This is a genomic window from Faunimonas sp. B44 (assembly GCF_052655945.1).
Genome location: NZ_JBQYEX010000001.1, coordinates 502,165 through 610,497, shown reverse-complemented (window position 1 = coordinate 610,497; position 108,333 = coordinate 502,165). Strand labels below are relative to the sequence as shown.

At 68.8% G+C, this 108,333-nt stretch carries 114 protein-coding genes and 2 tRNA genes (2 of these 116 cut by a window edge); 68 read left to right on the top strand and 48 right to left on the bottom strand.

Annotated elements, in window-relative coordinates; translation table 11 throughout:
* Together ACUN0C_RS02960 and ACUN0C_RS02955 are read left to right on the top strand one after the other, a co-directional pair.
* Window positions 1-581: the 3' portion of an alpha-hydroxy acid oxidase gene (locus tag ACUN0C_RS02960; RefSeq protein WP_445464819.1), read on the top strand. 562 nt of this gene lie to the left of the window's left edge; only the last 581 of its 1,143 coding nucleotides appear in the window; its start codon lies beyond the left edge, outside the window; the stop codon is at window positions 579-581.
* Window positions 582-601: 20 nt separating this feature from the next.
* Window positions 602-952, top strand: a complete 351-nt coding sequence (locus ACUN0C_RS02955; protein WP_445464818.1) for a RidA family protein — start codon at window positions 602-604, stop codon at window positions 950-952.
* Between the two features lie 51 nt (window positions 953-1,003).
* Here ACUN0C_RS02955 and ACUN0C_RS02950 read toward each other — a convergent pair whose 3' ends face one another.
* On the bottom strand, window positions 1,004-1,726 hold the full coding sequence (locus ACUN0C_RS02950; protein ID WP_445464817.1) for an aspartate/glutamate racemase family protein: 723 nt from the start codon (window positions 1,724-1,726) through the stop codon (window positions 1,004-1,006).
* A gap of 328 nt (window positions 1,727-2,054) precedes the next feature.
* On the opposite strand from ACUN0C_RS02950, the gene ACUN0C_RS02945 reads away from it, so the two are divergent.
* The 7 genes from ACUN0C_RS02945 (at window position 2,055) to ACUN0C_RS02915 (ending at window position 9,538) form a co-directional block, all read left to right on the top strand.
* Entirely contained in the window at window positions 2,055-2,885 is an 831-nt protein-coding gene (locus tag ACUN0C_RS02945; protein ID WP_445464816.1) for a tripartite tricarboxylate transporter substrate binding protein, read from the top strand.
* Window positions 2,882-3,436 carry a tripartite tricarboxylate transporter TctB family protein gene (locus tag ACUN0C_RS02940; protein ID WP_445464815.1) on the top strand — a complete coding sequence of 185 codons (555 nt, stop codon included), beginning with the start codon at window positions 2,882-2,884 and terminating at the stop codon, window positions 3,434-3,436. Before ACUN0C_RS02945 ends, ACUN0C_RS02940 begins: the two co-directional genes overlap by 4 nt.
* 5 nt (window positions 3,437-3,441) lie before the next feature.
* Window positions 3,442-4,941 carry a tripartite tricarboxylate transporter permease gene (locus tag ACUN0C_RS02935; RefSeq protein ID WP_445464814.1) on the top strand — a complete coding sequence of 500 codons (1,500 nt, stop codon included), beginning with the start codon at window positions 3,442-3,444 and terminating at the stop codon, window positions 4,939-4,941.
* 144 nt (window positions 4,942-5,085) lie between these two features.
* Entirely contained in the window at window positions 5,086-6,174 is a 1,089-nt protein-coding gene (locus tag ACUN0C_RS02930) for a mandelate racemase/muconate lactonizing enzyme family protein (protein ID WP_445464813.1), read from the top strand.
* A gap of 10 nt (window positions 6,175-6,184) precedes the next feature.
* Complete coding sequence (locus ACUN0C_RS02925; protein ID WP_445464812.1) at window positions 6,185-7,321, top strand: M24 family metallopeptidase; 1,137 nt, start codon at window positions 6,185-6,187, stop codon at window positions 7,319-7,321.
* A gap of 29 nt (window positions 7,322-7,350) precedes the next feature.
* Window positions 7,351-8,442, top strand: a complete 1,092-nt coding sequence (locus ACUN0C_RS02920; protein ID WP_445464811.1) for a hypothetical protein — start codon at window positions 7,351-7,353, stop codon at window positions 8,440-8,442.
* Window positions 8,443-8,455: 13 nt separating this feature from the next.
* The gene (locus tag ACUN0C_RS02915) at window positions 8,456-9,538 is read left to right on the top strand and encodes an NAD/NADP octopine/nopaline dehydrogenase family protein (RefSeq protein ID WP_445464810.1); all 1,083 of its coding nucleotides are present in this window, start codon (window positions 8,456-8,458) and stop codon (window positions 9,536-9,538) included.
* Between the two features lie 81 nt (window positions 9,539-9,619).
* Here the strand turns inward: ACUN0C_RS02915 and ACUN0C_RS02910 are convergent, their stop codons facing one another.
* Window positions 9,620-10,600 (bottom strand): M23 family metallopeptidase, encoded by a 981-nt coding sequence (locus tag ACUN0C_RS02910; RefSeq protein ID WP_445464809.1) that lies wholly within the window; start codon window positions 10,598-10,600, stop codon window positions 9,620-9,622.
* 315 nt (window positions 10,601-10,915) lie between these two features.
* Here ACUN0C_RS02910 and ACUN0C_RS02905 point away from each other — a divergent pair, with 315 nt between their 5' ends.
* Window positions 10,916-11,323 carry a nuclear transport factor 2 family protein gene (locus ACUN0C_RS02905; RefSeq protein WP_445464808.1) on the top strand — a complete coding sequence of 136 codons (408 nt, stop codon included), beginning with the start codon at window positions 10,916-10,918 and terminating at the stop codon, window positions 11,321-11,323.
* Between the two features lie 174 nt (window positions 11,324-11,497).
* On the opposite strand, the gene ACUN0C_RS02900 is transcribed toward ACUN0C_RS02905, so the two are convergent.
* Window positions 11,498-12,013 (bottom strand): SH3 domain-containing protein, encoded by a 516-nt coding sequence (locus tag ACUN0C_RS02900; RefSeq protein WP_445464807.1) that lies wholly within the window; start codon window positions 12,011-12,013, stop codon window positions 11,498-11,500.
* A 283-nt stretch (window positions 12,014-12,296) separates the two neighbouring features.
* Between ACUN0C_RS02900 and ACUN0C_RS02895 the strand changes: the two genes are divergently transcribed.
* From ACUN0C_RS02895 to ACUN0C_RS02880, 4 genes are all read left to right on the top strand, one after another.
* A complete protein-coding gene (locus tag ACUN0C_RS02895; protein WP_445464806.1) occupies window positions 12,297-12,509 on the top strand; it encodes a hypothetical protein in 213 nt (70 codons plus the stop codon).
* Window positions 12,506-13,054, top strand: coding sequence for a hypothetical protein (locus ACUN0C_RS02890; RefSeq protein ID WP_445464805.1), 549 nt, complete (start codon window positions 12,506-12,508; stop codon window positions 13,052-13,054). Before ACUN0C_RS02895 ends, ACUN0C_RS02890 begins: the two co-directional genes overlap by 4 nt.
* A 32-nt stretch (window positions 13,055-13,086) precedes the next feature.
* The gene (locus ACUN0C_RS02885) at window positions 13,087-13,746 is read left to right on the top strand and encodes an SOS response-associated peptidase (RefSeq protein ID WP_445464804.1); all 660 of its coding nucleotides are present in this window, start codon (window positions 13,087-13,089) and stop codon (window positions 13,744-13,746) included.
* 207 nt (window positions 13,747-13,953) lie between these two features.
* The gene (locus ACUN0C_RS02880) at window positions 13,954-14,340 is read left to right on the top strand and encodes a hypothetical protein (RefSeq protein ID WP_445464803.1); all 387 of its coding nucleotides are present in this window, start codon (window positions 13,954-13,956) and stop codon (window positions 14,338-14,340) included.
* A 71-nt stretch (window positions 14,341-14,411) separates the two neighbouring features.
* Here ACUN0C_RS02880 and ACUN0C_RS02875 read toward each other — a convergent pair whose 3' ends face one another.
* The 3 genes from ACUN0C_RS02875 to ACUN0C_RS02865 form a co-directional block, all read right to left on the bottom strand.
* On the bottom strand, window positions 14,412-15,176 hold the full coding sequence (locus ACUN0C_RS02875; RefSeq protein ID WP_445464802.1) for a sulfite exporter TauE/SafE family protein: 765 nt from the start codon (window positions 15,174-15,176) through the stop codon (window positions 14,412-14,414).
* Window positions 15,177-15,390: 214 nt separating this feature from the next.
* Window positions 15,391-16,140, bottom strand: coding sequence for an SDR family oxidoreductase (locus ACUN0C_RS02870; RefSeq protein WP_445464801.1), 750 nt, complete (start codon window positions 16,138-16,140; stop codon window positions 15,391-15,393).
* A 355-nt stretch (window positions 16,141-16,495) separates the two neighbouring features.
* On the bottom strand, window positions 16,496-16,942 hold the full coding sequence (locus tag ACUN0C_RS02865; RefSeq protein WP_445464800.1) for a hypothetical protein: 447 nt from the start codon (window positions 16,940-16,942) through the stop codon (window positions 16,496-16,498).
* Window positions 16,943-17,376: 434 nt separating this feature from the next.
* On the opposite strand from ACUN0C_RS02865, the gene ACUN0C_RS02860 reads away from it, so the two are divergent.
* Window positions 17,377-18,186: a class I SAM-dependent methyltransferase gene (locus ACUN0C_RS02860; protein WP_445464799.1), complete on the top strand. Its 810-nt coding sequence runs from the start codon at window positions 17,377-17,379 to the stop codon at window positions 18,184-18,186.
* Between the two features lie 2 nt (window positions 18,187-18,188).
* On the opposite strand, the gene ACUN0C_RS02855 is transcribed toward ACUN0C_RS02860, so the two are convergent.
* The 3 genes from ACUN0C_RS02855 to ACUN0C_RS02845 all read right to left on the bottom strand — a co-directional run bounded on the left by ACUN0C_RS02855 (window position 18,189) and on the right by ACUN0C_RS02845 (window position 21,370).
* On the bottom strand, window positions 18,189-19,718 hold the full coding sequence (locus ACUN0C_RS02855; protein ID WP_445464798.1) for a phage/plasmid primase, P4 family: 1,530 nt from the start codon (window positions 19,716-19,718) through the stop codon (window positions 18,189-18,191).
* Between the two features lie 121 nt (window positions 19,719-19,839).
* A complete protein-coding gene (locus ACUN0C_RS02850) occupies window positions 19,840-20,154 on the bottom strand; it encodes a hypothetical protein (protein ID WP_445464797.1) in 315 nt (104 codons plus the stop codon).
* Between the two features lie 187 nt (window positions 20,155-20,341).
* A complete protein-coding gene (locus ACUN0C_RS02845) occupies window positions 20,342-21,370 on the bottom strand; it encodes a hypothetical protein (RefSeq protein WP_445464796.1) in 1,029 nt (342 codons plus the stop codon).
* A gap of 419 nt (window positions 21,371-21,789) precedes the next feature.
* On the opposite strand from ACUN0C_RS02845, the gene ACUN0C_RS02840 reads away from it, so the two are divergent.
* Genes ACUN0C_RS02840 through ACUN0C_RS02825 form a run of 4 tightly spaced genes read left to right on the top strand, consistent with a single transcriptional unit; the run spans window position 21,790 to window position 23,953 of the window.
* Window positions 21,790-22,242 (top strand): DUF2924 domain-containing protein, encoded by a 453-nt coding sequence (locus tag ACUN0C_RS02840; RefSeq protein WP_445464795.1) that lies wholly within the window; start codon window positions 21,790-21,792, stop codon window positions 22,240-22,242.
* Window positions 22,239-22,892 carry a recombinase family protein gene (locus ACUN0C_RS02835; RefSeq protein WP_445464794.1) on the top strand — a complete coding sequence of 218 codons (654 nt, stop codon included), beginning with the start codon at window positions 22,239-22,241 and terminating at the stop codon, window positions 22,890-22,892. Before ACUN0C_RS02840 ends, ACUN0C_RS02835 begins: the two co-directional genes overlap by 4 nt.
* Before the next feature lie 24 nt (window positions 22,893-22,916).
* Window positions 22,917-23,573: a recombinase family protein gene (locus tag ACUN0C_RS02830; RefSeq protein WP_445464793.1), complete on the top strand. Its 657-nt coding sequence runs from the start codon at window positions 22,917-22,919 to the stop codon at window positions 23,571-23,573.
* Window positions 23,570-23,953, top strand: a complete 384-nt coding sequence (locus ACUN0C_RS02825; RefSeq protein WP_445464792.1) for a hypothetical protein — start codon at window positions 23,570-23,572, stop codon at window positions 23,951-23,953. The genes ACUN0C_RS02830 and ACUN0C_RS02825 overlap by 4 nt, the downstream gene beginning before the upstream one ends.
* Window positions 23,954-23,956: 3 nt before the next feature.
* Here the strand turns inward: ACUN0C_RS02825 and ACUN0C_RS02820 are convergent, their stop codons facing one another.
* On the bottom strand, window positions 23,957-24,793 hold the full coding sequence (locus tag ACUN0C_RS02820; RefSeq protein WP_445464791.1) for a DUF3883 domain-containing protein: 837 nt from the start codon (window positions 24,791-24,793) through the stop codon (window positions 23,957-23,959).
* Window positions 24,794-25,180: 387 nt separating this feature from the next.
* Window positions 25,181-25,270: transfer RNA gene (locus ACUN0C_RS02815), tRNA-Ser, on the bottom strand.
* Between the two features lie 644 nt (window positions 25,271-25,914).
* Between ACUN0C_RS02815 and ACUN0C_RS02810 the strand changes: the two genes are divergently transcribed.
* Entirely contained in the window at window positions 25,915-26,640 is a 726-nt protein-coding gene (locus tag ACUN0C_RS02810) for a PIG-L deacetylase family protein (RefSeq protein WP_445464790.1), read from the top strand.
* Window positions 26,640-27,710 (top strand): 4-oxalomesaconate tautomerase, encoded by a 1,071-nt coding sequence (locus tag ACUN0C_RS02805; RefSeq protein WP_445464789.1) that lies wholly within the window; start codon window positions 26,640-26,642, stop codon window positions 27,708-27,710. The genes ACUN0C_RS02810 and ACUN0C_RS02805 overlap by 1 nt, the downstream gene beginning before the upstream one ends.
* Window positions 27,711-27,776: 66 nt before the next feature.
* Here ACUN0C_RS02805 and ACUN0C_RS02800 read toward each other — a convergent pair whose 3' ends face one another.
* Window positions 27,777-30,143 carry a xanthine dehydrogenase family protein molybdopterin-binding subunit gene (locus ACUN0C_RS02800; protein WP_445464788.1) on the bottom strand — a complete coding sequence of 789 codons (2,367 nt, stop codon included), beginning with the start codon at window positions 30,141-30,143 and terminating at the stop codon, window positions 27,777-27,779.
* Window positions 30,144-30,255: 112 nt separating this feature from the next.
* Complete coding sequence (locus tag ACUN0C_RS02795; RefSeq protein WP_445464787.1) at window positions 30,256-30,729, bottom strand: PaaI family thioesterase; 474 nt, start codon at window positions 30,727-30,729, stop codon at window positions 30,256-30,258.
* Between the two features lie 80 nt (window positions 30,730-30,809).
* Here ACUN0C_RS02795 and ACUN0C_RS02790 point away from each other — a divergent pair, with 80 nt between their 5' ends.
* A complete protein-coding gene (locus ACUN0C_RS02790) occupies window positions 30,810-31,568 on the top strand; it encodes a glucosamine-6-phosphate deaminase (RefSeq protein ID WP_445464786.1) in 759 nt (252 codons plus the stop codon).
* A gap of 34 nt (window positions 31,569-31,602) precedes the next feature.
* On the opposite strand, the gene ACUN0C_RS02785 is transcribed toward ACUN0C_RS02790, so the two are convergent.
* The gene (locus ACUN0C_RS02785) at window positions 31,603-31,914 is read right to left on the bottom strand and encodes an ArsR/SmtB family transcription factor (protein ID WP_445464785.1); all 312 of its coding nucleotides are present in this window, start codon (window positions 31,912-31,914) and stop codon (window positions 31,603-31,605) included.
* Between the two features lie 100 nt (window positions 31,915-32,014).
* Between ACUN0C_RS02785 and ACUN0C_RS02780 the strand changes: the two genes are divergently transcribed.
* The 8 genes from ACUN0C_RS02780 to ACUN0C_RS02745 all read left to right on the top strand — a co-directional run bounded on the left by ACUN0C_RS02780 (window position 32,015) and on the right by ACUN0C_RS02745 (window position 39,557).
* Window positions 32,015-32,899, top strand: coding sequence for an MBL fold metallo-hydrolase (locus tag ACUN0C_RS02780; protein ID WP_445464784.1), 885 nt, complete (start codon window positions 32,015-32,017; stop codon window positions 32,897-32,899).
* A 70-nt stretch (window positions 32,900-32,969) separates the two neighbouring features.
* A complete protein-coding gene (locus tag ACUN0C_RS02775) occupies window positions 32,970-33,395 on the top strand; it encodes a YeeE/YedE family protein (protein ID WP_445464783.1) in 426 nt (141 codons plus the stop codon).
* 3 nt (window positions 33,396-33,398) lie between these two features.
* A complete protein-coding gene (locus ACUN0C_RS02770; protein ID WP_445464782.1) occupies window positions 33,399-33,845 on the top strand; it encodes a DUF6691 family protein in 447 nt (148 codons plus the stop codon).
* A gap of 10 nt (window positions 33,846-33,855) precedes the next feature.
* Window positions 33,856-35,523 carry a TIGR01244 family sulfur transferase gene (locus tag ACUN0C_RS02765; RefSeq protein ID WP_445464781.1) on the top strand — a complete coding sequence of 556 codons (1,668 nt, stop codon included), beginning with the start codon at window positions 33,856-33,858 and terminating at the stop codon, window positions 35,521-35,523.
* Between the two features lie 49 nt (window positions 35,524-35,572).
* Window positions 35,573-37,435, top strand: a complete 1,863-nt coding sequence (locus ACUN0C_RS02760; RefSeq protein ID WP_445464780.1) for a SulP family inorganic anion transporter — start codon at window positions 35,573-35,575, stop codon at window positions 37,433-37,435.
* A 40-nt stretch (window positions 37,436-37,475) separates the two neighbouring features.
* On the top strand, window positions 37,476-38,369 hold the full coding sequence (locus ACUN0C_RS02755; protein WP_445464779.1) for an MBL fold metallo-hydrolase: 894 nt from the start codon (window positions 37,476-37,478) through the stop codon (window positions 38,367-38,369).
* 110 nt (window positions 38,370-38,479) lie between these two features.
* A complete protein-coding gene (locus ACUN0C_RS02750; protein WP_445464778.1) occupies window positions 38,480-38,833 on the top strand; it encodes a CidA/LrgA family protein in 354 nt (117 codons plus the stop codon).
* A 4-nt stretch (window positions 38,834-38,837) separates the two neighbouring features.
* Entirely contained in the window at window positions 38,838-39,557 is a 720-nt protein-coding gene (locus ACUN0C_RS02745) for an LrgB family protein (RefSeq protein ID WP_445464777.1), read from the top strand.
* Between the two features lie 4 nt (window positions 39,558-39,561).
* Here ACUN0C_RS02745 and ACUN0C_RS02740 read toward each other — a convergent pair whose 3' ends face one another.
* Window positions 39,562-40,401, bottom strand: coding sequence for a universal stress protein (locus ACUN0C_RS02740; RefSeq protein WP_445464776.1), 840 nt, complete (start codon window positions 40,399-40,401; stop codon window positions 39,562-39,564).
* A gap of 189 nt (window positions 40,402-40,590) precedes the next feature.
* On the opposite strand from ACUN0C_RS02740, the gene ACUN0C_RS02735 reads away from it, so the two are divergent.
* Window positions 40,591-41,277, top strand: coding sequence for a CBS domain-containing protein (locus ACUN0C_RS02735; RefSeq protein WP_445464775.1), 687 nt, complete (start codon window positions 40,591-40,593; stop codon window positions 41,275-41,277).
* Window positions 41,278-41,307: 30 nt separating this feature from the next.
* On the opposite strand, the gene glpK is transcribed toward ACUN0C_RS02735, so the two are convergent.
* The 3 genes from glpK to ACUN0C_RS02720 all read right to left on the bottom strand — a co-directional run bounded on the left by glpK (window position 41,308) and on the right by ACUN0C_RS02720 (window position 44,582).
* The gene (glpK, locus tag ACUN0C_RS02730) at window positions 41,308-42,822 is read right to left on the bottom strand and encodes a glycerol kinase GlpK (protein WP_445464774.1); all 1,515 of its coding nucleotides are present in this window, start codon (window positions 42,820-42,822) and stop codon (window positions 41,308-41,310) included.
* A 25-nt stretch (window positions 42,823-42,847) separates the two neighbouring features.
* Window positions 42,848-44,371: a glycerol-3-phosphate dehydrogenase gene (gene glpD / locus ACUN0C_RS02725; protein ID WP_445464773.1), complete on the bottom strand. Its 1,524-nt coding sequence runs from the start codon at window positions 44,369-44,371 to the stop codon at window positions 42,848-42,850.
* Between the two features lie 118 nt (window positions 44,372-44,489).
* A complete protein-coding gene (locus tag ACUN0C_RS02720) occupies window positions 44,490-44,582 on the bottom strand; it encodes a hypothetical protein (protein WP_445464772.1) in 93 nt (30 codons plus the stop codon).
* A 201-nt stretch (window positions 44,583-44,783) separates the two neighbouring features.
* Here ACUN0C_RS02720 and ACUN0C_RS02715 point away from each other — a divergent pair, with 201 nt between their 5' ends.
* The gene (locus tag ACUN0C_RS02715; RefSeq protein ID WP_445464771.1) at window positions 44,784-45,113 is read left to right on the top strand and encodes a hypothetical protein; all 330 of its coding nucleotides are present in this window, start codon (window positions 44,784-44,786) and stop codon (window positions 45,111-45,113) included.
* Window positions 45,114-45,178: 65 nt separating this feature from the next.
* Entirely contained in the window at window positions 45,179-45,832 is a 654-nt protein-coding gene (locus tag ACUN0C_RS02710) for a L,D-transpeptidase (RefSeq protein ID WP_445464770.1), read from the top strand.
* A gap of 191 nt (window positions 45,833-46,023) precedes the next feature.
* Here ACUN0C_RS02710 and ACUN0C_RS02705 read toward each other — a convergent pair.
* Window positions 46,024-46,100 (bottom strand) — tRNA-Pro (locus ACUN0C_RS02705).
* Window positions 46,101-46,273: 173 nt separating this feature from the next.
* Here ACUN0C_RS02705 and ACUN0C_RS02700 point away from each other — a divergent pair.
* The 9 genes from ACUN0C_RS02700 (at window position 46,274) to ACUN0C_RS02660 (ending at window position 57,824) form a co-directional block, all read left to right on the top strand.
* Complete coding sequence (locus tag ACUN0C_RS02700) at window positions 46,274-48,043, top strand: B12-binding domain-containing radical SAM protein (RefSeq protein WP_445464769.1); 1,770 nt, start codon at window positions 46,274-46,276, stop codon at window positions 48,041-48,043.
* A 47-nt stretch (window positions 48,044-48,090) separates the two neighbouring features.
* Window positions 48,091-49,059, top strand: a complete 969-nt coding sequence (locus ACUN0C_RS02695) for a magnesium transporter CorA family protein (protein WP_445464768.1) — start codon at window positions 48,091-48,093, stop codon at window positions 49,057-49,059.
* Window positions 49,060-49,170: 111 nt separating this feature from the next.
* Window positions 49,171-50,676, top strand: coding sequence for a peroxidase family protein (locus tag ACUN0C_RS02690; RefSeq protein WP_445464767.1), 1,506 nt, complete (start codon window positions 49,171-49,173; stop codon window positions 50,674-50,676).
* Between the two features lie 228 nt (window positions 50,677-50,904).
* A complete protein-coding gene (locus ACUN0C_RS02685; RefSeq protein ID WP_445464766.1) occupies window positions 50,905-52,509 on the top strand; it encodes an ABC transporter substrate-binding protein in 1,605 nt (534 codons plus the stop codon).
* A 97-nt stretch (window positions 52,510-52,606) separates the two neighbouring features.
* Window positions 52,607-53,614, top strand: a complete 1,008-nt coding sequence (locus ACUN0C_RS02680; protein ID WP_445464765.1) for an ABC transporter permease subunit — start codon at window positions 52,607-52,609, stop codon at window positions 53,612-53,614.
* A 7-nt stretch (window positions 53,615-53,621) separates the two neighbouring features.
* Window positions 53,622-54,536, top strand: coding sequence for an ABC transporter permease subunit (locus ACUN0C_RS02675; RefSeq protein ID WP_445464764.1), 915 nt, complete (start codon window positions 53,622-53,624; stop codon window positions 54,534-54,536).
* A 1-nt stretch (window position 54,537) separates the two neighbouring features.
* Window positions 54,538-55,569, top strand: coding sequence for a hypothetical protein (locus tag ACUN0C_RS02670; protein WP_445464763.1), 1,032 nt, complete (start codon window positions 54,538-54,540; stop codon window positions 55,567-55,569).
* 246 nt (window positions 55,570-55,815) lie between these two features.
* Window positions 55,816-56,790, top strand: a complete 975-nt coding sequence (locus tag ACUN0C_RS02665) for an ABC transporter ATP-binding protein (RefSeq protein ID WP_445464762.1) — start codon at window positions 55,816-55,818, stop codon at window positions 56,788-56,790.
* Complete coding sequence (locus tag ACUN0C_RS02660) at window positions 56,787-57,824, top strand: dipeptide ABC transporter ATP-binding protein (RefSeq protein ID WP_445464761.1); 1,038 nt, start codon at window positions 56,787-56,789, stop codon at window positions 57,822-57,824. Before ACUN0C_RS02665 ends, ACUN0C_RS02660 begins: the two co-directional genes overlap by 4 nt.
* Here ACUN0C_RS02660 and ACUN0C_RS02655 read toward each other — a convergent pair.
* Entirely contained in the window at window positions 57,814-58,404 is a 591-nt protein-coding gene (locus ACUN0C_RS02655) for a biotin transporter BioY (protein ID WP_445464760.1), read from the bottom strand. The two genes, ACUN0C_RS02660 and ACUN0C_RS02655, sit on opposite strands and share 11 nt — an antisense overlap.
* A 79-nt stretch (window positions 58,405-58,483) precedes the next feature.
* Between ACUN0C_RS02655 and ACUN0C_RS02650 the strand changes: the two genes are divergently transcribed.
* The 3 genes from ACUN0C_RS02650 (at window position 58,484) to ACUN0C_RS02640 (ending at window position 61,744) form a co-directional block, all read left to right on the top strand.
* Complete coding sequence (locus ACUN0C_RS02650) at window positions 58,484-59,398, top strand: MBL fold metallo-hydrolase (RefSeq protein ID WP_445464759.1); 915 nt, start codon at window positions 58,484-58,486, stop codon at window positions 59,396-59,398.
* A 232-nt stretch (window positions 59,399-59,630) separates the two neighbouring features.
* Window positions 59,631-60,992 (top strand): selenium-binding protein SBP56-related protein, encoded by a 1,362-nt coding sequence (locus ACUN0C_RS02645; protein ID WP_445464758.1) that lies wholly within the window; start codon window positions 59,631-59,633, stop codon window positions 60,990-60,992.
* Between the two features lie 47 nt (window positions 60,993-61,039).
* On the top strand, window positions 61,040-61,744 hold the full coding sequence (locus ACUN0C_RS02640) for an SCO family protein (RefSeq protein ID WP_445464757.1): 705 nt from the start codon (window positions 61,040-61,042) through the stop codon (window positions 61,742-61,744).
* Window positions 61,745-61,771: 27 nt separating this feature from the next.
* Here the strand turns inward: ACUN0C_RS02640 and ACUN0C_RS02635 are convergent, their stop codons facing one another.
* Together ACUN0C_RS02635 and ACUN0C_RS02630 are read right to left on the bottom strand one after the other, a co-directional pair.
* Window positions 61,772-62,563 (bottom strand): DUF1499 domain-containing protein, encoded by a 792-nt coding sequence (locus ACUN0C_RS02635; RefSeq protein ID WP_445464756.1) that lies wholly within the window; start codon window positions 62,561-62,563, stop codon window positions 61,772-61,774.
* A 40-nt stretch (window positions 62,564-62,603) separates the two neighbouring features.
* Complete coding sequence (locus ACUN0C_RS02630) at window positions 62,604-64,229, bottom strand: long-chain-fatty-acid--CoA ligase (RefSeq protein ID WP_445464755.1); 1,626 nt, start codon at window positions 64,227-64,229, stop codon at window positions 62,604-62,606.
* Window positions 64,230-64,420: 191 nt separating this feature from the next.
* Here ACUN0C_RS02630 and ACUN0C_RS02625 point away from each other — a divergent pair, with 191 nt between their 5' ends.
* Together ACUN0C_RS02625 and ACUN0C_RS02620 are read left to right on the top strand one after the other, a co-directional pair.
* Complete coding sequence (locus ACUN0C_RS02625; RefSeq protein WP_445464754.1) at window positions 64,421-64,777, top strand: hypothetical protein; 357 nt, start codon at window positions 64,421-64,423, stop codon at window positions 64,775-64,777.
* Between the two features lie 49 nt (window positions 64,778-64,826).
* The gene (locus ACUN0C_RS02620; protein WP_445464753.1) at window positions 64,827-65,027 is read left to right on the top strand and encodes a hypothetical protein; all 201 of its coding nucleotides are present in this window, start codon (window positions 64,827-64,829) and stop codon (window positions 65,025-65,027) included.
* Between the two features lie 18 nt (window positions 65,028-65,045).
* Here ACUN0C_RS02620 and ACUN0C_RS02615 read toward each other — a convergent pair whose 3' ends face one another.
* From ACUN0C_RS02615 to ACUN0C_RS02605, 3 genes are all read right to left on the bottom strand, one after another.
* Window positions 65,046-65,645, bottom strand: a complete 600-nt coding sequence (locus ACUN0C_RS02615) for a LysE/ArgO family amino acid transporter (protein WP_445464752.1) — start codon at window positions 65,643-65,645, stop codon at window positions 65,046-65,048.
* Window positions 65,646-65,648: 3 nt separating this feature from the next.
* Window positions 65,649-66,806 (bottom strand): pyridoxal phosphate-dependent aminotransferase, encoded by a 1,158-nt coding sequence (locus tag ACUN0C_RS02610; protein WP_445464751.1) that lies wholly within the window; start codon window positions 66,804-66,806, stop codon window positions 65,649-65,651.
* Between the two features lie 136 nt (window positions 66,807-66,942).
* Window positions 66,943-67,869: a dihydrodipicolinate synthase family protein gene (locus ACUN0C_RS02605; RefSeq protein WP_445464750.1), complete on the bottom strand. Its 927-nt coding sequence runs from the start codon at window positions 67,867-67,869 to the stop codon at window positions 66,943-66,945.
* A 220-nt stretch (window positions 67,870-68,089) separates the two neighbouring features.
* On the opposite strand from ACUN0C_RS02605, the gene ACUN0C_RS02600 reads away from it, so the two are divergent.
* The 4 genes from ACUN0C_RS02600 to ACUN0C_RS02585 all read left to right on the top strand — a co-directional run bounded on the left by ACUN0C_RS02600 (window position 68,090) and on the right by ACUN0C_RS02585 (window position 70,389).
* On the top strand, window positions 68,090-68,851 hold the full coding sequence (locus ACUN0C_RS02600) for a DsbA family protein (RefSeq protein ID WP_445464749.1): 762 nt from the start codon (window positions 68,090-68,092) through the stop codon (window positions 68,849-68,851).
* A gap of 64 nt (window positions 68,852-68,915) precedes the next feature.
* Window positions 68,916-69,296 (top strand): NADH:ubiquinone oxidoreductase subunit NDUFA12, encoded by a 381-nt coding sequence (locus tag ACUN0C_RS02595; RefSeq protein WP_445464748.1) that lies wholly within the window; start codon window positions 68,916-68,918, stop codon window positions 69,294-69,296.
* A gap of 72 nt (window positions 69,297-69,368) precedes the next feature.
* Entirely contained in the window at window positions 69,369-69,836 is a 468-nt protein-coding gene (locus tag ACUN0C_RS02590; protein WP_445464747.1) for a DUF2155 domain-containing protein, read from the top strand.
* Between the two features lie 4 nt (window positions 69,837-69,840).
* Complete coding sequence (locus ACUN0C_RS02585; protein ID WP_445464746.1) at window positions 69,841-70,389, top strand: GNAT family N-acetyltransferase; 549 nt, start codon at window positions 69,841-69,843, stop codon at window positions 70,387-70,389.
* 15 nt (window positions 70,390-70,404) lie between these two features.
* On the opposite strand, the gene ACUN0C_RS02580 is transcribed toward ACUN0C_RS02585, so the two are convergent.
* The 7 genes from ACUN0C_RS02580 to aroQ form a co-directional block, all read right to left on the bottom strand.
* Window positions 70,405-71,643 carry an MFS transporter gene (locus ACUN0C_RS02580; RefSeq protein ID WP_445464745.1) on the bottom strand — a complete coding sequence of 413 codons (1,239 nt, stop codon included), beginning with the start codon at window positions 71,641-71,643 and terminating at the stop codon, window positions 70,405-70,407.
* A 215-nt stretch (window positions 71,644-71,858) separates the two neighbouring features.
* Complete coding sequence (locus tag ACUN0C_RS02575; RefSeq protein ID WP_445464744.1) at window positions 71,859-72,188, bottom strand: type II toxin-antitoxin system HicB family antitoxin; 330 nt, start codon at window positions 72,186-72,188, stop codon at window positions 71,859-71,861.
* Window positions 72,185-72,439 (bottom strand): type II toxin-antitoxin system HicA family toxin, encoded by a 255-nt coding sequence (locus ACUN0C_RS02570; protein WP_445464743.1) that lies wholly within the window; start codon window positions 72,437-72,439, stop codon window positions 72,185-72,187. The genes ACUN0C_RS02575 and ACUN0C_RS02570 overlap by 4 nt, the downstream gene beginning before the upstream one ends.
* 63 nt (window positions 72,440-72,502) lie before the next feature.
* Complete coding sequence (aat, locus tag ACUN0C_RS02565) at window positions 72,503-73,189, bottom strand: leucyl/phenylalanyl-tRNA--protein transferase (protein WP_445464742.1); 687 nt, start codon at window positions 73,187-73,189, stop codon at window positions 72,503-72,505.
* 4 nt (window positions 73,190-73,193) lie between these two features.
* Entirely contained in the window at window positions 73,194-74,555 is a 1,362-nt protein-coding gene (gene accC / locus ACUN0C_RS02560; protein WP_445464741.1) for an acetyl-CoA carboxylase biotin carboxylase subunit, read from the bottom strand.
* A gap of 16 nt (window positions 74,556-74,571) precedes the next feature.
* Window positions 74,572-75,048, bottom strand: coding sequence for an acetyl-CoA carboxylase biotin carboxyl carrier protein (gene accB / locus ACUN0C_RS02555; protein WP_445464740.1), 477 nt, complete (start codon window positions 75,046-75,048; stop codon window positions 74,572-74,574).
* A gap of 15 nt (window positions 75,049-75,063) precedes the next feature.
* Window positions 75,064-75,501 (bottom strand): type II 3-dehydroquinate dehydratase, encoded by a 438-nt coding sequence (gene aroQ, locus ACUN0C_RS02550; RefSeq protein WP_445464739.1) that lies wholly within the window; start codon window positions 75,499-75,501, stop codon window positions 75,064-75,066.
* Between the two features lie 546 nt (window positions 75,502-76,047).
* Here aroQ and ACUN0C_RS02545 point away from each other — a divergent pair.
* From ACUN0C_RS02545 to ACUN0C_RS02530, 4 genes are all read left to right on the top strand, one after another.
* Window positions 76,048-79,812 carry a vitamin B12-dependent ribonucleotide reductase gene (locus tag ACUN0C_RS02545; protein ID WP_445464738.1) on the top strand — a complete coding sequence of 1,255 codons (3,765 nt, stop codon included), beginning with the start codon at window positions 76,048-76,050 and terminating at the stop codon, window positions 79,810-79,812.
* Between the two features lie 9 nt (window positions 79,813-79,821).
* Window positions 79,822-80,070, top strand: a complete 249-nt coding sequence (locus ACUN0C_RS02540) for a DUF2188 domain-containing protein (protein WP_445464737.1) — start codon at window positions 79,822-79,824, stop codon at window positions 80,068-80,070.
* A 750-nt stretch (window positions 80,071-80,820) separates the two neighbouring features.
* Window positions 80,821-81,357 carry an SRPBCC family protein gene (locus ACUN0C_RS02535; protein ID WP_445464736.1) on the top strand — a complete coding sequence of 179 codons (537 nt, stop codon included), beginning with the start codon at window positions 80,821-80,823 and terminating at the stop codon, window positions 81,355-81,357.
* Window positions 81,358-81,367: 10 nt separating this feature from the next.
* Window positions 81,368-82,330: a YVTN family beta-propeller repeat protein gene (locus ACUN0C_RS02530; RefSeq protein ID WP_445464735.1), complete on the top strand. Its 963-nt coding sequence runs from the start codon at window positions 81,368-81,370 to the stop codon at window positions 82,328-82,330.
* Window positions 82,331-82,672: 342 nt separating this feature from the next.
* On the opposite strand, the gene ACUN0C_RS02525 is transcribed toward ACUN0C_RS02530, so the two are convergent.
* Window positions 82,673-83,164, bottom strand: coding sequence for a GNAT family N-acetyltransferase (locus ACUN0C_RS02525; RefSeq protein ID WP_445464734.1), 492 nt, complete (start codon window positions 83,162-83,164; stop codon window positions 82,673-82,675).
* A 246-nt stretch (window positions 83,165-83,410) separates the two neighbouring features.
* Here ACUN0C_RS02525 and msrA point away from each other — a divergent pair, with 246 nt between their 5' ends.
* The gene (msrA, locus tag ACUN0C_RS02520; RefSeq protein ID WP_445464733.1) at window positions 83,411-84,010 is read left to right on the top strand and encodes a peptide-methionine (S)-S-oxide reductase MsrA; all 600 of its coding nucleotides are present in this window, start codon (window positions 83,411-83,413) and stop codon (window positions 84,008-84,010) included.
* Window positions 84,011-84,041: 31 nt separating this feature from the next.
* On the opposite strand, the gene ACUN0C_RS02515 is transcribed toward msrA, so the two are convergent.
* The 3 genes from ACUN0C_RS02515 to ACUN0C_RS02505 form a co-directional block, all read right to left on the bottom strand.
* Window positions 84,042-84,287 (bottom strand): hypothetical protein, encoded by a 246-nt coding sequence (locus ACUN0C_RS02515; RefSeq protein WP_445464732.1) that lies wholly within the window; start codon window positions 84,285-84,287, stop codon window positions 84,042-84,044.
* Window positions 84,288-84,382: 95 nt separating this feature from the next.
* Window positions 84,383-84,955 carry a hypothetical protein gene (locus tag ACUN0C_RS02510; RefSeq protein WP_445464731.1) on the bottom strand — a complete coding sequence of 191 codons (573 nt, stop codon included), beginning with the start codon at window positions 84,953-84,955 and terminating at the stop codon, window positions 84,383-84,385.
* 89 nt (window positions 84,956-85,044) lie between these two features.
* Window positions 85,045-85,287, bottom strand: coding sequence for a KTSC domain-containing protein (locus tag ACUN0C_RS02505; protein ID WP_445464730.1), 243 nt, complete (start codon window positions 85,285-85,287; stop codon window positions 85,045-85,047).
* 132 nt (window positions 85,288-85,419) lie between these two features.
* Here ACUN0C_RS02505 and ACUN0C_RS02500 point away from each other — a divergent pair, with 132 nt between their 5' ends.
* Window positions 85,420-86,625, top strand: coding sequence for a lytic murein transglycosylase (locus tag ACUN0C_RS02500; protein ID WP_445464729.1), 1,206 nt, complete (start codon window positions 85,420-85,422; stop codon window positions 86,623-86,625).
* Between the two features lie 69 nt (window positions 86,626-86,694).
* Window positions 86,695-87,480: an SDR family oxidoreductase gene (locus ACUN0C_RS02495; protein WP_445464728.1), complete on the top strand. Its 786-nt coding sequence runs from the start codon at window positions 86,695-86,697 to the stop codon at window positions 87,478-87,480.
* A gap of 563 nt (window positions 87,481-88,043) precedes the next feature.
* Here ACUN0C_RS02495 and ACUN0C_RS02490 read toward each other — a convergent pair.
* On the bottom strand, window positions 88,044-88,646 hold the full coding sequence (locus tag ACUN0C_RS02490; RefSeq protein WP_445464727.1) for a formyltransferase family protein: 603 nt from the start codon (window positions 88,644-88,646) through the stop codon (window positions 88,044-88,046).
* Between the two features lie 191 nt (window positions 88,647-88,837).
* On the opposite strand from ACUN0C_RS02490, the gene ACUN0C_RS02485 reads away from it, so the two are divergent.
* The 3 genes from ACUN0C_RS02485 to ACUN0C_RS02475 all read left to right on the top strand — a co-directional run bounded on the left by ACUN0C_RS02485 (window position 88,838) and on the right by ACUN0C_RS02475 (window position 91,276).
* A complete protein-coding gene (locus tag ACUN0C_RS02485; protein ID WP_445464726.1) occupies window positions 88,838-90,214 on the top strand; it encodes a class I SAM-dependent methyltransferase in 1,377 nt (458 codons plus the stop codon).
* Window positions 90,215-90,228: 14 nt separating this feature from the next.
* Window positions 90,229-90,456, top strand: a complete 228-nt coding sequence (locus ACUN0C_RS02480; RefSeq protein ID WP_445464725.1) for a hypothetical protein — start codon at window positions 90,229-90,231, stop codon at window positions 90,454-90,456.
* 109 nt (window positions 90,457-90,565) lie between these two features.
* Window positions 90,566-91,276, top strand: coding sequence for a cell wall hydrolase (locus ACUN0C_RS02475; protein WP_445464724.1), 711 nt, complete (start codon window positions 90,566-90,568; stop codon window positions 91,274-91,276).
* Between the two features lie 7 nt (window positions 91,277-91,283).
* Here the strand turns inward: ACUN0C_RS02475 and ACUN0C_RS02470 are convergent, their stop codons facing one another.
* Window positions 91,284-91,781, bottom strand: coding sequence for a GFA family protein (locus ACUN0C_RS02470; protein WP_445464723.1), 498 nt, complete (start codon window positions 91,779-91,781; stop codon window positions 91,284-91,286).
* Window positions 91,782-91,909: 128 nt separating this feature from the next.
* Here ACUN0C_RS02470 and ACUN0C_RS02465 point away from each other — a divergent pair, with 128 nt between their 5' ends.
* The 4 genes from ACUN0C_RS02465 to ACUN0C_RS02450 all read left to right on the top strand — a co-directional run bounded on the left by ACUN0C_RS02465 (window position 91,910) and on the right by ACUN0C_RS02450 (window position 95,107).
* Window positions 91,910-92,332 (top strand): hypothetical protein, encoded by a 423-nt coding sequence (locus tag ACUN0C_RS02465; protein WP_445464722.1) that lies wholly within the window; start codon window positions 91,910-91,912, stop codon window positions 92,330-92,332.
* A gap of 254 nt (window positions 92,333-92,586) precedes the next feature.
* Window positions 92,587-93,159 carry a TadE/TadG family type IV pilus assembly protein gene (locus ACUN0C_RS02460; protein WP_445464721.1) on the top strand — a complete coding sequence of 191 codons (573 nt, stop codon included), beginning with the start codon at window positions 92,587-92,589 and terminating at the stop codon, window positions 93,157-93,159.
* Window positions 93,159-93,731 carry a TadE/TadG family type IV pilus assembly protein gene (locus tag ACUN0C_RS02455; RefSeq protein ID WP_445464720.1) on the top strand — a complete coding sequence of 191 codons (573 nt, stop codon included), beginning with the start codon at window positions 93,159-93,161 and terminating at the stop codon, window positions 93,729-93,731. Before ACUN0C_RS02460 ends, ACUN0C_RS02455 begins: the two co-directional genes overlap by 1 nt.
* Before the next feature lie 2 nt (window positions 93,732-93,733).
* Window positions 93,734-95,107, top strand: coding sequence for a TadE/TadG family type IV pilus assembly protein (locus tag ACUN0C_RS02450; protein ID WP_445464719.1), 1,374 nt, complete (start codon window positions 93,734-93,736; stop codon window positions 95,105-95,107).
* Window positions 95,108-95,113: 6 nt separating this feature from the next.
* Here ACUN0C_RS02450 and pdxH read toward each other — a convergent pair whose 3' ends face one another.
* On the bottom strand, window positions 95,114-95,749 hold the full coding sequence (gene pdxH, locus ACUN0C_RS02445; protein WP_445464718.1) for a pyridoxamine 5'-phosphate oxidase: 636 nt from the start codon (window positions 95,747-95,749) through the stop codon (window positions 95,114-95,116).
* Between the two features lie 14 nt (window positions 95,750-95,763).
* Between pdxH and ACUN0C_RS02440 the strand changes: the two genes are divergently transcribed.
* Both ACUN0C_RS02440 and ACUN0C_RS02435 read left to right on the top strand, forming a co-directional pair.
* A complete protein-coding gene (locus ACUN0C_RS02440; protein ID WP_445464717.1) occupies window positions 95,764-96,240 on the top strand; it encodes an RT0821/Lpp0805 family surface protein in 477 nt (158 codons plus the stop codon).
* A gap of 67 nt (window positions 96,241-96,307) precedes the next feature.
* Complete coding sequence (locus ACUN0C_RS02435; protein WP_445464716.1) at window positions 96,308-97,339, top strand: DnaJ C-terminal domain-containing protein; 1,032 nt, start codon at window positions 96,308-96,310, stop codon at window positions 97,337-97,339.
* 15 nt (window positions 97,340-97,354) lie between these two features.
* On the opposite strand, the gene ACUN0C_RS02430 is transcribed toward ACUN0C_RS02435, so the two are convergent.
* From ACUN0C_RS02430 to ACUN0C_RS02420, 3 genes are read right to left on the bottom strand one after another with little or no spacing between them, the layout of a single operon-like run.
* Complete coding sequence (locus ACUN0C_RS02430) at window positions 97,355-98,269, bottom strand: SDR family oxidoreductase (RefSeq protein WP_445464715.1); 915 nt, start codon at window positions 98,267-98,269, stop codon at window positions 97,355-97,357.
* Window positions 98,266-99,018, bottom strand: coding sequence for a crotonase/enoyl-CoA hydratase family protein (locus tag ACUN0C_RS02425; protein WP_445464714.1), 753 nt, complete (start codon window positions 99,016-99,018; stop codon window positions 98,266-98,268). The genes ACUN0C_RS02430 and ACUN0C_RS02425 overlap by 4 nt, the downstream gene beginning before the upstream one ends.
* Window positions 99,019-99,056: 38 nt before the next feature.
* Window positions 99,057-100,127, bottom strand: coding sequence for a CobW family GTP-binding protein (locus tag ACUN0C_RS02420; protein WP_445464713.1), 1,071 nt, complete (start codon window positions 100,125-100,127; stop codon window positions 99,057-99,059).
* Window positions 100,128-100,461: 334 nt separating this feature from the next.
* Between ACUN0C_RS02420 and ACUN0C_RS02415 the strand changes: the two genes are divergently transcribed.
* Window positions 100,462-101,688 (top strand): LVIVD repeat-containing protein, encoded by a 1,227-nt coding sequence (locus tag ACUN0C_RS02415; protein ID WP_445464712.1) that lies wholly within the window; start codon window positions 100,462-100,464, stop codon window positions 101,686-101,688.
* Between the two features lie 15 nt (window positions 101,689-101,703).
* On the opposite strand, the gene ACUN0C_RS02410 is transcribed toward ACUN0C_RS02415, so the two are convergent.
* From ACUN0C_RS02410 to ACUN0C_RS02385, 6 genes are all read right to left on the bottom strand, one after another.
* Window positions 101,704-102,393, bottom strand: coding sequence for a hypothetical protein (locus ACUN0C_RS02410; protein ID WP_445464711.1), 690 nt, complete (start codon window positions 102,391-102,393; stop codon window positions 101,704-101,706).
* Window positions 102,394-102,464: 71 nt separating this feature from the next.
* A complete protein-coding gene (locus tag ACUN0C_RS02405; RefSeq protein WP_445464710.1) occupies window positions 102,465-103,577 on the bottom strand; it encodes a DUF1513 domain-containing protein in 1,113 nt (370 codons plus the stop codon).
* Window positions 103,567-104,658 (bottom strand): imelysin family protein, encoded by a 1,092-nt coding sequence (locus ACUN0C_RS02400; protein WP_445464709.1) that lies wholly within the window; start codon window positions 104,656-104,658, stop codon window positions 103,567-103,569. The genes ACUN0C_RS02405 and ACUN0C_RS02400 overlap by 11 nt, the downstream gene beginning before the upstream one ends.
* Window positions 104,655-105,878: a di-heme oxidoredictase family protein gene (locus tag ACUN0C_RS02395; RefSeq protein ID WP_445464708.1), complete on the bottom strand. Its 1,224-nt coding sequence runs from the start codon at window positions 105,876-105,878 to the stop codon at window positions 104,655-104,657. The genes ACUN0C_RS02400 and ACUN0C_RS02395 overlap by 4 nt, the downstream gene beginning before the upstream one ends.
* Window positions 105,875-107,332 carry a multicopper oxidase family protein gene (locus ACUN0C_RS02390; RefSeq protein WP_445464707.1) on the bottom strand — a complete coding sequence of 486 codons (1,458 nt, stop codon included), beginning with the start codon at window positions 107,330-107,332 and terminating at the stop codon, window positions 105,875-105,877. Before ACUN0C_RS02390 ends, ACUN0C_RS02395 begins: the two co-directional genes overlap by 4 nt.
* 66 nt (window positions 107,333-107,398) lie before the next feature.
* Window positions 107,399-108,333, bottom strand: the 3' portion of a protein-coding gene (locus tag ACUN0C_RS02385) for an imelysin family protein (RefSeq protein ID WP_445464706.1). Its footprint extends 352 nt past the window's final position; 935 of the gene's 1,287 nt are visible here — the last part of the coding sequence; its start codon lies off the right edge, out of view; it ends in the stop codon at window positions 107,399-107,401.

Genomic DNA, 108,333 nt, shown 5'->3' with positions numbered 1-108,333 from the left:
ATGCCGCTATGCACTGGCGGTGGTGGCGGCGAATGGTGGGACAGCCGCGTTTTGCGATGCGCAACTTCGCCGGCAGGGTGGACGGTGACCTCAGCGACATGGCCGCCTATATCGCGGCGCTCCTCGACCCGGACGTCACGTGGGACGATTTCTCCTGGCTGCGGGGCAGGTGGAGCGGCCCTCTCGTCGTGAAAGGCATCCTTGACCCGGAGGATGCATTGGAGGCGCTCCGCCGCGGCGCCGACGCCGTGCAGGTCTCCAACCACGGGGGGCGGCAACTGGACGGCACTCTTGCGAGCATCGACGCCCTGCCGGCGATTGCGAACGCCATCGGTGGGCGCATTCCGATCCTGCTCGATGGCGGGGTTCGCCGCGGCACCGACATCCTCAAGGCGCTCGCGCTCGGTGCTACTGCCTGCGCCATCGGCAGGGCTCATCTCTGGGGGCTAGCCACCGCCGGCAGGACCGGTGTGGCAGCCGTACTGGACGTCCTGTGCGAAGAACTCCGCAATGCAATGACGATCGGCGGCTGGCGATCGCTTCGCGAGATTGAGGCGACCGCCGTAACGAGGCTGGTCTGAACAGAATGGAGAAAAGGACGATGACAGACATCCAGCGCCTTCCGGGCACTTCGAGAATGAGTTCCGCGGTCATTCACAACGGGACCGTCTATCTGAAGGGTGTTACCGCCCGGGGGTGCCCGGCAGAGATCGGCGCACAGACCAAGAACGTGCTGGACCAGATCGACGCCCTGCTCAAGGAAGTTGGATCGACCCGAGATCGCATTCTCCAGATGACGGTCTGGCTGAGTGACATGGCCCATTTCGACGCGATGAACGCAGTGTATGACGGCTGGGTCGTCGCAGGCTCGGAGCCTGTCCGCGCCTGCGTTCAAGCCAAGCTAGCCGCGCCGGATCTGCTCGTCGAAATGCGCGCGATAGCGGCGCTCTGATGCTCCATGCCGCGCGGGGCGCCGCCCCCCGCACCGCTTTCCCGATCGGCCTCAGAACAGATCGATGCTGCCCGGCGCAGTACCGCGCCTTGGCAAGCTCTCGTAACAGCGCTTGGAGTGCGATAGTCCCATGTTGGCGAGCGCGATCGCCATGTTGATTGCGCATGCCATCGGCTCCACGATTGGAACATCGAACCGCTCTGAAAGTGCGTCGACGTAGCCGGACATCGCGGTGCATCCGAACAGAACCACTTCCGCCCGATGCTGAGTGAGAGCGGAAGTGATTTCCCGCTCGATGATCTCGAGACAATAGTCCTTGCTTTCGATGAGATCGGCGGGCGGCGCGTTCACGGTGTGCATGGAACATATCCGCCGCTCGAAACCGTAGGCTCGGATATGCTCCTCGAGGAGTTGCTGCCCGTTGCGCATGCCGATCACCGCGACACGCGCTCCGAGCAGATTGGCGACCGTCAGTCCGGACTGGCCGGGAGCCAGAACCGGGATCCTGACCGTTTCCCGCGCCGCTCGGAGCACGGGATCCACCATGCAGTCGAGCACCACCGCGTCGCAGCCATCATTCTCAGCTTGCCGCACCGCCTTCAGGACATGGGGGCCGGCCAGAACCTCTTCCGTTGCGAACTCCATCGAGAACGGCCCCTGCTCGACCGGGACGACTTCGATCTCGACCCCCGGCCTGGCCCACCGCTGCCGTTGCGCCTTCATGCCCTCGATGACCTTGGGGGAACGGACCGGTACGACGTCGCGAATACGCATTGGCCTTTTCCTTGCTGACCTGTTCCTGCGGCACCTTCGGCAACTCGGCGGCTCGGCCACTCCGTCGCGTTGCACAAGGAATGGGCCGGACCTGCACAAGCTGAGCCTATTGCAATCGAAGGATATGTGATCACAAAATGCAATGACGCTGATTGGGATCAGCTGACTGGAGGGATGCAAAATGAAACTCGGTCGTCTCACACGTTCCCTTGCAGCAGGCCTTGCCGGCCTGGCGCTGTCTGCCTCCGTGGCCGTGGCTCAGACTTTCCCGGCCAAGCCGATCTCGCTGGTCGTGCCTTGGCCGGCCGGTGGCGGCAGCGACATCCTGATGCGGCTGATCGCCGAAACGGCGTCCGGGCCGCTTGGCCAGCCGGTGGTGGTCGTCAACAAGCCCGGCGCCGGCGGTTCGATAGCGCTCAAGGAAGTCGCAGAGAGCGAGCCGGACGGATACACGATCAGCATGATCGCCACGGGCTTCATCGCCGAGCAATACGGCAATCCCAACGCTCCGACTCTGGACCAGTACAAGGTGCTGGCCTTCGTGGGGACCGACCCGGCCGTCCTCGCGGCCGGCAAGGCGACCGGCTTCAAGACTCTGGACGATCTGGTCCAGGCCGCCAAGGCCGGACCCGGCTCGATTCGAAACGCCAATGATCAGCCGGGCGGCACGTCCTATGTTGCGGCGTCGCTGATGGCGGCCAAGATGGGCGTCGAATTCCGCCTCGTCCCTTACGCCGGGTCGGCCCCCGTTGTGCAGGCGATCCTTGCCGGCGAGACCCAGACGGCCACGCCGTCGGTCACCGATCTGATCGCCCAGCACAAGGCCGGCGACGTCACGATTCTCGCGGTCGCCGGGAGCGAACGGCATTTTCTTGCGCCGGACATCCCGACCTTCGAAGAAGCCGGCTATCCGCTCGTGACGGGTACGGTTCGCGCAATCGTCGCGCCTGCGGGAACGCCGGACGATGTCGCCGGGAATCTCGAGGAGGTCCTGCTCGGCGCCCTGAACGATCCGAAGTTCCAGGAGACCGCCCGTGGCGCGGGCTTCACGATCACGCCAATGGGCAGCTCGGAAGCCACCGAGTTCCTCAAGCAGATGGATGCGGACATGTATCCGGTCCTGCAGGAGGCCGGTCTGGTGAAGGTCCGGCAGAAGTGACCATCACCGGGGAGCCGGCGGCGCACCCCACCGAAGATCAGCCCTCGGCCGAGGCGGACCCTCGGCCGAGGCGAACGGGCGTCGCCGCGGGCGCGGTCTTCGTCTCCATTGCCGTGCTCGCGGGCTACAGTCTGAGCAGCAATCCCTACCTTTCGCTGGGAGCGAGCGGTTCGGATCCGGGACCGGCCTTCGTGCCGTGGATTGCGGTCTGGATCCTCGGGCTCGGCGGTCTCTGTCAGATCGGATGGACCTTCTGGCAGGGTCGTCGCGCCGGCGGTCTCGCCTCTGCCGGAGAATTCACGGTTGCGCGGATGTGGCTTCCCATCCTGCTGTTCGCCAGTCTGCTGGGTTACGTCGTCCTGATGCTGCGTCCGCTCGGCTTCATGCTGTCCAGCAGCATCTTCGCAGCGGCATGGGTCGCCGTCCTGCACTGGCGATCCGGAGACCGCCTTCGCCCGATTCATATCGTGCAGCTCCCCCTCGAAGCCGCGCTGATCGTCGGGGCCATCTACGCGGTGTTCCGCTACGCAATTCTGGTTCCGCTGCCGTAACGACGATGAACACATTAGCGACCGTCGGGCTGGAGCTCCTGACCGACCCCCAAATCCTGCTGATCGGGCTGCTTGCGACCCTGTCGGGCATCGTCCTCGGCGCATTGCCGGGGATCAGCTCGACGATGACGCTTGCTGTCCTGCTGCCGTTCTCGTTTGCAATGGCGCCTTCGGCGGCAATGTTCTTCTTGATCGGCGCCTTTTACGGCAGCGTCTATGGCGGTTCCGTTTCCGCGATACTCTTGAACATCCCGGGCACACCGGGATCGATGGTGACCCAGCTGGACGGGTATCCGCTGGCGCGAAGGGGCGAAGCCGGCAAGGCGCTGATGTACGCGCTGCTGGCGTCCACCTTTGGCGGGATATTGGGATGGCTGGGCCTGGTCCTGTTCGCGCCTCCTCTCGCCAGGGCGGCCTTCGCGTTCCAGAGCCCCGAATATGCGGTGATCATGGTCTTTGGTCTGTCGATGCTTGCCTACGCATCGCCGGGATCGACCTTCCTGGGTGTGCTCTCCGGGGTTTTCGGAGTCCTGCTCGGCATGGTCGGGCTCGATACCGTGACCAATCTCTCGCGCTTCGATTTCGGCATTCCCCGCCTTCAGGCGGGAATCAACATCGTCCCGTTCGCTGTCGGCATCTTCGGACTGGGCGAGATCCTGCGGCTGCTCGAGGCGAAATTGGTGACGGAGCGTGCCACGACGCGCATCGGTGCGATGTGGCCGAAGGCCCACGACGTCCTTCGCCTTTGGCCGACGGCGATCCGATCCGGGTTCGTGGGCCTCATCGTCGGCATCATTCCCGCGGCCGGATCCGCAGTCGCCGTTTCGATGTCGTACGCCCAGGAGAAGCGAATCTACGAAGGTCGGGAGACGTTCGGGAACGGAAATCCCCGCGGGATCGTGGCGGCCGAGACGGGAAACAACTCCGCCGTGGGCGGAGCGCTCATCCCCCTCATGACGCTGGGCGTGCCGGGTGACACCATGACCGCGGTGCTGGTCGGTGCACTCCTCATCCACGGGCTCCAGCCGGGTCCGCAGCTCTTCACGCAGCATGGCGAGTTCGTCGCGTCGATCTACGTTTCGCTCGCCTTCGCGACGCTCATGACGTTCATCCTCGCCTTGCCGATGATGCGGGTCTTCGCGAAGCTGCTCTCGGCCAAGCCGCGCCTGCTCTATGTGGCGGTGCTCATCCTCTGTGTCACCGGCGCCTATTCCGTCCAGAACTCGTATTTCGACGTCATCCTGATGATCGTCTTCGGAATGGCCGGGTATCTCCTCACCAAGTTCGGCGTTCCGACGGCGCCGATGATGTTCGGCCTGGTGCTGGGCCCGCTGCTGGAGGAGAATCTGCGGCGCACGCTCATCGTATACGACAGCTGGTCCGTGTTCCTGACCCGCCCCATCAGCCTCGTCATGCTGCTCGTCACGGCCGGCTTTCTCCTGCTGCCGGTCGTCGGCGCATTGCGTGCCCGCAGGTCGGTCGCCGCCGCAAACCTCCCGATCTGAGGCTCGCGGTCGTGCGGTGCCTTGACTCGACGGCGATTGTGATCACAAATTCCCATCACACAGGGGTGCGGAATGGTTGAAATTCGGTCGGTAGAGACGCGTCTGGTCCGCTTGCCGACGCGCCGGACGCATAAGTGGACCGGTTTGACGGAGCCGATCGGCCAGTACCTGCTGGTGAAGATGACGGCCAGCGACGGCACCACCGGCTGGGGCGAGGCGCCTGCGCTCAAGGATTGGGGCGGCGAGTTCGGTCGCTACTTCGGTGAAAGCACGGCGATCGTGGATACCGTGATCAGGCGCTATCTTGCGCCCGCGGTCACGGGGCTGCCGACGGGAAACCCGGCGCTTCTGCACCAGCGGATGGACGCCGCCATAAAGGGCTATCCCTATGCCAAGGCGGCGATGGATTTCGCCTATTACGACATCACCGGAAAGATCCTCGGCGTTCCGGTCCACGTTCTGCTGGGCGGCTGCCTTCGCGAGGTCGTGCCCGTAACGCACTCGATCGGGCTGATCGACGTTGCCGAGGCCGTCCAGGAGGTGAAGAGGGTCGTCGCCGACGGGATCCGGACCATCAAGATCAAAATCGGCGTCGATCCGGACCGGGACGTGGAGATCGTAGCTGCGATCCGCCAGGCCGTCGGCGACGCCATCCAACTTTGCGTCGACGCGAACGAAGGCTACCGAACGCCCGGGGAAGCGATCCAGACGATTCGCCGAATGGAGGGTTGCAGGCTCGCCTACGTCGAGCAGCCCGTAATGGGCATCGAACGGATCGCGCGTGTCGCGGAAGCGATCGACGCGCCGGTCATGGCGGACGAATCCGCCTGGAATGCGCACGACGTGATCCAGATCATCGCGCAGAAGGCCGCTCAGATCGTCTCCATCTACACGACGAAACCGGGTGGCTTGTACCGGGCGATGCAGGTTTCCGCCGTCTGCGAGGCGGCGGGCATCGTCTGTAACGTGAACGGCTCCGTTGAGACGGGCGTCGGCAATCTGGCGAACGTCCATCTCGCCGCGGCGGCTCCTGCCGCGCGCCTTTCGAACGTCATTCCCGTTTCCATGCCCGCCGAGCGTCAGAACGGCCGGATCGGCGGCATCTACTACACCGATGACCTCCTGGCTGAACCGATGGTCTTCGAGGACGGTGGCATCCGCGTGCCGACGGCGCCGGGCATGGGCATCGAGATCGACGAGCGAAAGCTCGACAAGTACTCCATCCAGGCTTGAGGCGAGCAGAATGCGCCAAATCATTGTCGACAAGTTCCGGGCGGTCATGGCGGCGCGGGGGCTGGACGCGATCGTCACCAGCTCGCCGGAGAACTTCGCCTACCTGACCGGCTTCGTGGTCCCGACACAGCCCCTCATCAGGCACCGCCATGCGATGGCCATCGTCACTGCCGACGGGACGAGCGCCCTGTTCGGCGTCGACATGGAGGCAAGCACGATCGCGCAGAACGCCCCGGGCGTTCCACTGACGGTCTGGCGGGAGTTCCACGACGATGCCATGCGCGTTCTTGCTGGTGCCTTGGAGCAATCCGGCCTCGGAGGCGCCGCGGTCGGCGTAGAGATGGACTACCTCCCGGCCGGGGATTTCGCGCGCCTGAGCGCCTGCCTGCCCAATGCGCGGTTCGTTGCAGTCGAGCAGGACCTTGCGCGGGCTCGACAGATCAAGACGCCGGACGAGGTCGAACTGATCGGGCGCCTCGCCCGCATTGCCGACCAGGCGATCGCCGACAGCCTCGGCGCGGTGCGGGCCGGCGATACCGAACTCGACATCGCTGCCGTCCTCACCCGCCGGATCTATGAGCTCGGCGCCGAGAACTTCAAGCTCCTGATCATCGCCACCGGCGAACGCAGCCAATTGCCGAATGTCGGCCCGACGGCACGCAAGCTTCAGCCCCGCGATGTCTGCCGGGTCGAGATCTTCTCCGTCATCAACGGCTATCAGGCCGGCGTCTGCCGAACGGCCTTTGTCGAGGAGCCGCCGCCGATGGCCGAGGACATCTGGAAGCTGATGGTCGACTGCAAGTACGCCATCCTGGACCGGATCAGTCCGGGCGCGAGCTGCCTGGAGGTCTATGAGGATTTCATCGCGCGGCTGAAGACGATGAACCTGCCGCCGATTTCCTTCGTCGGGCACGGGATCGGCCTTCACCTCCACGAGGATCCTTACCTCGGCGCGACCCCGATCCTCGGCCGGCCGGGTGTGGATGCAGAGATCGAGCAGGACATGGTGCTCGGCTTCGAGCCGCTCTGCTACAGGACCGGCTACGGCTTCGGTGTCCAGAACAAGGACGTTCTGCACGTCACCGCCCGGGGCGCGGTTCTCCTTTCCGACTACACCGACACCGACAAGCTGATCCGAATCGGCTGAACCTGCCAGCGAGAGGGACGGGAGCTGACATGAGCTCATCCAACACCACTGACCCGTGCGACATCCTGATCTCGGGCACCGGCTACTTCGCCGAGATCATGCTGTGCGACCTGGCGGCGACTGCCCGCACGTCGCTGAAAGTCGTGGTCGGCGGCCGGAACAAGGAGCGGATGAAGTGGCTGGTGGAGGCCTGCCGGGCACGCAGCGCCATCTACGGGACGAGCGTCGCATTCGACAGCGTCGCGCTCGATTCGACCTCCACCGATTCGCTCCTGGAGCCCCTCGCGAGGCTGAAGCCGAAGGTGATCGTCCAATCGGCGTCGGCCCAGTCCCCCTGGAAAGTCGACAACAACGAGAGCGACTGGGCCCGGCTGGTCGCCGAAGCCGGATTCGGCATCACCATCGCGTTCCACACCCTCCTGTCCTGGAGAACAGCGGGCGCCATCAAGCAGCTTGGTCTGCAGTCTCACTTCGTGAACACGTGCTACCCGGACGGGGTGAACCAAGTTCTCGCGGCGGCCGGAATGCCTCTGACCACCGGGGTCGGGAACATCGGCATCTTCGCCGCCGTCATCGGGGCGCGGGTTTCGCCGGAAGAGCGCAAGGACCTTCGGGTGCTCGGCCATCACCACCACATCGTGGAATGGCGCAAGCCGGGCAGCCAGCGAAAGGGCGAGCCTGTTCGTGCCTGGATCCGTGATCGCGAGATCGACGATGTTGACGGCATGACGCGGGACGTGCAGCTGCCCTATCGTGATCTGAACCTCATTTCGGGCGCGAGTGCCGTTCCGGTCTTGCTCGCGCTGGCCGGCGAGGGCGCGAGGCGCGCGCATGTGCCGGGCCCGGGTGGCCTTTCAGGGGGCTATCCGGTGATGGTCGGCGAGCAAGGCGTCGCGCTGGACCTTCCGCCCGGCATCAGCCGGGATGCCGCACTCGCCTGGAATCAGCAGTTCGAAGTCGAGGATGGCGTGAGCGTCCGTGACGGCCGCGTCGTCTATTCCCGGAACGCCCAGGAGCTTCTGGGGCGGCACAGCCCGGACCTCGCCGCCGGGTTTGCTGTCGCCGATGTCGAACAGGCGGCGTCGGAACTGGCCGCGCTGCGTCGGTCGCTCGGCGGCTGAGGCGGGGCCCTCCATGCACATTGCGGTCATCGGCGCCGGCAACGGCGGCGCGGCAACAGCCGTCGAGCTGACGCTCGCCGGTCACTCGGTCGCGCTCTACGGGCGGACCGAAGCGGCCGTCGCCCCGTTTCGCGAGCGCGGAATCGGCTATGCGGGCGTGTTCGGCACCGGGCGTGTGAGAACAGTTGCCGCGACGACCGACCTTTCTCACGCCGTCGCCGGAGCCGATGCCGCCGTCGTCGCGCTCCCGACATTCGCGCTTGCCGGGATTGCACGCGCGCTCCATGCCGCCAGCTGGAATCCAGGCCTCCCGGTCATCCTCAATCCGGGCCACACGGGAGGTGCCTTCGCCTTCGAGACGGCGTACCGGGCAGTGGCGCCGCGCGTGCCGCCAACCGTCGAGTTCTCGACGCTCGCCTATGTCGCCCGCAAGCCCGACGCGGATGCGGTCAGCATCACGGGACGTGCCAGGGCTCTTCGGGCGGCCGGCCTGCCGGGGGGGCAGGAAGCGCTCGATCTTGCATGCAGGCTCTTTCCCGGCGCCTACGATACGGGCGACGTGATCGCCTGCGACCTGAGCAACGTGAATCTGGTGGTGCATCCGCCGGGCGCGATGCTGGCTGCCGCGTGGGTGGAGGCAACCGGCGGCGACTTCACGTTCTACGTCGAAGGGATGAGCCCTGCCGTTCTGAATGTCATGCGTGCCCTCGATGCCGAGCGCATCGCGGTCGCGCGTGCATACGGTCACGAATTGCCGACGGTGATCGACGAGATGAAGGCGATCGGGACGGTCCCGCAGGAGGCCGACGGCGAGGACTACGGCGCGATCGCCGCCGGTGAAGCCAACCGGCGCATCAAGGCGCCCGATTCGCTTGCGCACCGCTATTACGTCGAAGATTTCGGCCACGGCATCGTCCCGCTCCTCGTCTACGCCGAGATCGCCGGCGTCGCCGCGCCAGTCGCTTCCGCACTCGGCGCGCTGGAGCAGGTTGCGAGCGCCTCAATTCCCGGTCGTCCCGCTCCGCGCGATGCCGCTGCGATGGGATTTCTGGAGATGACGATGGAAGAAGTCATGCGGCGCGCGCGAGGACTCTAGTCTAGGAGCGGAGGACGATGAAGGCAGCGAGGTCCTCGGGCGCTCAGAGTTCTCTCGCATTCTGGGAGCGAACGAGCCCCCCTACCGGACAGTGAACAGCTCGGTCCGGGTGGCGAGAGGCTGGCCGTTGCGGACAATGGTCACCGTGCCGACCCAGGTGCCGGGACCTGGCGGGAGCCGGCGCCCGGCATAGCCGACGTAGTCGGCCTTGCTTCGGTCGAGCGGTTCGCCCTTGTGATCGGCAAACGGACCTTCCGGTGCCTCCAGCCGGAGCATCAGCCGGTCGCCGGCTTGCAGGTTGATTGCCCAGCCCCACAACACTGTCGCCGGTGAATCGCGCTGAGGCCATGGGGGCGGACCCTGCGCCCGCAAGGCGGCCCCATCCACGGGTTCAGCTGCCAGCCCAACCCCGATGATGGCGGTGCGGCTTGCTGCCAACCTGTCCGCCAGGTCACCTTGCCATAATGGGGCGCCGCCCTCCGCGCAGGGTTCGCTAAGCGGACGGCCAGTTGCCGGATCCAGTTCCACGCCATCCTTGCGCACCGAGATGTGCACGTGTGGAAACTGGGTGAGGCCGGATGCGCCGACCTTTCCAACCGGGTCGCCTGCATTGATCTGATCACCCGGCTGCACGAGGAGCGAACCGCGGGCCAGATGGCAGAGTTGCGTCTGCCAGCCCGCGCCGTGGTCGATGACGAGCCCGTTGCCGCATTCCCGGTCGCGCACCGCCGCGCGTCCATCCGACGTCTCCACCAGAACGTCCGGTTCCCCGTCTCGCGTCTTCAATACCGTCCCCGCAGCCGGCGCCAGAATGGCCGTTCCCGTCGCATCCTTCATGCTCGGCACGCGGATGTCGGTCCCGTCGTGGCCGTCATAGCTGGCGGAGCCGCAGTAGCTGTCCGCTACTCCCGGCCCGCCCTCCAGATCCGGCGTGCTCTGAAGATAGCAGGTCCGGCCAACCTCGCCGTCGAGCGGAAGAGCGATGCCGAACGGCTCGGCGGCTGACACGCTCAGGCCGACGGGGAGGACCAGCAATGGGAGCAATCGCAGAAGGGCGGCCATGACGATCCCCACGGCACCGGAGACATCAGCGCATACTACCAATCAATCCCGCCATCACCCCTCCCACGGCTTCGGCCCGATTGACGGAATCGCGCTGACGCGGCTGCGGGATGCGGGCGAGAGGCCGCGGTCGGAGAGGTACTTGTGCATACGATGCAGGTTCTGGAGCCGCCGTCTGGATCATCGGGCGGCGGTTCTCAGTGCGGGCCAGGCGTGAACTGGGCGCTGCCATCCTGTGCTGGTTGTGAGGCTCAAGGTATGGGCGCAGACTGCTGGCAGGGTCGGCTGCTGACAGGCTCGGTGCAGGAGCGTGACATGAGTCACATTCGGGAGATGCTCGGCGAGTTGTGTGAGGCCTTCAACGCGCACGACCTCGACCGGATCATGACTGCCTTTGCTGACGACTGCATCCTGGAGATGCCGAAGGGGCCGCATGCCTGGGGTGCCCGCTTTGAAGGAAAGCACGCAGTTCGCCAGGGGCTCGCCTCGAGGTTCGAAGGACTTCCCGACGTCCATTACGCAGACCAAGAGCACTTCGTGGATGAGGCACAACAGACTGGCATTTCGAAATGGATGCTTACCGGCACGATCGGCGACGGAAGACGCCTGGAAGTCCGAGGGTGCGATTTCTACACGTTCCGGAATGGCAAGGTGACGCGAAAGGACTCGTACTGGAAGATCGTCGAGGGCGCTCACGATCGCGATCGGACAGCGCCCTCGTGACCGATCAAGGAGACGGAGGGCTTGCCGCCGGGCGCTCGGCGCGGGCGATTCTCATTCGTCGTGCCTGTGCCCATCTCCTCATGTTCCGCCACATCGGCTGTCGGCGCGGCCTGCACGGCAGGAGAGGTTTGAGCGGCTCGGCGCGGGGTGAGCGGACCCCGGTGGGGGGTCTTCTCACTGTCCGCTGAGGTACCGGCGATTGACCCAGCCCTGCCAACCATCGACCCGGATCTTCTGCCAGTTTCCGACCGCATATGGCAGGAACGCTATATCGCACTGCCGACGACCAAGCCGGGTGATGACGCGAGACTGAGGCGACGGGTAGGCGCGGACATTCAGCATGTCCCCCGGAGCCACCCCCGCAACGCAGTACATTGCGGGCGACACCATGGCGATGTAGTGCCGGTGCACCCAGCCGAGCGAGTGACCATCCTCGACCGGGCACCAGCTGCCTTGGCAGGCGCCGGTGACGAGAATGCCGCATTCGGCATAGCGCTTGCGGGCCGCAATCGGCGCATGTGCACTCGGGCGCGTTCGCATGTTGAGGGCGTCGTCTGCGCGCACGTTCACAACGCAGTGCTCCTCGCCTTGGACGACGGGATCGGCTCGGGCACCGCCTGGGAGACCAAAAAGGACCACGGTACCAGCGAACAGAATGGTGAAAGCGCAGCTGCGAAGTGCGGCGTTCATGAATCGACCTCCCGTGACGCAGGTGCAAGCTTAGCAGGGGAAGTTGCAGCCAACCTGAACCCGCCGTTCAGCTGGCGTTCGGGACCGAATCTGCCTCCCATTGCATCACCTGTTGAGCTCAGGACTGGGTGACGTCCGGGACGGAACTCCGAACAGGACGTCTCGCTGGCGAGTATCATTCTGGCAGGTGTGATGTTCGCTGGGTGCCGGTCCGATCGCTGTAGCCTCTTCTACTTTGTCCCGGACTGCGGCTAAGCTGCTCCTGTCTAGGGGAGAGAAGCGCATGACGGACGATCCGATCCACGTTCGGCGGCTTCGGAACCCGGACCGGTTCCGTTTCGAGTACCAGGCTGGGCCGGCGGAGCCGGCTATCCTGATCGAGATCATCGCGGAGAGAAGCGGCCAGGAGCAGTTGACCCCGGAAGCCGCCAGGAGGGCCGTCCAGGAGATCGCCGCCCGCTTCCACGAGGCGGCTGAGGGCGGCAGGTTCGCGTGAGGGCGGCGATCTGGGGCGCCGCCAGTGTCCTCCTGCTCGTGCCCCTGTTGGCAATGCAGTTGACCGGCGAGGTGGCGTGGACGGTGACCGACTTCGCCTTCGCCGGCGCCCTGCTTTTCGGCCTTGCCCTCGCCCTGGATCTGGCCGTGACGAGGACCGGCGATCGGACGTACGGGGCCGCGGTTGCGCTCGCGCTCTCGACGGCCCTCATCCTCATCTGGATGAACGGGGCGGTCGGCCTCATCGGGAGCGAACGGCATCCCGCCAACGCACTCTATTGGAGCGTACCGCTCATTGGCGCCGTCGGCGCCGCGATCTCTCGGCTTCGGGCGCGAGGCATGGCTGCGGCCCTGGCGGCAATGGCGCTGGCCCAGGCCCTGGTCCCGCTGTCGGCAGGAGCGTTTGGCATGCCTATCCCCAGCGGCGAGACAGTCGAGATCACGGCTCTCACCGGGCTGTTCGTCGGCCTCTGGCTCGCCGCGGCCTGGCTCTTCCGGAAGGCGGCACTCGCGACCGCAGGCGGAGCTCAGGTCCGGCCGAGATGACCCGCCATTCGGCATGATGTAGCCTGCCGCCCATGTGCAACCTCTACAGCATTACCAAGGGCCAGGCGGCGATCCGGGAGTTCACCCGGGCCATGCGGGACCGGACGGGAAACCTGCCACCGCTGCCAGGCATCTTCCCGGACTACCTTGCTCCGGTTGTCCGCCCGGGCGACGACGGCGAGCGCGAGCTCCTGATGATGCGCTGGGGCATGCCGTGCCCGCCGCAATATGGCGGAGCGCCGGTGACCAACATCCGCAACACGAAGTCCTCGCACTGGCGGCCCTGGTCGAAGCCTGAGCACCGCTGCCTCGTGCCGGCTACCTCGTTCTGCGAATACCAGGATGCCAAGCCGCGGAAGATCCCGACCTGGTTCGCACTCTCGCCCGACCGACCTCTCTTTGCCTTTGCCGGCGTCTGGTGCAACTGGACCGGGACACGGGGCACAAAGGCCAATCCGATCGAGGGCGAGCACCTCCTGTTCGGCTTCCTGACGACGGATGCGAACGCCGAGGTCGCCCGCGTTCATCCGAAGGCGATGCCGGTGATCCTCACCACGACCGAGGAGATGGACCTCTGGATGCGCGCGCCCTGGCCGGAAGCGTGCGCGATGCAGAGGCCGCTGGGCTTCGGCATGCTCGAGGTCGTCGCCCGTGGTGAGCGGAAGGACGAGGCGCCGATAGCTGCTTATTAGAAACAGCCGTCCTTACCAGGATCACCTTGGCGTCTCAGCCGAATTGCCCGTAAACTTACGGGCCTCCATAGCAAGCAGGCGCCCCCACATCTCCTTCGCCCATGTTGTGTCGCTGTATGGGCTCATGTTGTGCAGGGGACACAGGCGGTGTTCGCCCCCCAACGGAGGCTGGCTCCTGCCGTTCGTCATCTACTGATCGGGGCTCGAATGATCGTCCGCAAAGCCATTTTCGCCGCCGCCATCATGTCGGGCGGCCTGGTCGCCAGCGGCGCCGCGACTTCCGCCGATGCCCCTCCGGCCGGCTATTACGAGTGCTACTTCTACGGGTCGTACGGCCTGGAGAACAGCTCGATCATCGAAATGCACGTCCTGGAGGGCTCTCGCTACCGGGCGCTTGATGAGGTCGGCGCGTTTCAGGTCGATCCCGGCTCGGGCGTTCTCCGACTGACCAGCGGCGCGTTGACCGGAAGGATCGCTCACCTGAAGGCGAGCGATGGCAAGGCCGCTATCGTGTTCCTGCGCAAGGAGAACGAGGTCGGCGGTCGGCCGACGATCGATATCAGCGATACCTGGTGCTATTTCGAGCCTAGATGAAGGGGGTGCAGTGCTGGCCGTCTGCCGACCCGCGGGTGGATGTTCCAGAACAGCCTTTCCGCGGGGGCCGGCTACAGCGCGACATCGCTGAGGAGCGGTTTGGCAATCATCTCCGCACCGAGAAGAAACAGCCCAATGAGGAACCAGCGGCGAAAGGTCGGAGGATTGACCTTGTTCCGGATAATCTGACCCGCCCACATGCCGGCCAGCGCAGGCGCGATTGCGAGGGCGGACATGGCGAGATTGTCCACGGGAAAGGCGCCGTGAAGCGCCAGTCCTGCCGCAAGCGCCATCGTGGATATCGTGAACGATAGACCAAGCGCCTGAACGAGATCGTTCTTCTCCAGACCCAAGGCCTGGAGATACGGCACCGCCGGGATGACAAAGACGCCAGTCCCCCCGGTCACGACCCCCGTCGTGAGACCGATCACAGGAGAAAGCCAGCGTTCGTAACCTTGCGGCACCAGCAGTTGGCGAACCAACAGCGTGTATGCCGCGTAGACGACCAGCGCTACCCCAAGGGCATAAGTCGTCACCTGAGTGTCGCCGTTCGCCAGCAACCTGGCGCCGCCAACGGTGCCCACCGCGGTTGCAAGCATCATCGGCCACAGTCGCCCCGCAAGCTGCCCGAAGCTCGGTCCGGAGACGAGCTGCCAGACATTGGTCACGAACGAGGGGACGATCAGAAGTGCGGCCGCCGTGACCGGTGAGATGAGTGTGCCGAGTACGCCCATGGCCACCGTCGGCAGCCCCATTCCGGTGACACCCTTCACGAGGCCAGCGACAAAGAAGGTCGTCGTAACGGCAGCTAGGACGAAAATCGGCGGGTCGATCATGGCCCCTCGGGCCTTCCCATAGCCAAAGGCGCAATGCCCAGAGCACCCTCCGACTGGGACTTGCACACCTTCGAGTGTCCGCGCTGCGGCTGGTACGGCATCCTGACCCTGTTACCGCGTCTTGCGCCGCGCCGGGGGAAAGGTGCTTGTCATACTCGGCTCGTGCGGGCCTCGGTCCCGGAACCGAATAGTTCCTGGCGCATCCGCTTTCCCCTCATCGCCCTCCCGCTAAATCTATAAAGCTGCCCGAGACGTAGGAGGAGGCGTCGCCGAGGAGCCAGATGATCGCTTCGGCAACTTCTTCAGGCGTGCCAGACCGGCCGAGTGGCGTATTCGCGCCGAGTACCTGGGCTCGGTCGGGCCGACCGCTCTGGGCGTGGATGTCCGTCTCGATCAAGGCAGGGCGAACGGCATTCACGCGGATGCCTTCCGGGCCGAGCTCCTTCGCGAGACCGAGCGTCAGCGCGTCCATTGCGCCTTTCGAGGCGGCATAGTCGACGTACTCGAAGGGCGAGCCGATCCGGGATGCTACCGAGGAGACGATCACCAGCGACCCGCCACGGCCACCTCGGCTGCGCGCCAGGCGCCTCGCGGCCTCGCGTGCGCAGAGGCATGCGCCATAGACGTTGACGTCGATCACGCGACGGATCCGATCCGCGGTCATCTCGGCGAGAGTCGCGGCGGGCGCGACGATGCCGGCATTGATCACCACGCCATCGAGCGGACCGAAGGCATCCGTCGCCTGATCGAAGAGGCCAATCACCTCGCCTTCGGAGACAATGTCGGCCTTGACCGTGATCGCCCGCCCGCCGTCGCGGCCGATAGCCTCGGCGGTAGCCTTCGCGGCGTTCTCGTCGCGGGCGTAGTTTACAGCCACCGACCAGCCGAGGGCGCCCGCCTGCCTGGCCGCCGCCCTTCCTATTCCCCGGCTCCCGCCGGTGATCACGATCGTCTTGGCCGCCATCGCACCATCCTCCCGTTGCGCAAGGCTGGCGCAGCGACGGCTGAGTAGCAACCGCTACCAGCAAGGGCCAGCCATGCGTCGGCGTTTGCTGTCCAGGAGGATGTGCGCAGGAGATCCCGGCCACGCGTCACACCCGAGCGTAGGGTGCAGTGCGCGGAGCTGGCGTCGCTCTGCCGAAGGTGGCGATCAGGATCGAGGGCGGCATTATCAGCCGGGCCAGCGAGCGCATCCATCACATGCCGTTCCAGCACGATTACGACCGGACCAGGATCAATGAGGCTGCCGGTCAGAGGTGGTTCTGCACTGAGGACGAGGTGCGTGCAGCTGGCTGGCGACGGACGGCCAGATGAGAAGATTAGTGGCCCATGCGATCGCAATAAGCCCCCGGAGGCGGAGGCGGAGGCGGAGGCTTGAGCAGATCGCCCCACGAGGACCCGCGCCCGGGATTCTCCGCTGCGAGCCGGGCCGCCTCCTTTTTTCCCAGCGGGCGTGGCTTCGGCTCTGGAGCCGCCTCTATCCACCCAAACCTGCTCTTCAGCGCGAAGATGGTCGCGATCAGCGCCTGGCGGTCCTTCCCCTGCGCAATCCGAAGCAAATTATGGGCGAGCTGTGCCTCGAGCTTGGCGGCACCTGCGTCGAGCGCGTGCCGGTAGTGCTTCCGGACGGTCTTCGGGTCGATGCCGAGCACCTGCGCGATCCGGTCTTGCTGCATCGACCAGCCGGCCAACATTTCGACGATGCGGCCGTCCTTCTCGGATGGTCGGTAGGCAGGGCGTCCGCCGGGGGCAATCTCCTGGCTCAAGCGTATTTTTTTATACGAGGGAAGAATTCTGCGTGGCGGTGGCGGCGGCACTGGACCGTCCGATCAGCAAGTCTCCAGCTTATTATTGCCCCTCCAGGTCGCCTTACAACATGCAGAGTCCGCCTAAGGTGCTCGTTGACTACTTGAGCTAATCTAGAGTGCCGGCTCCGGAATGGCAACAGCACGAACGTGCGCACATCTACGATGCTCTACGACGGCAGAAGAAAAGTGTGAGATCGCGTCGATCGATTGCCTCGTTGCTGGGGAGGTTCAGGGTGCTCGGGCGCCAGCGCCACGTCCTGCCGACCGTTCCGAGGCCAGCGTTCCACGAAGCTCAACGAGGGCGTCGGCGCCTCAGTTCGCGCACCAGAGGTTCTGATCTATGATGTGCCGCGCGCGGCTCTTCATGCTGCGGCTCCCATGGCGGTGCTTCGATGAGCACGATCTCCCGGCACGATGCGTGGCAGGCGGGCGACAGCTACGAGCTGTACATGGGCCGGTGGAGCCGCCCCATCGCGGCACGGTTCCTGGACTGGCTCGCAATGTCGAGCGGACTGGACTGGCTCGACCTCGGCTGCGGAACGGGGGCCCTGACCGAAGCCATCCTGCGACAATGCGATCCGGCGAGCGTCATCGCCATCGACCCCTCGGAAGGCTTTCTTGCCAGGGCGCAGGCGAACGTCCCTGATCCTCGGGCGCAATTCCACGTCGGCGACGCAGCAAGCCTCGGGGCGATCCCGGCGGACAGCCGGGACGTCGCGGTATCGGCGCTGGCGATCAACTTCATCCCGGCTCCGGTGGGCGCGCTCGCGGAGATGAAGCGGATCGTCCGTCCGGGTGGAACTGTCGGCTTCTATGTCTGGGATTATCCGGGTGGCGGGATCGAGTTGATGCGCGCGTTCTGGGCCGCGGCGGTCGCACTCGATCCGGCGGCCAGCGAACTCGGCGAGGACCGGCGGTTCCCGTTCTGCACGCAGGAGGGACTCCTCGATATGGCACGGGAGGCCGGCTGGGTTTCCGCCGAGTGCACCAGCATCGAAATTCCATCCGTCTTCAGGGACTTCGAGGACTATTGGCAGCCCTTCACCCTCGGCGCCGGCCCGGCTCCGGGCTATTGCGCCAGCCTTGCTCCCGATGCCCGCCAGCGCCTGAGAGACCGGCTGTCCGCTACGCTGGAGCGGTCGGAGGACGGGTCCATCACGCTCATGACGCGGGCATGGGCGATCAAGGCCAGGGTGCGTTGAGGTTACAGGCTGCCGTTTCCGATTCCGCTCCGGTGCCTGCCAGGTGGCCGGCACACGTTCGTGTGGCGTGTGGCGTGTGGCGCGAGGTGGCGCGTTTTTCCATATGACGTTCCACGCGCGCGCACGCGCGGGGCGATCAACCCGGAAAACGCGCCACACGCCACACCGGCTTCGCTGAGGCGAATCCCGCGGAAGGCCCGTATGCCCCGCGGAGCCTTGTACGGCTCGAACCCGCGCCGCTGCATGGAATCGCAGAAGGCTTTCCGGCCGCCCGGCTTTTCACCGGCGCGGATCGCATAGCTCGACCACGCCTCGAAGAGCTTGCCGCTGGTCTCCCATTTGTGCGGGTTGCCCGGCTCCAGGTCGCATTCCTCCTCCAGCCATTGGCCGAACAGATCCTGCTCGGAGAAGTAGGCGTCGGTGGCCGCCCGCACCGTCTCCGGCCTGGCGAGGCCGCATGCCTGCCAATCGAGGCAGCCGTCGATCATCCAGCGGAGGATGGCCGGCCACTCCGCCTTCAGCTTCGCCTCGAGCTCACGATCGGGCTTCGCCGGCTTCAGGACGAAGGGGACGATGTTGAACCGGCGCCGGGCAGCATCGTCGACATCGTGGAGGACCGACTTGTGATTGCCGATGATCATCAGCTTGAAGCGGGGAAGGTAGGTGAAGAAGTCCTGCCGCATGAAGCGTGCGGTGATCGGATCGCCGCCGGTCATCTGCTTGATCCGGCTTTCTGCCCAGGCCCGGCCCTCCTCGGTTTCGGAGGCGGTGACCAGGCGGGCGCCACGGAGCATGGCGAGGTCCGTCGGATGACGGTCGGCCTGGGAGGCGGTGAAGGTGTCCATGGCGGCCACCGCCGCGTAGTCGCCCATGATGCCCGTGATGGTGTTCAGGAACACGCTCTTGCCGTTGCCGCCGGGGCCATAGACGAAGACGAGCGCGTGCTCCCGCGTGTCGCCGGTCAGCGCGTAGCCGCACCATTGCTGCAGGAACCGCACGATGCCGGAATCGCCACCGGTCGTCTCATCGAGGAAGGCGAGCCACCGTTCGCAGGATCGTCCCGGGTCGGGAGCAATTGCCGTCGTACGGGTGATCCGGTCGTCCGGATCGGCCGGTCTCACGCGACCGGTCGGCAGGTCCACGGTTCCGTTTGGCGTGCCGAGGAGGAACGCGTCGCGATCCCAGTCCTCCGAGGTCACCGCAAAGGTGCGGTCGGAGCGGCAGAAGCGCTCCACGCCGCCGGCGAACTCCGTGCGCTCCACCGCCCGCCTGATCTTTGCGTCCCCGGACTCCGCCATCGCACGGGCGAGCCGGCGGGCCAGTTCGAATGCGAGGCCGGTCTCCTCCCGCTTCCAGTGCGAGCCCGTCCAGGCGAACCAGGCGCCGTGGTGATGGTCGTAGACGAGCTTGCCGCCATGGAGCTCGGCAAAGCGGAGCGCGACATAGTCCTGGGTGAGCGGCTCGTTCGGGACCGAGATTCCGCGGACGCCGTGCTCTGCCAGGCGAAGGACGTTGTCACCGGGATCCGGCACGGCCGTCCTCCCGCCGCCTGAGCTCCCATGCGGCGATCGAGATCCACGGCGCGGACGACCTCCGCCTCGTCGAGCGGGGGCCGGCACCGCGCCGCATTCCAGATCAGCATCAGGTCGAGCGTCACGAGCGGGTCGACGAAGCGGCGCAACAGATGGCCGGCAAGGCTGGGACGGTGATCCATCCGGACGACCCGCTGAAGTACCGGTAGCCTCCGCAGCCGTCCGGCTGCAGCTCGCCTACAGGCGCATCGGAATGATCGTCGAGCGCGGTGACGACCGCCTCGTATCCATCCGGGGCAATGAGCCCCGCCTCGATCAGCGAGCGGCCCGTCTCGGCATGGTGCACGGCCAGCATCTCGCCGGAGAGGCGAGGCCTCGCCAGCTCGGCCAGCGCAAGGAGAAGGTCGACCGCCCCGGCGCCGAGCGGCGCAATCATGATATGTCCTTCTGCAGCCGCCAGCGCTTCAGGTACTTCGCCCCGATCCGCCGTTCCGCGTCCGTGCCGTCCTTCAGGTCGCAGCCATGCGGCATGGTAATGGTGATCGGCAGCAAGGCCGGCTGGCCAGGTCGGGGATCGCGGAAGCGGACCTGCAGCTTGGCCTGGGTGAGGGTCCAATCCGCGGTCAGCGGCGCGCTGGTGCCGAACCGCTCCTCTGCAATGTCCCAGACCGTCCGTGAGCACCCCGCATGGCCTCGATCGTGATCCGCTCGCCGGCGATGTCCAGGGGCATGAGCCGCAAGAGCATCACGTGAACTGACTCGATCCGGTCCTCCGGGTCCGTCGGGAAACCGTGTTTGCTGCCGAGAACGCTGAGGTCGAAGGTGCGGAATTGAAGCGATACCCGTGACAGCTCGTGATCCAGCAATTCGCGGGAGAACAGGCGCGCGACTTCAGCCCGGGTCGGGCGGTCACCGCCGACCACCTCGATCATCCCGCTCTCCGCCTCGTAGGTCATGGCCGCTTCCAACACCGGGCGTATGGAACGGGTCTGCAGCTCTTCCTCCGCGTTGAACTCCAGGAGATCGTCCGGCCGGCCCTCGCGGTAGATGGCGAGCTGGATGAGGGCGTGATCCTCGTCGGCGAAGGAGGGGCGATGCCGGTCGAAGATGTCGACATGAACCCGCTCGGTATCGAAGATCGCCTTCATCTCCTCCTTGAACCTCTCCATGGCCGGTCCGGTCCGGGGGATCGCTGCTCCGGCCGGCCCCGGAAATGCGGTCCAGTTCCGCCCGCCACGGCGATGATCCATCTGCCGCACACCATAGGCGTGGTCGAATTCCTCCGGGCGGTTGAGATAGAGCCAGAGGGACCGCCCGACCTCGCTCGACAGTGCGTCGAGATGGTGCCCGGCTGACGTCACGGAGTAGATGGACGTCACGCCGGCCTCCTTCGACATCGCGCAGACACGATCGACGGCGCCGAGGAGCCGACCACGCCGGCTGGGCGGAAGCTCGTTGATCACCGGCCTCAGCAACCGGACGAGTGTTGCGTTCGGAGCGGTCCAGTCGATGTCCGCCGGAATATCGATCTTGTACCGGGCCAGAAGCTCCTGGAACAGAGGAGCGGGCGCAAGCCTGAGAAAGCTGGAGATGGAGGTCATAAGGATATCCTTATCAGTCGATGCAGCACAGCGAATCCCCTGCGCACCCATTGTGCGAAGGATTCTGCTTCGAGTCGCGCCGCCGCATCCAAAGGTCCGGACTCTTCACCAAGATTCCCATGTGAGCGGCCTGCGCAGGATCGCTCACATTCTGTTTTGTTTGCGCAGTCCTGCGCCTCGGTACGCGCCGTACTGGAGAGAGTTCGCAATCGGGGTCATCACGATCGGAAACGACTGAGGGGAAACCCGGTGCGTCACTTCCGAGATGCCCTTGCCGGCGCCAATCCGCTGCCGGCCAGCCGCATGAATCCGGCCGAGCGCCGTGCCGAACTCGTGGAGATCCTCGCCGCCGGGCTGCTTCGTCTGAACGCCCGGCAGTCAAGAGAACTATCTGACGCAACTGGAGAAATTCCGGTTCACTTCACCGGGGACCGGAGCAGTCATGCAACCGCATTCGAGCGGAGACACGCATGACGAACCCGGATCCCATCCCCGCGCGCCTGGCCGCGCTGAAGACGACGCCCACGCCGGAGCTGAAGAAGCAATGGCGCGAGCTGTTCGAGACCGAGCCACCGGCCTTCAACCGGCGCTATCTGGAGAGCCGGCTCGCCTACCGGATCCAGGAGCTCGCCTACGGAGGCCTGAAGCCGGAGACTATGAGGCGGCTGGAGGCGCTCGGGGAGCAGCTCGACGGCGGCAGCATCGCGAAGCGCCGCACCCGCGCCGACGTGAAGCCGATCGCCGGCACCCGGTTGATCCGCGAATGGCAGGGGGTCGAGCACACCGTCACCGTGATGCAGGACGGCTTCGAGTGGCAGGGCCGGCCCTACGGGAGCCTCTCGGCCGTCGCCCGCGCGATCACCGGCACGCGCTGGAACGGGCTCGTCTTCTTCGGCCTGAAGAGCCAGGGGCGGCGGACATGAGGGGGCGCGACCCGACGAGCATTCCGGTCCGGAAGGTCCGCGCCTGCGTCTACACCCGGAAGTCCAGCGAGGAGGGGCTGGAACAGGAGTTCAACAGCCTCGATGCCCAGCGCGAGGCCTGCGAGGCCTATGTCGCCAGCCAACGAGCGGAGGGCTGGGTGCTCGTCCCCGACCGCTATGACGATGGCGGCTTCTCCGGCGGCACACTGGAGCGTCCCGCGCTGAAACGGCTCCTCGCGGATGTCGAGGACGGGCTGGTCGATGTCGTCGTGGTCTACAAGATCGACCGCCTCAGCCGCTCGCTCATGGATTTCGCTAGGCTCGTCGATGTCTTCGACCGGAACAACGTGACCTTCGTCTCCGTCACGCAGTCGTTCAACACGACCACTTCCATGGGGCGGCTGACGCTGAACATCCTGCTCAGCTTCGCGCAGTTCGAGCGCGAGGTCACGGCCGAGCGCATCCGAGACAAGGTCCGCGCCTCCCGCATGAAGGGCATGTGGATGGGCGGCTATGTCCCGCTCGGGTACGATGTGAAGGATCGCAAGCTCGTGGTGAACGAGGAAGAGGCCGCTACCGTGCGGGGCATCTTCGAGAGGTTCGTCGAGGTCGGATCAGCGACCGTGCTGGCCCGCGAACTGCGCCGCTAAGGACTCCGCAACAAGCAGGGCTCGTTGGTCGACAAAGGATATCTCTACAGGGTGCTAGTGAACCGCGTCTATCGCGGCGACGCGGTCCACAAGGGCAAGGCCTATCCCGGCGAGCATCAGGCCATAATCGACGAGCAGCTGTGGGATCAGGTCCATGCCATTTTGCGGCAGAACCCGCGAAAGCGCGCCAACAACACCCGCGCGCAAGCGCCTGCGCTGCTCAAGGGGCTGATCTTTACGGCCACGGGCGCCGCCATGACCCCGAGCAGCACGAAGAAGGGCGCGCGGCGATATCGGTACTACGTCTCCATGGACGTCATTAAGAATCGCGAACCCAGCGATGAGGGCATCCCGCGCCGTCTTCCTGCCGACCTCGTGGAAGCGGCCGTGGTGACCGAGTTGCGGCGGGTGATGCGCGCCCCGTCGATCACGGCACAGGTCATCGCCCACTTGGCGCGCGAGGGTCACGCCTTCGCCGAGGCCGACGTGATCTCCGCGCTGCAGACGTTCGAGGACGTCTGGGGCCAGCTGTTCCTTGCGGAGCAGACCCGGATCGTGCAGTTGCTGGTGCGCCGGGTCACCGTGACGTCGGAGGGGCTGGTTATCAATGTCCGGACCGACGGCGTCTCGGGCGTCATGCGGGACATGATGGCGCCACGAAAGAAGGTGGCGGCGGAATGATGAAACCCGACGAGTCCATCCAGATCTTCGTGCCGCTCAAGGTCCGCAAGCAGAACGGGCGGCCGAAGATTATGCCGCCCGCCACCTATCTGCCCAGTGAAGACCGGACGCAGGATCCGCATATTCTGCGCGCCATCGGCCGTGCGTGGGGCTGGCGGCGGCGCGTGGAGGCTGGTGAATTCAACACGGTGACCGATCTGGCGAAAGCGGTGGGGCTTGCCGAACGCCATGTCAGCCGACAGCTGCGGCTCGCCTATCTCGCGCCGGGAGTCCTCAAGCGCTTGGTTTACAAGCGCGAGGTGCCCGCCGTGACCCTGTTGAAACTGACCGACGTCGCGGCCTTGCCGTGGCACGAACAGCCGGAGCAGGTGTTCGACTGAGCCTCAGTGAAAGCTCGCCTGAAACGTCGTCGCGGTCAGCGAGACATGCGCGTCCAGTGGCGGGTGCAGTTCGAACGCCTTCGGCTCGCGCGAAAAATTCCAAAGCCGAAACAGGCGCCATTCCGACCGGCGCTCCTCGGCCACGGCCAGTTCGTTGCGGGTGATGTGGAAGGGCGTGCGCTCCCATCCGTTCGTGGTCTTGACCTCGATCAGCCGCGGGAGCCCGTCCGGGGCGAAACTCGCGATGTCATAGCCCGCGCCGTCGCCATCCTCCTCCGACACCCAGCGCACCTTGCGCGCCAGATCGTCCCGTCCTGCCGTCCGCAAGGCCGCGCGCTCATGCGCCAGCACGCGCTCCTCGCCCGCGCGTCCGAGGGCCCGGTTGCGCTCGTCCCGGCCCGCCACGTCGAACTTGCGGGCGATGTGCAGCATCTGGTCCAGCTCCTGCGGGGGCGGCTGGTTCGACAGCGTCGGCGGCGGTCCGATCCAGATCTGCGCCGCCTCGCGTAGGCCAGCGGCGGTTTGCAGCCCCGATTGGCGCCCGAGCCAGGCCGGGTTCAGCGCCAGCCACCGCGCCACAGCATCCACCAACGTCATCTGGAAGTTGAACGCGGGCTTGTAGCCGGGGATCCAGTCCTCGCCGAGCCCCTTCAGCACCGCGCTGATGTTCTGGTGCTTGAACTCGACGGACCCCTCGGACCGGTCGTTCAGCAGAGGCAGCAGCGCGCGGCGGTGCTCGGCCTTGCTGTAGCGGCGCGCGGAGATGTCATCGGCCAGCATCGCGAAGTAATCCGCGACGATCAGGTCGTTCTCTTCATCCGTCCAGGGCCCGTTCGACATTGCGCCAGGCTATGGGCGCGAAGTCTGTTTGTCATCAGAGACTTCTGGCAGGGTCCTCGCTCGCTTCGGACGCTTCCGCCGGACTTGGGGATCGGCCGCCACGGAGCCGTCCTTCTGGCCGCCCTGCGCCTTCGTGTCAGTCTCCGTCACCGGATTATCTCGCGAACGGGCGAACCCATGAACGCAGCAACCCATTGGAAATGCGAGGATGTTTCACGCCGTCCCGCCGCCATCGAGGGGCGCTCGAAGAGAGACACGGGCCATTCGGAGGCCCATTCTTCGGCAAGCGCCCAGTCTCCGAAGGGCGGATGGCCCTGCCAACGCCCTTTGAAACAAAAAGAAAAAAGGCCCCAATCGGGGCCCCTGGACGGATTCAGTATCTGAATGTGGCGGAGGGGGAGGGATTCGAACCCCCGGTACGGTTGCCCGTACAACGGTTTTCGAGACCGCCCCGATCGACCACTCCGGCACCCCTCCGCAATGAGAAAGCGCGTGGCACGAGGCAGGCGCTATCTAGACGCTTGAAATGCATCCGACAAGGGACTTCGCGCGCTCATACGGGGCCTTCGCGAACGCGTCCGAACGGGCGTGGCGCGCCCGCCCGAGAGCCTTCGCACGCCTGCCGAGCGCGGGGGCCGCTTGCCCGCACTGGAGGCTTCGCGCGCCTGCCCGACCGGTTTGCCGCGCCTGCCCAAGAGACTTCGCGCGCTGCCCGAGGGGGGCGGAGCCTCCGGCGACGCCGCCCTCGCAGCCTCCCTGCAAGGAGCCCCTGCCCCCTTCCCGCGAGAACGCGTGAGGGGCTGGCCGGTCGGAGACGTTCCGGGCTTGCCTCCGCCGAAGGCGAGCGTGCCGCGGGTCGGGTTTCCAGGGACGTCCCGTGGCCGCTTTCACCTCATCGCCAGGGCGGGCTTCGTCTCACGGGCTTCCGGCGCCCCTGCCCGCAACCGCGTGCCCGCCGCACCGCGGCGGCCTGCGGAGCCTGGCGGGCCGTGCGATCGCGCAGTTGCCTCCCGCCTCCCCGATGTTGACGGCCCGGGGCGGCCGGTCCATGCACGGCCAGGCTGTCGGGCGCCCGCCGGGGTGCACCGGAGAAGACTCACCGTGAACGACAAGGAAACCGAATGCCGACCGCACTCGTCATCAGCGCGCATGCCGCCGATTTCGTCTGGCGCTGCGGGGGCGCCATCGCGCTCCACGCCCAGAAGGGCTACGACGTCACCGTCGTCTGCCTCTCCTTCGGCGAGCGCGGCGAGAGCGCCAAGCTGTGGAAGGAGCCGGACGTCACGCTCGACAAGGTGAAGAAGGCGCGGCGCCGCGAGGCGGAGGCCGCCGGCAAGGCGCTCGGCGTCGGCGACATGGTCTTCTTCGACCTCGGCGACTACCCGCTCGATCTCGACCGCGACGCCAAGTTCCGGCTGGTGGACGTGATCCGCAAGGTGCAGCCGAAATTCATGCTCTCGCACTCGCTCGACGACCCGTACAACACCGACCATCCCTACGCGACGAAGGTCGCGCTCGAATGCCGGATGATCGCACAGGCCTGGGGCCACAATCCGGGCGAGAAAGTGCTCGGCGCGCCGCAGCTCTATCTGTTCGAGCCGCACCAGAGCGAGCAGTGCGGCTGGAAGCCGGACACCATCCTCGACATCACGGAGGTCTGGGACAAGAAGCGCGCCGCGATCGAGTGCATGGAAGGCCAGGAGCACCTCTGGGGCTACTACACGAACGTCGCGGAGAACCGCGCCAACCAGTTCCGGCGGAACTCGGGCGGCCAGGCCGGCGGCCGGCCGGCGCGCTACGCCGAGGCGTTCCAGTCGATCTTCCCGCGCACCGTGGACGAGCTCTGATGGCGAAGCCGCACCTGCAGCGTGGCCTGCCCTTCATGTGGATGCGGGGCGGGACCTCGAAGGGCGCGTATTTCCTCGCCGCCGATCTGCCGTCGGACCCGGCCGCGCGCGACCGGCTGCTGCTGCGCGTCATGGGCTCGCCCGACCCGCGCCAGATCGACGGCATGGGCGGCGCCGACCCGCTCACCTCCAAGGTGGCGGTGGTTCGGCGGTCGGAGCGCCCGGGGGTCGACGTCGACTACCTCTTCCTGCAGGTCTTCGTCGACCGCCCGATCGTCACCGACGCGCAGAACTGCGGCAACATCCTGGCCGGCGTCGGCCCGTTCGCGATCGAGCGCGGGCTGGTGAAGGCGGCCGGCGAGACGACCGACGTCGCGATCCACATGGAGAACACCGGCCAGGTGGCGGTCGCCACGGTGGAGACGCCGGCGGGCGAGCCCCGCTACGACGGCGCGGCGCGGATCGACGGCGTGCCGGGCGGCGCCGCGCCGGTCCCGATCGCCTTCAGGGACACGGCCGGATCCTCCTGCGGCGCGCTGCTGCCGACGGGGAACGCCGTCGACGTCATCGAGGGGGTGGAGGCGACGCTCATCGACAACGGCATGCCCTGCGTGGTGATGCGCGCCTCCGATCTCGGCATCGCGGGCGACGAGGCGCCGGAGGCGCTGGAGGCGAACGCTGCGCTGAGGGCGAGGATCGAGGCGATCCGGCTCGCCGCCGGGCCGATGATGAATCTCGGCGACGTCGGGGAGAAGTCGGTCCCGAAGATGACGATGGTCTCGGCGCCGAAGGCCGGCGGCGCGATCGCCACGCGGACCTTCATCCCGCACCGCTGCCATTCCACGATCGGCGTGCTCGGCGCCGTCAGCGTCGCGACCGCCTGCCTCCTGCCGGGAAGCCCCGGCGCGAGCCGCGCCGTCGTCCCGCCCGGCCGGCGGAAGGCGCTCTCCGTCGAGCATCCGACGGGCGAGATGACGGTCGTGGTCGATCTCGACGAGGCCGGGAGCGTGGAGCGCGCCGCGATCCTCCGGACCGCCCGCAAGCTCTTCGACGGCACCGTCTACGTCTGAACGGCGCGGCCGGGCCGCCCCCCTCTACGTCTGAACGGCGCGGCCGGGCCGCCCCCCGGCCCGCCGCTACCCGTTCGCCGCCTCGCGCAGGCGCCGCAGCAGGATCTCGGGCTTGGCCGGCATGTCGACCGGGGCCGCGCCCGCCGAGGCGAGCGCGTCGTTCACGGCGTTCATGATGGCGGGCAGCGCCCCCGTCGTGCCGGCCTCGCCCGCGCCCTTGGCGCCGAGCGGGGTGGCCGGGCTCAGAGTCGGGGAGAAGCCGAGCCGGAACGCCGGCACGTCCCAGGCCCGCGGCATGGCGTAATCGTTGAACGAGCCCGTCACGAGCTGGCCGTCCGCATCGTAGAGGCAGGCCTCGAGGTGGGTCTCGCCGAGCCCCTGCGTGACGCCGCCCATGATCTGGCCTTCCACCGCAGCCTCGTTCAGCACCGTGCCGACGTCCTCGATCGCCGTGTACGCCACCACCGACAGGCTGCCCGTCTCGCGGTCGATCTCGACCTCGGCGACGTGGCAGCCGCTCGGGAAGGTCGGGTGGTCCGCCGCAATGCTCTCCGTGCCGTCGAGCGTAACGGCACCCTCGCCGCGCGCCCGCAGGCGCGCCGCCAGGTCGAGGAGGCCGAGCCGGAGGTCGGTGCCGCGCACCGTGAAGGCGCCGTCGGCATAGTCGAGGTCGCCTTCGGCGACCTCCATCTCCTCGGCGGCCGCGCGGCGCGCCCGCTCGATCACCGTGCGGCAGAGCGCGACGATCGCGCCCCCCGTCATCATGGCCGAGCGCGAGGCGACGCTCGGCGGCCCGCCCGGCGTCTCGTCGGTGTCACCCTCGATCACCACGATCCTCTCCTGCGGGATCTGCAGGATGCGGGCGGCGGCCGCGCTGAGGCTGCGGTCGTGGCCCTGGCCGTTCGACTGCGAGGCGGTGCGGAGCTCGACCAGGCCGTCGGCGGAGATCCGGATCTCCGCCGTCTCGTCCAGGATGCCGCCGGCGATCTCGAGAAAGAGCGCGAGCCCCCTGCCCCGCAGCTTGCCTTGCGCCTCCGAAGCCGCGCGGCGCGCGGCGAAGCCGGCCCAGTCGGCCTCGGCGAGCCCCTTGTCGAGCAGCGCGCCGAAGTCGCCGCTGTCGTAGAGGTGGCCGAGCGGCGTCCGGTACGGGACCTGCTCCGGCGCGATGAGGTTGCGCCGCCGGAGCTCGACCGGATCAACCTGCAGTTCGCGCGCCGCCTCCTCGATGAGCCGCTCGGCGAGATAGGAGGATTCGGGCCGCCCGGCGCCCCGATAGGGGCCGGTCGACATGGTGTTGGCGAAGACGCCGCGCGACCGCACCGCGATGAGCGGCGTCCTGTAAGGCCCGGCGAGGCCGGAGGCGATGTGCCGCGTCGCCACGATGGTGCCGGCACGCGAGAGATAGGCGCCGAGCACGCCCACGACCTCCGCGCGCAAGGCCAGGAAGCGGCCGTCGGCATCGACCGCCAGCCAGCCTTCGACCACGCTGTCGCGCCCGTGATTGTCGGAAAGGAAGCTGTCGCCGCGGCTCGCCGTCCACTTGACGGGAGCACCCGTTTCGCGCGCGGCAAAGAGAAGGAGGGCATGCTCGGGATAGGGCGAGGTCTTCAGCCCGAAGCCGCCGCCGACGTCGGGCGTGATCACCCGCAGCCCGTTCGGCGGCAGGTCGGGCAGCATCTCGGCGACGCCGTCGCGGAGCGCCGGCGCGCCCTGCGATCCGCTGTGGAGCGTATAGCGGCCCGACTGCGGGTCGTACTGGCCGATCGCGCTTCGCGGCTCGAGCGGATTGCCGGCGACGCGCGGAATGACGAGCCGCACATGGGCGACGCGGAGCGCGCGCTCCATGGCGGCGGCCACGGCCTCCGCATCGCCGGCATGCCATTCGAAGCTGACGTTTCCGGGCGCCTCCGGCCAGATCTGCGGGGCGTCCGCCGCCATCGCCGCGAGCGGGTCGATCACGGCCGGGAGCGTGTCGAAATCGAGCGCGATCTGCTCGGCCGCCTCCTCGGCGATCGCACGGCTGCGCGCCACCACCATAGCGATCGCCTCTCCGACGTGCCGGACGCGGCCGGCGGCGAGCAGCGGGCGGGGCGGATTGTGGAAGAAGCCGGTCGCGCCCGGCGGCGGGACGTTCGACCGGGACCCGCGAAAGCCGGCGCGCTGGACGTCCCCGGCGGTGTAGACCGCCACGACCCCCTCGACCGCCCGGGCGGCCTCGACGTCGACCGATTTCAGCTCGCCGTGGGCGAAGGGCGCGCGCAGGAAGGCGGCATGGAGCTGCCCCGGCAGGTTGATGTCGTCGGTGTACCGGCCCCTGCCCCGCACGAAGCGCTCGTCGGCCCGCTCGGCGCGGGCATGGCGCATGGCCGGGCCGGAGGCAGCAGGGTGAGCAGCATCACTCGCGGTGAGGTCGCGTTCGTCGTGTCGTTCCATCGGGATTCTCGGAGCAGTGAACGCGGCGCCGGACGGCCGCCTTGGCAGCCCGGCCCGTTTAGCGGAGGGGGGCGGCAAGTGCCAGCCGCCGCCGGGTCCTCGGAGGGGACCCCTACGGTTCGGCCGGTTGCATGCCGGCGGCGCCCGCCGGCTTCCCGCGCTCGGGGCGCATCACCTTCCAGATGCCGTTGCCGGTTGCCACGATCCGGTCGCCGACGCTGAGGGTGCCCCGGATGAAGAGCAGCGAGCTCGTCCGCCGCACGACCTCGGCCCGCGATTCGACGAACTCGCCGATGTCCACCGCCGATACGAAATGGATGTCGAGCTGGATGGTGGCCTGCGGCATGTTTCCGGTGATCGCCCGGCCGGCGAGCGCCATCGAGCGGTCGGCGAAGGTCATCAGCATGCCGCCCTGCACGACGCCGCGCTTGTTGTGATGCTTCGGCTCGGCGATGAAGCCGAAGCGCGGGCCGTCCGCGCCGGTCCACTGCCACAGGGGGCCGACATGGCCGAGGAAGCCCTCCTCGGGGATGGTCTCCCAGCCGGCTGCGCGCAGATCCTCGGCGGTAACGGAACCGTGCTGCATCTCGATCGTCTCTCCAGAGGTCAGCCGGGGCGTTGCATAGCCCGCGTTCGACGCCGGGGCCAGCGCCGATCGGGAGGACGATGCGAGTCGCCATCTTTGCATCCGCGGACGATGCCGCGGCCCGGACCGCCGAGCTCATCGCGGCCGAGATCGCGTCGCTGGCGGCGCCCGCCGCGATCGCGTTCCCGACCGGGCGCACGCCCGTCGCGGTCTACGACCGGCTGGCTGCCAGGGCCGCGGAGGGCGGGCTCTCGTTCGGCCGCGTCCTGCCCTTCATGCTGGACGAATATGCCGGGCTGCCGCCCGACCACCCGGCGTCCTTCAACGCCTTCCTGCGGCGCCATCTCTTCGACCGGATCGGAATCGCGGCGCGCCGGGAGGGACTGATCCGCGGCGACGCGGCCGACCCGGAGGCGGAGGCGCTCCGCTACGAGGCCGAGATCGCGCGGGCCGGCGGCTTCGCGCTCTGCTTCCTCGGCATCGGCGACAACGGCCACATCGCCTTCAACGAGCCGGGCTCGAGCCTCGGCTCGCGCAGCCGCCTGAGACGCCTGACCCGCACGACGATGGCCGCGAACGCCGGAGAGCAGGACGGTGCGGGCACGGTGCCGGACCATGCCGTCACGGTCGGCATCGGCACCATCCTGGAGAGCCGGAAGATCGTGCTCCTGGCGACGGGAGCGGCGAAGGCGGATGCGGTCGCGCGCATGATCGAGGGGCCCGTCACCGCGATGTGCCCGGCAAGCGCGCTCCAGCTGCACCCGCGGGTCCGCGTCGTCCTCGACCAGGCCGCGGCCGCGCGGCTGCGGCGCAGCGAGGACTACGCCGATCCGGCCTGAGGCGGTGCGGAGCGGCGGGCGGCCCGGGCGGCGCTCAGGTCGGGCAGTAGATGTCCTGCAGCGTCTCGAGCAGCTTCGCCACGCGCGGGTCGCCGACGCGGTAGTAGAGCGTCTGCGCGCTTCGGCGCGACCTCACCAGCCCGTCCGCGCGGAGCTTCGCCAGATGCTGGGACAGTGCAGACTGGCTGAGCCGCACCGCCTCGGCGAGCGCGGTCACCGACATCTCGCCTTGGCCGGCGAGCCTGCAGAGGATCAGAAGGCGCTTCTCGTTGGCCAGCAGGCGGAGCATCGCGACCGCCTCTTCGGCCTTCGCCTCGAGCGGGTCCAGCGCATCTTGAAGGGTCATGGAACGTCCTCGGATTTATGTATTGCTAATTTAGCATGTGCTAATATATAGGTCCACACCGAATGGCCGACCGTTCGGCCGCAGCTGGGGAGCTGAAACCATGAGCAGGACAGATGCGCTCGCCATCCGGGCCTTCTTCGACGAGCCGACGAACACGATAAGCTATCTGGTGTGGGACCGGGCGACCGCTAAGGGCGCCATCGTCGATCCCGTCCTCGATTTCGATCACCGCTCCGGCAAGGCCTCCACCGCCTCGGCGGACGCGATCCTCGCCGGCGCCGCGGAGGAAGCCGTGACGGTCGAGTGGATCCTCGAGACGCACGCCCATGCCGACCACCTGTCCGCCGCCCCTTATCTGAAGCTCAAGACGGGGGCGAGGGTCGGGATCGGCGAACACATCCGCGACGTCCAGCGCATTTTCCGGCCGGTCTTCAACCTCACCGACGTCTCCGGCGACGGCTCCGAGTTCGACCGCCTCTTCGCCGACGGCGAGCGGTTCCGGATCGGCGCCCTGGAGGCCGAGGTGATCTTCGTGCCAGGGCATACGCCGGCCGACGTCGCCTACCGGATCGCGGACGCGGTGTTCGTGGGCGACACGCTGTTCATGCCGGACTACGGGACGGCGCGCGCCGATTTCCCGGGCGGCGACGCCGACCAGCTCTACGATTCCATGCAGCGCCTGCTCGCATTGCCCGACGAGACGCGGCTCTTCATGTGCCACGACTACAAGGCCCCGGGCCGAGACGCCTATGCCTGGGAGACCACCGTCGCCGAGGAGAAGAAGAACGTGCACCTCGCCGGCCGCACCAAGGAGGAGTTCGTGGCGTGGCGGCGCCAGCGCGACGCCGGGCTCGCCGCGCCGCTCCTGCTCCTGCCGTCCATCCAGACCAACATCCGCGCCGGCAAGTTCCCGGAGGCGGAGGCGAACGGCGTCCATTACCTGAAGCTGCCGGTCAGGCTCGTCGAGCAGCCGCTCAACGCCTGATCGGCGAAGCCGGCGCGGCCATCGCCGCGCCGGACTTCTTCCGCCCGACGAATAACGATCCGGAACGACAATGACCGAATTCACGCCCGTCGCCTCCACCCTAGGGGGCATGCTGATCGGCCTTTCGGCCGTCCTGCTCATGCTCTTCATGGGCCGGATCGCCGGCATCAGCGGCATCGTCAGCCGCCTGCTTCCTCCGCTCGCGGAGGACCGGGGATGGCGCATCGCCTTCATCCTCGGCATTTTCTCCGCCCCGCTCCTGGCGCAGTTCGCGACCGGCGCGCCCGTCGAGCAGACGGTTTCGACCAACTACGTCTTGATGGGAATCGCCGGCCTCCTCGTCGGCTTCGGGTCGGTGCTCGGCAACGGCTGCACCAGCGGCCACGGCGTGTGCGGCATGTCGCGCCTCTCGATCCGCTCCGTCGCCGCCACCCTGACCTTCATGGCAATTGCGATCGCGACCGTGTTCGTGACGCGCCACCTGATGGGAGCCTGATCCATGCGCAACGCCATCGGCTACGCAACCGGCCTGCTGTTCGGCCTCGGGCTGGTCGTCTCGGGCATGGCGAACCCGGCAAAGGTGCTGAACTTCCTCGACCTGTTCGGCACCTGGGACCCGAGCCTCGCCTTCGTGATGGGCGGCGCCGTGCTCGTCGCCTTCGTAGGGTACCGGCTCACCTGGACGCGGCAGGTGCCGCTCCTCGGCAGCCGATTCGAGCTGCCGACACGGCAGGATCTCGACCCGCGGCTGCTCGCCGGCGCCGCCATGTTCGGCCTCGGCTGGGGCCTCGGGGGTTTCTGTCCCGGTCCGGCGCTCACCGCGCTGCCGCTCGCCGCGACCGGCACCCTCGTCTTCGTCCCGGCCATGCTGGCCGGCATGTGGCTCGCCCGCCAGGTCCCGACAAAGGCCATAACGAGCGGCTCGCTCTCCGCCGAGCGCGCCTGAGGAGGATTCCATGGAGCACAAGTTCATCACAGACGAGATCGCGGTCCGGCCGCAGCTCGAGCCGTCGGACATGGCCGAAATCGCCGCCGCCGGTTTCCGTTCGGTCGTCGTGAACCGCCCGGACGGCGAGGGCGCCGACCAGCCGACCTTCGAGGAAATCCGCCGCGCGGCCGAGGCGAACGGTCTGGAAGCCCGCTACCTGCCCGTCGTGCCGGGCAAGGTGTCGGATGAGAACGTCGCCGAGTTCGAGAAGGCCATGGCCGAGCTCCCGAAGCCGGTGATCGCCTATTGCCGCACGGGCACGCGCTCCGCCACCCTGTGGTCGCTGTCGCAGGCCGGCAAGCGCCCGGTGCCGGACATCCTCGCCCGCGCCAGGGCCGCCGGCTACGACATGAGCGGCGCCGTCCGGCGCATCGCCAATCTCGGCCGCGTGCCGACCGACATGGCGGAGAGCAGCCACCAGATCGTGATCGTCGGCGGCGGCGCCGCCGGCATCGCAGTGGCCGCGAGCCTCCTCCATCGCGACGACAGCCTCGACATCGCGCTCATCGACCCGTCGACCGTGCACTATTACCAGCCCGGCTGGACGCTGGTCGGCGGCGGCGTGTTCCGCCCGGAGGAGACCCGGCGCGACATGGCGGACGTGCTGCCGGCCGGCGTCACCTGGATCAACGAGGCGGTCGTCGCCTTCGAACCGGACGCCAACGCGCTGATCGTGGAAGGCTGCCGGGTCGTGCGATACGAGCACCTCATCGTCGCCCCCGGCCTGAAGGTCGACTGGGACGCGATCGAGGGGCTTCCGGAGACGCTCGGCCGGAACGGCGTGACCTCGAACTACCGCTACGACCTCGCGCCCTACACCTGGAAGCTCGTGCAGGAGCTGAAGGCCGGCCGCGCGCTGTTCACCCAGCCGCCCATGCCGATCAAGTGCGCCGGGGCGCCGCAGAAGGTCATGTACCTCTCCGCCGACCATTGGCGGCGCGCCGGCGTCCTGAAGAACATCGACATCGAGTTCCTGAATGCCGGCGCGGCGCTCTTCGGGGTGAAGGAATACGTCCCCGCCCTCATGGAGTACGTGAAGACCTACGGGATCGATCTCCGCTTCGGGCACGACCTCGTCCGCATCGACGGCCCGTCGAGGACGGCGTGGTTCCGGACGACCACGCCTGAGGGCGAGGAGACGGTCGAGAAGCGGTTCGACATGATCCATGTCTGTCCGCCGCAGAAGGCGCCCGACTTCATTCGCGTGAGCCCGCTTGCCGACGCCGCCGGATGGGTCGACGTCGACCCGACGAGCCTCCGCCACAAGCGCTACGCCAACGTCTACGCGCTCGGCGACGTCGGCGGCATGCCGAACGCCAAGACCGCCGCGGCGGCGCGCAAGCAGGCGCCGGTGGTCGCCGAGAACGTCCTCTTCGACATCGGCAAGGTCGCGCATGCCGCCGCCTATGACGGCTACGGCTCGTGCCCGCTGACGGTGGAGCGCGGCAAGATCGTGCTCGCCGAGTTCGGCTATGGCGGCAAGCTGCTGCCGACCTTCCCGAAATGGGTGATCGACGGGACCAAGCCGAGCCGGCTCGCGTGGTACCTCAAGGAGCGCATCCTGCCGCCGATCTACTGGCAGGCCATGCTGAAGGGGCGGGAGTACCTCGCCAGGCCCGAGCGGCTCGGCATGTGAGCCCCGATGCCCGGCCGGTCCGGGCAATCCATCGCACTGGAGCATCGCAATGAATGGCTCGCCCGAGGCGGCCCCGCCGCGCACGGTCGGGACGTCCAGACCGAAAGGCAAGGGTCTGCAGCGCTACCTGCCGATCATCGGCTGGGCGCGCGGCTACGACCGGCACGTCCTCACCAACGACCTGGTCGCGGCGGTGATCGTCACGATCATGCTGATCCCGCAGTCGCTCGCCTATGCGCTGCTCGCCGGGCTGCCGCCCGAGATCGGCCTCTATGCGAGCATCCTGCCGCTCGTGGCCTACGCGCTCTTCGGGACGAGCCGGACGCTCGCCGTCGGCCCGGTCGCCGTGGTCTCGCTGATGACGGCGGCAGCCGTCGGCAAGGTAGCGGCACAGGGCAGCCCGGAATACCTCGCGGCGGCGATCGTGCTCGCCATCCTGTCCGGCCTCATCCTGACCGGGATGGGCCTGCTCCGGCTCGGCTTCCTCGCCAACTTCCTGAGCCACCCGGTGATCGCCGGCTTCATCACCGCCTCCGGCATCATCATCGCCGCAAGCCAGCTGAAGCACATCCTCGGCGTCAGCGCCTCCGGCGAGACCCTGCCCGAGATCGTCCTGTCGCTCGCCTCCTCGATCGGGGCGATCAACCTGCCGACGGTCATCGTGGGCCTTTCGGCCCTCGGCTTCCTGTTCTGGGTGCGTAAGGGCATGAAGCCGCTCCTCGTCCGCCTCGGCCTTTCGCCGCGCCTGGCGGACGTCGCCACCAAGGCCGGCCCGGTCGTCGCGGTGGCGGCCACCACGCTCGCCGCGTGGAGCCTCGGACTCGCCGAGACGGGCGTCCGGCTCGTCGGGAACGTCCCGAGCGGCCTGCCGAGCCCGACCATGCCCTCGCTCGATCCGGACCTCTGGATCTCGCTCGCCGGGTCGGCGGCGCTCATCAGCGTGATCGGCTTCGTGGAATCGGTGTCGGTCGCGCAGACGCTCGCCGCCAAGCGCCGGCAGCGCATCGACCCGGACCAGGAGCTGATCGCGCTTGGCGCGTCGAACATCGCCTCGGGCGTCTCGGGCGGCTACCCGGTCACGGGCGGATTCGCACGCTCCGTCGTCAATTACGACGCCGGCGCGGAGACCCCGGCGGCCGGCGCCTACACCGCGGTCGGCATCGCGCTCGCCACCCTGTTCCTGACGCCGGCGCTCCATTTCCTGCCCCAGGCGACGCTCGCCGCGACGATCATCGTCGCCGTTCTGTCGCTCGTCGATTTCTCCGTGCTCCGCCGCACCTGGTCCTATGCCAAGGCGGATTTTGCGGCGGTGGCGGCGACGATCCTCGTGACGCTGCTCGTCGGCGTGGAGGCGGGCGTGACGGCCGGCGTCGCGCTGTCGATCCTGCTCTTCCTCTACCGCAGCAGCCGCCCTCACATGGCGGTCGTCGGCCTAGTCCCCGGCACCGAGCATTTCCGCAACGTGCTCCGGCACGAGGTGGCGACCAGCGACGCGATCCTGAGCGTACGCGTCGACGAGAGCCTCTACTTCGCCAATGCCCGCTATCTGGAGGACAAGCTCTACGACCTCGTTGCCGACCGGCCCGAGCTGAAGCACGTCGTCCTGATGTGCACCGCGGTGAACGAGATCGACGCCAGCGCCCTGGAGAGCCTGGAGGCGATCAACCAGCGCCTGAAGGATCTCGGCGTCACCTTCCACCTTTCGGAGGTGAAGGGCCCCGTGATGGACCGGCTGCAGCGGAGCCACTTCCTGCACGATCTGACGGGCGAGGTCTTTCTCAGCCAGTTCCACGCCATCGCCGCGCTCGACCCGCAGACGGCGCGGCTGGCGCGCGGCGGCGAAGCGCCCCGCCTGGCGAGCCGGACCCCGCCCGGCTGCCCACCCCAAAACCGCGTTTCAGCAGCCGGCTGACCGGCCGCACCGCGCAGATCCAAACCCTGAGGAGATGACGATGAGCACGACCCGCACCAGCCCGTCCCGCGGACCCGGTTCGCCGGACGTGACCGGGTTCTACGAGAAGGACACCGGCAGCATCCAGTACGTCGTCGCCGACCCGGCGACGAAGAAGGCCGCCATCATCGACGCCGTCTGGGACTTCGATCCCAAGCACGCCCGCACGAGCACGAAATCGGCCGACGAGATCGTCGCCTTCGTGAAGGAGCGCGGCCTGACCGTCGAGTGGATCCTCGACACCCATCCGCATGCCGACCACGTCATGGCTGCCGCCTATCTCAAGGACAAGCTCGGCGCGCCGCAGGCGATCGGCGACAAGGTGCTGGAGATCGCCGAACTCTGGTCCGGCTTCTACAACCTGCACGGCGTGTTCGATCCGCGCCGCGACTTCGACCGGCTGTTCGCCGACGGCGACACCTTCCGCATCGGCGAACTCGAGGCGCGCGTGATGCTCTCGCCCGGCCACACGCTCGGCTCGATCACCTACGTGATCGGCGACGCCGCCTTCGTCCACGACACGCTGATGGTGCCGGATTCCGGCACCTCGCGGGCGGATTTCCCGGGCGGCGACGCTGCCGTGCTCTATCGCTCGATCCAGCAGCTCCTCGCGCTGCCCGACGACACGAGGCTCTTCGTCGGCCACGATTACTGCCAGGGCGGCCGCGAGCCGATGTGGGAGGCGACGGTCGCCGAGCACAAGCGCGACAACAAGCACCTGAAGGGCGGCGTCTCCGAGGCCGAGTTCGTGAAGGTGCGCGAGGAACGCGACCGCACCCTGCCGCTGCCCGACCGAATGCTGCACGCGCTCCAGATCAATTTGCGCGGCGGCCGCCTGCCGGCCCCGGAATCCGACGGCAACGCCTACCTGAAGATCCCGGCGAACCGCTTCTGATCGCCCGGCCCGCCTGAAGACGGAGCGCCCGCGGCCCCGGCTGCGGGCGTTTCATTTCGACGGCGTTGTGGTTGACTGCGCCGAGGCGGTCGAACCAAGGGGGCTGCGGCATGCTTCAGGCCTTCGTGCTCATCGTGGCGTTCCAGTTCGCAGGCGAGGCGTTCGCCCGCTTCGCGGGCATTCCTGTGCCGGGCCCCGTGCTGGGGCTCGCGATGTTCGCCCTTCTCGCCGGGCTCTGGCCGCCCCTCTACGAGGCCGTCGCGGACACTGCGGATCTGCTCCTCCGCCACCTGTCGCTGCTTTTCGTCCCGGCCGGCGTCGGCGTGCTGCAGCATCTCGGCCTGCTCGGCCGGGAGGCGCTCCCGATCCTTGCCGTGCTGCTCTTCTCCACCATCCTGACGCTTGCCGTCACCGCGCTCACCTTCCTCGCGCTCGCGCGCTGGTTCGGCGACGGCACGGACTGAAGCGATGGTCGGCGATCCGGTCTCCTTCTGGGTCTACCTCGCGAGCTCACCGCTCTTCTGGCTGACGCTGACGCTCGCCGCCTATCTGGCCGCCGACCGGCTGGCCGCCCTGACGGGCCGGCACCCCGCCGCCAATCCCGTGCTCATCACGATTGCGATCGTCGGCGCCGTCCTGATCGGCACCGGGACCGACTACCCGACCTATTTCGCCGGCGCGCAGTTCATCCACGTCCTGCTCGGCCCGGCGACCGTCGCGCTGGCGATCCCGATCGTCCGCTACCGGGCCGAGATCAGGCGGAACGTCGTCCCGCTCTTCGGCGCGCTGCTCGTCGGCTCCGTCACCGGCGTGGCGAGCGCGGTGCTGATCGCCGCGGCGCTCGGCGGGAGCCCGGCGCTCATCGCCTCCATCGCGCCCAAATCGGTGACGGCGCCGATCGCGATGGGCGTCGCGCGCGAGGTCGGCGGCGTGCCGGAGCTCACCGCCGTCCTCGTCATCGCCACCGGCATCACCGGCGCGGTGCTGGTCACGCCGCTGATGAACCTGCTCCGCATCCGGGACTGGCGCGCCCGCGGCCTCGCGGTCGGCCTCGCGGCACACGGCATAGGCACCGCCCGCGCGCTCCAGGTGAACCCGGTCGCCGGCACCTTCGCCGCGCTCGCCATGGCCCTCAACGGGCTGGCGACGGCGCTCATCGCGCCGTTCATCGTGCGGCTGCTCGGCTAGGGCTTCAGTTGGACAGGAGAAGCGGCAGCGGCGGCTTCGCCAGGAGGTCGCGCGTGACGCCGCCGAGGATCATCTCCCGCATGCGCGAATGGCCGTAGCAGCCCATGACCATGAGGTCCGCGCCGAACGCGGCCGCCTGGTCGAGGAGCGTCGCCGTGATTCCGCTCGGCCCCGGCTCGACCGCCGCCGCCTCTGCCGGAACGCCATGGCGCGCGAGCGCCGCCGTCAGCGCGTCCGCCGCCGTCGATTTCGGCCCGTGCGAGGTATCGGCCTCGCGCACCGCGACGACCCGGACGGCTTCGGCCCGCTCGAGCAGCGGCAGCGCGTCGAAGGCCGCGCGCGCGGCCTCGCGCCCACCGTCCCACGCCACCACGACGCGGCGGGCGAGCGCCGGCCCCGACCATCCGGCCGGCAGGGCGAGCACGGGCCGGCCCGCCTCGAACACCACCTCGTCGATGTCGTGGTGGCCAACCGCCTCCTCGTCTCCGATCTGGGGCACGATCACCAGATCGACGGTGCGCGCCATGCGACCGGCATGGATCGACACCCGGTAATCGGCAACATCCTTGCAATGCCACTCGAACTCCAGGCCGCCGGCCTCGCATTCCCTGCGAAGCTCCGCTTCCGCGCGGCGCGCCGTTCGGTCGTTGGCCTGGAGCTGGGCCTCGATGAAGGTCGGCATCGAGACTTCGGCCGGGAGCGCATAGGAGACCACGCTCGGAGTCACCATGATGCCGACGACCCTGCCACCCGCCCCGCCGAGCGCCGCCCGGCATGCGGCCAGTGCCGGCGCGACAGCCGCGGCTCCCGGCATGATGAGCCCGACCGTTCGAATCCCCACCATTGCGCGTTCTCCCCCGCTGATTCCGAGTCCGCGCGCAGACGTTAGCCGCGCATCGGCACCTGGCAAGCGTAAGCCCGGCTTCCGGCGCGGCTTTGCGCTGGATCAAGTACGCCGAATGCCGCCGCGGCTAGTTGCCTTAACGGCGTCGGGGCCTATCCTCGCCGCCGCCGAGACTTTGGGAGGATTGAGATGAACGCAGCCGACGTGATGACCACGGACGTGATTACCGTGCCGCCCGACATGACCGTCCGGGAGGCCGCAGACGTCCTGCTCCGCCACCGCATCAGCGCAGTCCCGGTCGTCGATTCGACGGGCAAGCTCCTGGGCATCCTGAGCGAGGGCGATCTCGTGCGGCGCCACGAGCTCGGCACCGAGCGGCATCGCTCCTGGTGGCTCTCCGTCTTCACCGACACCGCGTCGAGCGGGTACGACTACGTCAAGGCGCACGGCCAGCGCGTCGCCGACGTGATGACCCGCGACGTCGTCACCGCTGAGCCGACCACCTCGCTTGCCGAGATCGCGAGCCGCCTGGAGCGCTACGGCGTGAAGCGCCTGCCGATCGTCCGCGACGGCCGCGTCGTCGGCATCGTGAGCCGCTCCAACCTCGTCCGCGCGCTCGCCAGCGCGCCGGTGAGCGTGCCGGCCGCGGCGGCGACCGACCAGGAGATCCGCGAGAGCGTCATGGCACATATCCGGGCCCAGCCCTGGGGCATGCCCTGGCTCGCCAATGTCGGCGTCCATGACGGCGTGGTCGAGATCTGGGGCATGGTGAATTCCGCCGAGGAGAAGCGGGCAATCCGCGTCGCGGCCGAATCGACCCCCGGCGTCCGCCAGGTGACCGAGAACCTGATGGTCCGCCCCTACTCGCCCGAGTAGGGCTCGGCGCGCGGCCGGGCCGGCCGCGTTTCAGGCCGCACCCGGGACCGACGGATCGCGCCGGAGCGTCCGGCGCACGGCGTCGCGCCAGGCCTCGACCTTCCGCGCGCGCACGGGTTCGGCCATCGCCGGCCGGAAGCGCCGCTCGCACCGCCACCGGGCCGCGAACTCGTCCTGGTCGGGCCAGAGGCCGGCCGAGCGGCCGGCGAGCCAGGCCGCGCCGAGCGCCGTCGTCTCCAGGATCTCCGGGCGGTCGACGGGCGCGTCGAGGATGTCGGCTAGGCGCTGCATTGTCCATTCGCTCGCCACCATGCCGCCGTCGACGCGCAGCACCGTCTCCGCGCCGCGGCCCTGCCAGTCCCTGTGCATCGCCTCGATGAGGTCGCGCGTCTGGAAGCACACGGCGTCGAGCGCGGCCCGCGCGACCTCCGCCGGCCCGGTCGCCCGCGTCAGCCCGAACAGGGCGCCGCGGGCGTCTGCGTCCCAATGCGGCGCGCCGAGCCCCGTGAAGGCCGGCACCAGGACGACCTCCTGCTCGGGATCGGCGAGGGCCGCGAGCTGCCCGGACTCCTCCGCGCTCGCGATCAGCTTCAGGCCGTCGCGGAGCCACTGCACCGCCGCGCCTGCGATGAAGATCGAGCCTTCCAGCGCATAGGTGGCGCGGCCGTCGAGGCGGTAGGCGATCGTCGTCAGGAGCCTGTTGGCGGAGCGCACCGGCTCCGCGCCGGTATTCAGCACCGCGAAGCAGCCGGTGCCGTAGGTCGACTTCACCATGCCCGGCCGGAAGCAGGCCTGGCCCATCGTCGCGGCCTGCTGGTCGCCGGCGATCCCCCGGACGGCGATCGCCCCGCCGAAGAGCCCCGCCTCGCAGGCGCCGAAATCGGCGGCGCAATCGCGCACCTCCGGCAGCATGCGCCTCGGTATGCCGAAGAGCGCGAGCAGCCCCTCGTCCCAGTCCTGGGCATGGATGTCGTAGAGGAGCGTGCGCGAGGCGTTCGTCACGTCTGTGGCGTGGACGCGGCCGCCCGTGAGCCGCCAAAGGAGCCAGCTGTCCACGGTGCCGAAGGCGAGGTGCCCGGCCTCGGCCGCCGCCCGTGCGCCGGGCACGTTCGCCAGAATCCAGGCGATCTTGGTCGCCGAGAAATAGGGATCGAGGATCAGCCCGGTTTTCGCGGTGACGGCCGCCTCGGCCCCCTCGGCCTTCAACCGGGCGCAGAGATCCGCCGTCCGGCGGTCCTGCCAGACGATGGCAGGGTGGATGGCGCGCCCGGTCCGGCGGTCCCAGACGATCGCCGTCTCGCGCTGGTTGGCGATGCCGATGCCGGCGATCTGGGCGGCCGACGCGCCGGCCTTCGCGATCGCGGCGCGCGCGGTCTCCAGCGTGGTGCGCCAGAGGTCCTCGGGATCGTGCTCGACCCGGCCGGGCGCCGGGAAATGCTGCGGGAACTCCTGCTGGTCGACCGCGACGATGCGCGCGGCCTCGTCGAACAGGATCGCGCGCGACGAGGTCGTGCCCTGATCGAGCGCCAGAACGAAGGCCGTCATCGCCCGGCCCGCCTGCGGTCCCGCTTCATGCCGCAGGTGCCGCGGCCGCACCGGCCGCCTGCCGCATGAAGGCCTCGAGCCGCTCGCGATCCGTCGCCGCGATCCGAAGGCCGAGCTTGGTGCGCCGCCAGAGGACGTCGTCGGCCGTGCGCGCCCATTCGTGGTCGATCAGGTAACGGACCTCCCGCTCGCTCAGGTCGGCGCCAAAGCGCGTTCCCCAATCGCCCTCGCTCGACACGCCTCCGACGATCCCGCGCGCACGCGTGCCGTAGGCCCGGACCAGCCGGCGCGCCGTCTCCGGGCCGCAGAACGGGCACGCGGAGCGCAGCGCCTCCACCTCGGCCTCGAAGCCGTCGGCGGGGAAGTCGCCGCCCGGCAGTGCCGCATCCGCGGTCCAGGGTGCGCCGGCATGGCCGAGGCGCGGCGCGAGCTTCGCCAGCGCCGCCTCCGCCAGCCGCCGGTAGGTGGTGATCTTGCCGCCATAGACGTTGAGGAGCGGCGCGAGCCCATCCCCCGCATCGAGCTTCAGCACGTAGTCGCGGGTCGCCGCCTGCGCCTCGCTCGCCCCGTCGTCGTAGAGCGGGCGCACGCCCGAATAGCTCCAGACGACGTCTGCGGGCCGCACCGGCAGCCGGAAATAGGCGCTTGCGGCCTCGCACAGGTATTCCGTCTCGGCCGCTCCGATCGAAGGTGAGGCCGGGTCGCCGCGGAAATCGAGGTCGGTGGTCCCGACGAGGGTGAAGTCGCGTTCGAAGGGAATCGCGAAGACGATCCGCTTGTCGGCATTCTGGAAGATGTAGGCGCGGTCGTGGTCGAACAGCCGCGGCACGACGATGTGGCTGCCCTTGACGAGCCGCACGGGGGCATCGAGGGGCAGGCCAAGCCGGTCTGCGGTCACCTCCGCCACCCACGGCCCGGCCGCGTTCACGAGCGCCCTCGCTGCGATCCGGCGCTGCGCGCCGGTGAGGCGGTCCTGCACGGTGAGCGACCACAGCCCGTTTTTGCGCTCGGCGGTCATCAGCTCGGTCCGGGTCTCGATCACCGCGCCGCGCTCCGCCGCGTCGACGGCATTGAGCACGACGAGCCGGGCGTCCTCGACCCAGCAATCCGAGTATTCGAAGGCCCGCCGGAACGCCGGCTTCAGCGGCGCGCCCGCCGGATCCTTGGCGAGATCGAGCCGGCGCGCGGGCGGCAGCAACTTGCGGCCGCCGATATGGTCGTAGAGGAAAAGCCCGAGCCGGATCAGCCAGGCCGGGCGCAGCCCCTCGTGGTGCGGGAGCACGAAGCGGAGCGGCCAGATGATGTGCGGGGCGGCGCGCAGCAGCACCTCGCGCTCCGCCAGCGCCTCGCGGACGAGCCGGAACTCGTAATGTTCGAGATAGCGCAGGCCGCCGTGGATGAGCTTGGTCGAGGCCGAGGACGTGGCGCTCGCGAGGTCGTCCTTCTCGCAGAGATAGACCGACAATCCTCGCCCGGCTGCGTCCCGGGCTATGCCGCAGCCGTTGATGCCGCCGCCCACCATGGCGATGTCGAAGGAATTCTGGCGCACCCGTTCCGAACCTCGAGCCGCGCGGCGATCAAGGCCTGCCGCTGCCCGAGCATTAGCAACTTCGAGCCGTGCGATGCACCTGATTCTGCGCGCCCGACGACCCGGCCGCCTGCAGCGGTCAGAAGATCAGCGACAGCAGCCCGATCACGACCAGGAGGCCGATCAGGAAGATGATTCCGACGGTGCCACCGATGAACTTCAGCATCAGCATTCTCTCAATTGGGGACGCTTTCGGGGAATGGCGCGCCGGCCGCAAGGTTCCCGTCGCGCCACGACGTGGAGGGTCGTGCGTCGTCGAGCGGGTTTCCCGGGCGCCCGCCGCTGGACGTTGGCCACAAGTCGCGCTCGCACTCTCCCGTTCGTGATCGCGTCCGCCTTTATCCCGCCCAGAAGCCCGGCGACTCAGCCCGCCGTGAACCGAATCTGTTCGACGATTCTCGCCCTGCTTCTTGCGTTCGTGACCACGACGGTCCCGGCCAGCCGATTTCCGTCGGGCGCGGCGCCGTCGCCGGCACCGGTCGTGCTCGCGCAGTCGAACGGCGCGCCGTCGACGCCCGCCCCGGCGAAGCGATGCCAAAGCGGGTCGGCGCTCCTCGCCTGCCTCTTCGACCAGGTTCACGACGCCGCCGACATCGGTCCGCGCCTGCTCGGCGGCGCTCGCTTCCATGCCGTTTCCCACGGCCTTCCGGCCGCCTGGACCGTGCCCGTGCCGCACGGCCCGCCGAGGGCCGTCTCCGCCTGAAGACTTTCGAACGGCCTTCCCGCCTCGGCGGCGGAGGCCCCCGGACCCTCAGCGGAGATGTCATCATGTTCAACAGACGTAGTTTTCTCGCCGCTTCGGCGGCATGGACCCTTGCCGGCTGCTCGGTGCAGACCGCCTCGCCGCCGCCGCCCGCCCGTGTCGAGCCGGTCATGCTTGTCCCGAAATCGCCCGAGATCTTCCCGATCGAGGCGGTCGACCTGACCAGGATCGACCGCAAGTTCTGGCGGCAGATTGTGCCGGATCCGACCGGCGAGCCCGCGGGCACCATCGTGGTCGATCCCGACGCCTGCTTCCTCTGGCTGGTGATGGAAGGCGGCGAGGCCATGCGCTACGGCGTCGGCGTCGGCCGCGACGGCTTCGGCTGGGACGGCACCGCGACCATCGCCCGAAAGGCGGAATGGCCGACCTGGACGCCGCCGCGCGAGATGATCGCGCGCGAGCCGGAACTGATCGAATGGGCGAAGGGCATGCCGGGTGGGCCGGAGAACCCGCTCGGCGCCCGCGCGCTCTACCTCTACCAGAACGGCCACGACACGCTCTACCGCATCCACGGCACCAACGAGGCCTGGTCGATCGGTCGATCGGTATCGTCCGGGTGCATAAGGCTCCTCAATGCCGAGGTCATCGACCTCTACGACCGCGTGCCGAGGGGTAGCCGGGTGGTCGTCCGTCCGTCACGCGGCGGGGCCGTGGCCTGAGAGCAAGCGACCGGAAAGCCCGGGGAGACCCGTCTCCCCGGGACACGCCGCCCGCATGCGACCGCGCAGCGCAGAACGGCATGAGACGGGAGGCCCGGACCTGGCCCTGGAGCGATGCAGCGCGCCAGACGGCGCGGCGCCGACAGGGAGCCGATTACAAGGGGGTGGCCTCGGGAGGGCCGCTGAAGAGATGGTCGGAGTGGCAGGATTTGAACCTGCGACCCCCTCGTCCCGAACGAGGTGCGCTACCAGACTGCGCTACACTCCGCCGACCGGAGCGGTGATATAACGACAGTTCCGGAGGCCCGCAACCCATTCGGGCCTCGCGCGGATGCCGTCTCGCGCCGTCTCCGGGACCGCAGGAGAACCGGCGGCTCCAAATCGGTTGCCCCTGCAGCACGCGAGTGCGACTGTGCCGTACCGGCATCGGTGGAGTGCAGCATGGAAGCGGGCAAGACTCCCCGGAGATTGTTCCGGCTGGTTCTTGTGAAGCCGTCTCACTATGACGACGACGGCTACGTCATCCAATGGTTCCGTTCGCCGATACCCGCCAATTCGCTTGCATGCCTCTACGGCATCGCGAGCGCGGTGGCGCGGACTGACGCCCTCGGCGACAACATAGACCTGAAGATCGACGCCATCGACGAGACGAACCGCAGGGTGAGGCCGGAGAGGATCGCACGGTCGATCGCGGCCGCCGATTGCGGCCTCGTGATGCTCGTCGGCGTCCAGTCGAACCAGTTCCCGCGCGCGCTCGACATCGCCGCCGCCCTGCGGAGCAAAGGCGTCACCGTCGGGATCGGCGGCTTCCACGTCTCCGGCACGCTGGCCATGCTGCCCGAGATCGAGCCGAACGTTCAGAAGGCCCTCGATCTCGGCGCCTTCGTGTTCGCCGGCGAGGCGGAGGAAGGCCGGCTGGAGGAGGTGCTGCGGGACGCCATCGCCGGCAATCTGAAGCCGGTCTACAATCACATGGCCGACCTGCCCGGCATCGAACGCGTGCCGACCCCGCATCTGCCGGCGGAGGTCGTCCGCCGCACCTTCGGCGAGAACTCGTCCTTCGACGCCGGCCGCGGATGCCCGTTCCAGTGCTCGTTCTGCACGATCATCAACGTCCAGGGCCGCAAGTCGCGCCGCCGTTCGCCCGACGACATCGAGCGGATCGTGCGCGACAACGCGGCGCAGGGCATCCTCCACTTCTTCATCACGGACGACAATTTCGCGCGCAACAAGGACTGGGAGCCGATCTTCGACCGCCTCATCAAGCTGCGCGAGGAGGACGGCATCAACATCCGCCTGATCATCCAGGTCGACACGCTCTGCCACCGCCTGCCGAACTTCATCGAGAAGGCGGCGCGCGCCGGCGTGAAGCGGGTGTTCATCGGTCTGGAGAACGTCAGTCCGGACAACCTCGAGGCTGCCAAGAAGAAGCAGAACAAGATCACCGAGTATCGCAAGATGCTGCTCGCCTGGAAGACTGCCCGGGTGATCACCTATTGCGGCTACATCCTCGGCTTTCCGAACGACACGCCGGAGCGCATCGAGCGCGACATCCGCGTCATCCAGGAGGAACTGCCGGTCGACCTGCTCGAATTCTTCTTCCTGACGCCGCTGCCCGGTTCCGAGGACCACAAGAAGCTGTGGCTCGCCGGCGCGTGGATGGACCCCGACCTGAACAAGTACGACCTCAACCACGCCGTCATGCGCCATCCGCTGATGTCGCAGGACGAATGGGAAGGTGCCTACCGGCGGGCGTGGGAGATCTACTATTCCGACGAGCATGTCGAGCGCGTGCTGCGGCGGGCGGCGGCCACGGGCAACAGCGTCGGGCAGGCGCTCTTCGTGCTCAACTGGTTCATCGGGTCGATCCGGATCGAGGGCATCCACCCGCTCGAATGCGGCCTGGTGCGGCTGAAGCACCGCCGCGACCGCAGGCCGGGCCTCCCGGTCGAGCCGGCCTTCACGTTCTACCCGCGCTTCTGGGCGGAGACGGTATCGAAGCAGGTCCGCTGGCTGTGGCTCTGGGGCCGGATGCGCCGCGTCTATCACGCCATCAAGCGCGACCCGAACCGCCGCGCCTGGCGGGACACGGCCCTGACGCCGGTCGCGGACGACGACACGGAGACGCTCGGCATCTTCCAGAGCGGCGAGGCGAAGGCCTATGTAGAGCGGGAACGGAAGCTCGCCCGGATCCGCACCGGAGCCGCCTGAGGGCGTGCCTGTCCCGCCGCGGCCTCGGGCTCACGTGCAGAGGCCCGATGATCAAGCTCTACACCTGCACCGCCGACACGCTCGCCAGTTGCGAGGTTTCGCCCGGCGCCATCCGGGCGGCCGCCTGGATCGACCTCGTGCAGCCGACGGCCGAAGAAGCCGCGCTCGTGGAGGAGGTGCTCGCGCTGAAGGTGCCGACGGCGGAGCAAATGGCCGAGATCGAGGTTTCCTCCCGCCTCTACCACGTCAACGACACCCTCTACATGACCGCGACGGTTCTGGCGGCCGCGGACACGCCCAACCCGGTGGGGGCGCCCGTCACATTCGTGCTGGCCCCCTCGCGGCTCATCACCGTCCGCCATTTCGACCCGCTGCCGTTCCAGTCCTTCGTGACGACCGCCGGTCGTCCCGGCTCGGGCCAGATCGGCGCCGAAACCGCCTTCACCGGCCTCCTCGATGCGATCATCAACCGCCTTGCCGACGTGCTGGAGATGTTGGGGGCGGAACTCGACACGCTGTCCGGCAGCATCTTCGAGCACAGTCACATCAAGGCGCAGGACCGCCGGGACTTCGAGGCGATCCTCGGCCAGATCGGACGGAAGGGCGACCTCACCTCCAAGATCAGGGAATCGCTGGTGAGCCTGGGCCGGCTCATCACCTTCGCGAGCGCCGCGACCGGCCCGGAGGTGACGAAGGCGATGCGCGCGCAGCTGAAGACGATGGCGCGCGACGTCGCCTCGCTCGCCGATCACGCCGCCTTCATCGCGCACAAGATCGGTTTCCTGCTCGACGCCACGCTCGGCCTGCTCAACATCGAGCAGAACGCGACCATCAAGATCTTCTCGGTAGTGGCGGTGATCTTCCTGCCGCCGACCCTGATCGCCTCCATCTACGGCATGAACTTCGAGTATATGCCGGAACTGCATTGGCTCGCCGGCTATCCCCTCGCCGTGATCATGATGATCCTCTCCTCCCTCCTGCCCTACTGGTACTTCAAGCGGCGCGGATGGCTGTGAGCGCCGCCGCGCGACCGACACTACCGGTTGTACCTGAACAAGACATTTATCATTAGTTGCATATCGTGGTACCTTCCTCCCGCGGCTCGCAGAAGCCGAGGGAGGACAATCATGAGACATGGCTTCGTTTCGACGCGGGGCATGAACGCCCCGCATTCGCGCTACTACAATTCCGGGCGTTTCGGCCGGCTGTTCCCGACCCTTCCCCCGCAGGGCGACATCCAGGACCGCTCCATGGTCGAGGCGCTCCTCAAGGTCGGTGAGCGAGGCGGCATCATGGACGCTGGCACCGGGAACAATCCGGACAATCCGGACATGCCGGCCGGAATGACCTTTCTCGGCCAGTTCCTCGACCACGACATCACGTTCGACCCGACCTCCAGCCTCGAGCGGCAGCAGGATCCGGAGGCGATCACCAACTTCCGCACGCCCGCCTTCGAGCTCGACAGCGTCTACGGCTCGGGGCCGGGCGCCTCCCCCCACCTCTATGATCGCGAGGTGGACGACGGCCGGACGAGAATGCTGGTGGAGGCGATCCCCGGCTCCGACGGAGCGAGCGCGGACGGCACCGTGCGCTTCGACCTGCCGCGCAACAGCCAGGACCGGGCGCTCATCGGCGATCCGCGCAACGACGAGAACCTGATCATTGCGCAGCTCCACCTGGCGTTCCTGAAGTTCCACAACGCCATCGTCGACGAGCTCCGCACCGCAGGCGCTTCGGACCCGGACACACTCTTCGCCGAGGCGCAGAGGCTCGTGCGCTGGCACTACCAATGGATCATCGTGCACGAGTTCCTGCCGGCAACCGTGGGGCAGGCGATGCTCAAATCCGTGCTGAACGAGCCGTGCCAGATCTACGACTGGAACAACCTGCCCTTCATCCCGGTGGAGTTCTCCGTCGCCGCCTACCGTTTCGGCCACAGCCAGGTCCGGCCGCGCTACCTTGCCAATTTCGGCCCGCCGGGAGGGCCGCCGTTCGGAGCGCCCATCTTCGATTTCGGGCTCGATGCGAAGCACAAGGATCCGGAGGACTTGCGCGGCGGCAAGCGCGCGGCGCGGCGCTTCATCGACTGGCAGGGCTTCTTCGACTTCGACGGACAGAGTGCAACGCGCAACAAGAAGATCGACACGACCCTCTCCACGGCCCTGTTCAAGCTCCTCGGCATCCCCGAGGGGCAGCAGCAATCACTCGCGCAGCGGAACCTCCTCCGGGGTCTCGCCTTCGGGCTCCCGTCGGGCCAGTCGGTCGCGCGCCATCTCGGGGTCGAACCCCTGGCCGCCGCGGACCTCGTGGACATCGGCGCCATCGACCCCCGGCTCGCCGTCGAGACCCCGCTCTGGTTCTACATCCTGCGCGAGGCCCAGATGCAGGGCGACGGCCGGCATCTCGGCGCGGTCGGCGGGCGGATCGTCGCCGAGGTCTTCGTCGGGCTCCTGAAGGGCGACCGCAGTACCTACCTCCGCCAGCACCCGAAATGGCAGCCGGATGGCGGCTCCTTCGCCATGGCCGATCTCCTCAGGAAGGCCGGCGTCGTCGGGGCGAGGCCCGCGGCCGCGGCCGGCGCCGGTCCTGCCGCTCCGGCCGTGCCGATCGCTGCCGCACCGCAGGGCACCTGAGCCGCGGCAGCCGCCATGCGCCGGCGCGCCGGCGCATGGCGGTGCGGCGCGACAAAGAAATGTCGACGCAACATTGCGGAAACGCCGAAACAGGGACGAAACCCGAAAGGGACGCGAGTCGCGCGGGCGCGCCATTGATTTCCCGACGCGATCCGTCCTTTCCTAGCCGCAGGAGAGCGGGCGAGGTGCCCGCTCTCGCTTGGGTCCCGATTGGGAGGAGTCCCCCACATGACGTTCAACCGAACGCTGAAAGCAGCAATGATCGGCGCGAGCCTCGCCGCGCTCTCGGCCGGCGCCGCCTCCGCGAAGACGCTGGTCTATTGCTCCGAGGGCAGCCCTGAAGGCTTCGACCCGGCGCTCTACACCGCCGGCACGACCTTCGACGCCTCGTCCCGGCCCGTCTACAACCGTCTCGTCGAGTTCGAGCCCGGCACGACCTCGATCGGTCCCGGCCTCGCCGAGAGCTGGGAGATCTCCGACGACGGCCTGGAATACACGTTCAAGCTCCGGCCCGGCGTGAAATTCCAGACCACCGACTTCTTCACGCCGACGCGCGACCTCAATGCCGACGACGTGATCTTCTCCTTCGAGCGCCAGCAGAAGGCCGACAATCCCTGGCACCAGTACGTCGCCGGCGCGGCCTGGGAATATTTCAACGGCATGGGCATGCCGGACCTCATCAAGAGCATCGAGAAGGTCGACGACCTGACGGTGAAGTTCACGCTCGCCAAGCCCGAAGCGCCGTTCCTCACCAATCTCGGCATGGATTTCGCTTCGATCATGTCGAAGGAGTACGCCGACAAGCTCGCAGCCGACGGCCAGATGGACATGCTCAACCAGCGTCCGCTCGGCACCGGGCCCTACGCCTTCGTGGCCTACCAGCCCGACGCGGTCATCCGCTACCGCGCCAACGCGGACTTCTGGGGCGGCAAGCAGAAGATCGACGACCTCGTCTTCGCCATCACCACCGACGCCGCCGTGCGCGCCCAGAAGCTGCAGGCCGGGGAATGCCACGTCATGCCCTACCCGAACGCCGCCGACGTCGAGGGCATGAAGGCTAACGCCGACCTGCAGGTGATGGAGCAGGAGGGCCTCAACGTCGCCTATCTCGCCTACAACACGACCCAGGCGCCGTTCGACAAGGCCGAGGTCCGCAAGGCGCTCAACATGGCGATCAACAAGGAGGCGATCATCGACGCGGTGTTCCAGGGGGCGGCGACGCCCGCGAAAAACCCGATCCCGCCGACCATGTGGTCCTACAACGACGCGATCGAGGACGACGCATACGACCCGGAAGCCGCGAAGAAGATGCTCGAGGAGGCCGGCGTCCAGAACCTCTCCATGAAGGTGTGGGCGATGCCCGTCGCGCGCCCCTACATGCTGAACGCGCGCCGCGCCGCCGAGATCATCCAGTCCGACTTCGCCGAGATCGGCGTGAACGTCGAGATCGTATCCTTCGAATGGGCGGAGTACCTGCAGCGCTCGAGGGAGAAGGACCGCGACGGCGCCGTCCTGCTCGGCTGGACGGGCGACAACGGCGACCCGGACAACTTCCTGCACACCCTGCTCGGCTGCGAGGCCGTCGGCGGCAACAACCGCGCGCAATGGTGCAACGAGGAGTTCAACGACCTCGTGACCAGGGCCAAGGAGACCGCCGATCAGGAGGAGCGCACGAAGCTCTACGAGGAGGCGCAGGTCGTCTTCAAGCGCGAGGCCCCCTGGGCCACGATCGACCATTCGCTGGTCGTCATGCCGATGCGCAAGAACGTGTCCGGCTACGTGATGAGCCCGCTCGGCCATCACAGCTTCCTGGACGTCGACATCCAGGAGTAGCAGCGGCCTGAAGAGCGGCGGAACGCCCCGCCCCCGGCGGGGCGTTCCTCACCGTCAGGTGGCTTGATCCGGCCGCCGATCCGGTCGAAAGATCGCCATGCTCCGCTTCCTGCTCGGCCGCGTTCTCGTCCTGGTCCCGACGTTCATCGGGGTCTCGATCATCGCGTTCTCGTTCATCCGGCTCCTGCCGGGCGATCCGGTGATGCTGATGTCCGGAGAGCGCGTGATGTCGCCGGAGCGCTACCAGCAGATCATGCACCAGCTCGGCTACGACCGGCCCTTCGTGGTGCAGTATCTCGACTATCTGGGCGGCGTCCTGGCCGGCGACCTGGGCCAGTCCATCGTCACCCGCCGGCCCGTGCTGCAGGAGTTCTTCACCCTCTTCCCGGCCACGCTGGAACTCTCGGTCTGCGCCATCCTGATCGCCGTGCTGATCGGCATTCCGGCCGGCGTCATAGCCGGGGTGAAGCGCGGCTCCTTCTTCGACCAGGCGGTCATGGGCGTCGCCCTCGTCGGCTATTCCATGCCGATCTTCTGGTGGGGCCTGCTCCTCATCATCTTCTTCTCCGGCGTGCTGCAATGGACGCCCGTCTCGGGGCGCATCTCGCTCCTCTACTACTTTCCGCCCGTCACCGGGTTCATGCTGATCGACTCGCTGCTCTCCGGCCAGCCCGGCGCCTTCAGATCGGCGGTGAGCCATCTCGTCCTGCCCGCCATCGTCCTCGCCACCATCCCGCTCGCCGTGATCGCGCGCCAGACCCGCTCGGCCATGCTGGAGGTGCTCGGCGAGGATTACGTCCGCACCGCCCGCGCCAAGGGGCTCTCGCCCTTCCGCGTGGTCGGTCTCCACGCGCTCAGGAACGCGCTCATCCCCGTCATCACGACCATCGGCCTGCAGGTGGGGGTGCTGCTCGCCGGCGCCATCCTGACGGAGACGATCTTCTCCTGGCCCGGCATCGGAAAATGGATGGTCGATTCGGTGTTCCGGCGAGACTATCCGGTCATCCAGGGCGGCCTCCTCATCATCGCCGGCATCATCATGCTCGTGAACCTGACGGTCGATCTGCTCTACGGGCTGATCAACCCGCGCATCCGGCACGTGTGAGGCGGCCATGACAGACGCCGCCGCCACCACTGCGATCGCCGAATCCGGCCGCCGCGCGCGGCGCGCGATGCTGGCGGAGTTCTGGTTCTACTTCTCGGAGAACCGCGGCGCCCTGATCGGCCTCGTGGTCTTCGCCCTGCTCGTCTTCGCCGCGATCTTCGCGCCGCTGATCGCGCCCTATTCGCCGAACACGCAGTTCCGGAACGCCATCCTGGTGCCGCCCGCCTGGGCCGAGGGCGGCCGTGCCGCGTACCTGCTCGGAACCGACGCCGTCGGGCGCGACATCCTCTCCCGCCTCCTCTACGGCGCACGCTTCTCGCTCTTCATCGGCGTGGTCGTCGTCACGATCGCGCTCGTCGGCGGCATCGCTATCGGCCTCGTCGCCGGCTTCTTCCGGGGCTGGGTCGACACCGTGATCATGCGGATCATGGACGTGATCCTCGCCTTCCCGTCGCTGCTCCTCGCCCTCGTGCTGGTCGCGGTGCTTGGGCCGGGGCTCATGAACGCGATGATCGCCATCGCGCTCGTGCTCCAGCCGCATTTCGTGCGCCTCACGCGCGCGGCCGTGATGACGGAGATCGGCAAGGAATACGTCGTCTCCGCGCGCGTCGCCGGCGCCGGGCCGATCCGCCTCATGCTGCGGACGATCCTGCCGAACTGCGTCGCCCCCCTCATCGTGCAGGCGACCCTCTCTTTCTCGAACGCCATCCTCGACGCGGCCGCGCTCGGCTTCCTCGGCATGGGCGCCCAGCCGCCCACGCCGGAATGGGGCACCATGCTCGCCGAGGCGCGCGAGTTCATCATGCGCGCCTGGTGGGTGGTCACGTTCCCGGGGCTCGCGATCCTGATCACGGTGCTGGCCATCAACCTCGTTGGCGACGGCCTCCGCGACGCGCTCGACCCGAAGCTCAAGCGGAGCTGACATGATGGGACGGATCAGGCGTGCTGCGCCGGCGCTTCTCGCCCTCGTCGCCTGCGCTGCCGCGCTGGTCCCCGATGCCGCCTCGGCCGGCAGCGAAACGCAGTTCAGGGCGCTGCTCGCGAAGCACTTCCTGCAGGCGCATCGGGCGATCCCGCTCTTCAGCAATCCGGCGGTGAAATCCGGCGAGGTCCTGTCCCTGCCGAGCGAAATGACGCTGCTGCCCCGGGACCGCTGCTATTCTCTTCCGCGCGTGAGATACCAGCGAATGAATGCGAGCCGGACGCAGTCGTTCGATTCTCATGCAGCAGCGACCGCGGTTGGGCTGCCTGTCCAGAGGATCGCCCAGATCGAGGCGGAACTGCACGGCAGAATCGGCTCTGCCAGCAGTCTGCAGTTCGATCCGCTGTCGCAGGATGAGCCGCCCGCCGGCTTGGACTTCTCCAAGCCCGGAACTGCACCCGATTGCGAGGTGATCCGCACCATCCTGCAAGGAAGTTCGACGTCCGACGTCCTCGTCACCCGGGTTTTTCACGGTGTCATGAAGGCGGAATTGACGTTCGAGATCGCCGGCGGCGGTTCGGCCGGCGGCAGTCTGGAGAAGGGGATCTCGGACCTCCTCGGCACGGGTGCGCATGCGACGGTCAGCGTGAACGGCGCGCTGATGCGCGTGCAGGCCGCTGCCAGCCCTGCGCCACTCTCGCTCGCAGTTCAGTCCGGTGTCGTGAACTTGCGCGAGTTCGCGCGGGTCTATCTCGCTCCGGAGGTAAGCAGCAGGCAGCACCTGGAGATGCTCGTCGACGAATATCTCGGCACGCGTGACCGGAGCACAATGAAGCGCTTGAGGGATGCAGTCGGGAGCATGCTGGCCGACCTCGGAATTGATCTCGGGACGAAGGACAAGTTCTATTACCGCTTCTTCGCGGGAGATGGCGTGCTGCCCGCCACGCCCGCCGTGCTAGCAGATGTTCCGGAAGACATGTGGGTGTTTGCGGGCCTGCTCGCTGCCGCCGAAGAAGTCGCGAGAGGAGATTGAGACGCTTGCCGCAATTCGCTGGATTACAGGACAAGGGTGAAGGAACCCTGGCCCGCATCCGCCACGGCGACGAAGCCAGGCGCCGCCGCCGAGCTCAATATGCCGGCGCCGGACCGAAGGTTCCAGGCCGCGGCGCCGGAACCGGCTTCGGCGGCTGATCCAGAATTGTCGGCTTCTGAGGCATCTCGGTCCCTTTCCTCCATCGAATATAGTCCGCCCACGGAACCCAGCCAAGCGAACCCAGGAATGCCCCTTCTCGAGATCAGAAACCTCTGCGTGACCTTCGCCACCGCCGGCGGCCCGTTCCGCGCCGTCGACGGCATCGACCTCGACGTCGCGCCGAACGACGTCGTCGCGATCGTCGGCGAATCCGGCTCGGGCAAGTCGGTCGCCATGCTCGCGGTCATGGGTCTCCTGCCGAAGACCGCCACGGTGACGGCCGACAGGCTCGTCTTCGACGGGCAGGACCTCATGACGATGCCCGGCCGGGACCGGCGCAAGGTCATCGGCAAGGACATGGCGATGATCTTCCAGGAGCCGATCGCGAGCCTCAATCCGTGCTTCACGGTCGGGTTCCAGATCGGCGAGGCGCTGCGGACGCATCTCGGCATGGGCCGCGCCGAGCGCCGCGCCCGGTCCGTCGAGCTCCTGCGGGAGGTCGGCCTGCCCGATCCGGAGAAGCGCCTTTCGGCGTTCCCGCACCAGCTTTCCGGCGGCATGAGCCAGCGCGTCATGATCGCCATGGCGATCGCCTGCCGGCCGAAGCTCCTCATCGCCGACGAGCCGACCACGGCGCTCGACGTGACGATCCAGGCGCAGATCCTCGACCTCCTGGTGCGGCTGCAGGCCGAGACCGGAATGGCGCTGGTCCTCATCACGCACGACATGGGCGTGGTCGCCGGAACGGCGCAGCGCGTGGTCGTCCAGTATGCCGGCCAGCAGGTGGAGCGGCAGAGCGTGCGCGGCCTGTTCCGCGCGCCGCACCATCCCTACACGGTCGCGCTCCTCGATGCGCTGCCCGACCGCGCCTCCGGAGCCCGGCTTCCGGCGATCCCGGGCGTCGTCCCGGGCCTCGGCGACCGCCCGCCGGCCTGCCTCTTCAACCCGCGCTGCGCCTTCGCCACCGACCTCTGCCGGACGGTCGTGCCGCCGCGCCAGCCGCCCGAGCTCGGCGAGGCGCTCTGCCATTATCCGCGCAACACCGAAAAGGCCGCCGCATGAGCGCGCTGATTGAGGCCGAGAACGTCACGCGCACCTATGGCGTGAGCCGCGGCGCCTTCCGCACGCCGGCGACCGTCCATGCCGTCGCCGGCGCGAGCTTCTCGCTGGAGAAGGGCAAGACCCTCGCCATCGTCGGGGAATCGGGCTGCGGGAAGTCGACGCTCGCGCGCCTCATCACCATGATCGAGCCGCCTTCCGGCGGCAGCCTCAGGATCGACGGCAAGGAGATCGCGACCGCGGGGAGATCGGTCCTGCGCGACCTTCGCCGCACCGTCCAGATCGTCTTCCAGAACCCCTATGGCTCGCTCAACCCGCGCCAGAAGATCGGCACGATCCTGGAGGAGCCGCTCGTCATCAACACCAGGCTGAAGGCGGCCGAGCGCCGTGCCCGTGCGCTCGACATGCTGCGCCGAGTCGGGCTCCGGCCGGAGCATTACGGCCGCTATCCGCACATGTTCTCGGGCGGACAGCGCCAGCGCATCGCGGTCGCCCGCGCGCTCATGCTGCAGCCGAAGATCCTGGTCCTCGACGAGCCCGTCTCTGCGCTCGACGTCTCGATCCAGGCGCAGATCCTGAACCTCCTCGCGGACCTCCAGGACGAGCTCGGCCTGACCTACGTCTTCATCAGCCACGATCTGTCGGTGGTCCGCTTCGTGGCCGACGACGTGCTCGTCATGTATCTCGGCCGCCCGGCCGAGATCGCCCCGGTCGAGGCGATCTTCGAGGCGCCGCAGCACCCCTATACGCGCGCGCTCCTGTCGGCGACGCCCGTCGCCGATCCGGACGCCCGGCGCGAGCAGATCAAGCTCGAGGGCGAACTGCCGTCACCCTTCAACCCGCCGAGCGGCTGCCCCTTCCATCCGCGTTGCCCGCATGCCCGCAAGGTCTGCGTCGACGTCCGGCCGGACCTCGTCGACATCCTTATCGACGAGCGCTACCGCACGCCGACCAGGGTCACCTGCCACGGCATCGTGGAAGGCTGGATCGAGGGCGCCGGCCGGCCGGTCGACGCCCTCGGGCACGTCAGCGCCTGATGGCGCGCCCGGCGGCCGCGGCGAGCGAGGCCGCGAGCGCGATCTTCACCAGGTCGCCGAGGACGAACGGATAGAGGCCGAGCGCGAGCACCGGCTTGTCCCAGCCGATCAGCGTGCCGAGCCAGGCGAGGCCGACCGCGAAGAGCACCACCTCGCCGGCGAACATCGCGCCGAACAGCCGGACGGGCCCGCGCCCGAGGCCGCGCTCGACCAGCCAGCCGGTGACGATCGCCTGCAGCGCCATGCCGAAGAGATAGCCGCCGGTCGGCCCGGCCATGTAGGCGAGCCCGATGCCCTTCTCCGGCGTGCCCGTAAATACCGGCATGCCGAGCGCGCCCTCGGCGAGATAGGCGAGCACCGTGGCAAGGCCGAGCCGCCAGCCGTAGACCGCCGCGATCAGCGCCACCGCGCCCGTCTGCAGCGTCATCGGCACCGGCCAGAAGGGCACGCTGATCTTGGCCGAGGCCCAAAGGATCATCGTCCCTAGAAGGACCAGGCCGGCCTGCGTCGCGAGCCGGGCCGCGCCCTCCTCCGGCACCAGGCGGCCGATCATCGTCTCCGTCGTCGCGACAGCTTTCATCCCGTTCTCCCTTCCGAAGCTCGGCCGCAGCCTATACATGGCCCTTCGGCGGCCGCAAGCGCCGGGGGCGGGGAAGGCCATGAACCTTCAGTTCGACAGGCGGTTCGAGCCGGATCACGGGCGGCTGGTGGAGGTCGTGCCCGGCATTCGCCGCATGACGGTGGACAATCCGAGCGCCTTCACCTTCGCCGGCACCAACACCTATGTCGTCGGCGCGGGCCGCGTCGCGGTGATCGACCCCGGCCCCGACGACCCCGCCCATCTCGACGCGCTGCTCGGCGCGCTCGCCGGCGAGACGATTACCGAGATCGTCGTCACCCACACCCATCGCGACCATTCGCCGAACGCCGCCCGGCTCGCCGCTCTGACCGGCGCGCCGACCTTTGGCGCCGGCCCGCACCGCCCCGCTCCCGGCGCCCATCCGGCCGGCGGCGACGGGCGGCTCGATGCGGCCGGCGACCAGGCGTTCCGCCCGGCGCGGCAGATCGCGCATGGCGACACGATCGAGGGCGAAGGCTTTCGGCTGCAGGCGGTCGCCACGCCGGGCCACACCGACAACCACCTCGCCTTTGCGCTCGTGGGGGAGGACGTCCTCTTCTCGGGCGACCACGTGATGGCCTGGGCGACCACCGTCGTCGCCCCGCCCGACGGCGGCATGGCCGACTACATGCGGTCGCTCGAGACGCTCCTCGAGCGGCCGGAAACGACCTACCTCCCCGGTCACGGCGGCGCGATCCGGAATGCGCACGCCCATGTGAGGGGGTTGCGCACGCACCGCCGGATGCGCGAGCGCGCTATCCTCGACCGCCTCGCCAAGGGCGACCGCACCGTCCCGGAGATCGTCGCCGCCATCTATCGCGACGTCGATCCGCGGCTCCATGCGGCGGCCGGCCTCTCCACCCTCGCGCACCTGCAGGATCTCGTCGCCCGCGGGGCGGTGATTTCGGACGCCGCTCCGGACCTTTCCGCAAGCTTCCACCTCGCGCCGGCGTAGCGCGCCGGGCCGGGGTCGGCCTGAGGCCGGCTGAACCGGGCCGTTCAGAATGCCGATACCGACGATGCGATCCGCGGCCGTTCGGGCCGATCGTGTGGTATTCTCCATGTCGGCGGACCCGGCCGGCGGGGGCGTCGCGATACCATGCCCGCTCTCACGCTGCATTCCACCCTTCGGTGCGAATGCACGGCACGTGAGAACTTGTGCCGTTCCGCCGAGGGAGGACAGAACCATGACGTCAAGGAGAGATCGGGGCCGGGCGAGCGCCCGCGCCGACAAGAGCGTGAAGTTCGGACATGTGCTGCTGGCAGGCGCCGCCGCGGCCGCGCTCGCTGCGGCTTTCGCCGCCGCCCCCGCGCGCGCCGACGAGACGTGCCTCTCGCCCTACATGCCGAAGATCACCGGGCAGGAGGATTACGTCTACGTCTGGACGCTCGGCGCCGAGGGCGTCGGGGACGGATCGGACAAGCTCGTCACCATCGACGTGCGCGACGGCTCGCCGACCTTCGGCAAGGTCATCGATTCCGATTCCGTCGGCGGCCGCAACGAGGCCCATCACGGCGGCTTCACCGACGACCGGCGCCAGTTCTGGGCGGCCGGGCTCGACACCAGCCGGATCTTCGTCTTCGACGTCGCGACCGATCCCGCCGACCCGAAGCTCGTCAAGACGATCGACGATTTCGCCGAGAAGACCGGCGGCGCGGTCGGCCCGCACGGCGCCTATGCGCTGCCCGGCCGCATGCTCATCCCGGCGCTCTCCAACGCGGACGGCACCGGCAAGACCGCGCTCGTGGAATTCTCCAACGAGGGCGAGTTCATCGCCACGCACTGGATTCCGGACGCCGAGACGGCGAAGGACCTGCCGGGCGGCGAGTTCGCCGACGGCTACGGCTACGACGCCCGCGTCCTGCCGCGCAAGAACGTCATGCTGACCTCGTCCTTCACCGGCCGCGAGAACTACATGCGCCCGTTCGGCGAGGTCGCCGGCGACCCGGAGGCGATGAAGAAGTTCGGCAACTCCATGGTGATCTGGGACTTCCACGCGCGCACGCCGAAGAAGGTGTTCCAGGTGCCGGGCGTGCCGCTCGAGGTGCGGTGGGCCTGGGGCGAGAATTCCGCCCATGCGTTCACGTCGACGGCGCTCACATCGCAGATCTGGCTGGTCTACGAGGACGAAAGCGGCGACTGGCAGGCCAAGGCCGTGGCCGACATCGGCGATCCGTCGAAGCTGCCGGTGCCGGTCGACATCAGCCTCAGCGCGGACGACAGGACCCTCTTCGCGAACACCTTCATGGACGGCATGACGCGGGTCTTCGACGTCTCCGACCCGCACCAGCCGAAGCAGATCTACGAGAAGAAGATCGGCGAGCAGGTGAACATGGTTTCGCAGAGCTGGGACGGCGAGCGGCTCTATTACACGAGCTCGCTGCTCGAGAACTGGGACAAGGCCGGCGACGCCAACGAGCAGTTCCTCAAGGCCTATACCTGGGACGGCAAGGAACTCGCCCCGCGCTTCGAGATCGACTTCACCCAGGAAGGTCTCGGCCGGCCGCACATGATGGCGTTCGGCGCGGCGAGCCTCTACACGAACTGAACCCGGCGCGGAGCCTTCGGGCTCCGCAGCCTCATTGCGAGGTGATCATGCCCCGGTATCGCGCGCTTGCCGCCGCGCTCCTGGCGACGGCCGTCCTGGCCGCAACCGCCGCGGCTCACGACGGTCCGCACGGACCTCCGGCCGCCGCCCAGCCCGGCCAGCCTTCGCCCTATGCCTTCGCGCTTCCGGAGCCGGGCAGCTACCGGCTCCCGCCGATTCGGAAAGCCGCCGGCGGCACCGTCCTGACCGAGGCCGGCGCGCGCGCCGAGCTCGCCACGCTCGTGCGCGGCCGCATCACCGTCTTCTCCTTCATCTATACGAGCTGTACCGACATCTGCCCGACGGCGACGATGCAGCTGGCCCGGGTCAGGGAGCAGGCTCGCGCCGAGCCGGGCCTCGCGGAGCGGCTCCGGCTAGTCTCGATGAGCTTCGACCCGGCGCACGACACGCCCGCGGTGATGGCGGAATACGGCTTGGCCTGGCGCGAGCCGGGCGACGGCGGTGCGGAATGGCTGTTCCTGACCGCGCCGGATGATGCCGCACTCGCCCCCGTTCTCGCGGGCTACGATCAGGCCGTCGCGCCGGTAGGGCCGGCGACAGCGGGTGCCTCGCCTCTCCTCGGCCACATCCTGCGGGTGTTCCTGATCGACGAGGCGGGACAGGTCCGCAACATCTACAGCATGGACTTCCTCGATCCGGACATCGTGCTCCGGGACGTCCGCACCCTGGCGCTCGAGGAACCGGGGCATTGAGCTCTCCCGGCGCCGCCGGCTCTGGACCTAGTCCGCCGCCGGTGCGCCCGCGCCGCCGGACGGGTTGAGGACGCCTGCGAGCGCCGCGTCGAGGTCGTTCAGGAAGGCGCGGATGCGGCGCGCATTGGTCGAGAGGTCGTGCTCGCCGATCCGCGAGCGGGAACGCACGTCCACGCGCGTGCCCTCCGGCAGGCCCTGGACGCGGACGAGCACGTCGTCGGCGAAGCCGAAGATCGGCGTCCGCGCCTCCGCCTCGATCAGCCCGCCGTCTCCTGCCGCCTCCGGCGGGAAAGACTCGGCGACCCGCCAGCCGCGGTCGGCGACGAGTTCCTCCGCGACCGCGAACACCTGCTCCGCGTCGACCGCGTAGAGCCGGGCCGTCACGTCGGGATAGGCCGCGTTCTGGATTGCGGCATAGGCGCCGAGATCCTCGCTGGGGGCGAGATCGTCGGCCGCGCTGAAGCGCAGCGGGTCGTCCCAGTCGGTCGAGATGTCGGCGAGACGGGGATAGGCGGCGGTGGCATAGAGCGACAGCGCCAGCAGGACGAGAGCGGGCGCGGCGTAGATCAGCCCTGCAAAGGCGTGTCCGGCTCCTTGCGCCCCGGAGTGCCAGATGTCGGCCAGGGCATAGACGCCGGCCGCGAACGCAGCCGTCGCAAGCAGAAAGCCGACGAGAATCACCACGAGCAGCGTGTCGGTGTCGACGGCACCGACGCGGTGGCCGACAGCGCCGAGCGCGAGCACCGGCAGCGCGACCGCTCCGAACCGCCGCGAATAGAGTGCCGCACGCGACCGGCGGATGGCGACTCGCGCTCCCATTCCCGAACCTCCGAGACGAAGCGGGAGATTTGGAGGAGCGTTACGCCGTTGGCAACCTGTGATCCCGAAACCTTTCCCGCAGCGCCGTCTTCTGGATCTTTCCGGTCGCCGTGTGCGGGATCTCCTCGACGAACACGACGTCGTCGGGCAGCCACCAGCCGGCGACCTTCGGCTTCAGGAAATCGAGCAAAGCGTCGCGCGTCGGCCGGGCGTCCTTCCGCGGCACCACGACGAGCAGCGGCCGCTCGTCCCATTTCGGGTGCGGCACGCCGATCACCGCCGCCTCGACGACGTCGGGATGCGCGACCGCGAGGTTCTCCAGCTCGATCGTGGAGATCCACTCGCCGCCCGACTTGATGACGTCCTTGGCCCGGTCGGTGATCTGCATGAAGCCGTTCGCGTCGATATGGGCGACGTCGCCGGTGTCGAAGTACCCCTCGGAATCGAGGATCGGCTCCCTCTCCGCCTTGAAGTAGGCGCGCGCGACGGCCGGGCCGCGCACCTTCAGACGTCCGAACGTCCTGCCGTCCCACGGCAGCCGCGCACCCGCATCGTCGGTGATCTTCATCTCCACGCCGAAGGGCGGCCGCCCCTGCTTGGCCTGCACGTCGAGCCGCTCCTCGCCGGAGAGGTGCTCGTGCTCCGGCAGCAGCGAGCAGAGTGTGCCGAGCGGGCTCATCTCGGTCATGCCCCAGGCATGCACGACCTCCACCCCGTAGCGCTCCTGGAACCGTTCGGTCATCGCGCGCGGGCAGGCGGAGCCGCCGATCACGACGCGCTCGAGATGCGGCAGTTCGCGCCCGCTCTCCTCCAGGTGCTGCAACAGCATCAGCCAGACGGTCGGCACCGCCGCCGTCACCGTCACCCGTTCGGTGTCGAGGAGCTCGCAGATGGACGCGCCGTCCATCTTCGGCCCCGGCATGATCATGGCCGCGCCGGCCATCGGCCCGGTGAAGGCGAGCGACCAGGCATTGGCGTGGAACATCGGCACGACCGGCATCACGCGGTCGCGGCTCCGCAGCCCCAGCATGTCGGGGGCGTTGCAGGTCAGCGCATGGAGCACGTTGGACCGGTGGGAGTAGACGACGCCCTTCGGGTGGCCGGTCGTGCCGGACGTGTAGCAGAGGCCGGCCGCGGCGTTCTCGTCGAGCGCCTTCCAGGTGAAATCCGCGTCCTCCTCGGCGAGCCATTCCTCGTACGGCACGGCGTCGAGCGGAGTTGCCGGGATATGCGCGGCATCGGTGAGCACGACCACCCGCTCGACCGTTGGCAGGCGGTCCCTGAGTTTCTCGAGGAGGGGGACGAACGTGAGGTCTACGAAGACGATGCGGTCCTCGGCATCGTTGATGATCCAGGCGATCTGCTCTGGAAAAAGCCGGGGATTGACGGTGTGGTAGACCGCGCCGATGCCGAGGAGCCCGTACCACACCTCCATGTGGCGCCAGGTGTTCCAGGCAAGCGTGGCGACCCGGTCGCCCTCGCGGATGCCGCTTCCGGCGAGCCGCTTGGCACAGGCGAGCGCGCGTTCGCGGAGAGCGGGGTAGGTCGTCCTGTGGATCGGGCCCTCGACCGAGCGCGACACGATCTCGCGCCCCGAATGGTAGATGGCGGCATGGTCGATCAGCTTGTGGCAGAGCAGGGGCCAATCCTGCATCAGGCCGTGCATCGCCGTTCCTCCCCGGTTTTCCTCATATCAGGACGTTCCCGACGGCAGCGCAAGCGGCCTCGAAGCCCGACAAAAACCCAAATGGGACCGAACTGTCGCCGCAAGCCGTGCGTTACATCACCGTCACGGAATGCGTTGCGGCACACCGCCCGGAATGTCCGGGCGCGCGCCGCGAGTGACGGAGGCAGCGCATGGCGAGGCTGGAATTCGAGATGGCGCTGGAGATCGCCGAGGCGGGCAAGCTGGACCTGGCCGAGGCTGTCGGCGATGCTGCGCGCGCGGCGGGCGGCGACCTCGTCTTCGTGCTCCCCGCGCCGCGCGCGGACGGCGCTATTGTGGAATGCGCGGTGGTTCGCCTCGTCGAGGACGACGAACCGCAGCTCGTCTCCGTCACGGCCACCGACGAGGGATTCGCCTTCAGCGACGAGGAGGCGATCGACCCGCAGCTCAGGGGGCTCGCGAAGTCCTCGATCGACGTGTTCGAGCGGCTGCGGTCGGACCAGCGTGTCGTCGCGCCACTGCAGGCGGAGGAGCGGGCGGCGGCCTGACCTTTCCCTCACGCCTCAAGCGGGAGGATCGCTTCCAGCGATTGGACCAATGACAGCGCACCACGACGCGCCGTTCGAACGGCCGCGGAGCCGTTCCGAGCGCCGCGAAGACACCGAGCGCAAGGATGCGGCCGGGCTCTGGGGCATGATCCGGATTCCTGCCGTCCTCGCTGCGCTCCTTTCGCCGCGCCGGCGCGAGGATGCCGAAGCGACGGCGGGCAAGCCCGATCCGGCCGGTCGCCCGGACTAAGCCCGGCGACTATCGGCCTCAGATCACGAGACGGGCGGCGATCGCCCACATGACCGTCCCGATCGCCAGGTCGAGCGCGCGCCATGCTGCCGGCCTCGCGAAGAGGGGCGCCGCCAGCCTCGCCCCGTAGCCGAGCCCGAAGAACCACAGGACCGATGCCATCACCGCGCCGGCCGCGTAGGCGAGCCGCTCGGCGCCCTCGAATTGCGCCGACAGGCTGCCGACGAGGAGGACGGTATCGAGATAGACGTGCGGGTTGAGGAAGGTGAAGGCGAGGCAGGCGGCAATGGCGGCGGCGACGCTCTGCTCCGTCCGCGCCGCCGCCACGAGGCGGCCGGGTTCGAGTGCGCGCCGGAAGGCGAGTGCGCCATAGCCGAAGAGGAACAGCGCTCCGCCCCAGGTCACCAGGCGCAGGAGCGCCGCCGAGCCGGCAATGACGGCGCCGAGGCCTGCCACGCCGAGCGCGATCAACGCAGCGTCGGACAGAGCGCAGATGAGGCAGACGACGAAGACGTGCCGGCGTGCCAGCCCCTGGCGGAGCACGAAGGCGTTCTGCGCCCCGATGGCGACGATCAGACCGCCGCCGAGCCCAAACCCGGTGAGCGCGGCCGACAGCATGGCTCAGCGCAGCCAGGCCGCCAGCCGGTCGGTGCCTTCCCGGATCGCGGCTTCGGTGCCGGCGAAGGAGAAGCGGATGTAGCGGTGCCCCCGCGCGTGGTCGAAATCCGGCCCCGGCGTGGCGGCGACTCCGGCCTCATGCAGCATGCGCCGGGTGAAATCGTGCGCGTCGTTTGTGAAGCGCGCGACCGAGGCATAGACGTAGAAGGCGCCGTCGACGGGCACGATCTCGTCGAAGCCGAGCGACGGCAGCCGCTCCAGCAGATGTGCGCGGTTCCGGCGGTAGCCCTCCTTCACCGCTTCCAGCTCCTCGCGCCCGTCGAAGGCGGCGAGCGCCGCGCGCTGCGAGAGTTCCGGGACCGAGATGTAGAAGGATTGCGAGAGCCGCTCGAATGGCCGGACGAGATCTTCGGGCAGCACCAGCCAGCCGACGCGCCAGCCGGTCATGCAGTAGTACTTCGAGAACGAGTTCACCACGATCGGCTCGCCGCCGAAGGCGAGCGCCGTCTCCGCCCGCCCCTCATAGACGAGGCCGTGATAGATCTCGTCGGAGATGAAGCGGATGCCGAGGCGGGCGCAGGTTTCCACGAGATCGCGGAGCGCCTCTGGCAGCGTCATCGTGCCGGTCGGGTTCGCCGGGCTCGCGACCAGCACGCCGGCTAGCGGCGCTTCGGCATGGGCGCGCTCGACCTCATCGGCGGTGAGCACCCAGCGCGTCCGCGGCCCCACCGGGATTTCCACCGGAACGAGGCCGAGCGCCTTCAGGATGTTGCGGTAGGCGGGATAGCCCGGCGCGGCCATCGCGATCCGCGCGCCCGCATCGAACGCGCCGAGAAAGGTCAGGTTGAACCCGCCCGACGAGCCGGTCGTGACCATGATCCGGGAAGCGGGCACCTCGACGCCGTATTCGTCACGGTAATGGCGGGCGATCCGCTCCCTGAGCGGCCGGATCCCGAGCGCCTCGGTGTAGCCGAGCCGGCCTTCGAGCGCCTTGCGGGCCGCTTCGAGCACCGCCCGGGGTGCCGGCGCGCCCGGCTGCCCGACCTCCATGTGGACGATGTCGCGCCCGGCAGCCTCGAGGTCGGCAGCCGCGCTCATGACGTCCATCGCCAGGAACGGCTCCACCCGGCTGCGCCGGGACGCCGCCAGTCGTCCGCTCATCGATCAGTCCTCGCTCGGGGCCCTCATCCTCGTCCGGATGCGCGTCAGCCCTGTCGCGGCCCTGACTAACAGCTTGACCCCGCCCTCGCCACAGGTCGCTCACGGCAAGCAGGAGGCGGGGGCCGGCGCCGGGGGCTCAATCCCAGCCGTGCGGCTCGCCGTCCAGGATGCCGAGCCGAGCGAGCGCGCCTTCCAGCGCCTTCACCTCGTCCGGCCCGAGCGGGCGGTTGGGCAGGCGCGGCTTGCCGACCGGGCGCCCCATGATCTCCCACATGGCCTTGGACGGCGCCGGGTATTCGGGCATGGCGAGGGCGAAAAGCTCGGCGAGCTTCTCCTGCAGCGGCAGGGCGTCGGCGAGCCGCCCGCTCACCGTCGCCTCGTGGAGCGCCTTCACGAGACGCGGCGCCACCCCGCCCTGGATCGACATGCACGCGACGCCGCCGAGCGTGAAGGAGGGGATCATCCATTCGGTGCCGACGAAGAGCCCGAAATCCGGCATGACGCTGCGGCCGGCCCGCCCGAGCGCGACGTACGTCTCCCAATTGTGGCTCGCCTCCTTGAGGCCGATGAAGCGGGGGAAGTCACGCATGATCCTGACGAGCGTCGCCGGCGCGAAGCCGATCCCGCCCATCGCATGCGGCGAGTTGTAGCCGAGCATCGGCAGCGCCGAGGCCGTCATTAGCGCGGCGAAGTGCGCGTAGATCGCGTCCTGGCTCGGCTTCCAGTGATAGGGCGTGATGGCCATCAGGCAGTCGGCGCCGACTTTTTCTGCATGCCTGGCGAGCGTGATCGCCTGGTCTGTGCCGGGCGTGGAGACGTTCACGATCACCGGCGCGCGGCCCGCGGCGACCGCCACCGCCGCCTCCGCGAGCACCATCCGCTCCTCCAGCGTCAGGTTCAGCGATTCGGCCAGGTGCAGGTTGACGCAGAGCGCCGCCGGCTCCTGCCTGAGCAGGAACTCCACCACGCGGGCAAAGGTGTCGAGGTCGACCGCGTTGGCGGGGTCGAAGGGCGTGACGGGACAGTGGATGATGCCGCGCGGCACCCTGGTCATGCTGCTCATGGGATCTCGGTCGGTTCAGATGCCGGACGCGGCGTGCCGATCGTGCGGCCGCCCGCGCAAGGGCCGGCCGCGCTGCCGCCTGTCAAGGCAAATTGAAGCAGGATTGCGCGAGCGGGCTGCCGAGAGGCCGCGTCTTGCCATATAAGCGGCCGAAATTCCGGCGAAGCACGGCGCTCCGGATCGCGCGGGCCGCCGCCGCAAGTCCCCGAAGGAGACGTCCATGCGCTTTCGCGCCAGCCTTGCCCTCGTCGCCGCACTCGTCGGCTTCGGAGTCATGCCCGCCCGTGCCGAGACCACGCCCGATCAGAAGCGCGAGATCGAGCGGATCGTCCGCGACTACATCCTGACCAATCCCGAAGTGATCGAGAAGGCGCTGATGGCGCTCGAGGAGAAGCGCCGCGAGGAGGAGCGCGCGGCCCAGGCCAAGGCCGTGACCGAGCTGCGCGACCAGATCGTGAACTCGCAGCACCAGGCGGTGGTCGGCAACCCGAGGGGGCCGGTCACCGTGGTCGAGTTCTTCGACTACAATTGCGGCTACTGCAAACGGGCGCTCGGCGACATGCTGGCGCTGGCGGACTCGAACCCGGATCTGCGGATCGTCGTGAAGGAGTTCCCGATCCTCTCCGAGGGTTCGGTCGAGGCCGCGCGCATCTCGGTCGCCGTCAAGGATATCGCGCCGGAGCGCTATCTCGACTTCCACAGCGAGCTGCTGACGCGCCCGGGCCCGGCCGACCGCGCCAAGGCGATGCAGGTCGCGCGCGACCTCGGCCTCGACGTCGCGGCCCTGGAAAAGGGCGCGCAGGAGCGCAGCGTCCAGGAGAACCTTGTGGAGGTCCAGCAGCTCGCCCGCGCGCTCGGGATCAGCGGCACGCCGACTTATGTCGTCGGCGGTGAACTCGTCTTCGGCGCGGTCGGGTTCGACGAGCTGCAGCAGAAGATCGCGGCCGAGCGCGAAACGTGCAAGACCGAGACCACGTGCTGAGGCCAGCGCGCTTTCCTTCCCGGCCGGCGCGCGCTATTCCGGCGCTCGGCGAGCGGAGCACGCGATGAAAGAGTTCCTCCTGCAGATCTTCACCTGGTGGAACGGCCAGACGCTCGGAACGCGCTTCTGGACCTGGCGCTACGGCCAGCCGGTCGGCGAGGACCAGTTCGGCAACCGCTACTACCAGGACGCGACCGGCCAGCGGCGCTGGGCGATCTACAACGGCGACGCCGAGGCCTCCCGCATCCCGCCGGGCTGGCACGGCTGGATGCACCACCGCACCGATATCCCGCCGACCAAGGACGGCTACACGGCGTACGAGTGGGAGAAGCCGTACGTCCCGAACATGACCGGCACGCCCGCCGCCTATCGCCCGAAGGGCTCGCTGCTTCGGCCCGAGCAGCGCCCCGAGGTGACCGGAGACTACGAGGCCTGGACCCCGTGACCGGCGGCCCCGGCCACGGGCCGGCCCGAATTCGGCTCTAACGCCGGACGACACCCCGCCGAATCGAGACCCATGCTCCGCGCCCTTGCCCTCCTCCTCGCCGCGTCCGTGGCCGCGCCCGCCGCGGCCGAGCCGATCAGCAACCCGGTCGCGACCTTCTCCGGCCTCGACAAGATCACCGGGCGGATCATCAGTTTCGACGTGAGGATCGACGAGACCGTGCAGTTCGGCGCGCTCCAGGTGACGCCGCGGGTCTGCCATACCCGTCCTCCGACCGAGCCGGCGCAGACCACCGCCTTCCTCGAGGTCGACGAGATCACGCTCGAGAACGAGATCCGCCGCATCTTCACCGGCTGGATGTTCGCGGCGAGCCCCGGCCTACACGCCGTGGAGCACCCCGTCTACGACATCTGGCTCGTCGATTGCCGCGACAGCCTGCGCACGCCGGAGGAGATCCGCAAGGACGCGGAGGCTCCCAAGGCGACGGGGCCGTTGCCGGAGGCGGAGCCGCCGCCCGACGGGGCGCCGCCGGAGGATTGATGCCGTGGCCGCGGAGGCGCAGCGCGCGCAGGTCTCGATCCGCGCGTGCGAGATCCGGGACATTCCCGCCGTCGCGGCCATCTACCGCCACGCGGTCCTGACCGGCACGGCCTCCTTCGAGATCGAGCCGCCGGACGAGGCGGAGATGCTGCGCCGGCGCGAGGCGGTCGTGTCGGGCGGGCATCCGTACCTGGTGGCGGAATCCGGGCCGACCGTGGTCGGCTACGCCTATGCCGGCCCGTACCGGCCGCGCCCGGCCTATCGCAACACGGTCGAGAGTTCGATCTACGTCCACCCCGAATGGCACGGGCGCGGCGCGGGGCGAATGCTGCTTTCGGCGCTCCTGGCGGCGGCGGAGGAGCGCGGATTCCGGCAGATCGTCGCCGTCATCGGCGATTCCGGGAACGAGGCCTCGATCGCGCTTCATGCGGCGCTCGGCTTCACCCATGCGGGCACCCTCCGCTCCGTCGGGTGGAAGCACGGGCGCTGGCTCGATTCGGTGCTGATGCAGCGCGCGCTCGGGCCAGGCGACGCGAGCCGGCCGACCGGTTGATGGCTCGGTGCGGCTCTAGACCCGGCCGCTCAGGTGGCGAGCCCGCCGCAGCTCGGGAAAGGCCCAGGCCCAGAGGCCGGCGATGGCCATCGTGCCAATCCCGCCGAAAGCCACCGCGGCCTTGGTGCCGATGAGGGCGGCCATGACGCCGGCCCGGAATTCCCCCAGTTCGTTCGAGGCGCCGATAAAGACGGCGTTCACCGCGTTGACGCGGCCGCGCACGGAATCGGGCGTCCAGAGCTGGACCAGCGTCTGCCGGATATAGACGCTCACCATGTCGGCCGCGCCCATGAGGAGGAGCGCGAGGATCGACAGCCAGGGCACGACGGAAAAGCCGAAGATCGTGACGAAGAGCCCGAACAGGCCCACGAACAGGAACATCTTCAGCCCCGCATGATCCCGGATCGGATGCGTGGCGAGCCAGACGGCCATCAGAATCGCGCCGACCCCCGGCGCTGCCCGGAGCAGGCCGAGGCCCCAGGGGCCGAGATCGAGAATGTCGCGCGCGTAGATCGGCATGAGCGCCTTCGCGCCGCCGAGGAGGACCGCGAAGAGATCGAGCGACATCGCGCCGAGCACGACCTTCTCGCGCCAGATGTAGCGGAAACCGGCGCTGAGCGCCTCCCAGCTCACGGGCTCCGGCGTCCGGCGCTGGCCCAGGCGCGGGATGAAATTGACGAGCACGCCCGCGCCGACGAAGAGCGCGATTGCCGAGGCGAAGGCCGCCTCGCCGGCGAGCCCGTAGAGGAGGCCGCCCGCCACGGGTCCCGCGATGTTGGCGATCTGGTTCGACGAGGAGTTCCAGGCGATCGCGCTCGCGAGATGCTCCGGCGGAACGAGGTTCGGCAGCAGCGATTGCGCGGCCGGCGTGTAGAAGGCGCGTGCCGTCCCGAAGACCGCGAGCACGACGAAGATCAGCCGGACGTCCCTGACGTCTTCGATGAGGAAGAGGAGGAGCGCGGCGGCGCAGAGCCCCTCCACCGTCAGGCAGAGCGCCATGATCGTGCGGCGGCGGTAGCGGTCCGCGACCGCTCCTGTCGCGAGCACGAGGAGGAGCGAGGGCAGGAACTGGACGAGCCCGACCATGCCGAGGTCGAACGGGTTTCGGGTGATGTCGTAGACGTGCCAGCCGACCGCTACGCTCACGACCTGGACCCCGAACGCCGCCGCGATCCGCGACATCCAGTAGCGGACGAAACCGGAATGGCTGAACACCGCCCAGCGTTCGTCTGGCGCCTCTGCGGGTGCGGACATCGGGTCTGACCAGGATCAACGGGCGGGGCCGGAGCCGGCGGGAAGACGCCTATAGCACGGAACCGGCGGGAGCGATCCTGCCCGCCGGGCCGCCCGGCGAAGCCCGCTCGCGGGATCGACGATCGTGGAAGGACGCTCGGCGGAGGATCACTCGACGCATGGCCATGTGGCGCGACGCCGCTCGTCCTCCGGACGAGCCGCACTGCCAAGCGCGCTCACCCGGCAGCGCGGTCGAGCACCTCTTCGGCCCATTGGTTCAGGCTCTTCCCCGACAGTTCGGCCGCCAGCGCGGCGCGGCGATGCACGTCGGGGCTGACCCGGAACATCATCTTGCCCGAGTATGGCTTCTGAGGGTCCTTGCCGGTTGCGGCGCAGGCGGCGAGGTAATCGTTGACCGCCTCCTCGAAAGCGGCCTTCAGGCCGGCGACCGTATCGGCGTGAAATCCGACCACGTCGTTGATTCCCGCGATCCTTCCAAAGAAGAGCTCATCCTCTTCGTCGAATCCGATCGTGGCCGAATAGCCGCGATAGCTCATCGTGTTCATGGCTTCACCCCGATCTGGATGAGAAATGCCCGTGCATCGCGGACCTGGTACCGCTTCGCTTCCTTGGAAGGGTGGGGTCGATGGAATGTTGCGATGACGCCTTCCTTTTCGAACCGGGCCCGTGACCCGCTTCCCTCGATCAGCCGCGCACCGGCGGCAATCAGCAAACGCTCAATGTCGGCCCACGCTATCGAACCCGAGACCGGATCCCGGAAGACGGCGATCAGCACCCGCTCCTGCTTGCTGTTCATGCAAGCATCATAGGAGTCTGCGCACGGCGGTGCAAGCAAGACATGCTAGCAACACGGCGCGGCTCAGCGCGCGGTTGCAAGCGCCTGCAGGATCGCCGCGCCGGGCACGGGCGCGCCGGCCTCGTCCTCCGGGAACGGGCGGAAGTCGGCCGCGCCGGCGAGCGCCGCCTGCAGCCGTTCGTAATAGATCTCGCGCGGCAACTCCTCCGTGCCGAACTGCTCCAGGTGCTCGGTCACGAACTGCGTGTCGAGAAGCCGGAACCCGCCGCGCTTCAGGCGCGCGACGAGATGGACGAGCGCCACCTTCGAGGCGTCGCGCTCGAACGAGAACATGCTCTCCCCGAAGAAGGCGGCGCCGAGCTTCACGCCGTAGAGTCCGCCGACGAGGCGCCCGTCCCGCCAGGCCTCCACGGTATGCACGTGGCCGGCATAGAACAGGCTGCCGTAGAGCCGGCGGATCGGCTGGTTGATCCAGGTCGAGCGCCGGCCCGGCCGCGGCGCCGCGCAGGCGTCGATCACCGCGTCGAAATCGGCGTCGATCCTGATCGTGAAACGGTCGGAGCGCACCGTGCGGGCGAGCCGCCTCGGCACGTGGAAGCGTTCCAGCGGGAGAACGCCGCGGTCGGTCGGCTCGACCCAGAAGAGGTTCGGGTCGTCCGCCGAGTCGGCCATCGGGAAGATGCCGCAGGCATACGCCCTCAGCACGAGTTCGGGCGTGATCTCCAGAACGAGGTCGGAGCGCCTCGCCACCGCATCAGGACCCTTCGGTATCCTCGTTCCGCTCCGCCAGATAGCGTTCCAGCCAGCGGATGTCGTAGGCGCCCGCCACGATGTCCGGCTCCTGGACGAGGTCGCGGAAGAGCGGGATCGTCGTCTGGATACCGTCCACGACGAACTCGTCGAGCGCGCGGCGGAGCCGGCTCAGGCATTCCTCGCGCGTTCGGCCGTGCACGATGAGCTTGCCGATCAGGCTGTCGTAATAGGGCGGGATCGAGTAGCCCTGATAGACGCCGGAATCGACGCGCACTCCGAGCCCGCCCGGCGGATGGAAATAGGTGATGCGGCCCGGCGAAGGCGCGAAGGTGTGCGGGTTCTCCGCGTTGATCCGGCATTCGATGGCGTGACCGGAGAACGTCACGTCCTCCTGCTTCACGGAGAGCTTCGAGCCCGACGCCACGCGGAGCTGCTCCACCACCAGGTCGATGCCCGTGATCGCCTCCGTCACCGGGTGCTCGACCTGCAGGCGCGTGTTCATCTCGATGAAGTAGAACTCGCCGTTCTCGTACAGGAACTCCACCGTGCCCGCGCCGGAATAGCCGAGATCCGCCATCGCGCCGGCGACGGTCCGGCCGATCCGGACGCGCTCCTCGGCGCTGAGCGCCGGCGACGGCGCCTCCTCCCAGACCTTCTGGTGCCGGCGCTGGAGCGAGCAGTCGCGCTCGCCGAGATGGATGGCGTTGCCCTGCCCATCGCCGAGCACCTGGACCTCGATGTGGCGCGGCCGGCCGAGATATTTCTCGATGTAGACCGCGTCATCGCCGAAGGCCGAGCGCGCCTCCGACTTCGCGGTGGCGAGCGCGCGCTCGAGATTCGCCTCGGTCTCGGCCACCTTCATGCCGCGTCCGCCGCCGCCCGCCGCCGCCTTGACGAGGACCGGATAGCCGATCTCGGCCGCCAGCCGGCGCGCCTCGGCCTCGTCGCGCACGGCGCCCTGCGAGCCCGGCACGACCGGAATGCCGAGGCGGACGGCGGTCTCCTTGGCCTGGATCTTGTCGCCCATGATGCGGATGTGCTCGGCGGACGGGCCGATGAACCGGATCCCGTGCGCCTCCAGGATGTCGGCGAAGCGGGCGTTCTCCGACAGGAAGCCGTAGCCCGGATGGACGGCGTCCGCGCCGGTGATCTCGCAGGCGGAAACGATCCGCGGGATGTTCAGATAGCTCTCGCTCGCCGAGGGCGGCCCGATGCAGACGCTCTCGTCGGCGAGGCGGACGTGCATCGCGTTCGCGTCCGCCGTCGAGTGCACCGCGACCGTCTGGATGCCGAGCTCCTTGCAGGCCCTGAGGACCCGCAGCGCGATCTCGCCGCGATTGGCGATGAGGACCTTGGAGAACATCAGCCGTGCCGCCGGCTCACTCGATGACCATCAGCGGCTCGCCGTACTCGACCGGCTGCCCGTCCTCCACCAGGATCGCGACGACCTTGCCGGACTTCGTCGCCGTCACCTCGTTCATGTGCTTCATCGCCTCCACGATCAGGATCGTCTGGCCGACGGAGACGGGCTCGCCGACCTCCACGAAGGGCCGCGCGTCCGGCGAGGCGGCGCGGTAGCAGGTGCCCACCATCGGCGAGGCGATGACGCCCGGATGCTTGGCGAGATCCGGCGGCTCGAGGGCCGCGGCCTCCTCCATCGTGTCCTCGGAGGGCAGCGGCCGGGCGGCCGGCATCGCGGCCGGCACGTAATGCGCCTGCATCTGCGGCGCGCCGCGCGAGACGCGGATGCGGAAATCGTCCTGTTCGATCTCGATCTCGGCGAGGTCGGTCTCGCGCAGCAGCGCCGCCAGGTCGCGGATGAGGTCCTTGTCGATGCCGTGCTTGGAATGGGCCATCTTGATGTGCGCTCCTCAGGCCGTCCGCAGCGCGGCGAGCGCGTCGACGGCGAGCAGGTAGGAATGGACGCCGAAGCCGCAGATCACCCCGCGCGCCACCGGCGAAATGGTCGAATGGTGGCGGAAGGCTTCGCGCGCGAAGACGTTCGAAATGTGGACCTCGACCACCGGCGCGTCGATGGAGCGAATCGCATCGTGCAGCGCGATCGAGGTGTGCGTGTAGGCGCCGGCATTCAGCACCACGCCCGCCGAATCGTTCGCCGCATGCAGCCAGTCGACAAGCTCGCCCTCGTGATTCGACTGCCGGAACACGGACCCGTAGCCGCGCGAGGCGGCGTGGTCCCTCACCAGCGATTCGATCTCGGAGAGCGTCTGCGCACCGTAGACGCCCGGCTCGCGAAGGCCGAGGCGGTTGAGGTTCGGGCCATTGAGGATGTGGATCGTGGGCGCCATGAAGCGGTTCGGGCAATGGGAAGCCGGCGCGCGGCGTCGGCCTTATAGGCCGCTTTGCCGCGGCGCGCAAAGCGTTGTGCGGCGGCAACACCGGAACCGATTCGGAACCGCCGGCGCTGCGGTCACCGCGCAGGCGCGTCCGTCGCCCGGACTTTTCCCCGCTATACCCGCGCTTTCTGACCGGTTCCGCCGCGCCGGCCGTAAGCGTTGACCGAATCTCCCGGCCACGGTTAGCGTTCTCCTGCTCGCCGGCCGAGACCGGCCAGGAGCGCTTCTTCGGTCCCGATCACCCACTGCCGGCGCAGGCCCGAGCGGCTGCGCCAACGGTAAACCGTTTCTTTACGCATGGCCTACATCTTGTGGACCGAGGAATTCTGGAGCACCATATAAAGCGATCCGGTCTATACTGATCGCATCAAACCATCGGACCGGCCGGCTGCCATGAGGCCTGGCGAGCCGGCCGAGCGGCGGACCTGACAACCCTCCCGGACGCCTGTCCGGGGCTGCGGCCGGGCAACCGGTCGACGAGACAAGACGGGGCAGAGCATGCGGATTTCACGCCATTACACGGAAGCCGGCCGGTCGCCTTACGCGGCCATCGAATTCCGCACCGCCACGAGCGAGATCCGCAATCCGGACGGCTCGGTCGTGTTCCGGCTCGACAATGCCGAGGTGCCCGCCGCCTGGAGCCAGGTGGCCGTCGACGTGCTCGCCCAGAAGTACTTCCGCAAGGCCGGCGTGCCGGTGCGGCTGAAGCGCGTCGAGGAGAACGACGTCCCGGCCTGGCTGTGGCGCTCCGCGGCCGACGAGGCGGCGCTCGGCGATCTCCCCAAGGCCGAGCGCACCGGGCCGGAGACCGATGCCCGCCAGGTCTTCGACCGGCTCGCCGGGACCTGGACCTACTGGGGCTGGAAGGGCGGCTATTTCGACGCGGAGGAGGACGCGCGGGCCTTCTTCGACGAGCTGCGCTACATGCTCGCCACCCAGAAATGCGCGCCGAACAGCCCGCAATGGTTCAACACCGGGCTGCATTGGGCCTACGGCATCGACGGTCCGAGCCAGGGACATTTCTACGTCGACCACCAGACCGGCAAGCTGGTGAAGTCGAAGACCGCCTACGAGCACCCGCAGCCGCACGCCTGCTTCATCCAGTCGGTCGCCGACGACCTCGTCAACGAAGGCGGCATCATGGACCTCTGGGTGCGCGAGGCGCGGCTCTTCAAGTACGGCTCGGGCACCGGCTCGAACTTCTCGCGCCTGCGCGGCGAGGGCGAGCGCCTCTCCGGCGGCGGCAAGTCGTCGGGGCTGATGTCCTTCCTGAAGATCGGCGACCGCGCCGCCGGCGCCATCAAGTCGGGCGGCACCACGCGCCGCGCCGCCAAGATGGTGGTGGTCGACATCGACCATCCCGACATCGAGGACTACATCGACTGGAAGGTGAAGGAGGAGCAGAAGGTCGCTGCCCTCGTCACCGGCTCCAAGACCATTTCCAGGCACCTCAACCTGGTGCTGAAGGCCTGCGTGAACTGCGAGGGCCCGGGCGAGGATTGCTACGACCCGGAGAAGAACCCTGCGCTGAAGCGCGAGATCCGCGCCGCCAAGAAGGCCGCCGTGCCGGAGAACTTCATCCGCCGCGTCATCCAGTTCGCCCGCCAGGGCTACACGCGGATCGAATTCCCGATCTACGACACCGACTGGGATTCGGAGGCCTACCTCACCGTCTCCGGCCAGAACTCGAACAATTCGGTGCGCGTCACCGACGAGTTCCTGCGCAAGGTCGAGGCCGACGAGGACTGGCAGCTCATCCGCCGCATCGACGGCAAGGTCGACAAGACGGTGAAGGCGCGCGACCTCTGGGAGCGCGTCGGCTACGCCGCCTGGGCCTCGGCGGATCCGGGCATCCAGTACCACACCACCGTCAACGACTGGCACACCTGCCTCGCCGACGGCGAGATCCGGGCCTCGAACCCGTGCTCGGAATACATGTTCCTGGACGACACGGCCTGCAATCTCGCCTCGCTGAACCTCCTGCAGTTCCGCCGCGAGGACGGCCGCTTCGACACCGCCGCCTTCGAGCACGCCGTCCGGCTCTGGACCGTCGTCCTCGAGATCTCGATCCTGATGGCGCAGTTCCCGTCCAAGGAGATCGCCCGGCTGTCCTACGAGTACCGCACGCTCGGGCTCGGCTATGCCAATATCGGCGGCCTGCTGATGACCTCCGGCATCCCGTACGATTCGCCGGAAGGCCGCGCCATCTGCGGTGCGATCACCGCGCTGATGACCGGCACGGCCTACGCCACCAGCGCCGAGATGGCCGAAGGCCTCGGCCCCTTCATGCATTTCCCGCGCAACCGCGAGACCATGCTGAAGGTGATCCGCAATCACCGCCGCGCGGCGCAGGGCCTGTCGCAGGGTTACGAGGGGCTGCGCACCAACCCCGTCCCGCTCGACCATGCCGCCTGCCCCGACGCCAATCTCGTGGAGCGCGCCGTCGCCGCCTGGGACCGGGCGCTCGAGCTCGGCGAATGGCACGGCTACCGCAACGCGCAGGCGACCGTCATCGCGCCGACCGGCACGATCGGCCTCGTCATGGACTGCGACACGACCGGCATCGAGCCCGACTTCGCGCTGGTGAAGTTCAAGAAGCTCGCCGGCGGCGGCTATTTCAAGATCATCAACCAGGCCGTGCCGCAGGCGCTCCGGACGCTCGGCTACGACGAGGCTTCGATCGCGGCGATCGTCGATTATGCGGTCGGCCGCGGCACGCTCCAGGGCGCGCCGGGCATCAACCACGAGAGCCTCGCCGCCAAGGGCTTCACGCCGGAGAAGATCGCCGCCGTGGAGGCCGGCCTGAAGTCGGCCTTCGACATCAAGTTCGCCTTCAACAAGTGGACGCTCGGCGAGGCCTTCTGCCGCGAGGCGCTCGGCATTTCCGAGGACAGCCTGAACGACCTCTCCTTCGATCTCCTCGCCGCGATCGGCTTCTCCCGGCGCGAGATCGAGGCGGCCAACATCCATTGCTGCGGGGCGATGACGCTGGAGGGCGCGCCGGGGCTCAAGGACGAGCACCTGCCGGTCTTCGACTGCGCCAATCCGTGCGGCCGGCTCGGCAGGCGCTACCTCTCGGTGGAGAGCCACATCCGCATGATGGCGGCCGCCCAGCCCTTCATCTCGGGCGCCATCTCCAAGACCATCAACATGCCGAACGCGGCGACGGTCGAGGACTGCAAGTCCGCCTACATGCTGTCCTGGAAGCTGGCCCTCAAGGCGAACGCCCTCTACCGCGACGGCTCCAAGCTCTCGCAGCCGCTCAATTCCGCCCTGATCGCCGACGGCGACGGCGACGAGGAGGAGGCGGCCGAGGCGCTCGCCCAGGCGCCGGCGCCGGCCAAGGCTGCGGTCGCCGCCGAGCGCATCGTGGAGCGGATCGTCGAGCGCGTCATGCGCGAGCGGGAGAAGCTCCCCGACCGGCGCAAGGGCTACACCCAGAAGGCGATCGTCGGCGGCCACAAGGTCTATCTCCGGACCGGCGAATACGACGACGGCCGTCTCGGCGAGATCTTCATCGACATGCACAAGGAAGGCGCCGCCTTCCGCGCGATGATGAACAACTTCGCCATCGCCATCTCGCTCGGCCTGCAATACGGCGTGCCGCTCGACGAGTATGTCGAGGCCTTCACCTTCACCCGGTTCGAGCCGGCCGGCATGGTACAGGGCAACGAGGCGATCCGGAACGCGACCTCGATCCTCGACTACGTCTTCCGCGAGCTCGCGATTTCCTATCTCGACCGGCACGACCTCGCCCACGTCACCCCGGACGATCTCGGCGCGACCTCGATCGGCCGCGGCGTCGCAGCCGAGAAGCCGCAGCCGCCGGTCCCGGTGAGCCACGGCCTGGTGCGCGGCCAGACGCAGAAGTTCCGCGTCCTGCCCGGCGAGCCGAAGGGCCAGGCGGGCGGCCAGGCCCGCGCTTCCGCCTCCGGCGGCACCGCCGTGGCGGCCGCCCGGTCCGGCTCCGGTGCCCTAGCCGTGGCCGTTTCGGGCGCCACCGCCTTCAAGCGCGAGCTCGCCCCGGACGCCGAGCCCGCCGGCTTTGCCGCCAACGCGCCCCACGAGCCTGCCGAGGAGGTCGCCGACTCCTATGCGAGCGCCGCCGCCGCGCCGCTCCGCGACAAGGCGCAGAAGGCCGCCGAGGCGCGCATGAAGGGCTACGAGGGCGAAGCCTGCGGCGAATGCGGCAACTTCACCATGGTCCGCAACGGCACCTGCCTGAAATGCGACACCTGCGGCTCCACGAGCGGGTGCAGCTGAGGGGGCCAGATGAGTAAGGGGCGTGATCGGACTATCTATCAACGTCCAGATGGGAAATGGGCCAACAAGAGAAACGACGCTGATCGCGCCTCTAGTATCCACTCAACCCAAGCCGGAGCGGCAGTCACCGGCCGCAAGATGCTCGGCAATCAGGGGGGCGGTGAGCTCACGATCAAAGGGCTGAGTGGGCGCATCCGGAGCAAGGATACGATCTCGCCGGGGCGAGATCCCAATCCCCCTCGGGACCGCGAACACTGAATGGAAATGGGACGGGGGGCTGCTTGCCCCCTCTTGCTATTGCGGAAGGAGGCAACCCCGAGCGTGGTCGGGTCACGTAAAGGAAACGGGCACTGCGCCGTTGCCGCGGCGCAGTGCCCAGCATCAACGAAAAATCCCAGGATAGGAGTCTTCGATGAAGATCTTAGATATTCAGCATTACGAGAAGGTTAACGGACGTCTTCGAAAACTCACAATTGTCGCCAGCAACGACAACGATGGGAACGCCTCAGAAGCGGCGCTTGCGCAGGTGTACTTTCCAAGCTTCCGGGCCACGGGCGGTGCCCACCTGCACGTAACCTCATCTGATTCGGGACTATCTGTCAAAGAGTACACCGCGTACCCGCATCGGTTCTCATAACGCTTTAGGACACGATGTGCGTAGCACGTCTATCTGCTTCGCACATCCCGATTCCGAACGCGCCGAGAGAGTACGCACAGCGAAATGCCGCACCCCGCTTGCGTTCCGGGCTCAAGCGGGCCTGGTCGAGCGTAAGCGCCGCGCCCCTCTCCCGAAAGCGGCTCCGCCGCTTTCGACCTCCCCGCAAGGGCGAGGTTGGGGGTTGTGCACCATGGCGGCGCATCGCGCGGGGGCGCTGCGTGGTCCGGCGACCGAGCCGGCCGACCGCTCGAACTCCGATCCACCTCCCCCTCGACAGCGGCGGGCTGCGCCGACAAGAATGCGGCCGACGTTTCCGTCGCTTCAGCCGAACCATTCCGGGAGAACGCCCCATGCTCGTGAAACTGGCCGCCCTCGGCGCCGCTTTGCTCCTCTTCGGCGCGACCGTCGCCGACGCGCACGGGCCGACGCGCAAGAAGGTCACCGAATCGGTCGAGATCAATGCCCCGGCGGAAAAGGTCTGGGCGCTGGTCGGCGATTTCCAGGACATGAGCTGGCATCCCGCGGTGGAAAGCACGGCCGGCGAGGGCGGCAGCGAAACCGGTGCGACTCGGACGCTGACGCTCCAGGGCGGCGGCACGATCGCCGAGGAGCTCGCCAAGCACGAACCGGAGAAGATGAGCTATTCGTACCGGATCACCGATGTCGACGTGACGGTGCTGCCGGTCACCAACTATTCCTCGACGCTGACCGTGAAGCCCGGCGAGGGCGGCAAGTCGGTGCTGGAATGGCGCGGCGCCTTCTATCGCGGCTTCCCCAACAACAACCCGCCGCCGGAACTCTCCGACGAGGCGGCGATGGAGGCGGTGAGCGGCGTCTACCGGGCCGGTCTCGACGCGGTGAAGGCGAAGATCGAATCGGGCAGCTGACGGGCAGCCGATGACCCGCGCCGGCCCGGCGCAGGCCGTCGTCGCGGCACTCGCGGCGCTCCTCGCGCTCGCCGGGCAGGCGCTCGCACTCGAGGCGTTCGTCACCAACCAGACCGGCGGCGACGTCGCAATCGTCGACCTCGAGGCCGGGACGGTCGTCGCCCGGATCGAAGTGGGGGGCGAGCCGGCGGGCGTCGCCGTCGCGCCCGACGGCGCCCGCGTTTTCGTGACGAGCCCCGGCTCCGCGACGCTCTCCGTCATCGATGCGGCGGCGCGCCGGGTGGAGCGCCGGATCGCGCTCGGCGGCGGCCCGCTCGGGGTCGCCGCGCATGCGGACGGCCGCGTCTTTGTGGCCGACTGGTACGGCGCCCGCGTCCTGGTCGTGGATCCCGCTTCGGGCGAAGTGACGGCCGAGATCGCCGTCGGCGCCTCGCCGTCCGGCCTCGCCGTCACGCCGGACGGGCGCTTCCTGCTCTCCGCCGACCGCGACGCGGACCAGGTCTCCGTCATCGATCTCGCGGCGGGGCGAGCCGTGGCCGCTATCCCGGTCGGCAGCCGCCCCTTCGGCGTGACCGTCGATGCCGAAGGGCGCCGCGCCTACACAGCCGATGTCGGCTCCGACAGCGTGACGGTGATCGACCTCGCCGCGCGGCGGGTCGCCGGAACCGTGAAGGTCGGCAGCCGGCCCTACGCCGTCGCGCTCGCCGGCGGCAGCGGCTTCGTGACCGACCAGTATGCCGACCAGGTCACCGTCTTCGACCTTGCCTCGCTCGAGCCGGTCGGCACGGTGGACGTCGGGGAATACCCGGAAGGAATTGCGGCGACGCCCGACGGGCGCCGCGTCATCGTCGCGAACTGGTTCTCCAACACGATCACGGAGATCGACGCGGCGACGCTCGAGGTCGTGCGCGCAATCGAGGTCGGCGACGGCCCGCGCGCCTTCGGCGCGTTCCTGCGCGAAGCCCGGCCCTGAGCGGCAGGCCGCCGAAGGGGAACGGCTGCCCGCCGGTCTCGTCCGAAAGGGCCGGCTCCATCATGCCGGCCCGAGAAACAATCCAGCGAGGCCGGTCGCTACTCCGGCATCGGACTTATGCGGCACCGTCCGAAAGGCCTAGGGTTCTGAGCCCACCGCGTCAGGACCTGCGTGTCTGCTTCCCACGCCGCCCGCCAGATTCCGTACCCGCCTTCAGGCGGGAAACCCTCGCTTCCCCTATACGACGCTTGCGTTAATGCGACGTTAACAAACGTTTGCAGGCCTGAGAAGAAGCCTGGAGCGGAAATGCACAGGCGGCTCACGATCAATGTCCGGGCGTGGTTAACCGGCAACGGTTCGGGCAATCGTCCGCCGCATCGCGCAGGCATCTGCGCCGTAGGAGGCCGGCACGGCGGCGCCGGGCCGAGAGGCAAGCGGCGCGAAGCCGAGCCTTGCCCAGAACGGCGCCGAGCCTGAGATGGCCACCAGTTCGATGGAACCCAGTCGCGCGGCGCGCGCGGCATCCTCCACGAGCGCAAGCGCGGCGCGCCCGAGCCCCCCGCCCCGCGCCTCCGGCAGAAGCGCGAGGTCGTGGAGGTACCAGCACTCGGCGGGGCCGGGGAGCGCGCCGAGCCGCGCGTTGAGCGCCGGCGGTGCGCCGCATCTCCAGGGATGGCTGATCAGATAGCCGACGACGCGGCCCCGGACTTCGGCGACGAAGCAGCCTTGCGGGCAGAGCGCGAGGCGCTCGGCGAAGACGGCCGCATCTTCCGGGAAGGCCGGGTGGACGCGCTCGGCGATGGCCATAACGGCGTGCAGGTCCTCGACCCGCATCGTCCGCCAGGCGCTTCCCTGCGCAACATCATCGCCGTGCATCCCCGCCCGATGCGCCATCCCCACGCCGGGCGCAAGGGCGGCGCACGACCGCAAGCCCCTTCGGGTCCGGCCGTTCGTCGGGGCCAGCACCCCTGCTCCGGCCGGCGCGCGGTTCACGATCGCCGGCCGGACGCGTCACGTTCGCGCGATCCGCCTTGGCGCGGGCGGTCGACGGGATTAGCTGAGGGTCGAGGAGGACCTCCCATGCCCCGCCCGCCCCTTTTTCCCGCCATCCTGGCGCTCGCCGCCGCCCTCTTCGCCACGCCCTCGACCGCGGCGGAGACGAGGACCGCCATCTTCGCCGGCGGCTGCTTCTGGTGCGTGGAGGAAGCCTTCGATGCCGTTCCGGGCGTCGTTTCGACGACCTCCGGCTATACCGGCGGCACCGTGGAGCGGCCGACCTACGAGCAGGTTACGGCCGGCGGGACCGGCCATTACGAAGCGGTGGAAGTCTCGTACGATCCGGCCCGCGTCAGCTACGAGGCGCTCCTCGACACCTTCTGGCGGAACGTCGACCCGTTCGACGCCCGCGGCCAGTTCTGCGACAAGGGGGCGTCCTACAGGAGCGCGATCTTCGCCGGCGAGGCGGAGCAAGCGGCGGCCGCGGCCTCGAAGCGGAAAGTCGAGGCGCGCTTCGGCCGGACGGTCGCGACGGCGATCCTTCCGGCGCAGGCGTTCTGGCCGGCGGAATCCTACCACCAGGACTTCCACCGGACGAACGCGCTCAAATACAAGTTCTACAAGTACAATTGCGGCCGGGCGCAGCGCCTGGAGGAAATCTGGGGCAAGCCGCCCGGCGCCTGAGCGGAGCCGGGCGGGTTCGGCCTGCCGCCGGTCAGCCGCCGGCGCGCTTCTTCGGGTCCATCTTCTCGAAGCTCTCGATGACGCCCTCCGTCTCCCGTTTTGAGCCGGCGACCGCCTCGCGCTGGTTGTGGGTCCTGGTCTGATCGTTGCCCTGCAGGCTGTTCCGACCCTGGATCTCGCTCGCCATGTCGTCCTGGTCGAAGGCCTCGGGGCTCGTGTCGCCGACGAACTGGCTGCCGGTCTTCTCGCCCATGCCCTTGCGGCTCGCATTCGCCATGTCTGTCTCCCGTTACATCCTCGGTGGTCAACGCCAGGGCGGATGCGGCGTTCCGGACGAAGGCGAGGGTGCGATCCGGGACCCGGCCGATGCGCTCAGGCGCTCGTGGAGCCGAGGCTGCCCTGGTCGGGTGATTCGTCGGGCGCGAGGCGGGCGAGCAGGTCCTGGGCGCGCCAGTACTGCTCGAACGCAGCCTGGCGCTCCTCGAGTCGGCCGAGCTGCTCGTAACCGCCGACCGCCCGCTCCAGCAGGTCGACGGACTGGCGCAGCAGCTCCGGCGCGCGCGCGCCCTGGTCCCGCTCGGCCCAGCCCAGCGCGGCGAGCCCGCCCTCGTGGGCGAGGCGTGAATAGGCGGCGGTGTTCATGTCGCTGAAGCCGGCGCGGATCACCTCGTCCTGGACCGCGGTGCGGGCGTTGACGGCGATGGCGATCGCCTGCTCGAAGCGCGCCGGCGCGGCGTCGGCGGGACCGAGCTCCGCACTTCGCCGCAGCAGCACCGAGAGGATCGCGCTCGATTCGGCGAAGGCGAGCACCTCGCCGCGGTCGCGCTGGAGCCGCAGGACGGTCTTCAGGCCCTCCGTCACGCGATCGAGCCGGTCGAGCTCGGTGCGGAGGGCCGCATCCGGGCGGGCGAGGAGTTCCAGGGCCTCCGAGATCTTGGCGTTCATGAACCGTCCGCTGAGTGGCGCCCCCACAAGCTATAGCGGCCGGGGGCTCCGGTCCAAGGCCTTCGGCGCCATCCGCGCAGGCCCTGCCCTCAGCCCTCCACCGCGATCATGCGCCGCCTCGGCCTCGCGCCGAGCGGCTCGCAGGGGAAGCGCCCGCGTATGCGCTCGTTGAAGAAACGCCCCTTGGAGGCGGCGGCGAGCAGCCCGGCGTAAAGGCGCTCGGGAACGTTGCTGTAGAGGTAGGCGCCGGTGCCGTGGAACACGACGACGAGGTCGTGGGCGGCATCGTCATAGATCACCCGGTCGATGACGCTCGACGTGACCCGCGGCATGTTGTCCTCCTGCCGGGCGAATCCGCGAGGGATTCGGAGCGTTCCGTGTCCTGGAGGGGGTGAGTCGGGATGCCGCAGGCTGCGCGCGATCGGTTAGGATCGCGTCCGATGCACCCGAGGGAGGACAAGCCGATGCGGGTTTCGTTGCGATCGGGTCTCGTCGCCGCGCTTCTTCTCGGCGCCGCCGGGTCGCCGGCGTCGGCCGACCTTTCGTGCCGGCAGGGGCAACCCTTCGCGGCATGGCTGGACGGCGTGCGCAAGGAGGCCGCCGCTGCCGGCGTTTCCGGGCGGACGCTTGCCGCGCTCGATCACGTGACGTTCGACCCGGGCATCCTGAAGCACGACCGCGGCCAGCCGACGCTCGCGCTGAGCTTCCTCCAGTTCGCCGACCGGATGATCTCCCCGGAGCGCCTCGCCACCGGCAAGGCGCTGCTGGCGCGCCACGCCGATCTCTTCGCGCGCGTCGAACGGCAGTTCGGGGTGCCCGGCGCCGTCATCGCGGCCTTCTGGGGGTTCGAGACCGATTTCGGCCGGAACACCGGCTCGTTCTCGTCGCTGAAGTCGCTCGCCACCCTCGCCTACGATTGCCGGCGGCCGGATCTCTTCCGGGGCGAGCTGATCGCGGCGCTGAAGATCCTGGAGGCGGGCGACCTGAAGCCGTCGGAGATGCGCGGCGCCTGGGCCGGCGAGCTCGGCCAGGTCCAGTTCATGCCGTCGCACTATCTGAGGCTCGCGGTCGATTTCGATAACGACGGCCGACGCGACCTCGTCAACAGCGTCCCGGACGCCATGGCCTCGGCCGCGCGGCTCGTCCGCGAGCTCGGATGGCGGCCGGGCGAGCCCTGGCTGCGCGAGGTGCGGCTTCCCGCGCGCTTTCCCTGGCAGGAGGCCTATCTCGCCAACAAGCGGCCGGTGCGGGTCTGGCTGCAGGCCGGCGTAGTCGCCGCCGACGGCAGGCCGATCGATCCGGCCGGTCCGCCCGCGGCGATCCTGCTGCCGATGGGCCGGTCCGGCCCGGCCTTCATGGCCTACCGCAACTTCGACATGTACTGGGAGTGGAACCAGTCGTCGAACTACACGCTCACCGCGGCCTATTTCGCGACGCGGCTCGCCGGCGCGCCGCCCATGCAGCGCGGCAATCCGCCCCCGCCTCTGCCGAGTGCCGACCTGAAGGCACTGCAGCAGCTCCTCAATGCGGCGGGGTACCAGGCGGGGGAGCCGGACGGGCGGCTGGGCGAGCTGACGCGGGCCGGCGTCCGGCGCGCGCAGGCCGCGCTCGGGCTGCCGGCGGACGGCTATCCGACGGCGGAGCTGCTGGCGAGGATGCGCAGCCGCTGAGTGCGCCGGCGGACCGGAACCACCTCAGAAAGCCTCCGTTCCCGTCCTTTCGATGGGCGGAGGAGGGCGATGGAGCTTCAAGGCAAGGTAGCGCTGGTGACGGGCGCGGGTTCCGGCATCGGCAAGGCGGCTGCCGTCCTGCTCGCGCGCGAGGGCGCCGCGATCGGCGTTCTGAGCCGGACCGAGGACGAAGTCCGGCAGACGGTGGCGGAGATCGAGCGGGCGGGCGGCCGCGCCCTGCCGCTCGTGGCCGACATATCGGAAAGCGACGCCGTGCGGAGCGCGACGGACCGGCTCGCCGGCGAATTCGGCCGTCTCGACATCGTGTTCGCCAATGCCGGCATCAACGGCGTGTGGGCGCCGATCGACGAACTGCAGCCGGAGGAATGGGACCGCACCATCGCGGTGAACCTCCGCGGCACGTATCTGACGGTGCACCATGCGGTGCCGCACCTGAAGCGGGCCGGCGGCGGCGCGGTCGTCATCACCGCCTCCATCAACGGCACCCGGACCTTCAGCAATACCGGCGCGACGGCCTATTCCTGCACCAAGGCGGCCCAGGTCGCGTTCTGCAAGATGACGGCGCTCGAGCTCGCCAAGCACCGCATCCGCGTGAACGTGATCTGCCCGGGCCGGATCGACACGGAGATCGAGGAGAACACCGAGCCGCGGAACGTCGAGAGGGAGAAGGAGCCCGTCGAGTTCCCGGAAGGCAAGATCCCGCTCACCGACGGCGCGGCGGGGACCGCCATGCACGTGGCCGACCTCGTCCTCTTCCTGGTGTCGGAGCGGGCCCGGCACATCACGGGCACGCCGGTCTGGATCGACGGCGGCCAGTCGCTCCTGGTCGGCTGAGTCACTAAGCTGTGAGCAGTTGGTCTAATGCTGGTCGTCCGGAAGCCGCGGCACAGCGAATGAGGCATATCGTCCAGCGCAGCCTCGGCTGGAGAAGAGAATCGATGTAGATTATTCGCTATGCAACGTCCCTTGGCAGATCCTGAAAGGACCCGGCACCGGCTCGAGATAATGAACGAGGCTGGAAAGGGGCTGCTGCTGGTTCACAGTGGCGCTATCGTTGCTCTTCTCGCATTCCTACGTGGCCTGGAAACGCAGCCTGTAATCTACGCCACATTGATAGCAATGCTGATTTATGTACTCGGCGTCACGTTTACGCTTATTCACCTTGTTTGCCGCTATTGGACATCTCTGACTGATCAAGATAGCAAGCGACATGTGATATGGTGGAGGCGGACCTCTCACCTCGCGCTTGGATCAGCAATCATTTCATTTCCCGTTGGCGCCATCGTTCTGATAATAGGAGTTTGGCAGAATACGCCGACCGTAATCAGCAATTGAGAGATTGATCTGGTTATAACTCTGCAAAACCCGACAAGACCGGGCAACAGAACTCGACATCTTCAGGCGCCGACCGCCTCCTCCTTGATCATCGGCGCATAGGTGACGGCCCGCTCGTCCTGCGGGCGGGCGACGCAATAGCCGTGCTCCGCGACGAAATCGACGACCTCGGTGAGCAGCCGGAGCCCCATCGGCGCGAGCGCGCGCCGCCACAGTTCGCCCGCGTCCTCGCCCGGATAGACGAAGCACCAATCCTGCGCGGCGAGCGCCCCGGCGTCCATCTCGTCCGACATGTGGTAGACGCTGCCGCCGGCGATCGGATCGCCGCACTTGATCGTCCATTCGACCGCAGCGATGCCGCGGTGCCGCGGCAGCAGCGAGGGGTGATAGCCGACCGCCGCGATCCGCGCCTTGGCGCGCACCTCGGCCGGCGTGAAGGCGTGAAGATGCGCGCCGACGATCAGGTCGTGCTCGCCCGGCAAATCGTCGGCCCGGAGCCGCATTGGGCGCTGCGCGATCGTGAAGGGCACGCCGGCCGCCTCGGCCGCCCCCGCGAGGCGGTCGTCGGCCGTCGGCGCGACGACGTGGATGTCGTGGCCGCGCGCCATCAGCCGCTCCAGCATCTGCGCGCCGAACCAGCGCGATCCGAGCAAGGCAATCTTCATCGTCGAGGCCTCCGTTCGCCTCGAACTTACCCGATCCTGCGCCCATTCCAACCGGCTGCGGCGGTTCTGCAGCCTATCGCCGCGGTCGCCTGCGACGCGGCGGATGCGTTCCTGTTGACCGCCAGCGGCTTGCGCGGGACAAACGGGTCGTGCGACCCGGTCCGGGTGGCGGGGCGGCGGGACGACGCGCAATGGCAGGGCTCAGGCAACGGCAACTGGATGCGGCGCGGGCGATCGTCGCGCATGCGGCGGAGCGCCTTGGGGCGGACCTCTCGGTCAAGCTCTGGGACGGCTCGATCGTGCCGCTCGGCCCCGGCGCCCGGAGCGACATCACTCTGACCGTCAAATCGCCGGCGGTCATCCGGCGGCTCGTCCTGTCGCCGCGGCTGATGACCGTGTTCGAGCTCTACGCCGTCGGCGCGATCGACGTCGAGGGCGCCACGCCGATTGAGGCCGCCCGGCGCTGGGACCATCTGAAGGCGCTCCATCTCGCGCGCACAGTCGACAGGACGTTCATCCTGAAGTCGCTCTGGCCGTTCCTGGTCTCCGGCAGCGCGGAACGGGGCCCGGAAGGCTATCGCGCCAGGGTGCCGACGCGCTTCGGCAAGGGGCGCGACGACCAGGAGCTGATCCGCTTCCACTACGACGTCTCCAACGATTTCTACGCGCTCTTCCTCGACCCGGAGATGGTCTATTCCTCCGCCTATTTCGCGCGGCCCGACATGAGCCTCGAGGAAGCGCAGATCGCCAAGCTCGACATGATCTGCCGCCGCCTCAGGCTGCAGCCCGGCGAACGGTTCCTCGACATCGGCTGCGGCTGGGGCGGGCTCGTCTGCCACGCCGCGCGGAACTACGGCGTCACCGCGCTCGGCGTGACGCTGTCCCGGCAGCAATACGACTATGCCCAGGCGAAGATCCGGCGGCTCGGGCTGGAAGCCCAGGTGAAGGTCGAACTCCGGGACTACCGCACCGTCGACGAGCCGGAAGGCTTCGACAAGATCGCCCAGATCGAGATGTTCGAGCATGTCGGGCTCGACAATCACGACGCCCATTTCAAGCAGATGCACCGGCTGCTGAGGCCGCGCGGGCTCTACCTGCACCAGGCGAGCACGCGCCGGCCGACCTGGAACCCGAAGCACTTCCGCAAGCCAACGGCCTATCAGAAGGTGATCACGCGCTTCATCTTTCCCGGCGGCGAGCTCGATCACATCGGGATGACGGTCACCAATCTCGAGCGCCACGCCTTCGAGGTGCACGACGTCGAGGCCTGGCGCGAGCACTTCCAGAAGACGCTCGAGCACTGGACGGCGCGGCTTGCGGCCAACCGCACCGCCGCAGAGGCGGAGATCGGCGCCGCCAAGACGCGGCTCTGGCTGCTCTATTTCTCGCTTTTCGCGCTCGCCTTCGAGCGCAACACCACCTTCGTGTTCCAGACGCTCGCCTCCAAGCGCCAGCCCGGCCCCTCCGGCCTGCCCTTCTCCCGCGCCGACCTCTATCGCGACGAGATCGCGGGAAAGAATGCGGAGCCGGGCGCGGCGCCGCCGGTGCGGGCAGTCGAGACCGCTTGAGCGCAGGAGAGATCATGGACCAGATGACGGCGATCATCCGCCTCGACCGCGCATTGCGGGCCGCCCAGGCGGTGCTTCGGGATCACCTCACCTCCGGCACGATGACGGCCGACGAGGCGCTGCGGCGGCTCCGCGACGTCCTGGAGGACGAGGATTTCGTGCGTTTCCAGCGCGCGCTGGAGGGTACCGGCACGCCGGATGCGGAACCGATCAAACCGGAAGACCCGCTTCCATACCGGTGATGCGCCGTCTTTTTCCGGCTAAATAGCGGATCGCAAACCTTTTTTTACCACCGCGCGCGCTAATGCCCGCAGGAGGGGCACTCCTCTTGCCCGGAAGGCAGGGTCTCGTATGCGCGTACCTGGACGTCTCCGCCCGGCCCTCGCCCTCGTTCTGCTCGGCATTATCGTCGGGCTCGGCGCGTGCGGCCGGCGGCCCGCGATGATGAGCGAGCACCAGTGCATGGCCCGCGCCATGTACTTCGAATCGAACCGCTCCAGCGACGACGGCATGCTCGCGGTCGGCACCGTGGTGATGAACCGGGTGAAATCGCCGAAATTCCCGAACACGGTCTGCGGCGTCGTCGGCCAGAAGAACCAGTTCGCCCCCGGCGTGCTCTCCAAGCCCATGAACGACAGCGGCCGCCCGCGCGCGGAGCGCATGGCGAAGGCGGTGCTGCGCGGGCAGCGCCACCGCGAGGTCGGGCAGAAGGTGATGTTCTTCCACACCGCCGGCTACAATTTCCGCTATAACAACATGCACTACCAGGTGATCGCCGGCGGCAACGCCTTCTACGAGAAGCGCACGCCGAAGCCCGGCGAGCGCAACACCACCCAGATCGAGGTCGCGCAGGGCATGCGCCAGGTCCGCCCGACGCGCGAGATCGTGTTCGCCTCGACGGCGCCGATGCCGCCGCGCTCGGAGCCGGCGCGTCCGCGCGCCCGGGAGCGCCAGGAGCCGGCGCCGGTCTATGCCCAGCTCGCGCCGCCGCGGCAGGCGGCCGTGCCGTCGCAGCCCGCCCCGGCCAGCATCGAGGACCTGATCGCCCTCGGCGGCGGGTGAGCCGCGCTCATTCCACCCAGAGGCCGTGCTTCCGGTGCCAGTCGGCGAGCGAGAGCTCGGGATAGAGCGCGTAGGCGTCGTCGCCGTTGCGGATCTCGGGCTCGACCCAGTTCGCCTTGTACTTCAGCATCAGGTGCACGCGTCTCGGAGGCACCGGCAGCGGCGTGTCGACCGCGCTCGCGAACGGGTGGACGAGGTCCGGCCAGGTCGGGTCGTAGAGCCAGAGCGCCGAGCCGCACGCCCGGCAGAAGCGCCGTTCGCCGGTGGAGGCCTCGCAGACCGGATGCTCCTCGTCCGCGATCTCCGCGCGGTAGAGCCCGAGATGCTCCTTGCCCGTGACGGCAAGGCTGTCGGCGAGCCCGCCGAGATTGATCGCGTAGCCACCGCCGCCCGCCTGCTTGCGGCAGATCGAGCAATAGCAGCGCTGGTAGGGCACCGGCGTGTGGCTGGCGAGCGAGAAGCGGACGCTGCCGCACCGGCACGAACCTTCGAGCATCATCGGCATTCGCCACCCCCTCGCCTTCGAAACGCGGCCGAAACGAATAACGGGCCTGCACGAAATCGGCCCGGAACGAGCCGGCGCTAATCGCCCCCGCCATTACTGGCCGCATGCGGCCCAAGGAGGGAACATCCATGTCGCTCGCCTACCGATTCTTCGTCGCCGGCATCCTGTTCGCGCTCACCGGCATGAGCCTCGGCACCTACATGGGCACGGTACACGACTTCACTTTCGCCCCAGTCCACGCCCACATCAACCTGGTCGGCTGGGTCACCTTCTTCCTGTTCGGCCTCTTCTACCGCGGCGATGTGCCGGCGGCGCGGAGCCTGGTCGCCGAGGCGCATTTTCTCTGCGCCGTCCTCGGCGGCATTCTCCTGCCGGCCGGCATCGTCGGCGCGGTGACGGAGAATGCGCCGCTGGCGCTCGCCATCATCCCGGGCACGCTGCTGACGCTCGCCTCCATGGCGCTCTTCCTCGCGGTGGTGGCCCGGTCCTGGAACCGCGCCCGCAGCGTGAGCCGCGCGCCTCGCCGCGAGATTGCAGAAGCGACGGCCTGATCCGGCCCGCACGGCCGCGGGACACCCGCGCCTGCGGCCCGACGGCGGCGGCTCCTGGAGACGCCCCGGACCTGCCGCCGCGCCCGGACTGAGCGGATCCTCGCTCGCGCGGCGGCCGGTCCGCGACAATTCGCGGAAATTGCATTCCGCTCTTTACCGGTCTCCTGAAGCCTTTCTTCGAACAACCGGACGTATGCGGGAGCTGCAGCCGACGTCGGAGAGTACATCGCCCGGCTGCAGGCACAGGGCTCGGGATGAAGATCGCAGACGGAGGTGCGCCGAAGCGGGTCGCGGACGAAAGCGGCGCGACCCTCCTCGAATTCGCCCTGATCTCCCCGGTCCTCCTGTTCCTGATGATGGCGATCGCGGAGATCGGGCTCGCGATGACCGCTCAGTTCCTGATGGAGGGGGCACTGCAGAGTTCGTCGCGCATCGGCCGCACGGGCTACGTCGCCGCCGACACCACGCGCGAGGAGACGATCCGCAGGGAACTGCACAGGCTCGCCGACATCATCATCGACCCCGAAAAGGTGAGGATCTCGAGCTATGCGTACGAGGACTTCGCCTCGATCGGAGAGCCGGAGCCCTTCGTCGACGCGAACGCGAACGGCATCAGGGACGACGGCGAGAACTACACGGACCTGAACGGCAACGGCCGGTACGATCTCGACCGGGGCGTTTCCGGATATGGCGGCTCCCGAGCGGTCGTCGTCTACACCGTCACCTATCCCTGGCGCTTCGTCACGCCCTTGATCGGGCCGCTCTTCGGCGAAGACCGCACGATCACGCTCACGGCGCGCGCCGCCGTCAAGAACGAGCCGTACTGATGCCGGGCGCGATCACCCGACGGGCCATCGCCTTCCTCGGGGACAGTTCGGCGATCGCCGCGCTCGAGTTCGGCCTGGCCGCTCCCCTCGTCGTCCTGCTCTTCATAGGCGGCTTCGACATGTCGCGCTATCTGCTCGTGCACTACAAGGTCGAGCGCGTGGCGTTCGCCGTCGCCGACATCCTCACCCAGTACAAGATGGTGAGCGGCAGCGAGATCAAGGACGCTTTCACCGCATCGGCGGAGATCATGCACCCCTTCCCCTTCGGCCCGGAGGGGGTCGTCATCGTCTCCTCCGTGCACCGGTCCGAGGCGACCGGTCCGACCGTGATCCGCTGGCAATGCTCCGGTGGAGGAGCCCTCGCCCGGACAAGCGCCGTCGGCCGCGTCAACGGCACGGCGACGCTGCCCGGCGAACTGACGCTCGGCGCGCGCGACAACGTGATCGTCTCGGAGGTGTTCTACACCTATCGCCCGATCTTCAGCGGGATCGTCCCGGACCAGGTGCAGGTCTACAAGACCTCCGTGTTCCGGCCGCGGCTCGGCGCGCTGACCTCCGCCCCGGGATGCTGACGATGCGTCGCCTACTGCGAACGGCACGCCGCCTCGCGGCCGGCGAGCAAGGCGGCCTCATGCCGCTCCTCGCGGTCGCGATGTTCGCCCTCGTCGCCCTCATGGGGATTGCCGTGGATGCCGGGCGGGCCATGCTGGTCTGGTCGAAGCTGAACTACGCCATCGACGCGGCGGGGCTGGCCGCGGGCGCCCGCCTCAATTCCACGAGCCTGCAGACGGAGGTGGCGAAGTTCGTCAACGCGAACTTCGCGGCCGGCTACACCGGGGCGAGAGTCACGGATGTGCGCCCCACCGTCAGCTCCGACGGAACGCTCATCACGATAGCCGGCACCGCCGTCATGCCGACGACCTTCATGAGGATCGTGGGCATCCAGGACGTCACCGTGAACGCCAGAAGCGAGATCACGCGGGCAGTGAACGGGCTCGAGCTGGTGATGGTGCTCGACAACACCGGCTCGATGGCGCCGTACATGACGAACCTCAAGACGGCGGCAAAGGACCTCGTCAACATCCTCTACGGGGATTCCGCATCGATCGACGATCTCTATGTCGGCCTGGTGCCGTTCTCGCAGGCGGTGAACATCGGAACGGCCCGGACCGCCTGGATCGACGGCGTGCACAAGGACAGCCTCGACTGGGGGCCCTCCAGCCAGGGCGGATGGCACGGCTGCGTCGAGGCACGGCGCGACGGCCTCGACGTGACCGACGCTCCTCCCTCGGAGCAGCTCTTCCGCGCCTATTACGCGCCGGATACGAGCTCCAACGACTGGATCCGCTCCGGCTCCTATCGCACGCCCTTCAGCACCAGCAGCCGCGGCCCGAACCTCTATTGTCCCGCACGCATGACGGGGATGACCCGCCAGCGCTCGGCCGTGGTCGCCGCAATCGAGGCCATGCAGGCGGTCGGCGGCACGCACGTGAATGTCGGCGCGGTCTGGGGATGGCGCATGCTGTCGCCGCGCTGGCGCGGGTTGTGGGGAGGCGACATGAACCTCTACAACCTGCCGCTCGACTACAACACGGAGAAGATGGAGAAGGCCGCCGTCATCATGACGGACGGGGCCAACACCGCCTATACGGACGTCTATTCGGCCTACGGCTTCCTCGGCGAGGGCCGGCTCGGCACGACGAGCAGCACCTCCGCGGCGGCGGCCGAGCTGGACCGCCGGCTGGCGGCGACGTGCACGGCGATGAAGAATGCCGGGATCATCGTCTACACGATCGCCTTCGCGAACCCGGGCGCCACGATCGAGTCGATGATGCGCGGGTGCGCCACGCAGCCGGACTTCTACTTCCGCTCGCCGACCACGGCCGATCTCCAGACCGCGTTCCGCACGATTGCCGATGCCCTGTCGAATCTCAGGGTGAGCCGCTGAGCGGCCTCACGGGTAGAGCCGCTGCTTCGACCATTGGCCGGTCTCGGTCCGGCTGAAGACGATGCGGTCGTGCAGCCTGAACGCGCCGTCGCGCCAGAACTCGATCGAGACCGGCGCGATCCGGAATCCCGACCAGAAGGCCGGACGCGGGATCGTGCCGATCCCGAAGCGCGCGGTGAACTGGGCCACCGCCTTCTCCAGCGCGAACCGGCTCTCCAGCGGCTGCGACTGCCGGCTCGCCCAGGCCCCGATCCGGCTCACCCGCGGCCTCGAGGCGAAATAGGCGTCGGCCTCCGCCGGATCGACCGGCGTCACCGGGCCCCGGACGCGCACCTGCCGTCGCAGCGATTTCCAGTGGAAGCAGAGCGCCGCCTTCGGGACGGCGGCGAGCTCGCGCCCCTTCCGGCTGCCGAGATTCGTGTAGAAGACGAAGCCGGCATGGTCAAAATCCTTCAGGAGCACCATGCGCACGTCCGGCAGGCCGGTCTCGTCGACGGTTGCGAGCGCCATCGCGTTCGGGTCGTTCGGCTCGCTCGCCGCCGCCTCGGCAAGCCATTCTCCGAAAAGCAGAAAAGGCTCCTCTGCGTCCCAGAAGTCACGGTTCGTTAACTCTGCTTGGGCAGGCTGCGCGTCTTCGGACATAGGTCGGCGGATCCGTGCGTTCTTCAGTCTGGCATCACTACAACGCCGCGAGCCCGGCCCGCCAGATCCGGCTGGCGCTCGTGGTCGCGGCGGCGCTCTCGCTCGGCGCCTGCAGCGCCCTCGACCTCACGATCGCCGGTCCGGACCGCGGACCGGTCAGCACGGGTTCGCTCTCCGCGCCGCTCGAAGTGGCGAGGCCGCTGCCGCGCACACTCGACGTGTCCGACGCCGCAATCATCGGGCGGACGGCCCTCGCCGCTGCGGGCGAGCCGGACCAGGGCGAGCGCGAATGGATCAACGGGCGCACCGGCTCGTCCGGGACGCTGGCCTTGCTGCCCACCGCTGAAAGCGCAGTGGAGCCCGGGTGCAAGGCATTCGGCGCCACCGTCACGAGCCTCGTCGGCGTACACCGCTATTCCGGCCGCATCTGCCGGAAGGAGGGCGGATCCGCGATGGCCGCGATCGCGATGATGGTCGAAGAAGGCGGCTGACGCTCTGGCAACCGCCCGCGCGACATTCCATATGTTGCACGGTTCAGCTTTTTCCGGATGATCTGCAATGCGCGACCCATACCAGGCTCTGGGCGTCGAACGCTCCGCGAGCGAGAGCGAGATCAAGCGTGCCTTCCGGAAGCTCGCGAAGCAGTACCATCCCGACCGCGCCGGCGAGGACGCGACCGCCAAGGCGAAGTTCAACGAGGTGAACACCGCCTACGAGATCCTCGGCGACAAGGAGAAGCGGGCCCAGTTCGACCGCGGCGAGATCGATGCGGACGGCAAGCCGCGCTTCCAGGGGTTCGAGGGCTTCGGCGGCGGCCAGGGCCGCGCCGGCGGGTTCGAGCAGGTCGACCCGAGCAGCTTCGCGGACATCTTCTCCGGTTTCGGTTTCGGCGGCGGCCGCGGGCCGGAGGGCCGCACGCGGACCTTCCGGTTCACCAGCGGGCCGGGCGGGCGCCGGCCGGAAGGAAGCGGGGCTGCCGACGAGGACGAGCTGCTGCGCAGCATCTTCGGCGCCGCCGGCCCGGGCGCGGCCCGCGGCGGGCCGCGGCAGCCGCCGCAGCGCGGCACGGACGTACGCGCGGACGTTGCCGTCACGCTCGAGGATGTTGCCCGCGGCGCCCGCCCGAAGGTGGCGCTGCCGACCGGCAAGACCGTCGCGCTCACCCTCCCGAAGGGGGTCACGGACGGTCAGGTGATCCGCCTCGCGGGGCAGGGCAATCCCTCGGCGAGCGGCGGCCAGCCGGGCGACGCGCTCGTCACTGTCCGTTTCGTGCCGCACCCGCTCTTCAAGGCGGAGGGCGCCGACCTCAGGATCGAGGTGCCGGTGAGCCTCGACGAGGCGGTGCTCGGCGCGAAGATCGCGGTGCCGACGCTCTCCGGCAAGGTCCAGGTGACGGTGCCGCCGGGCTCGAGCGGCGGCCGGGCGCTCCGGCTCAAGGGCAAGGGCCTGCCGGGGCCGCAGGGCAACGGCGACCTGCTCGTGAACCTCCGCGTCGCTCTGCCGGAGGCCGCCGACCCCGAGCTCGAGGCGCTCATGCGGCGCTGGCGCGAGGAGCAGCGGCCCTCCCCGCGCGGGCCCGCCTTCGACTGAGCGGGCGACCGCTTCTCAATCCGCGTCCCTGACGGCGTCGCGGGGCACGGGTCCGACCGAATCCGGCACGAAGAAGTCCGGCTGGAGCGGTACGGTCGGGTCGATCCGGTAGCGTTCGAAATCGGTGACCCCTTCACCGGCGAGGAAGGTGTCGTCGATCAGGAAGTTGCCGGTGAAGCTGCGGCTCGGCTTCAGGAAGATTGCATGCGCGGCATCGGCGAGGATCTCCGGCGTCCGCGACGCCCGGGCCATCGCCTCGCCGCCCAGCAGGTTCCTGACGGCTGCGGTGGCGATCGTCGTGCGCGGCCAGAGCGCGTTCACGGCCACGCCCTTCGGACGGAACTCGCCGGCGAACCCGAGCACGCAAAGGCTCATCCCGTACTTCGCGATCGAATAGGCGACGTGGGGGGCGAACCAGCGCTCGATCATGTCGAGCGGCGGCGACAGCATCAGCACGTGCGGGTTCCGGGCGCGCTCGAGATGCGGCAGCGCGAGCTTCGTCACCAGGAACGTGCCGCGCGTGTTGATCTGGTGCATGAGGTCGAAGCGCCGCATGTCCGTATCGGGCGTGCGCGTCAGCTGGATGGCGGAGGCGTTGTTGACGACGATGTCGATGCCTCCGAACCGCTCGACCGTGAGGCGGATCGCTTCGGCCACCGCCGCCTCGTCCCGGACGTCGGTGAGGCGGATCGCTTCGGCGACCGCCGCCTCGTCGCGGACGTCGGTGGAAAGCGGCAGCGCCCGCCCGCCGCACGCCTCGATCTCCTCGGCGGCGGAATGGATCGTTCCGGGAAGCTTCGGGTGGGGCGCCGTGGTCTTTGCAGCGATCGCGATGTTGGCGCCGTCCGCCGCGGCGCGCTTCGCGATGGCGAGCCCGATCCCGCGCGAGGCGCCGGTGACGAAGAGGGTCTTGCCGGCGAGGCTGCTCATTTTCGTCTTCCCAGGAAGGATTGGAACGCCGCTCTGGCTTCGCTGCTCTGGAGGAATTCGCGGAAGAGGTCCACCTCCTCGTCGATGCGGTCGAGCGTTTCGGTGATCTCGCCCTTCAGGAGGCGGCGGGACGCGAGCATCGCTGCGCGCGGCCTGGCCGCCAGTTCACGGGCGACCCCCAGGGCCTCCTCCTCGATCCGGTCGGGCGCCGCCAGCCCGTTCACGAAGCCCGCGTCGCGCGCCTGCACCGCACCGAAGGGGCGGCCCATCACCAGGAGCTCGAAGGCGCGGGCATGGCCCATCAGCCGCGGCGCCAGCAGGCTCGACGCCGCCTCCGGAACGAGGCCGAGCTGCACGAACGGCGTGTGGAACGTGCTCCTCTCCGTCGCGAGCACGTAGTCGCAATGGAGAAGGATGGTCGTGCCGATGCCGACCGCGAGGCCGTCCACGGCGGCGATGAGCGGCCGGTCGAGCCGGACCACGGCTTTCAGGAAGCGCACCACCCCGGCGAGCCGGTCGCCCTCCGGGCCGGCGAGGAAATCGGCGATGTCATTGCCCGCGGTGAAGGTGCCGCCGCAACCGAGGATCACCGCCGCGGCGATCTCGTCGTCACCGGTGGCGGCTTCGATCGCGTGCGCCATCGCTTCGTACATGGCGACGGTGAGCGCGTTCTTCTTGTCGGGCCGCGCCATGCGCAGGACGAGGACCGCGCCCTCGCAGCGGATCTCGACGTCGGCATCCGTGCCCATTCAATCTCCCGATCCTCGCCTGCGGCGAACGTTGCGGTTCACGCCACCATGCGGCGGAACGCGCGCTCGATCGCTTCGCCGTCGAGCCCCTTGTAGATGAAGACGAGCCGGGACGTCCGCGGCCCCTCGGGCCAGCCGGCGAGTTCGTAGGGCCGGCTGAAGCTCGTGCCGACCCCCTGCAGGACCACCGGGCGGTCGTGGCCCTCGAGGTCGAGGATGCCCTTGATGCGGAGGATCTGCTCGCCGCGCAGGGAGATCAGCGTCTCCAGGAAATCGGCGAGCTTCGCGTAGGCGATCGGCCGGTCGAAGGTCACGGCATGCGATGCGATCGCGCCGTGGCGGAACGCGTCGCCCTCCCTATGGTCCTGCTCGTGACCATGCCCGTGGTGATGGGAATGATGATCGTGGCCGTCCGCCTGATGGCCATGCGCATCATGCTCCGTCTCCAGGGCTGCGAGCCGCTCCACCGCCGCCATCGGCGCGGCGAAGAGCAGGTCGGGGTCGATCTCGCCGTGGACCGCCCGGTGGATCGGCACGCCGGGATTGACCTCCTGCACGGCGCGCTCGAGCTGCCGCGCCGCGCCGTCCGGAGCGACGTCCGTCTTGGTCAGCACGATGACGTCGGCGATCGCGATCTGCCGCTCGACCTGCTCGTGCTCGCCGATCTGTCCGCGCCCGAGCTGCGCGTCGAGGGTGCTGACGATCGTGCCGACGGCGCAGCGCTCGCCAAGGGTTTCGCTCGTCTGCAGCGCATGGACGATCGGCACCGGATCGGCGAGGCCCGTCGTCTCGATCAAGATGCGCGAGAAGGGCGGCAGCCGGCCGTTCGCGACATTGGCGAAGAGGTCGTCGATCGTGTCGCCGAGATCGCCGCGGATCGAGCAGCAGATGCAGCCGCTGTCCATCAGCACCGTGTTCTCGAACGAGGAATCGACCAGCTCGTGATCGATGCCGATCTCGCCGAACTCGTTCACGATCAGCGCGGTGTCGGCCATGCCGGGATGCCGCACGAGCCGGTTCAGGAGCGTCGTCTTCCCGCTCCCGAGAAACCCGGTGATCACGGAAACCGGCACGCGGTTCGGGCGCGCGGGTTCTGTTCGTTCGGCCATTCGATCGGGCTCCCGGACCGACGCCCGCGTCGCGGGCGGGCGCGTCCCTGCGTGAGGTGTCGGCACTGTACCGGTAGCCATCGCGAAGGCGCGCCGCAAGTCTCGGCGTCACCGGCAAGCGAGGGCTGGCGATTAGGAATGCTACTGCATACAATCATGATCTCTTCAATGTAAGTGGCGGAAATCGTGCGGAAATCCACCGCCCGCCGGAAAATCGTCCGAACCGCCCGCGACTCCTACGCCGGCTTGTTGCGCCGTCCCCGCCCCTCCTGTAGCGATGCCCGCCGGAAGGGCGGAGGACGCCGAACCAGCACGGAAGACGAGGAGGATCGCGATGGCCGAAATCAGGGGCATGAAGTACATCACCCAGGACCCGCTTCTGGGCTTCGGCTCGGTCGGCGAGGGCATGAGCATGCAGGTGTGCAGCGACGGGCGCCGCATCCTCTGGCTCGCCCACGAAGGTCCGCCGAAGAACTTCACCGGCGTGGACGTCACCGATCCGCGCAAGCCGCGCGTCATCGTCCAGACCGACCTGCCGCACGGCAACATGCGGTCGAACTCGCTGGAAGTCACCGGCGACATCATGGCCGTCGCCTACCAGACCTACAGCCTCGGCGAAAAGAACGCCGGCATCGAGCTGTTCGACGTCGCCAACCCCGAGGCGCCGCGCTCGATCGCCTTCTTCGACCGCACCGGGCCGCATTCCCGCGGCGTCCATTGCGTCTGGTACGTCGACGGCGAGTACATCCACTGCGCCAGCGGCGCGGCGGACTGGCAGCCCCGCCATCCGCGCGACGACCAGTTCTACCAGATCATCGACGTGCGCAATCCCTCGAAGCCGGAGGAGGTCGGGCGCTGGTGGATGCCGGGCACGCGCGAGGGCGATGCGGAGCCGGCGCCGAAGCGGCTCAACGCGGATTCGCTCGACAACCCGAGCGGCAAGGACGCCTACCGGGTCCACAACACCAACGTCTATCCGGAGCGTCCGGACCGCGTCTACATCGGCTATCTCGACGCCGGCGCCTACACGCTCGACATCTCCGACAAGTCGAGCCCGAAGGTGGTCGCGCACTGGAACCCGAACCCGCCCTATCCGGGCTTCACGCACACCTCCATGCCGCTCATCGACCGCGATCTCCTGATCGTGTCCTCGGAAAGCGTGCAGCCGGAGGCGCGCGACTGGCCGAAGCTCACCTTCGTCGTCGACAACCGCGAGGAGACGAACCCGGTCCCGATCTCGACGCTGCCGATGCCGCCGGTGGAGGAGTACCGCAGCCGCGGCGGCCGCTACGGCTCGCACAATCTCCACGAGAACCGGCCGGGCCCCTCGTTCCGCTCCGACACGATCGTCTTCACCACCTATTTCAACGGCGGCGTGCGCATCTACGACACGGCGAACCCCTACCAGCCGCAGGAGATCGGCTGCTTCGTGCCCGACGCGCCGGAAGGCTCGCGCGTACCGGCGACGCAGATCAACGACGTCTATGTCGACGAGAACGGCATCGTCTACGCCGCCGAGCGCCTGACCGGCGGCATCCACATCCTCGAGCTCGACATCTGAGGATCGGCGGGCGGCTCAGGCCGCCACGCCCTCGCTCAAGCCCCGGGGCCGGAACGGGCCCCGCGGCACCGCCTCGCCGGCCTCGAAGGCGGAGAGCTCGGCCGGGAAGCGCTGATCGGCGAAGATCCCGGGCCCGCGCGACAAATCGGCGGCCGTCAGCGTCACCGGCACGATCAGCGCGGAATCCGGCGGCCGCCTACCGAGGCTCGCCAGCGACACCAGCACCAGCGCCCGCCCCGTCCAGAAGGCGAAATCGCCGGCCGCCACCACCGCCTCGCCGCTTCTCCCCGGCGCGGCGGCGATCACGCCGGCGAGCGGCTTCAGCGCCGAGAACAGGACGTCGTCGGCCCGGAACAGCCCGCCCGCCCAGGCGAGCCTCTGCTCGAGCGCCGCCGCCTGCGCCGAGACCCGCTCCGCGACGAACCGGAAATAGAGATCGACGAAGCTCCTCTGCGCCCGCGAGAAGGCGTCGATCGCCTGCAGCGTCTCCTCCTTCAGCGCCTCGAGCCGCGCCGCATTGTCGGCGAGTTCGGCGAGCCGCTCCGGCCCGTAGCGGCGGCCGTCGTCGCCGTTCAGCCGGATGGCCGGCGTCTCGGCGGGCACGAGCAGAAGCCCCTCGCCCCGCCGTGCCGCAGCCGCCACCTCATCGGCCGCGGGCAGCCCCCGCTGGCGCCGCCCCGTCAGGACAGCGATCTCCTCCGTCATCCGCCTTCCTCCCGCGTCTTCGCAACCTTGCGCGGACGAATAGAGCGGCCGGCCGGCCGGGGCAATTCCGGTCAGGCCGCCGGTGCAGCCTTGACATGGTTGTCGAAGGCGACCGGCAGCGTCGCCGGGGCGCCGGGCCCCTCCGCATCGCCCAGCGTCAGCACCGTTCCGGCGCCCGACGTCGCCAGGAAGGCATGCGGGCCCGCCCCGGTCACGCCGCAGCCGTCGAAGAGCCGCTCCTGCGCGACCACGCGCTTCGAGCCCGCGTCGATGAAGAGGATGCGCCCGCCCTTCGGCGAGGAGGCCGCGATCGTCGACCCGTCCCGGCTCGTGGCCATCGACCCAATATAGCCTTCCAGCGCCACCGGCAGGCCGGGATCGGCGTCGAGGAGCTCGATCGGGCCGTCCGCCGAGGCGCGCCCGATCACCTGCGGCACGTCGACGGGGCTGCCCTCCCATTGCCCGCCGAACCAGACATGGCCGCCTCCATCCACGGTCATGTGGCGCATGGAGAGGCGGGCGAGCGCGCCGGGCGTCTCGTGGCGGGCGACGAGGTCCCCCGTCAACCGGTCGACGAAGCTCAAGGACGAGCGCATCGTGTCCAGGTTGAGCTTCGCCCGCCCGGAGTCCGGATGCGTTGCGATGCCGCCATTGGCGATCGCGAGCGTCCGCCCGTCGGGCATCAGGATCATCTCGTGAGGTCCGATCCCGTGCGTGTCGAGCTCGCCGATGCGCGCAAAACCGGCGGCGCAGTCGTAGACGCCGATCACCCCGCGGGCCCCGCCGCCGTAATCGCTCTCGGTCGCATAGAGGAGCCGGCCGTCGGGGGCGAACGCGCCGTGGCCGTAGAAGTGCCGGTCCGGCGGGCACGTGAAGGTTTCCGGCGGCGCCTCGCCCCGAAGGCGGAACGCCACCGCGAAGGTGCCGGGCCGGCGCGCGAACGCCACGCCGCGCCCGCCGTTTGCGTCGAGCACGACGTCGTGGCCGCGCGCGGGAAGCGGGATCGCGCGCAGCCGCTCGCCCCGCTCCGTGAAGACGACGATGCCGTAGCCGCCTTCGGCGGTCCGGCAGGGCGCCAGGAAGACGAGGTCGCTTTCGGCCAGCGCGGCGGCTGCGCGCGGCGCGAGCCCGAGCGCGAAGGCCGCGCCTGCGCCGGTCAGAAGCGTGCGCCGGTCAATCGCCATCCAGCGCGTTGAACCCGGGGGAAAGCCCGACCGCCGGCGAAAACTGGTCATGGAAGAGGCTCTTGAGGCTGGAGAGGACGACGAGCGCATAGCTCGCCTTTCCGCGCTGCTCGGGATCGGTGAACACCCCCTCCGCCGGCCCGGAGAGGCCGCGAAGGGCCGCGATCAGGTTCTCGATCTCGAAGGAGACCGAGTTCGCAATCCAGCCCTTGTCGGCCGGGAGCAGCGTCATGATGTCGGATTTCGCGACGAATTCCTGGAGGCCCAGGGCGCTCGCGACGAGGTACTCGGCGGTCGCACCGGAGCGGTGGTACGGCGCGAGCTGCGGCCGTGCGCTGGCGGCGTCCTCGCCGAGCGCGGGACGGATGCGCTGGTCGGCCATTTGCTCGAACCCCGTGAGGATTGCCTTCAGGAGCTCGGTCAGCGTCTCTGCGCGGCTCCGGTAGACGGGGTTCTCAGGCCCCGGGCGGGCCATCAGGCGGCTCCAGCCGTTCTGGCCTAGCCAGCCGTCGCGGGCCTCGGCCGCGAGCGACGCAAGGTTCTTGCCGACGGCCGCCGCGAGCTGGCAACGATACTCTGCAGCGGGGTCGGTGAGCGGAACGTCGCCTTCGAACAGGAGGATCTCGAGCGCCGGCAGGCCCTGCACCGCCGCGCTCTGGCTCTTCAGCGCACCCTGCTGGAGGAGAACCGGGTCTTCCCTGGTGAGCATCTGGCGGATCTGCCGGCGCGCCACACCGCGGGGGTCCGGCCAGAAGGCGAACCGCTCGTACCGCCCCTGGTCGGAGAGCGGGCCGAAGCGCAGGAAATCGACGCGCGCCCAGGCCCGGACCAGGTCCCGGAACCGCGCCCGGCTCTGCTCGATCCCGTCTTCGTCCGGTTCCTTGCAGGTCGCCTCGAGGCGCGCCGCCGTGTTCGCCGCGGTCTCCGCCACGCGCTGGAAGGCGGGCACGATCACCCGGGTCACCGCCTTCTCGACGATCGCCGCATGGGCCGCCTCGTCCGCCTCCGCGGCAAGCGTCGGGCTCGCAAGGATCGCCAGCAGCGAGAGAAGCCCGAGGACGGGCGCCAGAACGGCAGTCATAGGCTCTCCAGGTAGGCGAGAAGCGCGGCCCGGTCGGCCGCCTGCATCGACAGGAACAGATCCCGCGCGCGCGCGCCCTCGCCGGCATGCGCCAGGATCGCCGCTTCGACACTAGCCGCGCTGGCGTCGTGGAGATAGCGCCTGCTTCCATCCTTCACGGCGAGGCCGGCGAGCGACGGCGTCCGCCATTCCGATGAAGCCGCCCCTCCCTCCGCCATGCCGTCGTCGAGACGGTCGCCCATGTCGTGCAGGAGAAAGTCGGTGAAAATGCGTACGCGCCTCCCGCTGGCGTCGGGAAGCTCGGGCACGTGGCAGGCGGCGCAGCCGGCGCGGGCGAAGAGTTCCGCGCCGCCGGCATCCCCGCCGCGGCCGGGAGGAAGATCGAGGCCGCGGAGGAACTCGGCGACGAGGTCCACGATCTCCTCCGAGATCTCGTGGCCGTCGAACAGCGCGCTCTCGCCAGTGGCAGCGGCAAGGCAATCGGGCTCGGCCAGCGTGCAGTCGCCGTGCGGATGCGGGGCGGCCGGGCTCGACAGGCCGAGGTCGAGCGCGAATGCGTTGGCGACCTGGCCGGAGAGGGTGGCGCCCTCCCCCTTCCAGCCGAAGCGCCCGACGCGCGGCCCGTCCGGTGTGTCGACGATCCTCGCCCGACCAGAGATCCCGCCCCCGTCGCGGTCCTCCGGGTCGGCGAGCGCAAGGATCGCGGCCTCGGCCACCCGCTCGCGATCCCCGATGCCGCGAAGGCTCGGGGCGGCCCGGACGGATGATCTGGTCCTCTCCCCCATCGGCCCCCTGTGGAGCTCCGGAACCACGGTCAGCCCGCCGCCTGATTCGGGCGCGAGCCTCAGCCGCCCTTCCGCGGCGAGGCCCGGAACGGCCTGGTCCTGGAGCTGCCGGCCGTAGACGGGATCGGCGCCGCCATCGTCCGTGCCGAACCGGAGCACCAGGCCGCGCGCTTCGACGCTGCCGTCCGGGCGGCTGCCGAACCGGGCGCCGCCGCCACCGGAATGGCAGCCGGTGCAGGCGCGCGCATTGAAGAGGGGCCCGAGACCGTCGGCCGCGTCCGTGGAGGCCGGCGCCGGTACCCAGATGCGCTCGAACAGGGCGCGGCCGAGGACGCGATCGAGGCCGGCATCGGCGAGTGCGGCGGGCGCGAGCGCTGCCAGCGCGGCGATGGCCGGGACCCACAGCAGCAGGCTCTTGCGCCGGCTGGCGATCATGCGACCCGAAGGATGCCCATCATGCCGGTCTCCTGGTGCTCGATGATGTGGCAGTGGAACATCCAGTCGCCCGGATTGTCGGCAACGAACGCCACCTCCACCCGCTCCTTGGGCAGGAGCAGGACCGTGTCGGCGTGGTGGACGGGGAGATCGCGCTTGTTGGAGCCGAGCACCTTGAACGTGTGGCCGTGAATGTGGATCGGATGGATGTGCGGCGTCGTGTTCACCAGCGTGAACACGTAGCTTCGTCCCCGGTCGAGCGTCGCGAGCGGCGGCGGCACGGCGCTGTGGTCCTGCCCGGGCCAGGCCTGCTTGTTGATCGCCCAGAACGTCTGCGGCGTGAGGCAGATGTCGCCGATGAACTGGCCCGCATCCGGCGCCTCGGCCGGAACCGCAGACGGGACTCCGACCGCGTTCGAGAAATCGAAACGCAGTCGCTCGGCCCGGCCGAGATTGGGTTCGGGTATCCCGGCGGCGCGAAGCGGCGCAGGGTCGAACGGGCCCCCGCGCATGGCCGGACCTTCCGACAGGAACGTCGCGAGCGGCACCGGGTCGGGCGCGTAATAGTCGTAGAGCACGGCCGTCCCGCCCGGCCCGGGCGACCGCATGACGATGTCGAGCCGGGTCGCCGGGCTCGCCCACCATGCCTTGGTGGAAAAGGGCGGGACGGCGATCCCGTCGATGGCGACGATCGCCCAGTCGGCGCCTTCGATGCCGAACTGCACCATGCGCGCGGCATCCACGTTCAGCACGCGGAGCCGGACGTCCGCGCCGGCGGGCACCGGCAGCGTCGGCTGCGCCTCTCCGTTCACGCTCCTGACATTGCCGAACGTGCCGCGCCGGGCCGCACCTTCCTGGGTGAAGAACGGCCCGAGCGTGCCGTCGGCCTGGATCGCCCAGTCCCTGACGACCAGCAGGCGCTCGGCATCGTAGGCTTCCGTCTCGTCGCCCTCCACGATGAGCACCCCGGCGAGGCCACGGCCGAGCTGCTCGGCCGTATTGCAATGCGTGTGGAAGAAGAACGTGCCGGTGTCCGGCGGCACGAAGGCATAGTCGAAGGATTCACCCGGCCGGACCGGCTCCTGGGTCACATAGGGCACGCCATCCTGGTCATTGGGTAGCCTGATGCCGTGCCAGTGGACGCTGATGTGCTCGTTCCGACGGGCGAGGGCATTCTCGACGCGCACCTCGAGCCGTTCCCCGTGCTTCAGCCGGACGACCGGCGGAAAGCCGGCGTCCGAGAACGTCCAGAGCGGCAGCGTGCGCCCGCCGAAGCATGGCAGCGCCGTCGGACGCTCGGCCGCGACCAGCCGGACCGCCTTCACGCCCGCGCCGGCTGCAGGGTGCGGAGCACCGGTCGCGCGCAGGAGCGCCGGCGCAGGCGGGCCGGCCGCCAGAGCGGCCGAGCCGGCCAGTGCGCCGGCCGAAGCGAGGAAGGACCTGCGCGTCAGCATGTCGTCACGTCGGGATCCCCGGCCATCGCGGCGTGCGGGCGACCCGCGCGCCGGCTCACGTCAGGATCACTGGACGGCGGACGGATTGTCCAGGCTGTCCGAGCCCTCCACCTCGATGGAGAGACTGAGCGCGGCGACGGCGCCCTCGATCGCCCGGGTCTGCGCGACGAGCGCGTCGACGATGTCGAGCACGATCTTGTTGCCCCTCTCGTTGCCGGCGGCCAGCATCTGGTCGTAGGCCATCTCGCCGCTGTCGGCGGTGGTCTTCATGACCTCCATCCGGGCGAGCGTCTCGTCCATCGCCTCGTTCACCCGCTTGGCGGCGTCCTCGGACCTGACCGCGACGAGCTGGGCGATGCCCGGTCCTTCCACCGCGGAGCCGTCGATCCGCCTGTAGGAACCGTTCCAGATCGCCATCATGCCGACCTGGTTGTAGTAATGGCTGTTGTGCGTGTTGTCGGAGAAGCAGTCGTGCTCCTCCTCCGGATCGTGCAGCAGCACCCCGAGCTTCATGCGCTCGCCGGCGAGTTCGCCGTAGGAAAGCGACCCGAGCCCCGTCAGGATGGTGGCGAGCGCGCCGTCCTCCCCCTTGTCGGCCAGGTCCTGGCGCGCCGCCCCGCCGTCCTGCCAGTTCCCGACCATCTCATCGAGGTCGTCGACGAGCAGGTCCGTGGCGGCCTTCAGGTAGTCGCGGCGGCGGTCGCAATTTCCGCCGGTGCAGTTCGCGATGTCGTAGTCGGTCGCGGGCCGGGCGCCCGCGCCGGCCTCCGTCCCGTTCGTGTCCTGGCCCCAGAGCAGGAACTCGACGGCGTGATAGCCGGTCGCGACGTTCGCCTCCACGCCCTGCGCCTCGTGGAGCGTCTCCGCGATCAGTTCCTTGGTGATCGCGGAGGCGTCGATCACGTCGGGGCCGATGCGCAGCGAGGGGCTGGCGATGACGTTGGCGGTAAAGAGCGGGTTCTCGTCCGATTCCTCGCCGTAGAAGCCCTGGTCGACGTAGT

Coding starts and splice junctions, on each gene's coding strand:
- ACUN0C_RS02915 (WP_445464810.1), top strand. CDS start 8,456: ATGCACATTGCGGTCATCGGCGCCGGCAACGGCGGCGCGGCAACAGCC.
- ACUN0C_RS02685 (WP_445464766.1), top strand. CDS start 50,905: ATGACGTTCAACCGAACGCTGAAAGCAGCAATGATCGGCGCGAGCCTC.
- ACUN0C_RS02505 (WP_445464730.1), bottom strand. CDS start 85,287: ATGCCGCGGGTCACGTCGAGCGTCATCGACCGGGTGATCTATGACGAT.
- ACUN0C_RS02740 (WP_445464776.1), bottom strand. CDS start 40,401: ATGGTGGGGATTCGAACGGTCGGGCTCATCATGCCGGGAGCCGCGGCT.
- ACUN0C_RS02655 (WP_445464760.1), bottom strand. CDS start 58,404: ATGAAAGCTGTCGCGACGACGGAGACGATGATCGGCCGCCTGGTGCCG.
- ACUN0C_RS02625 (WP_445464754.1), top strand. CDS start 64,421: ATGGCGAGGCTGGAATTCGAGATGGCGCTGGAGATCGCCGAGGCGGGC.
- ACUN0C_RS02885 (WP_445464804.1), top strand. CDS start 13,087: ATGTGCAACCTCTACAGCATTACCAAGGGCCAGGCGGCGATCCGGGAG.
- ACUN0C_RS02615 (WP_445464752.1), bottom strand. CDS start 65,645: ATGCTGTCGGCCGCGCTCACCGGGTTTGGGCTCGGCGGCGGTCTGATC.
- ACUN0C_RS02795 (WP_445464787.1), bottom strand. CDS start 30,729: ATGCAGCACGGTTCCGTTACCGCCGAGGATCTGCGCGCAGCCGGCTGG.
- ACUN0C_RS02805 (WP_445464789.1), top strand. CDS start 26,640: ATGGCGAAGCCGCACCTGCAGCGTGGCCTGCCCTTCATGTGGATGCGG.
- ACUN0C_RS02480 (WP_445464725.1), top strand. CDS start 90,229: ATGGACCAGATGACGGCGATCATCCGCCTCGACCGCGCATTGCGGGCC.
- ACUN0C_RS02910 (WP_445464809.1), bottom strand. CDS start 10,600: ATGGCCGCCCTTCTGCGATTGCTCCCATTGCTGGTCCTCCCCGTCGGC.
- ACUN0C_RS02820 (WP_445464791.1), bottom strand. CDS start 24,793: ATGTCGAACGGGCCCTGGACGGATGAAGAGAACGACCTGATCGTCGCG.
- ACUN0C_RS02460 (WP_445464721.1), top strand. CDS start 92,587: ATGAAGATCGCAGACGGAGGTGCGCCGAAGCGGGTCGCGGACGAAAGC.
- ACUN0C_RS02645 (WP_445464758.1), top strand. CDS start 59,631: ATGACGTCAAGGAGAGATCGGGGCCGGGCGAGCGCCCGCGCCGACAAG.
- glpK (WP_445464774.1), bottom strand. CDS start 42,822: ATGACGGCCTTCGTTCTGGCGCTCGATCAGGGCACGACCTCGTCGCGC.
- ACUN0C_RS02530 (WP_445464735.1), top strand. CDS start 81,368: ATGACCCGCGCCGGCCCGGCGCAGGCCGTCGTCGCGGCACTCGCGGCG.
- pdxH (WP_445464718.1), bottom strand. CDS start 95,749: ATGTCCGAAGACGCGCAGCCTGCCCAAGCAGAGTTAACGAACCGTGAC.
- ACUN0C_RS02425 (WP_445464714.1), bottom strand. CDS start 99,018: ATGGGCACGGATGCCGACGTCGAGATCCGCTGCGAGGGCGCGGTCCTC.
- ACUN0C_RS02880 (WP_445464803.1), top strand. CDS start 13,954: ATGATCGTCCGCAAAGCCATTTTCGCCGCCGCCATCATGTCGGGCGGC.
- ACUN0C_RS02745 (WP_445464777.1), top strand. CDS start 38,838: ATGGTCGGCGATCCGGTCTCCTTCTGGGTCTACCTCGCGAGCTCACCG.
- ACUN0C_RS02570 (WP_445464743.1), bottom strand. CDS start 72,439: ATGAACAGCAAGCAGGAGCGGGTGCTGATCGCCGTCTTCCGGGATCCG.
- ACUN0C_RS02415 (WP_445464712.1), top strand. CDS start 100,462: ATGGCCGAAATCAGGGGCATGAAGTACATCACCCAGGACCCGCTTCTG.
- ACUN0C_RS02495 (WP_445464728.1), top strand. CDS start 86,695: ATGGAGCTTCAAGGCAAGGTAGCGCTGGTGACGGGCGCGGGTTCCGGC.
- ACUN0C_RS02635 (WP_445464756.1), bottom strand. CDS start 62,563: ATGGGAGCGCGAGTCGCCATCCGCCGGTCGCGTGCGGCACTCTATTCG.
- ACUN0C_RS02735 (WP_445464775.1), top strand. CDS start 40,591: ATGAACGCAGCCGACGTGATGACCACGGACGTGATTACCGTGCCGCCC.
- msrA (WP_445464733.1), top strand. CDS start 83,411: ATGCCCCGCCCGCCCCTTTTTCCCGCCATCCTGGCGCTCGCCGCCGCC.
- ACUN0C_RS02775 (WP_445464783.1), top strand. CDS start 32,970: ATGACCGAATTCACGCCCGTCGCCTCCACCCTAGGGGGCATGCTGATC.
- ACUN0C_RS02905 (WP_445464808.1), top strand. CDS start 10,916: ATGAGTCACATTCGGGAGATGCTCGGCGAGTTGTGTGAGGCCTTCAAC.
- ACUN0C_RS02455 (WP_445464720.1), top strand. CDS start 93,159: ATGCCGGGCGCGATCACCCGACGGGCCATCGCCTTCCTCGGGGACAGT.
- ACUN0C_RS02825 (WP_445464792.1), top strand. CDS start 23,570: ATGATGAAACCCGACGAGTCCATCCAGATCTTCGTGCCGCTCAAGGTC.
- ACUN0C_RS02840 (WP_445464795.1), top strand. CDS start 21,790: ATGACGAACCCGGATCCCATCCCCGCGCGCCTGGCCGCGCTGAAGACG.
- ACUN0C_RS02720 (WP_445464772.1), bottom strand. CDS start 44,582: ATGCTGATGCTGAAGTTCATCGGTGGCACCGTCGGAATCATCTTCCTG.
- ACUN0C_RS02510 (WP_445464731.1), bottom strand. CDS start 84,955: ATGAACGCCAAGATCTCGGAGGCCCTGGAACTCCTCGCCCGCCCGGAT.
- ACUN0C_RS02435 (WP_445464716.1), top strand. CDS start 96,308: ATGCGCGACCCATACCAGGCTCTGGGCGTCGAACGCTCCGCGAGCGAG.
- ACUN0C_RS02935 (WP_445464814.1), top strand. CDS start 3,442: ATGAACACATTAGCGACCGTCGGGCTGGAGCTCCTGACCGACCCCCAA.
- ACUN0C_RS02900 (WP_445464807.1), bottom strand. CDS start 12,013: ATGAACGCCGCACTTCGCAGCTGCGCTTTCACCATTCTGTTCGCTGGT.
- ACUN0C_RS02765 (WP_445464781.1), top strand. CDS start 33,856: ATGGAGCACAAGTTCATCACAGACGAGATCGCGGTCCGGCCGCAGCTC.
- ACUN0C_RS02690 (WP_445464767.1), top strand. CDS start 49,171: ATGAGACATGGCTTCGTTTCGACGCGGGGCATGAACGCCCCGCATTCG.
- ACUN0C_RS02695 (WP_445464768.1), top strand. CDS start 48,091: ATGATCAAGCTCTACACCTGCACCGCCGACACGCTCGCCAGTTGCGAG.
- ACUN0C_RS02770 (WP_445464782.1), top strand. CDS start 33,399: ATGCGCAACGCCATCGGCTACGCAACCGGCCTGCTGTTCGGCCTCGGG.
- ACUN0C_RS02800 (WP_445464788.1), bottom strand. CDS start 30,143: ATGGAACGACACGACGAACGCGACCTCACCGCGAGTGATGCTGCTCAC.
- ACUN0C_RS02540 (WP_445464737.1), top strand. CDS start 79,822: ATGAGTAAGGGGCGTGATCGGACTATCTATCAACGTCCAGATGGGAAA.
- ACUN0C_RS02390 (WP_445464707.1), bottom strand. CDS start 107,332: ATGCTGACGCGCAGGTCCTTCCTCGCTTCGGCCGGCGCACTGGCCGGC.
- ACUN0C_RS02470 (WP_445464723.1), bottom strand. CDS start 91,781: ATGCCGATGATGCTCGAAGGTTCGTGCCGGTGCGGCAGCGTCCGCTTC.
- ACUN0C_RS02640 (WP_445464757.1), top strand. CDS start 61,040: ATGCCCCGGTATCGCGCGCTTGCCGCCGCGCTCCTGGCGACGGCCGTC.
- ACUN0C_RS02925 (WP_445464812.1), top strand. CDS start 6,185: ATGCGCCAAATCATTGTCGACAAGTTCCGGGCGGTCATGGCGGCGCGG.
- ACUN0C_RS02945 (WP_445464816.1), top strand. CDS start 2,055: ATGCGGCTGATCGCCGAAACGGCGTCCGGGCCGCTTGGCCAGCCGGTG.
- ACUN0C_RS02590 (WP_445464747.1), top strand. CDS start 69,369: ATGCTCCGCGCCCTTGCCCTCCTCCTCGCCGCGTCCGTGGCCGCGCCC.
- ACUN0C_RS02620 (WP_445464753.1), top strand. CDS start 64,827: ATGACAGCGCACCACGACGCGCCGTTCGAACGGCCGCGGAGCCGTTCC.
- ACUN0C_RS02785 (WP_445464785.1), bottom strand. CDS start 31,914: ATGACCCTTCAAGATGCGCTGGACCCGCTCGAGGCGAAGGCCGAAGAG.
- ACUN0C_RS02575 (WP_445464744.1), bottom strand. CDS start 72,188: ATGAACACGATGAGCTATCGCGGCTATTCGGCCACGATCGGATTCGAC.
- ACUN0C_RS02810 (WP_445464790.1), top strand. CDS start 25,915: ATGCCGACCGCACTCGTCATCAGCGCGCATGCCGCCGATTTCGTCTGG.
- ACUN0C_RS02450 (WP_445464719.1), top strand. CDS start 93,734: ATGCGTCGCCTACTGCGAACGGCACGCCGCCTCGCGGCCGGCGAGCAA.
- accC (WP_445464741.1), bottom strand. CDS start 74,555: ATGTTCTCCAAGGTCCTCATCGCCAATCGCGGCGAGATCGCGCTGCGG.
- ACUN0C_RS02525 (WP_445464734.1), bottom strand. CDS start 83,164: ATGCGGGTCGAGGACCTGCACGCCGTTATGGCCATCGCCGAGCGCGTC.
- ACUN0C_RS02790 (WP_445464786.1), top strand. CDS start 30,810: ATGCGAGTCGCCATCTTTGCATCCGCGGACGATGCCGCGGCCCGGACC.
- ACUN0C_RS02660 (WP_445464761.1), top strand. CDS start 56,787: ATGAGCGCGCTGATTGAGGCCGAGAACGTCACGCGCACCTATGGCGTG.
- ACUN0C_RS02515 (WP_445464732.1), bottom strand. CDS start 84,287: ATGGCGAATGCGAGCCGCAAGGGCATGGGCGAGAAGACCGGCAGCCAG.
- ACUN0C_RS02665 (WP_445464762.1), top strand. CDS start 55,816: ATGCCCCTTCTCGAGATCAGAAACCTCTGCGTGACCTTCGCCACCGCC.
- ACUN0C_RS02490 (WP_445464727.1), bottom strand. CDS start 88,646: ATGAAGATTGCCTTGCTCGGATCGCGCTGGTTCGGCGCGCAGATGCTG.
- ACUN0C_RS02545 (WP_445464738.1), top strand. CDS start 76,048: ATGCGGATTTCACGCCATTACACGGAAGCCGGCCGGTCGCCTTACGCG.
- ACUN0C_RS02950 (WP_445464817.1), bottom strand. CDS start 1,726: ATGCGTATTCGCGACGTCGTACCGGTCCGTTCCCCCAAGGTCATCGAG.
- ACUN0C_RS02955 (WP_445464818.1), top strand. CDS start 602: ATGACAGACATCCAGCGCCTTCCGGGCACTTCGAGAATGAGTTCCGCG.
- ACUN0C_RS02420 (WP_445464713.1), bottom strand. CDS start 100,127: ATGGCCGAACGAACAGAACCCGCGCGCCCGAACCGCGTGCCGGTTTCC.
- ACUN0C_RS02430 (WP_445464715.1), bottom strand. CDS start 98,269: ATGAGCAGCCTCGCCGGCAAGACCCTCTTCGTCACCGGCGCCTCGCGC.
- ACUN0C_RS02920 (WP_445464811.1), top strand. CDS start 7,351: ATGAGCTCATCCAACACCACTGACCCGTGCGACATCCTGATCTCGGGC.
- aroQ (WP_445464739.1), bottom strand. CDS start 75,501: ATGGCGCCCACGATCCACATCCTCAATGGCCCGAACCTCAACCGCCTC.
- ACUN0C_RS02680 (WP_445464765.1), top strand. CDS start 52,607: ATGCTCCGCTTCCTGCTCGGCCGCGTTCTCGTCCTGGTCCCGACGTTC.
- ACUN0C_RS02605 (WP_445464750.1), bottom strand. CDS start 67,869: ATGAGCAGCATGACCAGGGTGCCGCGCGGCATCATCCACTGTCCCGTC.
- ACUN0C_RS02650 (WP_445464759.1), top strand. CDS start 58,484: ATGAACCTTCAGTTCGACAGGCGGTTCGAGCCGGATCACGGGCGGCTG.
- ACUN0C_RS02750 (WP_445464778.1), top strand. CDS start 38,480: ATGCTTCAGGCCTTCGTGCTCATCGTGGCGTTCCAGTTCGCAGGCGAG.
- ACUN0C_RS02760 (WP_445464780.1), top strand. CDS start 35,573: ATGAATGGCTCGCCCGAGGCGGCCCCGCCGCGCACGGTCGGGACGTCC.
- ACUN0C_RS02485 (WP_445464726.1), top strand. CDS start 88,838: ATGGCAGGGCTCAGGCAACGGCAACTGGATGCGGCGCGGGCGATCGTC.
- ACUN0C_RS02845 (WP_445464796.1), bottom strand. CDS start 21,370: ATGGGTGCGCAGGGGATTCGCTGTGCTGCATCGACTGATAAGGATATC.
- ACUN0C_RS02475 (WP_445464724.1), top strand. CDS start 90,566: ATGCGCGTACCTGGACGTCTCCGCCCGGCCCTCGCCCTCGTTCTGCTC.
- ACUN0C_RS02395 (WP_445464708.1), bottom strand. CDS start 105,878: ATGATCGCCAGCCGGCGCAAGAGCCTGCTGCTGTGGGTCCCGGCCATC.
- ACUN0C_RS02500 (WP_445464729.1), top strand. CDS start 85,420: ATGCGGGTTTCGTTGCGATCGGGTCTCGTCGCCGCGCTTCTTCTCGGC.
- ACUN0C_RS02755 (WP_445464779.1), top strand. CDS start 37,476: ATGAGCACGACCCGCACCAGCCCGTCCCGCGGACCCGGTTCGCCGGAC.
- ACUN0C_RS02600 (WP_445464749.1), top strand. CDS start 68,090: ATGCGCTTTCGCGCCAGCCTTGCCCTCGTCGCCGCACTCGTCGGCTTC.
- ACUN0C_RS02700 (WP_445464769.1), top strand. CDS start 46,274: ATGGAAGCGGGCAAGACTCCCCGGAGATTGTTCCGGCTGGTTCTTGTG.
- ACUN0C_RS02835 (WP_445464794.1), top strand. CDS start 22,239: ATGAGGGGGCGCGACCCGACGAGCATTCCGGTCCGGAAGGTCCGCGCC.
- ACUN0C_RS02580 (WP_445464745.1), bottom strand. CDS start 71,643: ATGTCCGCACCCGCAGAGGCGCCAGACGAACGCTGGGCGGTGTTCAGC.
- ACUN0C_RS02610 (WP_445464751.1), bottom strand. CDS start 66,806: ATGAGCGGACGACTGGCGGCGTCCCGGCGCAGCCGGGTGGAGCCGTTC.
- accB (WP_445464740.1), bottom strand. CDS start 75,048: ATGGCCCATTCCAAGCACGGCATCGACAAGGACCTCATCCGCGACCTG.
- ACUN0C_RS02535 (WP_445464736.1), top strand. CDS start 80,821: ATGCTCGTGAAACTGGCCGCCCTCGGCGCCGCTTTGCTCCTCTTCGGC.
- ACUN0C_RS02410 (WP_445464711.1), bottom strand. CDS start 102,393: ATGACGGAGGAGATCGCTGTCCTGACGGGGCGGCGCCAGCGGGGGCTG.
- ACUN0C_RS02630 (WP_445464755.1), bottom strand. CDS start 64,229: ATGCACGGCCTGATGCAGGATTGGCCCCTGCTCTGCCACAAGCTGATC.
- ACUN0C_RS02670 (WP_445464763.1), top strand. CDS start 54,538: ATGATGGGACGGATCAGGCGTGCTGCGCCGGCGCTTCTCGCCCTCGTC.
- ACUN0C_RS02875 (WP_445464802.1), bottom strand. CDS start 15,176: ATGATCGACCCGCCGATTTTCGTCCTAGCTGCCGTTACGACGACCTTC.
- ACUN0C_RS02405 (WP_445464710.1), bottom strand. CDS start 103,577: ATGGCGATTGACCGGCGCACGCTTCTGACCGGCGCAGGCGCGGCCTTC.
- ACUN0C_RS02400 (WP_445464709.1), bottom strand. CDS start 104,658: ATGACTGCCGTTCTGGCGCCCGTCCTCGGGCTTCTCTCGCTGCTGGCG.
- ACUN0C_RS02860 (WP_445464799.1), top strand. CDS start 17,377: ATGAGCACGATCTCCCGGCACGATGCGTGGCAGGCGGGCGACAGCTAC.
- ACUN0C_RS02710 (WP_445464770.1), top strand. CDS start 45,179: ATGTTCAACAGACGTAGTTTTCTCGCCGCTTCGGCGGCATGGACCCTT.
- ACUN0C_RS02465 (WP_445464722.1), top strand. CDS start 91,910: ATGTCGCTCGCCTACCGATTCTTCGTCGCCGGCATCCTGTTCGCGCTC.
- ACUN0C_RS02595 (WP_445464748.1), top strand. CDS start 68,916: ATGAAAGAGTTCCTCCTGCAGATCTTCACCTGGTGGAACGGCCAGACG.
- ACUN0C_RS02780 (WP_445464784.1), top strand. CDS start 32,015: ATGAGCAGGACAGATGCGCTCGCCATCCGGGCCTTCTTCGACGAGCCG.
- ACUN0C_RS02895 (WP_445464806.1), top strand. CDS start 12,297: ATGACGGACGATCCGATCCACGTTCGGCGGCTTCGGAACCCGGACCGG.
- ACUN0C_RS02675 (WP_445464764.1), top strand. CDS start 53,622: ATGACAGACGCCGCCGCCACCACTGCGATCGCCGAATCCGGCCGCCGC.
- ACUN0C_RS02870 (WP_445464801.1), bottom strand. CDS start 16,140: ATGGCGGCCAAGACGATCGTGATCACCGGCGGGAGCCGGGGAATAGGA.
- ACUN0C_RS02850 (WP_445464797.1), bottom strand. CDS start 20,154: ATGATTGCGCCGCTCGGCGCCGGGGCGGTCGACCTTCTCCTTGCGCTG.